A 112,099-nucleotide genomic window follows, 5' to 3' on the forward strand; every position below is an offset into this window, starting at 1 on the left:
GACGACCGACACCGAAGCATCATTCCTAGCAGTTTTTGGTGGGACACCCACTCAATCGCCTTCCCGGCGAGAGCTTGGTTCGTGCCCCGGCGGCCGCCCGGTCTCCCTGGCGACTTGGAGAAGATTACACGCCCCGAAACCCCCCGCGAACAGGGGGTGCCTTAACTGGATCTCCGCAGGTCAACTAGCCAAATGGGTCCACGCCGGCCGATCCGGCAGCGCAAGCGGGCAGCGAGCCGGTGGGCCGGAACCGGCCGAATCCGATTGCCGGCTCGGGATACCGCGATCCGGAAGAACGAGCGACGCTCGATGCCGCCGAGCGGCCCGGGTCGCCGCAACGAACGCGGCGAGGAAAATTGCTCCGACTACATTGCGTCTTATTGCACTGATAAAACGCTCCGATTAGCGTCGCAGACATGGAGACAGTCCTTCTTCCCTCCGGCGCTCGCCTCGCCTACGACGACTCGCGGCGGCAGCCGAAGATCCCGGTGCTTCTTGTGCACGGGCACCCCTTCGACCGGTCCATGTGGCGTCCGCAGGCGGAGTACCTGACCCGGCGCGGACACCGGGTCGTGGTTCCTGACCTGCGCGGATACGGCCAGAGCACCGGACCGGAGGTGACCGGGCTCGACAGCTTCGCCGAGGATCTCGCCGGGCTGGCCGATCACCTCGGGCTGGGCCGCTTCGCGCTGGGCGGGCTCTCCATGGGCGGGCAGGTCGTGATGCAGACCGTCCGGGATCACCCGGAGCGGATCGTGGCGCTGCTGCTTGCCGACACGTTCGCCGAACCCGAGACCGACGAAGGAAGGGCGGCTCGCAACGCGGCAGCGGACCGGGTGCTCGCCGAAGGAATGGCCGAGTACGCCGACGAACTGCTGCCCAAGATGGTCTCCCCCGCCACCTTCGCCGGAAACGCCGAGGTGACCGAGCACGTGCGCACGATGATGCGCGGAACACCGGCGGCAGGCGCGGCGGCGGCGTTGCGGGCACGGGCGAGACGGCCGGACTACCGCGAATCGCTGAAGCAGGTCAGCGTGCCGACGCTGGTCGCGGTGGGCAGCGAGGACGAATTCACTCCGGTCGCCGACGCGCAGTCGGTGCAGCGGCTGGTGGCGGGCTCGGCACTGGTGGTGCTGGACGGCGCGGGGCACCTGCCTAACCTGGAAAGCGCGGCCGAGTTCAACGACGCGTTCGGCCGCTTCCTGGACGAGGTCCCGCGGACCACGGAAGAAGAACGGTGACGCACTCGATGAAGACCGTATTGGTGACCGGCGCGAGCGCCGGGTTCGGTGCCGCGATCACGCGCCGGTTCGTCGCGGAAGGCGCGCGCGTCGTCGCTGCGGCGCGCAGCGGTGACCGGCTGAAGAAGCTGGCCGACGAGCTGGGCGAAGCAGTGCTCCCGCTGGTGCTCGACGTACGCGACGCCGCCTCCGTCGCCGGGGTCGTCGCCGGGCTGCCGGAAGGCTGGGCCGAGATCGACGTACTGGTCAACAACGCCGGGCTGGCCAAGGGCCTCGCGCCCGCGCACGAGGCCGAGCTGGCCGACTGGGACCAGATGATCGAGACCAACGTGACCGGCCTGGTCCACCTGACCCGCGCGGTGCTTCCCGGCATGGTCGCGCGCGGCGCCGGGCACGTGATCAACATCGGTTCCGTCGCGGGCAGCTACCCCTACCCGGGCGGCAACGTCTATGGCGCGACCAAGGCGTTCGTGCACCAGTTCAGCCTCAACCTGCGCTCCGACCTGCGCGGCACCGGCGTGCGGGTGACGAACGTCGAGCCGGGCATGGTGGGCGGCACCGAGTTCTCCGCCGTCCGGTTCGGCGGCGACCAGGCCAAGGCGGACAACGTCTACGCCGGGACCACGCCGCTGACCGCCGAGGACATCGCCGAGTCGGTGTACTGGGCGAGCGCGCAGCCGAAGCACGTGAACATCAACGTGATCGAGCTGATGCCGGTGGTGCAGACGTTCTCCGCGCTGAACATCGAGCGGGAGGGCTGAGTCCCTCAGGCCGGGCTGAACCGCTCGAGCCCGAACAGCTCGAACAGGGCCTGCTGCCGCGGCGTCCGGTCGGACAGGATCCGCCGGGTCCGCGGCCGTCCGCCGGTGGACCGGTGCCGCAGCACGGTTTCGCCGATGCCGCGCAGCTGGTCGAGCAGCTCGGCGACGGAAAGGTTCATCCCGGCGCGGTCGGCCTCGCGCCGCATGAGGTGGGTGACCGTCGCGGCCAGCACCGACACCAGCGTGTGCACGGCGATCCGGTGCGGGGTCCAGTCCCACCGCGGCGACGGCCCGGCCGAGGCCGGGCCGGTGAGCCAGCGGAACGTCGATTCGAGGTGGGTGCGGGCGCGGTAGGCGGTGACGACCTCGGCCACCGGCCAGTCCCGGTCGGTGACCAGCAGCTGCTTGCCGAAGAACTCCTCGACCAGCCGCGCGACCGCGGGTTCGTCCACCCGCCGGGTCAGCCGCAGTTCGCCGGCCCGGACGCCGGTGAGCGTCGTGCTCAGCACTCGCTCCACCCGGCGGCCGCGGATGATCCGGGAAATCTCGGCGTGCACCTGGGACCGATCTCCGCGATGAGTGCCGGCGGCCAGTGCGGCGGCGAGGCCGTCCAGTTCCCGGACCGTCGTGCTGAGTTCGCTGGTGAAGGCCCGGTACTGGGCAGCGTGCAGGGTCGCGGAATGAGTCAGGATCACGCGGTGGCGGGTGCCGTCGACGGTCGTGCGGGTGTCCAGCGCGGTCAGGCCGGCGAAGCGTTCCGGGTCGACCCGGCGGCGGGCGGAGGCCGGTCGGCTGAACAGGTCCGGATAGTCCGCCAGCGGCAGCGAGCCGACGAACCCGGTGCGGGCGCCGAGGTCGAGTTGCGCGGCTTGGCCCGCGTGGAAGACCAGGGTGACGTCCGCGGTCGGGTACTGCTCGCCCAGCTCCACCGCGAGCGCTCCGAAGGTGGGGGCGGTTTCCCTTCGGTAGAACCGGGAAGCCAGCGGGATCGCGCCGTCTCGCGTGACCACCAGGCCCAGGCCCGCCAGGACGTCCTGGCAGGCGGAGGGCAGCGTGCAGTCCGCGGCGGTGAAAGCGGCGAACTGCGCGACGTCGACGGCCAGCGCCGAGGTCCCGTCGTCGCCGAGCAGCTCCAGAACCGCTTCCGCGATCACGTTTTCCACTCCGGCGATCCGCTCCGGTCCGAGCCGCTGCAGCGCCCGCCAGTGTCCCGTCGTCGTGAGCGCGCCCGGTCGCGGCCGGATCAGATCCTGGGCCAGGCAGCCGTGCCACCACTCTTCGAATTCCGTCTCCGGCGCGGTCGCCCGGTGCAGGACGGCAAGAGCGACGTGCAGGCCCAGAGTCGGGCGCGCCCGCTGCGGCCCGGCCACCGCGTCGACGCGCCGGGCGAGGTCGAGCCGCTGCAGTGTCCCCCACACGGCGGCCACGTCGCCGAACGACCGGTGCCGGGCGCCGGCCGCTTCCGGACCGCCGTTGGCCACCGCCGCCGCGATGTCCTCGGCGGTGCCGAGATAGCGCTGACCGACCACCCGCGGCTTCCCGTCGACGCGCGCGGATTCGGCGAGGTAGTAGTACGTCCGGCCGCCGACGCGCTTCCCGATCACTGACGCCACCCTTTAGGTAATACCTCCGCGGACCCGCCCGGACAAGCCCGCAACCTGCGCGGATGATCACTTCGGGGCGCTCGCGCGCAGGCTGGCGAAGTACGAGCTGGCTGGTCGCGGCGGCCGGGTCCTAGCGTGGCGGGAATGGAGCCCGAAGCTGGCGTGACCACGCCCACCCCGTCGGCCCTGCGCCGTGCGCTCGCCCGGGCGCGAGACGGGAAGACGCTCGACGTCGCCGAGGCGGCTGTGCTGCTGCACGCCCGCGGCGACGACCTCAAGACTCTGTCCGAATACGCCTCCCGCATCCGCGACGCCGGCCTCGAAGAAGCCGGTCGCGCGGGGATCATCACCTACAGCCGCAAGGTGTTCATCCCGTTGACCCGGCTGTGCCGGGACCGCTGCGGCTACTGCACCTTCGTCACCGTGCCGGGGCGGCTCGAATCTCCGTTCCTGTCGCCGGACGAGGTGCTGGACATCGCCCGCAAGGGCGCCGAGATGGGCTGCAAGGAAGCCCTGTTCACGCTCGGCGACCGTCCGGAGGACCGGTGGAAGGCCGCTCGGGACTGGCTGGACGCGCACGGCTACGACGACACGCTGTCCTACGTCCGCGCGATGGCGATCCGGGTGCTGGAGGAGACCGGCCTGCTGCCGCACCTCAACCCGGGCGTCCTGTCCTGGCAGGACTTCCAGCGGCTCAAGCCGGTCGCGCCGTCGATGGGCATGATGCTGGAAACCACCGCGCGCCGGCTGTGGAGCGAGAAGGGCGGCCCGCACTACGGTTCGCCGGACAAGGATCCCGACGTGCGGCTCCGGGTGCTGGAGGACGCCGGGCGCAGCTCGGTGCCGTTCACCACCGGCGTGCTGATCGGGATCGGCGAGACGCACTCCGAACGCGCCGACGCGCTGTTCGCGATCCGCAAGACCGCGCGCGAGTACGGCGGCATCCAGGAAGTCATCGTGCAGAACTTCCGCGCCAAGCCGGACACGAAGATGCGCGCGACGCCGGACGCCGACCTCGAAGAGCTCGCCGCGAACATCGCGGTCGCCCGGCTGGTGCTCGGCCCGCGGATGCGTATCCAGGCACCGCCGAACCTCATCGGCGACCAGTACGACCTGATGATCCGCGCGGGCATCGACGACTGGGGCGGGGTTTCGCCGCTCACGCCGGATCACGTGAACCCGGAGCGCGCCTGGCCGCAGATCGACCTGCTGGCGCGGCAGACCGAGAAGGCTGGCTACGCCCTGCGCGAGCGGCTGACCATCTATCCGGAGTACGTGCAGCGCGGCGAACCCTGGCTCGACCCACGCGTCACACGGCACGTCGCGGCGCTGGTCGACCCGCAGACCGGGCTGGCCCGCGAGGGCGCGCTGCCGGTCGGCATCCCGTGGCAGGAGCCAGACGGCGGCTGGCAGGAGTCCGGCCGCACCGACCTGCACACCGAGATCGACACCACCGGGCGCACCGAGGACCGGCGCGGCGACTTCGATTCGGTCTACGGCGACTGGAAAGAGATCGGCCGGAAGATCAAGACCGGTCCGGAGCGGTTCGACACCGATGTGCGGGATGCGCTGCGCAGCGCCGAAAAGGACCCCGCCGGGCTGTCCGACGACGCCGCGCTCGCGCTGCTGCACGCCGACGGGCCGGAGCTGGACGCGCTCACGAAGCTGGCCGACGACCTGCGGCGCGAGGTCGTCGGGGACGACATCACCTTCGTCGTCACACGGAACATCAACTTCACCAACGTCTGCTACACCGGCTGCCGCTTCTGCGCCTTCGCGCAGCGGAAGACCGACGCCGACGCGTACACGCTGTCGCTGGAACAGGTCGGCGATCGCGTGGACGAGGCGTGGGCGGCGGGCGCGACCGAGATCTGCATGCAGGGCGGGATCCACCCGGATCTGCCGGGCACCGCGTACTTCGACCTGGCGGCCGAGGTCAAGCGGCGGCAGCCGGACATCCATCTGCACTCGTTCAGCCCGATGGAGGTGGTGAACGGCGCGTCGCGGACGAATCTGTCCATCCGCGACTTCCTGATCAAGGCGAAGGAGTCCGGTGTGGACTCGCTGCCGGGAACCGCCGCGGAGATCCTCGACGACGATGTCCGGTGGGTGCTCACCAAGGGCAAGCTGCCGACGGACGCGTGGATCGAGGTCGTCACCACCGCGCACGACATCGGGCTGCCGACCACCGCGACCATGATGTACGGCCACGTGGACAACCCGAGTCACTGGGTCGGCCACCTGAAGCTGCTCGCCAAGCTGCAGAGGGAAGGCGTGGAACGCAACGGGCGGCGCGGGTTCAGCGAGTTCGTGCTGTTGCCGTTCATCCACCAGAGCTCGCCGATCTACCTGGCCGGCCTCGCCCGCGCGGGCACCACGCTGCGCGAGAACCGGGCGGTGCACGCCCTGTCCCGGCTGCTGCTGCACGGCACGTTCGACAACATCCAGAGTTCCTGGGTGAAGCTCGGCGAGGAAGGCAGCCGGGCGGTGCTGCAGGGCGGCGTCAACGACATCGGCGGCACGCTGATGGAGGAGACGATCAGCAGGATGGCGGGCGCGGCGAACGGGTCGTACAAAACGATCAGCGACATGCGCGCGATGGTCGAGCCGCTCGGGCGTCCGCTGCGGCAGCGGACCACGTCGTACGGCACGCCGACCGACGAGCGGATCGCCACGGCCACCGAATCCGACGGAGTCGCGACGGCGGTGCGGAAACCGTTGCTGCCGCTGCTGACGCCGTGATCAACCGGTGCGGTGCAGCCGCCACAACGCGATAGCGAGCTGCAGCCGCAACCGCCCTGCCGGGTCGCGCACCGGCCAGCCGAGCAGTTCTTCGGCGTGGGCCAGGCGCTCCTGCAGGGTGGAATGGTGCAGGACCAGCGTGGTCGCCGCCGCGCGCAGGCTCGAAGCGCCCGCCACGGCGACCAGCGTGGGCAGCACCCACGTCGCCGTCGTGCGGGCGTCTTCCAGCGCGCGGACATCCGCAATCGGCTTCGTGCCAGGTCCGATCACGTCCGCGAGCACTGCCAGGCCGCCGAGTTCGACGTAGTCCACTACGGATGGTCCGAGATCGCCTTCGACGGCCGCGAAGCGGAAGGCGGTACGGGCCTGCGCACCGGAAAGCGGCAGGTCGACCACATCCACAACGGACCCCAGGCCGACGCGAGCGTGCTCCGGCGGAGTCCACCGCGGAGATACGATCTGCGGTCCGGCCTCGGTCACGACGGCCCGCGCCGTCGCGCCGAGGCCGAGCCGCGCGGCGGCCAGCAGCCTGGCCTTCTCGTCGGCCGCCGGATCCAGGACCACCTCGACCGACGCCGGATCGACGGTGCGGCCGCGGGTGCGGTCCAGCACCGACCGCGCCGCCGCCGAAGCGCGTTCCAGCACCATCGCGTCGACCGGGCTCGGCGGGCCGGACCGTTCCAGCCACAACGCGGGCGGCCCGTCCGGGCGCACCGCTGCCGACGGCCATTTTGGATCGGGCGGCTCAGCCGAGGGCAGCACGCGTCCGTCCGGTTCGACCCGGACGCGCACCCGCCGCTCGTCATCGGCCAGCCGCGCGGGACAGCCGGACAGCACGGCCGCCCCGCGCACGATCGGCTCCAGCCCGGCGCGGCTCTCGACCAGCCGGTCGAAGTACGCGATGACCTTGACGGTTTCGGCCGCGCCCGGGTCGAGCGCGCTCAGATGCGTGACCAGCTCCCTCATGAGCCCATCATCGCCGGTCCGGCTCAGCCGAGCAGCCGCCGCAGCCAGGGCACCCGCCCGGCGCGCGCCTGCTGCGACAGCGCGGCCTGCGGCGCCACGCCGTCGAAGCCGTGGAAACCCCCCGGCCACACGTGCAGTTCGGTCTGCACGCCGGCCTGCCAGAGCCGGGTCGCGTAGGTGACGACCTCGTCGCGGAAGGTCTCCGCGCTGCCGACGTCCAGGAAGGTCGGCGGAAGCCCGGAGAGGTCTTCGGCCCGGGCCGGCGCGGCGTAGGGCGAAACGTCCGGCCCGCCGCGAGCGTCGCCGAGCAGCGCGGTCCACCCGACGTGGTTCGCGGTGCGGTCCCAGTTGCCGCTGTTTTCCATCTGGATCGCGGACGGGGTGTCGTTGCGGTCGTCCAGCATCGGGCAGATCAGCAGCTGGCCGATCAGCTCCGGGCCGCCCCGGTCCCGCGCGAGCAGCGCTGTTCCGGCGGCGAGCCCACCCCCCGCGCTCGCGCCGCCGATCAACACCCGGGAAGCGTCGAAGCCGTACTCGGCGGCGTGCTTCACAGTCCACTCCAGCGCGGCGTAGCAGTCCTCCACCGGTGCCGGGTGCGGGTGCTCGGGAGCCACCCGGTAGTCGACGCAGACGAAGCCGAGGCCCAGGTCAGCTGCGTATTCCTGGAGGAAGTACAGGTCGTGGCCCCGGTGGCCGCCGATGATCATGCCGCCGCCGTGCAGCCAGTACAGCACCGGGACGTCCGCTGCTGCCCCGGCCGGGCGCGCGACAATCAGCGGAATCGGCCCGCGCGGTCCTTCGGCGTCCACTTCGGACAGTTCGAGGGCGCCGTCGGCGGTGATCTCTTCCAGGGAAATCTGCCGTTTCGCCGCGACGGCGCGCACCGCCGGGATCGACTCGAGGGTCTTGATCGGCGGCCGTTGGGCGGTGAGCACTTCGAGCGCCGCGGCGAGCTCGGGGTCGAACGGGAGCGGCGGATAGGCGGTCATCTCTCGGGCCTCCAGGGGTCGGATGCCTCCCATCCTGGCCGCCTGGCGGAGCGGCGCGCCCCGCCAGGCGGCGGGAATCGCCCGCCACCCGGCGGTCAGCGGGCCAGGCTGATCCCGTTCTTCGCCCGTTCCACCGACTCCTCCGACGCCGGGCCGGCCGGGTTCTCGGTGGCCAGCGCCTGGTTGAGCTCGACGAACGGTCTCATCCGCCGCTCGTACTCGGCGAACGTCGACTCAGCCAGCACATAGGCCCCGACCAGGGCGAGGCTCGTTCCCTGCCCGGAAAGGACGGAAGGGCAGTACCCGGCGTCGCCGACCAGCGCGACCCGGCCGGCGGTCCAGCGGTCGAGACGGATCTGCAGCATCGCGTCGAAGAAGAAGCTGCGCGCGTCCGCCATCGCCTCGACCAGATCCGGCACCATCCCGCCCACGCCGCGCAGCCGCTCGGCGATCAGCCGCTTCTGCTCGGCCGGGTCGCGGATCTCGCGGTACTCCGGTTCGCCGAAGCCGAGTGTCACGCGGACCTCCTCGTTGCCGGGCACCGGATAGACCGCGCCGCCGACGCCCTCGCCCTGGAACCAGACCTGCCAGTCTTCGAGGCCGAGCGTGTTCGGCATCGGGAAGATCGCCAGGTACTGGCCGAGGTACCGGCGGAATTGCTCCTCCGGGCCGAACGCGAGCCGGCGGACCGCCGAGTGCGCGCCGTCCGCGCCCACGATCAGGTCGTAGGTGTGCGGCTCGCCCCGCGCGAACTCGACGCGGCCGGTTTCGGCGTCGAGCGCGGTCACCGTATCGCCGAACCGGTACTCGACGTCGGAAGTCGCCTGGTAAAGCAGCTCGACCACATCGTCGCGCAGGATCTCGACGTCCGCGTTGTCCAGCCGTCCGCTGCTGAAGGTGTGCTCCTCGGACCGGAAGAGCTCCTTGCCCTCCGCGTCCTCCACCGACATCCCGCGCATCCGCGTCCGTGCGGCGCGGACCTTGTCCCCCAGCCCCATCCGGTCGATGACCTCCAGCGCGACGCCGCGGACGTCGATCGCCTGACCCCCGGTCCGCAACTGCTCCGCCCGCTCGACGACAGTCACGGTGTATCCGCGGCGGCGGAGCCAGTAAGCCGAAGCGCATCCGGCGACTCCTGCTCCGCAAACCAGTGCTTCTGGCATTTCACAGCTCCTCATAGACGGTTCATTGCCGACTCGGGATAATGTGCCGTGACCTGCTATCTCATGCCAGAACTGAGCTAGTACAGCTGGCTGTCTGACCTAGTACAGAGGGAAGTCCTGATGCCCGCCGAACCGCCCTACTTGCGCATCGCCGCCTCGCTGCGGGAAGACATCGAAATCGGCGCGCTGCAACCCGGCGCGAAAGCGCCGTCGACCCGTCAGCTGGCGTCGAGGTACGGCGTCGCGACGGCGACCGCGGCGAAGGCGCTCGACGTGGTGCGCCGCGAAGGGCTCCTCCGCGCCGAACCGCGCTCCGGCTATGTCGTCGCCGGGCAGCAGACCACGGCTGCCGCCCGACACCCCCTGCTGACCCGGGATCGGTTGGTACAGAAGGCAATCGCAGTCGCCGACGCGGAGGGCGTCGCGGCGCTTTCGATGCGCGGACTCGCCGCGCGACTGGGCGTACCGCCGATGGCGCCGTACCGCTATCTGTCCGGAAAGGACGAACTGGTTTTCCTGATGGCGGACGAGGTTTACGGCGAAGCCGGTTACCCGGCAAGTGAACCCAGCGGCTGGCGGGCGCAGCTGGAACTGTGCGCGCGGACTCTGTGGTCGGTGCACCGGCAGCACCCGTGGCTGGCGCATCTCGTCCCGCTCACCCGGCCGTGGCCGCTGCCGAACCTGGCTGTGCACAACGAACGCGCGCTCGCCGCGTTGTCGGCGTTCGGCGTGCGCGGTGCAGACCTGTGCGACCTGAATGTGTTGTTCTACAACCACATTCAGGGCACCGCGATCCATCTGGAGCGCGAACGGCACGCACTGGGCTCGACCGGCATCACCGAAGACCAGTGGATGGCGACGCAGGAACGCGGCTACGCGGCACTGACCGGATCCGGACGGTTTCCGGTGCTGTCGCGGATGGTGGCGGACTTGGCCGAGGGGTACGACCTTGACCTGGACCACCTGTTCGAGCTTGGCCTGCAAGCGTTGCTGGACGGTTTGGCGGTCCGGTTCAAGCAGTGAGCTTCAGGATGTCGATCCCGCGCGCGTTGTCCGCCACATACGCGTAGCCGTCGTGCCAGTACGGCGCCCACGAGGAGGCGTCCGCCGGCCGGAAGTACGCGATCTGACGCGGGTTCGTCGGGTCGCTGACGTCCAGGAACCGGGTGCCCTGCGCGTAGAACGACTGGACCAGCACGTTCCCGCGAATGTCGAAGTAGTGCGCGGAGCAGTCGTCCGACTTCGGGTCGCTGCCCTCCTGCCCGGCGACGCCCCAGGTGCCGATGCTGCGCATCCGGAACGGCTTCTCCGGCGTCGAGCGCCAGCCTTCGCCCTGGTACGAACCTTCCAGCGACGAGATGGTCAGCACGCCGTCGCCCGCGCAGCCGTCGACGAAGTTCTCCTCCGTCGCGTATACGAGGTCGTGGCCGCGCCAGGCGCCGTCGTCGCGCGGGCCGACCGGGTGGAAGCTGTTGTGCAGGAACTTCGACGGCGCAGCGGTTTCCGAGACCTCGCCGCCGGCGTACGGGACCGGTTCGAACGCGGTCGCCTTGCGGGAGCGGTGCTGTACCGGGTCGTAGTGCCGGCCCGAGGTCCAGTAGCCGCGCACGCCGCCCCTGCCGGAGACCCACGCGACGCCCATCTTGTCCACCTGGACGTCGTGCACGTAGTCGGTCTTGCCGTCGTTGCGGTTCAGTTCGATCGGGTCCGGGTGCACCTTCGGCTTGCGCGGGTCGCGCACGTCGGTGACCCAGATCGGCCGGCCGCCCCAGTCCGCGGGCTGGTCGTCGGCCTTGGCCGGGCCGCCGGTCCAGAGGTAGCGGCAGTCGTCGACACAGCTGGTGGTGTGCCCGGCCGGAACCTTGACGTAGCTGAGGATTTCCGGCTTGTCCGGGTTCTTCACGTCGACCACGTAGATGCCGGACTCGCCGGTGTGCGTGTTGCCCTTGAAGGCACGCGGATCGCGGGACAGGAAGACGAGTTTGCGTTTCGCGTCGACCTCGGTGTCCTCGGTCTCCCACAGTCCGGGCAGGCTGACCTCGCCGATCGCGCGAGGCTTCGCCGGATCCTGGGTGAGGTCGTAGACCTTCAGGCCGAACTCGCCGGACACCACCATCACGTCGCGCTTGCCGTAGCTGAGGAAGTTCGCCGAAATGGCGCCTTGCGCGTCCGGCACGCTGCCCACCGGCTGGACGCCCTTGATCGCGCCCGGATCGCCCGCGGCGTGTTTCGCCTGCGTAGCCGGCTTGTCGCTGTCGCAAGCCGCAGCCGGCAGGCCGGTGGCCACGAGAGTGGCTGCCGCGGTTGCCATTGCCAGCCCCGACCGAACCCACCAGCGGCGCACGCGAAACCTCCCAGAGACCCCAGTGTGACGGTTGCACTGTAGGACGGGCTTCAACCGGACACAACCACCTTTCGTTGCTTTCCACCTGGTAGTAAGACCCCATGCGCTCGCGTCCGCTCGTCTCGCTCACGCTCGCCGCCGTCGTGCTTGCCGGCTGCTCGTCGCCCGAACCCCCGCGCCCCGGCGTGCTCTCGGTCGGGCTCGGCGAACCTGGCACGCTGTTGCCCGCGGACGCCACCGATCCGTCCAGCCGGCTCGTCACCGCCGCGCTCTGGACACCGCTCGCCGACTACGATCCCGCGACCGGCAAGGTCACGCCGCGGGCAGCCGCGTCGATCGACAGCCCGGACCGGGTCGTCTGGACGGTGAAACTGCGGCCAGGCGCGAAATTCCACGACGGCACCGCGGTCACCGCGCAGTCCTATGCCGACACCTGGCAGGCCATCGCGGGAAACCACTGGGCGAGCACGCCGTTGCTGACGAAGTCGCTGCGCGCCAAGGAAATCACCGCGGTGGACGCGAACCAGCTGCGCATCGTGCTCGACCGGCCGTCGAACCAGGTGCCGGCCTGGCTGTCCGCGCCCGGGCTGGTGCCGCTGCCCGCGTCGGTACTGAAATCGAAAGACTGGAACGGGTTCGCCCGGCGCCCGGTCGGCAACGGCCCGTTCCGGCTGGACGGCGACTGGCGTCCGGGCTCCGGCGGCACGCTGGTCCGGGTCGCTCCGGATTCCGGCCGGGCCAACGAGATCGACCTTCGGGTGGGCGATCCGGCGAAGCAGTACGACGAGGTCAAGGACGGCACCCTGGACGTGGCGACCTCGGTGCCTGGCGAGCGGCACGAGGCGATGCACGCCGATTTCGCCGATCGGCACGCGATGTGGGCACTGCCCCAGGCCGGCTACCTGGTGTTTCCGGCGACGGCGACCCGGTTCGCGACGCCGGCGGTCCGGCACGCGTTCGCGCTCGGCACCGACCGCGACGCGCTGGAATCCGGACCGCTCGCGCACCAGGCGGACCCGGCGAAGTCGCTGTTGCCGCCGGCCGCCGCGCCCGGCGAACGGTCCGGACCCTGCCGTCCGTGCACGTTCGACGCTCCGGCCGCGAAATCGCTGCTCGGCCAGGCCGGGTTCGCCGGCGAGGCCACCGTGTCCTACGACAGTTTCGACGGCACCTGGCCACAGGCACTCGCCGCCGGACTGTCGAAGAGCCTGGGAATTTCGGTCACGGCACAGCGGAAGGAGAGCGGCGGCCAGCCGATCGGACCGTCCACTCTGGAACTGAAGGCGCTCTCCGCGAGCCCGGCGGACGTGCTCCGCTCCCTCGCCGAAGCCGCCGGGTACACCGATCCCGGGTTCACCGACGACCTCGACTCGGCCGAATCCACCGCATCGCCGGAAGAAGCGGCGCAGCTGTTCCGGGTCGCGGAGAACGAGGCGCTGCGCGACCTTCCCGCCGTGCCGGTGTGGATCGGACACGGCCACGCTGTCTGGTCCGCGCGGGTGCACGACGCGGTGGCGACTCCGTTCAGCGGGATCGACCTGGCCAAGCTGCGCGACTAGATCCGCGCGTGTTCCACCAGGACCTCGGCGAACGCGGCGGTCAGCGGATCTGGCTCGCTCCGGCCGTACGCCGCCAGCTCGCGCCGGATCGGCTTGGCCGGGCGCAGCACACGGCCGCTGAACTCGGCGGGCAGCACGTTCGCCGGAACCAGCGCCGGGCCCAGTCCCGCCGCTGCCAGCAGGGGCGCGGCGGCGGTCTGTTCGGTGCGCACCGCCGGTCGCGGCCGGAATCCCGCTTCCGCGCACGCGGCGTCGAGGAGTTCAGCCAGGCCGTGCCCGGGCGCGTAATGCACCCAGGCGCAGTCGGCCAGCTCGGACAGTTCTACCGTCCCGTCCGAAGTGGACTCAGACGCGCCGTCCGCCGGGAGAACCACGACGAATTCCTCGGTGCCCAGCGGCCGCACCGGACCAGCCCACCCGGCCGGGCGCGGTCCGATCGCCAGGTCCGCTTCGCCGGCCAGCATCGCGTCGCGCAGCTCGTCGGCGTGCCGGTACTCGAAAAGCCGCACGTCCACGGCCGGCCGTTCCCGCCGCCACACGCGAAGCGCGGGCGGGAGGACGCCGAGGCTGACCGAGTAGACCGTAGCGATCAACAACTCCCCCGCCAGCTGACCGGACGCTTGCCGAGCGGCGCAGCGGGCGCGTTCGGCGTCGGCGAGCGTGGCACGTGCGTGCGGCAGCATCGCGCGCCCCATCGGCGTGAGGCGGACCGAGCGCGGCAAACGCTCCAGCAAAAGGCCGCCGACGCTCTGCTCCAGCGCCCGCATCTGGTGCGACAGTGCGGGTTGCGTCACATGAAGCTGCTCCGCGGCCTTCGTGAACGACCCCGTGTCGACCACAGTCACCAGGTACTCGAGCTGCCGCAAGCTTGTCATAAACACAGTTTATCGATGCTGTGAAGGCTAGGACTTGGACTTATCAGGAGAACGAGCCGACGATCGAAGCCATGAACGACACCCGCATCGCCCTGGTCGCCGGAGCGAACGGCATCATCGGCCGGAAACTCGTCTCCCACTTGCGCACACTCGACAACTGGAAGGTCCTCGGCCTGTCCCGCAGCGGCGACGTCGCGGTAGACCTGCTCGACCCGGCCGCCACCCGGTCCGCTGTGTCCGGCATCGGCGCGACGCACCTGTTCTACGCGGCGTATCAGGACCGGCCGACCTGGGCGGAACTCGTGCCGCCGAACCTGGCGATGCTGGAGAACCTGGTCAACGGCCTCGACGAGGGCCCGCTGCGGCACGTCAGCCTGATGCAGGGCTACAAGGTCTACGGCGCGCACCTGGGCCCGTTCAAGACCCCGGCCCGCGAAGCCGACGCCGGCCGGCACATGCCGCCGGAGTTCAACGTGGACCAGCAGAACTTCCTGGAACGCCGCGCCGAGGCGGGCGGCTGGTCCTGGTCGGCGATCCGGCCCTCGGTGGTCGGCGGGACCGCACTGGGCAACCCGATGAACCTCGCGCTGCTGATCGCGGTCTACGCCTCGATCTCGAAGGAACTCGGGCTGCCGCTGCGGTTTCCCGGCAAGCCCGGAGCCTACGACAGCCTGCTGGAGATGACCGACGCGCAGCTGCTCGCCGAGGGCACGGTATGGGCGGCGACCGAAAGCCGCAACGAAGCGTTCAACATCGCCAACGGCGATCTCTTCCGCTGGCGCGAGCTGTGGCCGAAGCTGGCCGCGTACTTCGACCTCGAGGTCGCGCCGCCGCTGCCCCTCCCCTTGGCCACCGTGATGGCGGACAAAGAACCGCTGTGGCAGGAGATGTCGGCGAAGCACGGGCTGACCGCGTCCTACGCCGACGTCTCCTCCTGGGCCTTCGGAGACTTCGTGTTCTCCTGGGACTACGACATGTTCGCCGACACCTCGAAGTCGCGCCGGGCCGGTTTCCACTCCTATGTGGACACCGAGCGGATGTTCTACCGGCTGTTCGACGAGTTCCGCCGCGACCGCGTCATCCCGTGAGCGGGTCAGCCCCGGCCGATGAACGGCATGGCGGTGGCGGTGATGGTGAGGAACTGGACGTTCGCGTCCAGCGGCAGCCCGGCCATGTACAGCACAGCGTCCGCGACGTGTCCGGCATCGAAAGTCGGCTCCGCCATCAGCCGTCCGTCCGCCTGCGGGATGCCCGCGGCCATCCGCTCGGTCATTTCAGTGGCCGCGTTGCCGATGTCGATCTGTCCACACGCGACATTCCAGGCGCGGCCGTCCAGCGAGATCGACCGGGTGAGGCCGGTGACCGCGTGCTTGGTGGCGGTGTAGGCGACGCTCGCCGGACGCGGCGCGTGCGCGGAGATCGAGCCGTTGTTGATGATCCGGCCGCCGTGGGGATCCTGGTCGCGCATCAGCTGCACGGCCTGCTGTGCGCACAGGAACATGCCGGTGAGATTCGTGTCGACGGTGCGCCGCCAGTCCTCGACCGACAGCTCCGCGATCGTGCCGCCGAGCGAAATCCCGGCATTGTTCACCAGCAGATCGAGCCGGCCCCACGCGGTTCGGACGGCGGCGAAGAGCGCTGCCACCGAAGCGGGGTCGGCGACGTCGGTCGGCACGACCAGCGCGCCGGTGTCCGCGGCGGTCGCGCGCAACGCGTCCTCGCGCCGTCCGGCGAGCGCGACCTGGTAGCCCGCGCCGAGCAGTGCCCGCGCGATCCGGCGGCCCAGCCCGGAACCAGCACCGGTGACCACAGCAGTCTTCACGTTGCCTCCTGTTTTTCGATTGGCTCGCACGCTGCCATACCCAGCGGCACACTGGACTCATGGGACCACGTGACAAGGTGTTCGCCGGGCTGGCCCGGCAGCTGGGCCACCCGCAGGGCCTCGCCGGGAAAGCCGTCGCCCGGATACTGAACCGCGTCAACCGCGGCCCGGTCACCGCAGCGGTCGAAGCGCTGGCGGTCCAGCACGGCGAGACGGCGCTGGACATCGGCTTCGGCGGCGGGCTGGGGCTCGACCTGCTGCTGCGCGCCGGCGCGACCGTGCACGGCGCGGACATCTCCGAGACTGCGCTGGCTCGCGCACGGAAGACATTTCCGAAGAATCTCGCCGCGGGCCGTCTCGTGCTCCACCAGGCCGGGATGGCGAGCCTTCCGCTGGAAGACGGGACGATCGACGCGGCGCTCACCGTCAACACCGCCTACTTCGTCCCGGACCTGGCGCCCGCCTTCGCCGAAGTCGCCCGGGTGCTGTCTCCAGGCGGACGGTTCGTGGTCGGCATCGGCGATCCGGAGACGATGAACTCGATGCCGGTCACCAGCCACGGCTTCCAGTTGCGCGCACCGCAGGAAATCGAGGACGCGCTGGTCGAGGCGGGCCTGGAGCTGCGCAGGCACGACCGGCTCGGCGGGCCGCGATCCTTCCACCTGCTGATCTCCGGACGCTGACCGCCGCGTCTCAGCGTCGCCGGAGAAAGGCGGCGGCCCGGCGCTTCAAGCACCGGGCCGCCGCCTTCGCGCGGAGACTACTTCTGCGGCACGCCCAGTGCCGCCAGCGCCGGACCCGCCATGATCACGCCATTGCCGGTCACCGCGTCGAATCCGGGCGCGCCGAGGTCGATCGCGGAAGACACCAGCGCCTTGCGCACGTCCGCAGGGGTCGCGGACGGCTTGCCCGACAGCAGCAGCGCGGCGATCGCCGCCGCGTGCGGAGCAGCCGCCGAGGTGCCGAAGAACGGCTGGAAACCGGTGACCGAGGTGGCCACGCCGTCCGCCGCGGTGATGTCCGGCTTCGCCCGGGTCGCGCCGCCGGCCGAGGACACGTTGCCCGGGGTGATCGCGGTGCCGTCCGCGCCGTAGAACAGGTGCCGCTGGCCGTCCGAGGAGAACCGCTCCCATTTGCTCGCCGCGGTGAACACGCCCGGGTACGGGCCGGCCGGGCTCGCCGGGTCGCCCGCCTCCAGATCACGGCCGAACGCGGCCGCCGCCGGCGCCGCGGCCACCGAGAACGCCTGCGCCGCGGCCGAGTGCCCGGAGGTGACGCCTGCCGTGCTGAACGCCTTGAGCGAACCGGAAGCCACGAACCGGCCGCGGATCACGTTCAGCGCGATGAACCGGTCCTCGCCGGAGTACTTGACGACCGCGACGCGGTAACCGGAGCCGGTGGCCGGCACGGTCAGGCTCTCGTACGGGTTCTGCGTGCCGTCCTGCGTATTGGCGCTCGAGGCGACGACATCGCCGGCCGCGTTCAGCAGGAACAGGTCGTAGTCGTTGGCCGAGTGGCCCCACGGGTCCGACCAGAACAGAGTGACCGGGCGGCCCAGCGAGCCCGGAGACAACGGGTCGGTGGTCTGCACGCCGTTCGGGTCGAAGTTGTGCGGAGTGCCGGCGATGCCGGGCAGCACCGGGCCGCCGCGGAAGTCTCCCTCGTAGTAGCCGCTGGTGCCGTCGGCGAGGTTGCCCGAATTGCCCGCGGAGGAGAAGTAGAGCGCGCCCGCGGCGGTGACGTCGTTGACTGCCTGCGCGACCTGGGTGTCTTGGAACGGCGACTCGTCGAAGTACGAGACATCGTCCACGATCACGGTGCACTTGCCGGTGGTGCGCAGCGCGCGGATGTTGTCCGCGAAGCTCGACTCGCTCGTGAAAGCGGTCGCGAAACCGAGCGTCGCGCCCGGGGCGAGGTCGTGGACGATTTCGAGCATCGCGGTGCCCTCGTCGCCACTGCCGGCCTGGCCGGCCAGCACGTCGACGGCGGGCAGTTCGCCGGCGTCCTGCGACTTCTTCAGCGAGTTGACGCCGTCGGAAAGCACACAGACCTTTACGCCGCTGCCGTTCACGCCGTACTGCGCGCGAGCCGTGTCCGCGCCATGGGCTTTGTCCCCTTCGGACACCTGCGCGGCAGCGACAGCCTTCTTGGCCAGCTGCTGACGCTGTGCGCCCGGCTCGTTCCAGGTCATCGCCCGCGTCGCGGGCTGGACCAGCTTCACGTCACCGCGCGCCGCGATCTTGTCCACCGCGGAGAGCGGCAGCTGCGCACGGACGGAACCATCGGCCGAAGTGGACTGCACGATGCCGCCAGCGGCGCGCACCGCCGTCGCGACCGCGGTTCCGGCCGTTCCCGCGATGTCCACCGAAACCGTGCCGGTCTGGGAAATCGGCAGCCCGGAGCGGTAATCCGGCAGGCGCGCGGCGAGACCGCGGTCCGCACGCAGCCGCTTCTCCACGACAAGCTGGCTGGACTGTTTCCGCTCCGCCGGGCTGAGCGTCTTCTTGATGCTCTGCAGCGCGCTGATCCCGGCGTCGGTGCGCGCCTTCGCCGCGTCCGCGGCGGAGGGCTGCGCCACCGCGGCCCCGCTCCCGGCGAGCACCACCCCGACCGCCAACGGCGCCGAGCATGCGACGACGCGTCTCAACTGTGCCATTCCCGCTCCCTGTCCTCGCCCCCGGCCACCGGCTGTGGTCACGTGAATCTAAAGAGCGACCGGACCGGAAACCACCGACCAAAGTTTTAACTGCACCGATCGCCCACCAGGTGAGATCTTCACCGGAACGGGCGGTTTCGGGCAGCGGCTGCGGCCCCGGCGGGCAGGCGGGCGCGGCGCGGGATCTCGGCGACACCTGCGCGTTCGCGCACTGGATTCGTTGTGGCAGAACGAGACTCTTGCGGATTCGACGGGCTGGCCGACCTGGCGTGATCCGGCCGGCGCCTCGGCCCGTCCGGCCGGGCGCGGGCCGCCGGTCCGTTTCTGTCGGTGGCTCCGGCTAGCGTCCCGGACATGATCAAGATCGATCGCGCGACGGTCGCCGCCGCGCTCGCCGAGTACCTGCCCGTCCTGCCCGCCCGACGGCTGGAGCTGGTGTTCTTCGCCGCGGCGAAGAACACCAGCTCCAGCCAGACGAACGAGACCGCCCCGGCCCGTCCGGAATCCGGCTCGGGCCAGGGCGGCCTGAGAAGAATCAGAAGTTGATCATATGTCCGGCCAGACCGTGCACCGCTTCCTTCACCGCCTCGCCCAGCGTCGGGTGGGCGTGCACATTGCGCGAAATCTCGTGCACCGTAAGGTCCCACTGCTGCGCCAGCGTCAGCTCCGGCAGCAGCTCCGTCACGTCCGGGCCGATCAGGTGCGCGCCGAGCAGCTCGCCGTACTTCGCGTCGCTCAGCACCTTCACGAAGCCCGCCGCGTCGCCGAGGCCGTGCGCCTTGCCGTTGGCCGTGAACGGAAACTTCGCCACCTTCACGTCGAAGCCCTTCTCGCGCGCCTGCTCCTCGGTCCAGCCGAAGCTCGCGATCTGCGGCTGGCAGTAGGTCGCGCGCGGGATCATCACGAAGTCCAGCTCCATGGTCTCCGCGCCGGCGATGGTTTCCGCCGCCACGATGCCCATCGACTCCGACGCGTGCGCCAGCATCAGCTTCGCGGTCACGTCGCCGATCGCGAACAGGTGCGGCACCGTGGTGCGGCCCCGGCCGTCGATCGCGATCGCGCCGCGTTCGGTCAGCGCGACGCCGGTGTTCTCCAGGCCGTAGCCCTCGACGTTCGGCCGGAAACCAATGGCCTGCAGCACCTTGTCCGCTTCGAGCACCTGCCGCTCGCCGTTCTTCGAAACGGTCACCGCGACCTTGGCTCCCGAGTCGTCGATCGACTCGACCTTCGTGCCGAGCAGCACCTTGATGCCCAGCTTGCGGTAGCGCTTCGCCAGCTCGGCGGACACCTCGGCGTCCTCCAGCGGCACCATCCGGTCGAGGAACTCGACGATCGTCACGTCCACGCCGTAATTGCGCAGCACGTAAGCGAACTCCACGCCGATCGCGCCGGCGCCGGCGATCACGATGCTGCCCGGCACCTCGCTCTCGAGGATCTGCTGCTCATAGGTGACCACGCGCGCGCTGCGCTGCGTGCCCGGCAGCAGCCGCGCCGTCGCGCCGGTCGCGATGACGCCGTAGTCGAAGGTGATCCGCTCGCCGTTCACCTCGAGGGTATTGGCGTCCACAAAGGTCCCGTGGCCGTCGTACTCGGTGATCTTGTTCTTCTTCATCAGGAAGTGCACGCCCTTGACGCGCCCGTCCGCGACCTTCCGGCTGCGCTGGTAGGCAGCGGCGTAGTCGAACCGGATCTCCCCGTCGGAGGAGATGCCGTAGGTCGCGGCCTCCTCCTTCACCGTGTGCGCCAGCTCGGCGTTGCGCAGCAGCGCCTTCGACGGGATGCAGCCGACGTTGAGACACACCCCGCCCCAGTACTTCTCCTCCACGACCGCCACGCTCAGGCCCAGCTGGGAAGCCCGGATCGCCGCGACGTAACCACCGACTCCGGCCCCGAGGACCACCACGTCATAGTGTGCGCTCATGCCGTTGAAACTACCTTCCGCGGCGCTGAGAGGCGGAGCGACTGTGCCCGCTTTCGCACCGTTCCGCGCCGGCCGCTGATTCGCGCCGCCCGGTTCGTCGCGGCGGCTCGGGCTCTGCTGGGCCGGCTCGCCGGTACACCTGTCGCTCAGGCGAGTCCGGACGTGCTGGAGTGTTCCTCGCCCGCCGCGCCGGATCAGCCCGGCGGCCGCTCGCCCCGGATCCCGGCCAGCAGCTCGGTCACCGCGGCCATGATCCGCGCCGTCGCCTCTTCCAGGACGTCCCGGGTCAGCTCCCGCCCGGACAGGTCGGCGAGGTCCACCGGCGGACCGGCGACCAATTCCACCGTCCGCCGCGGTACGCCCCGCGGCAACCACGAGCCGGCCGGCAGCAGCCGGTGGGTGCCCCAGTTCGCCACCGGGATCACCGGCACGCCGGTCTCCAGCGCGATCCGGGCCGCGCCGGTCTTGGCCTTCATCGGCCAGCCCGCCAGGTCGGAGGAGAACGTGCCCTCCGGGAAGATCGCGACGCATTCGCCGCCGCGCACCGCGGCGACCGCGTCCCGGTACGCGCCGGAGGCGGTCGCCGCGCCGCGGTGCACCGGGATGTGCTTGCCCGAGCGCATCACCGCCCCGATCGCCGGTGCCTTCCACAGGCTCGCCTTCGCCAGGTACCGGGGCACCCGGCCGGCGCCGAGGCAGAACGCGGTCAGCGTGGTCGGGTCGGCGAAGGACAGGTGGTTGGACGCCACCACGACCCCGCCCGAGGCCGGGATGTTCCGCGCGCCGCGCACGCGGAACCGGCTCGTCAGCACGAGCAGCTGCCACACGACTTCGATCGCGAAGTGGTACCAGGCACCTCGGCCGGAGCGGGCGAACCGCCTGCCGTACGCCTGCATCCCGCGGAAGCCGAGCAGCTCCCCCTCGAGCGGGGTCCAGCGGTCTCGGGTCCGGGTGCGCAGCGCCATGAGCGTCATTCGTAGCGGAAGACGCTCCGGTTGGGCGCCGCACCTGTACCGGACGCGGTGCGGATCACACCCGCTCGAGCACCACCACCGGGATCTCCCGGTCGGTCTTCGTCTGGTACTCGTTGTAAGCGGGCCACACCTTGGCCAGTTTCTCCCACAACCGGGCGCGCTCCTCGCCGGTCGCGGTGCGAGCCCGGGCGGTGAACTTGTCCGCCCGCACCTGCACGCCCACCTCGGGGTTCTCCTGCAGGTTCAGGTACCAGCCGGGGTGGTTCGCCGCGCCGCCCTTGGAGGCCACGATCACCGGGTTCCCGTCGTCCTCCTGGTAGATCAGGGCGAACTTCCGGTCCTGCCCGGTCTTGCGGCCCTTCGTGGTGAGCACCAGCGTCGGCACGCCTTCCTGCCAGTCGTGGCCGACCTCGCCATCGGTCTCCTCATAGCGGCGGACGTGCTCGTCACCGAAAAGCATTCGGGTTTCCTTTCGTTCGAGGTGCGCGCTCGGCAGCTCCGGCGTGCCCTCCCGCCGCGCCGCGAACCGATCGGTGGCGCTGATCAACTCGTGCAGTGTGCCCGGTTCGTCGAAGGCGTGCCCGGCGTCGCCGATCATCTTCAGCTCCGCGCCCGGCAGCACCTGTGCGAGTTCCCAGGCGGTGGTGGCAGGGGTGACCACGTCGTAGCGGCCTTGGACCAGAACGCACGGAATGCCCGCGAGCTTCCCCGCCCCGCGAATCAGCTGGTCAGGAGCGAGCCAGCCCCCGTGCCGGAAGTAGTGGTTCTCGATCCGGGCGATGGCGAGCGCGAACTCCGGCTCGCTGAACGCGGCGACCACCTCGTCGCGCGGCGTGAACTTCACCGTCTCGCCTTCCCAGCGGCTCCAGGCGAGCGCGGCCGGTCCGTGCACGTTCGGGTCCGGGTGGTTGAGCAGCTCGTGGTACACCTCGAGCAGATCGCCGCCGCGGCGCGCGTACGGCACCGGCGCGAGGAACCGCGACCACGCTTCCGGGAACAGGCACGCCGCGCCGCCGCCGTAGAGCCACTGCACCTCTTTGAGTCGCAGCGTCGCGACCCCGCGCAGGATCAGCTCGGTCACTCGCTCCGGATGCGTCTCGGCGTAGGCGAGCGCGAGCACACTGCCCCAGGAGCCGCCGAACAGCTGCCACCGCTGGATGCCGAGGTGCTTGCGCAGTTGCTCCATATCGGACACCAGATGCCAGGTGGTGTTGACGGTCAGGTCGACGTCCGGCTCGCTGCAGTGCGGGGTGCTCCGCCCGCAGCCCCGCTGGTCGAACAGCACGATCCGGTACTGCTCGGGGTCGAACAGCCTGCGATGCCGCACGGAGGCGCCGCCGCCTGGCCCGCCGTGCAGGAAAACGACCGCTTTGCCTTCGGGATTGCCGCATTCCTCCCAATACAGCGTGTTGCCGTCGCCGACCGGCAGCATCCCGTGATCGTACGGATCGAGTTCCGGATACAGACCGAGCATGCAGCCACTATGCCCGACCTCGGCCTCTCCGCGCTGGACGTCCACTGTGGACGAGCGGACGGGCCGGAACGGCTCCGGTTAGGCTTCCGGCATGGCGAAGGTACTGGTGGTGGAGGACGACGCGGCGATCGGCAGCGTCCTCGACTCCGCGCTGCGCGGGCACGGCCACACAGTGCAATGGTGCCGGGACGGGCGGAGCGCGCTCCGCGAGACCGCGGCCGACCTCGTGCTGCTGGACCTGGGCCTGCCCGACATCGACGGCATCGAGGTGTGCCGGCGGCTGCGTTCGGCGATGCCGGGCGCGGTGCTGGTGATCCTGACCGCGCGGGCGGACGAGATGGACGTCGTGGTCGGGCTCGAGGCCGGTGCCGACGACTACCTCACCAAGCCGATCCGGCTGGCCGAACTGCTCGCCCGGGTGCGCGCGCACCTCCGCCGCGGATCGCCGGCCGCGCCGTCGACGCCGGTGGTGCGGATCGGCGCGCTGGAGGTCGACACCGCGAGCCGCCGGGTCAGCCTCGGCGGCCGCGAGGTCTCGTTGCGGGCGCGCGAGTTCGACCTGCTCGCCCGGCTGGCTGCCCAGCCCGGGCAGGCGGTCAGCCGCGACACGCTGATGTCCGAGGTCTGGGACTCGCACTGGCACGGCTCCACCAAGACGCTCGACGTGCACATCGCCGCCCTGCGCCGGAAGCTCGCCGCGGCCGCCGAGTCGCCGCACGAAGTCCCGAGGATCGCCACCTTGCGCGGGCACGGGTACCGGCTCGAGGAGGGCTGACCGGGTGCGCCGCCGGATCGTGACGCTCACCGTCCTGGCCGCTGTCCTGGCGACGACTCTGTTCGGGCTGCCGCTCGCGGTCGGCGTGCTGTGGTATTTCCGCACGCACACCACCGCCGCGCTGGAGCGTGCCGCAGACGGTGCCGCCGTCCTGGTGTCCGACGCACTCGCCAAGGGTCGTCCCGTGCGGGTGCCGGAAAACGACGACGGCGCCGAGGTCAGCGTCTACGACCCCAGCGGCCGGCTGCTCGCCGGCGGAGGGCCGCCGGTCGCCGACGACGTCGTGCGCGGGGTCGCCAACACGCGCAGCGACATGCTGAACCAGAAAGTCGGCGACGAGGATGTGCTGGCCGTGCCGGTGCTGACCGGCGCGCACCTCACCGGCATCGTGCGGGCGGCGCTCCCCCGGTCCGCGCTGACCCGGGACGTCGGCGTCTCCTGGCTGGTGATGGGCATCTGCGCGATCGCCGCGGTGCTCGCCAGCTGGCTGGTGGCGCGCCGCATCGCCGCCCGGCTGACCCGCCCGCTCGAAGACCTGGCCGGTGCCGCCGCGCGGCTGGGCGAAGGCGATTTCACCGCCCGCTCGCCCCGCTCGGCCATCACGGAAATCGACCGGGTCGGGTCGGCCTTGGACGCGACCGCGGCCCGGATCGGCGAGACGCTGGAACGCGAACGTGCCTTCTCCGCCGAAGCGTCGCATCAGCTGCGCACGCCGCTGGCCGGGCTGCGCCTGCAGCTGGAGTCCGCGCTGGAAACCCCCGGCCGGAACCCGTACGCGGCCATCCGTGCCGGAATCACGTCGGCGGACCGGCTGGAACGCACCGTAGAAGACCTGCTCGCCCTTTCCCGGGAACGCCGCACCCCGCGCGACGAGCTGGACCTCCTGTCGCTGTTGAACGAACTGCGCGATGCCGCGCTGCCCGACGGCCGCACGGTGGAACTGGAGATCGCCGACCCGCCGCCGGCGCGCGCCTCGGCCGCCGCCGTCCGGCAGATCCTCGCGGTCCTGCTCGACAACGCCATCAACCATGGCGTGGGCACGATCACCGTCCGCGCCCGGGACACCGGCGGAGCGCTGGCCGTGGACGTCGTGGACGAAGGGCCGGACCTCGGCGAACGCGACCCGTTCGCCGAGGACACCCCGGTCGGGCACGGCATCGGCCTCCGCCTGGCCCGCAGCCTGGCCGAAGCAGAAGGCGGCCGCCTGCGGTTGTCGCAGCCGAATCCGCCGACGTTCACGCTGCTCTTACCGGAAGTGCCTGCCGAGTAGGGAAACCGGCCGGGTGCCGCCGGCCGGATCGCCGCGACGCGCACTGTCGATGCCGGGCAGGACTCGCGCACACACCGCGATCGCGGTTCCTCGCGCGTCCCTGGCCGCAATCGCCCAGCCGCGTTCGCCCAGCCGCGTTCGCCTCGCCGCAATCGCCCAGCCGCGTTCGCCCCCGGGTCAAGCCCTGCTCCAAGCCCCTTCGCGGCTTCGGCGTCCCCTCCGCACCCCCCCACCGCCGGCCGACCCGCTCCCCGATCACTTACAGTGAACAACGGTCCAGCGCCGGGCCGGTCGTCCTCGCCGCCCGGAACCGGCCGCGAAATGGCCGCGAACCGCGCCCGGTGCCAGCCTGCCGTAGAACCCCACAGACAGCACCACAGCACCCCCGCACGAACCCGACCCGAGAGCACAATGAATCACTTCTCAGCTTTCCCGAATCACAATGGATCGCGGTTTTCGGGGCAGTTTTCGATCGATACGGTGGCTCGCAGCCGACATCGCCGTCACATTGAATCGCTAGGAGCCGCTCAGTGAGCACCTCCAGTCCCGCGCGGAGCCCGCTCGGCACTGCCCTGTTGCGCCGCAAACCGGTGGCCGACCTGGTCGCGGAGGCCGGGCACGGGCCGCTCAAGCGGACGCTCGGGCTCAGCCAGCTGACCATGCTCAGCATCGGCGCGACCCTCGGCAGCGGGATCTTCGTGGTGCTCGGCGAGGCGGTCCCGGTCGCCGGGCCCGCGGTCATCGTCTCCTTCGTGCTGGCCGGGATCACCGCGTTGTTCTCCGCGCTTTCCTACGCCGAGCTGGCCGGGATGATCCCGCTGTCCGGCTCGTCCTACTCCTACGCGTACGCCACTCTCGGCGAACTCGTCGCGTGGGTGTGCGGCTGGTGCTTGATCCTCGAGTACGGCGTTTCCGTCGCCTCGGTCGCGGTCGGCTGGGGGCAGTACGTCAACGAACTGCTGCACCTCGCCTTCGGCATCTCCCTGCCGGACGCGCTCAGCGGGCCGCCCGGCGACGGCGGGCTCGTCAATATCCCGGCGATCGTCGTCGTGCTCCTCGCGATGGTGCTGCTGCTCTCCGGCGCGAAAGAAAGCGCGCGGGCCAACGCGGTCATGGTCGTGGTCAAGATCGGCACGCTCGTGCTGTTCTGCGCGATCGCGTTCACCGCTGTGCGGGCGCGGAACTACACCCCGTTCCTGCCGCTCGGGCTGGCCGGGATGAGCGCGGGCGGGGCGAAATTGTTCTTCTCCTACATCGGGTTCGACGCGGCGTCGACCGCGGGAGAAGAGGCGCGCAACCCGCAGCGGGACCTGCCGCGCGCGATTCTGCTGTCGCTCGGCATCGTCACCGTGCTGTACTGCCTGGTCGCGGTCGCCGCGATCGGGGCGCTTCCCTGGCAGCAGTTCGGCGACAAGGAAGCTGCGCTCTCGCACGTGCTGACGACCATCTCGGACAACCCGTGGTGGGCGATCCTGCTCGCGATCGGCGCGCTCGTGGCGATCTCCAGCGTCGTCCTCACCGTCCTCTACGGACAGACCCGCATCCTGTTCGCCATGTCGCGGGACGGTCTCGTGCCCAGTGCACTGTCCACAGTGCACCCGAAGAGCGGCGTGCCGCGCACCAACACGCTCGTGGTGTCCGCTTTCGTGGCGGTGCTGGCGGCGTTCGTCCCGCTCGGCAAGCTCGCCGACGCGACGAGCATCGGCACGCTGTTCGCGTTCGGGCTGGTCAACATCGCGGTGCTGATCCTGCGCAAGCGCCGCCCGGACGCGCAGCGCTCGTTCCGGGTGCCGTTCGCGCCGGTCACGCCGCTGCTCGGAGTGGCCTGCTGCGCCTACATGATGTTCAGCCTCGACAGCGCGACCTGGATCGTGTTCGGCGGGTGGATGCTGCTCGGCCTCGCGCTGTACTTCGGCTACGGGGTCCGTCGCTCGCGACTCGCGGAGGTCCGATGATCATCGCTGTCCACCAGGGGCCGCACGCGCGGCTGCCGCAGGCGTTGGCCGCCGCCGCGGAGAAGGGCGCCGAACTGGTCGTCACCGCCGAGATGGGCACCACGGGCTACCACATCGGCGCGGCGGCGGTCGCGCAGCGAGCCGAGGCAGCCGACGGGCCGATGGCCGTCGAACTGGGCGCACTCGCGGCCGAGCACGGCGTCGGGTTGCTGTACGGCTATCCCGAACGGGACGGCGACGCGGTCTACAACTCGGTGCAACTGCTGTCTCCGCAAGGGGAACGGCTCGCCAACTACCGCAAGACCCATCTGTTCGGCGACCTCGACCGCGGCCAGTTCTCCGCCGGCGACACACCGGTGGTACAGGCCGAGTTCAACGGCGTCCGGGTCGGTCTGCTGATCTGCTATGACGTCGAATTCCCCGAGCTGGTCCGCGCGCACGCGCTGGCCGGCACGCAGGTGCTGCTCGTGCCCACCGCGCTGATGCGCCCGTACGAACGCATCGCGGACCTGGTCGTTCCGGTCCGTGCGCACGAAAGCCAGCTGTATGTCGTGTACGCGAACCGGTGCGATGTCGAAGGCGAGCTGACCTACTGCGGTCGTTCCACCGTCGCGTCGCCGGACGAAGTGGTCGCGAAGGCGGGCGACGGTCCCCAACTGCTGTTCGCCGAAGTCGATCCGGCCGTGCTCGCCAGGACGCGCGCCGAAACCCCGTACCTGGCCGACCGGCGGCCGTCGCTCTACCGCTCTCTCACCGAAGGACCCCGGGCATGACCTCCGCAGTTCCCGCCGCGCTCCACGCCGAGGAGCCGGCCGGCAAGCCGATCACGATGTTCGGCCCCGATTTTCCGTTCGCCTACGACGATTACCTGGCGCACCCGGCCGGGCTCGGCTCGGTGCCGGAGCGGGCGCACGGCACCGAGGTCGCGGTGATCGGCGGCGGGCTGTCCGGGATCGTGACCGGCTACGAACTGATGAAGCTCGGGCTGCGGCCGGTCCTGTACGAGATCGACGGGCTCGGCGGGCGGCTGCGCACGCACCGCTTCCCGGGGCTGCCCGACGACGTGGTCGCCGAGATGGGCGCGATGCGATTCCCGCCGTCCTCCACCTCGCTGTTCCACTACATCGACAAGGTGGGGCTGGAGACCACGCCGTTCCCCAATCCGCTTTCGCCGGCGACGCCGAGCACGGTGGTCGACCTCAAGGGCCAGAGCCATTACGCGCGCACGCCGGAAGATCTGCCCGGCGTGTACGGCGAAGTCGCCGATGCCTGGCAGCGGACGCTCGACGACCATGCTTCGTTCGCCGAGATGCAGAAGGCGATCCGCGACCGCGACGTCCCGGCGATCAAGCGGATCTGGAATGACCTGGTGCCTCGGCTGGACAACCAGACGTTCTACGGATTCCTTTGCGACTCCCCGGCTTTTTCGTCCTTTCAGCACCGAGAGATCTTCGGCCAGGTCGGATTCGGCACTGGCGGCTGGGACACCGACTTCCCGAACTCGATCCTCGAGATCCTTCGCGTCGTCTACACCGGCGCGGACGACGAACACCGCAGCATCGCCGGCGGCAGCGAGCAGCTCCCGCACCGGCTGTGGGAGCGCGTACCGGAGCGGCTGGCGCACTGGCCGGCCGGCACCAGTCTGGCTGCGCTGCACGAAAACGGCCGGCCGCGCCCGGGCGTGACCCGGCTGCACCGCACCGCGCCGAACAACATCACCGTGACCGACCAGTCCGGGCACATCCGCACGTTCGGCGCGGCGGTGTTCACCGCGCAGAGCTGGATGCTGCTGTCCAAGATCGAATGCGACGAAGCGCTGTTCCCGATCGACCACTGGACCGCCATCGAGCGCACCCATTACATGGCCAGCTCCAAAGTGTTCGTGCCGGTCGACCGCCCGTTCTGGCTCGACCCGGACCCGGCCACCGGCCGCGACACGATGAGCATGACGCTCACCGACCGGATGCCGCGCGGCACCTACCTGCTCGGCGACGACCCGGACCGGCCCGCGGTGATCTGCCTTTCCTACACCTGGGCAGACGATTCGCTGAAGTGGCTTCCGCTCAGCGTGTCCGACCGGGTCGAGGTGATGCTGCAGTCGCTGCGCGAGATCTACCCGGGCGTGGACGTGCGCCGGCACATCGTGGGCGACCCGGTCACCGTGTCCTGGGAGGCCGAACCGCATTTCATGGGCGCGTTCAAGGCGAACCTTCCCGGCCATTACCGCTACCAGCACCGGCTTTTCACCCACTTCGTGCAGGATTCGCTGCCCGAGCGCTACCGCGGGCTGTTCCTCGCCGGCGACGACATCTCGTGGACCGCCGGCTGGGCCGAGGGCGCGGTGCAGACCGCGCTGAACGCGGTGTGGGGCGTGCTGCGGCACTTCGGCGGCGCGACCGACGCGGCGAATCCCGGTCCGGGCGACCGGTTCGCCGATCTCGCACCGGTCGAGCTCCCGGACTGACCGCCGTCAACCCGTACCCGGGGGTAGCCACCGATGGTGGCCCCCGGGCGACATCCGGCCCGATTAATCCGCCGCCCGGAACCGACCATGCGAAACTGGAGCCATGAGCACCGACCCGGCGCCGAAGTGGCGGAGACTCGAACCGGACGAGCGCAGGGAGCAGATCTACGCCTGCGCGGCGCGGCTGTTCGGCGAACGTCCGTACTCGGAAGTGTCCACTTCGGACATCGCAGCCGCGGCGGGGGTGGCGCGCGGGCTGATCAACCACTACTTCGGCACGAAACGGGAGCTGTACCTGGAAATCGTGCGGCGCGCGCTGACCGTGCCGCGGCTCGCCGTGCAGATCCTGCCGGACGGCCCGCTGGAAATGCGGGTCGACGCGGCCATCAACTGGCTGCTGGACATGGTGCGCGGGCAGGAGAAGCTCTGGCTCGCCGCGATCGCGCCGGAGGGCATCGGCCGTGACCCGGAGGTGGACCGGATCGTCGCCGAGGCGGACCGCGCCTCGGCGGACCGGGTGCTGGAAGCGGTCGGGCTGTCCAGGGAAAGCGCGCACGGCGAGCAGCTCAACGCCGCGGTGCGCGCGTTCGCCGGCATGGTGAAGGCGGCCGGCCGGGAGTGGCTGGTGCATGGCTCGCTGGACCGGCACCAGGTGCACACGCTGCTGAGCAAATCGCTGGTGACCGTGGTGGCGCAGGTCTTCCCGGCGATCCAGCACGCGCCGCGGCACTGAACCGCGGACCGGAAGGGAAGCCCCCGGCACCACGAGGGGGGAGGAAAGTGCCGGGAGCCCCTTCCGGAGGCAGTGCCCCCGGTACTTCTCCACGCTACGCCGCGAACGGGCCGAATCGGGGCCAGATCGCTCAGCGGGCGACGGACTTTTCAGCACGACCACGCGGACGGCCCAGTGCGCGCGTCCTCGCGGAGCAGTTTCGCGTCTCAGCCGGCCCGCAATTGCGCAAGACGGCAAGCTAGCCCGTCGAGGCAGCGGCCGACCGCGGCGTCGAACAGCCGCGAGTGGTAGCTGGCGGCGTGCTCCGGATCCGTGAGCAGCCGATGCATCGCCCGGCCGTGCTCGGCCATGCCGGGCAGATCGTCGCGGTCGCGGTACGCGGCGTAGTCGTCGGTGGTGTTCAGCCGCAACGCCGGGCTGCAGTTGCGGTCGTCCTCCAGCGCGACGAACTGGCACGCGGTGGCGGTGAGAAGCGTGTACGCCAACGGGCTCTCCTCGCCGAAACCGGCGTCGAGCAGCATCCGCACCCCCTGGTTCAGGGTCGGTGCGGCCGCTTCGACAGACGGTCCGAACGTCGCCATCCGGCGCGCGGTGCCCGGATGCCGGCGCAGCAGATCGCGCAGCCCGGACAGCAACTCGGCGAACCACTCCTGCCAGCCCAGTTCGCCGTCCGGGAGCTCCAGCTGGCCGACCACGCGGTCCAGCACCGCGCACACCACCGCGTCGCGGTCGCCGACATGGTGGTACACGACCGCCGGGTACGCACCGATCGCCGCGGCCAGCTGACGCAGCGTCCAGTTGTCCAAGCCGCGCTCGACGGTCAGCGCCACCGCCGCGTCGATCACCTTCTCCGCGGTGAGCGTGCCCGAACGGGACCGGGGGCACTCCGGAGAAACGGGCATGGCTGCACGGTAGCCGGATTCCGCCCGGCGCGGCCACCTCCGTCCCGCGCGCTGAGGCATGATCTGGTCATGCCACGCGCGCAGGCCAACGGCCTCGAACTCGAATACGACACGTTCGGCGACCCGGCACGGCCGCCGGTCGTGCTGGTGATGGGGCTCGGCGCCCAGATGATCACCTGGGAGGAGGGTTTCTGCGAGCTGGTCGCGAGCCGCGGCTTCTTCGTCGTCCGGTTCGACAACCGCGACGCCGGTCTGTCCACTTGGCTGGACGAGCTGGGCGAACCGGCGATCCCGGACATCGTCGCGGGCACCGCCGAGCCGCCGTACCGGCTTTCCGACTTCGCCGACGACACGGTCGGGCTGTTCGACGCGCTCGGCTTCGCCAAGGCGCACGTGGTGGGCGCGTCGATGGGCGGGATGATCGTGCAGCAGCTCGCGATCGACCACCCGGGCCGGCTGCTGAGCGTCACGTCGATCATGTCGACCACGGGCGACCCGTCGGTCGGCCAGATCTCCCCGGCCGCGTTGGCGACGCTCACCGGCGCCCCCGCGACGACGCGCGAAGCCGCGATCGAGCAGAGCATCGCGAACTACCGGGTGACCGGCTCGCCCGGGTATCCGGCGACCGAGGAGTTCTTGCGGCACAAGGCGACCCGCGGCTACGACCGGGCTCGGCATCCGGTCGGGATGCAGCGCCAGGCGGCCGCGGTCGCGGCTTCCGGCGACCGCACCGAGCGACTGCGCGCCGTCGCGGTGCCGGCCGTCGTGGTGCACGGCGACGCGGATCCGATGATCGACGTCAGCGGCGGCAAGGCCACCGCGGCCGCGATCCCGGACGCGGAACTGGTCGTTTTCCCCGGAATGGGCCACGACCTGCCCGAACCGCTCTGGCCGGACATTGTGGACGCCATCGTCCGGGCAACTGCCCGATCCGCCTGACCGGTCGTCAAGAAGCCGTCAAAATCGCGCCCCGACGCGTACGGAAGCCGTCCGCGGACGCGGGTTCCGCACCGTTGCCGGAGTGCACTGGCGCGATGCGTACCGAAGGACGGCTGGCCGGCGGGTTCGGTTTCCCGCTCGGCTGTGCGGCGACAGTGGCGGCCGCGATCGCGGCGGACCTGGCCGGGGCCGCCGCGCATCCCGGCTACTCGGCGGCGGCGGTCGCCGTCGTGGTCGCCGCAGTGGCGGTGATCACGACCCCGCTCGCGGCAGCCGGCGTCGCCGTGGTCGGCTGGGCAGTGCTGTCCGGCTTCGACTACGGCCGCTCCGGCGACCTGCTCTTCGACGCCTCGACCGGCTGGGTCGCCCTGGTTTTGGCTGGTGCGCTGGTTCTCGGGCTGGTCTCCGGCGCGGTCTGGCGAGCTGTCCGGCAGCTCGGCCCGGCAGCTCCCCCAGCGGCCGTGCCGTTGCCGCGCCGGCCCGCCGAACCCGGCCACCGCCGGGTGGCGTCGCCCTGAAATGGCTCGCCAACGCGTCCGGTTGGCGCCAGTCTGACGGGGTAGGACGTCATCCCCCTTCGGAGGTCAGCCATGAGTGAAGCGCAACCGGCACCCAGCGACGAGGAGGGCGACGTCAAGCGGAAGTTCCGCGAGGCGCTCGAGCGCAAGCAGGCGAAGGCCCGCGAGGGCGCCGCCCACGAGAACGCCGGGCAGTCCGGCCAGCACGCGCACGGGCCCGCCGCGAACAAGCGCACGTTCCGTCGCAAGAGCGGCTGAGCCCGCCCCCGCGTCACAAGTCCGTGAAGGGCCCCTTGCCGGAATCTGGTTCCGGCAAGGGGCCTTTCACTGCGTTTCGGGAACTGCGTTTCGGGAACTACACAGTCAGGATCGACCGCAGCCGCCCGACGTCCGCCATCCGGCGCTCGGCCAGCCGGTCCGCCGCGGCGGCCGGGGGCACTCCGTCGGCCTTCGCGAGTTCGTACACCGCTTTAGTGGTGTCGAAGATGGCCGCCGTCTTGCGCTGGGCGCGGGCGAAGTCGAAGCCGTGCCGCTCGTCGTCCACCTGGATCACGCCGCCGGCGTTGACCAGGTAGTCCGGCGCGAACAGGATGCCGCGGTCGTTGAGCAGCTTGTCCACGCCGGGATGCGCGAGCTGGTTGTTGGCCGCCCCGCAGACGATCTGCGCGCGCAGCGCGGCCACCGTCTCGTCGGTGAGCACGCCGCCCATCGCGCACGGCGCGAAGACGTCCAGCTCGGCGCCGATCATCGCGTCCACATCGGACACCACCTCGACGCCTCGGTATGCCGCACGGGTGCGCTCCACGGCCTGCTCCGCGACGTCCGTGACGACGACGTGCGCACCCGCCTCCACCAGGTGGCCGACCAGGAGGTGCCCCACTTTGCCGACGCCCGCGACGCCGACGCGCCGTCCGCCCAGCTCGGGAGTGCCCCACATCTGCTCCGCGGAGGCACGCATGCCCTGGTACACGCCGAAAGCGGTGAGCACCGAAGAGTCGCCCGCGCCGCCGTCTTCCGGCGAGCGGCCGGTGACGTGGCGGGTCTCGCGGGCGACGATGTCCATGTCGTGCACGTAGGTGCCCATATCGCAGGCGGTGATGTAGCGGCCGCCGAGCGATTCGACGAACCGGCCGTAGGCGCGCAGGAGCGCTTCGGACTTGAGGGTGCTCGGGTCGCCGAGGATGACGGCCTTGCCGCCGCCCAGGTCAAGCCCGGCGAGCGCGTTCTTGTACGCCATTCCCTTGGAGAGCGCGAGGACGTCGTCGAGCGCGGCGTCCTCGGTGGCGTACGGGTAGAACCGAGTGCCGCCCAGGGCCGGGCCCAGAGCGGTGGAGTAGATGCCGATGATGGCTTTCAGCCCGCTGGCCTCGTCGTGGCAGTACACGACCTGTTCATGGCCGCTGTGCCGTCCGAACACTCCGTCGGTCACGGTGGTGACTCCTTTGTCTCCTACGCGGTTTGTGGCCGCGCTGATATGCGAACGGTGTGCACCGGGGAGCGGGGGTTGCCCGCGATCCGCAGTGCACACCGTCAACCTACTTCGCCGGTTTGCGGGCCACCACCCGCCTCCGGTCGCTTCTCACCCGAGATCTGCCACAGCTTCCCGGAGCGTGGACATCGCCGTCTCGAGTTGTTCATCCGACAGGTACGGCGCGGGGCCGAAACGCAGGTAGTGCCCGCGGCTGTCGGTGCGGACGCCGCGCGCGGCCAGTCGCTCGCACAGCTGCCCGGCGACCGGGCTGCGCAACGAAAGGAAGCCGCCGAAGCCCTCGGCCGGGGTCTCGCGGTCCCGCGTGACAACGTCGTCGCGCAGTCCCAGCTCGTCGAAGCGCCGGGCCAGCAGCCCGACCTGATGCAGCGACACCTCGCGCAGGAACTCCGCGGTGAGCCCCTGTCCGGCGAAGAACTCCTGCACCCGTACTGCCCGGTAATGGCTCGACGGGTCGTACGTCGCACCGGCGAACCGGTCGCCGCCGGGCGCGTACGCGACTTCGCCCGGCCGTCGTTCGTCCGCGAGCGCGCCGAATTCCGCGTACCAGCCGGTAATGACCGGGCGCAGCTCCTGCGCGTGCGCGGGCAGCCGCAGGAAGCAGTTGCCTTCGCCGAGCTGGAGGTACTTGTATCCGCCGCCGAGCACCCAAGCGTTGGTGAGGCCGAGGTCGTGCAGCAGGAACGGGACCGCGCCGACCGCGTGGTAGGCATCGACCACCAACTCGACCGACCGGCTGCGGCAGGTGTCGGCCAGGTGCGCGAGGCCAGGCACGATCCAGGACGTCTCGAACAGCACCGCCGAGGCGAGCACCGCGGCGGTCCGGTCGTCCACCTGGTCGGCCAGCCGTTCAGCCAGGGTCGCGACCGGGGCCGCGGGCACCCGGACCACCTCGACGCCTTCCTCGGCCAGCCGCGCCAGCTGGCGGCGCAGCGTGTGGAACTCGCCGTCCGTGGTCACCAGCCGCGGCCGCTTCCTCAGCTCGATCGCGGACAGGAACCGCAGCACGAGCTCGTGGGTGTTCTGGCCGAGCGCGTAGTCGCCGTGCGGGTCCGACAGCCACTGGCGGAACCCGTCGCGCAGCCGGTCCGCCTTCGCGAACGCCCGGCCCCACTTCTCGTCCACTTCCTCCGCGGCGTCGGCGAACGCTTCGCGCAAGCCTTCTTCGGCCACGTCCGGCCACGCCTGGTGCGAATGCGCGGACAGCAGCAGCCGGTCCGCGACGCGGAACCTGGAGTAATGCGGGGCGAGCGCGTTGTCCTTGGCGCGCAGGGATTCCAGTGTGGTCACAGCCGGCTCCGGACGGCCCACAGGTCCGGGAACATCGGCGCGAACAGGGTGGTGCGCAGGTAAGCCGCGCCGGACGAGCCGCCGGTGCCGGTCTTGTCGCCGATCGTCCGCTCGACCATCTTCACGTGCCGGTAACGCCATTCCTGCAGGCCCTCGTCGAGGTCCACCAGCGCTTCGGCGACCACCGACGGCCCGCCGTCGTCGTGGTACACCTTCAGCAGCACTTCCTGCAGTTCGGCGGACGGCTCCAGCGGACGGGTCACGTCGCGGCTGGTGTCCACCGGGTAGCCGTGGCCGGACAGGTAGGTCAGGAACGAGTCGAACACAGAGGGGCGCGCCATCGCGCCGGCGATCCGGGTGCGCTGCTCGCCGCCGTCCGGGTAGTGCGCGAACACCCGCTCGTCCCGACGGCCGAGCACCGCCTCCAATTCGCGGAACTGGCCGGACTGGAAGCCGCTGGACGCGTCGAGCCGGGCGCGGAAGCTGGCGAACTGGCTGGGCGTCATCGTCTCCAGCACGTCGATCTGCGCGACCACCACCTTCAGCACGGTGAGGATGCGGCGCAGCGTGCGGATCGAGTGCGCGGTGTTGCCCGCTTCCAGGTTCTCCTGCAGGAACGCGGCCTCGTGCAGGATCTGCTTGAACCACAGCTCGTAGACCTGGTGGATCACGATGAACAGCAGTTCGTCGTGCTCCTCCGAGCGCGGCCGCTGCGCGGCCAGCACCTCGTCCAGTGCCAGATAGGACGTGTAGCTCAGCGCCGCTTGGGTGTCGCTGGTTCCGGTCATCAGGTTCCTCATCTCGTGGACAGGGCTTGGTCGAAATGGCGCTGCGCGGGTGGGGCGAGCGCGGCGTAGAGATCGTGGAACAGCTTGACCGCCGCGGCCCGGGTGCCCGGCGCGGGAATCAAGTCGGCGGGCAGTTCCGGGTCGAGTGAAGGGAATTCGCGGTAGGTGTGCACGAGCCGGGTGCGCACGGCGAACGCGGACGCGTCGTCCAGGTCGATCGGGCAGTCGCCGAATTCGGCGACGAACGCGGCGTAGCGGGCGGAGAGGCCGTCCAGGTCCCAGGCGCGGCCGGCCAAGCGGCGGACGTCGAGCGCCTTCGACGGCGAGCCGAGCATCAGGCCCGCGTGCTCTTCGACATCGAGTTCGGCGAGCAGCGCGAGCACCTCCTCCTCGCGGTCGTGCGGGGCCAGCCAGGTGCCGTCCTGGACCGGGCCGAACCCGAGGAACCGCAGCCGCCGCACCAGCCGTTCCCGGGACTGGCGGCGGGTTTCCGGGATGTTCTGCCACAGCACGGTCCAGGTGCCGGCCGGTTCGGCGCGGCGGCCGAGGCCGAAGATCCGCCGGTCCCCCGCGTCCAGCAGGGCGACTGTGCGCGGGGTCAGCGAGTAGTGCACCAGCCGTCCGTCGCGGTGCCGCGACAGCAGGCCGCGGCGCACCAGCCGGGTCAGCGCGATCCGCGCCGCACCGTCCGAGAACCCCAGCTCGTGCAGCAGCGCGACCAGGCCGCCGGACCACACGCGACGCGTCTCGCGCGGGCGCACGTAGCTGCCCAGCAGCGTCATCACGAGCTCCTGGGGCGTACGGGCGGGTTCGGTGTCGGGCACGGGACAACTCTATACACCACAGCCCGCTGCAGTGTAGCTTTTGCCGGTGAGCAGTTTTTCCGAGCGCGTGGTCGTGATCACCGGCGGCACCCGGGGCATCGGCGCGGCCGTCGCCGAACGGTTCCGGCGAGCCGGCGCGACCGTGCACTCCCCCGGCCGCGCCGACTGCGACGTCACCGACGAATCCGCCGTCCAGGCGTATTTCGCCCAGGTCGGACCGGTGGACGTCCTGGTGAACAACGCGGGGGTTTCGTCGAGCGCACCGCTGGCGAAGACATCGGTCGACGAGTGGCGCGGCCAGTTCGAGGTGAACGCGACCGGCGCGTTCCTGTGCACCCGTGCGGTGCTGCCGGGCATGCGCGAACGCGACTTCGGGCGGATCGTGACCGTCGCCTCGACCGCCGGTCTCGCGGGAGCGCGCTACACCTCGGGCTACACCGCGTCCAAGCACGCGGCGGTCGGCCTGATGCGGGCCGTGGCGGCGGAGGTCGCCGGCACCGGCATCACGTCGAACGCGGTGTGCCCGGCGTTCGTCCGCACCGACATGACCGCGGCGTCGATCAGCCGGATCCAGGAGCGCACCGGCCGCGACGAAGCCGCCGCCGAATCCGCGCTCGCCGCCGCCACGCCGCTCGGCCGGTTGCTCGAACCAGACGAAATCGCTTTCGCGGTCGCGTTTTTCGCCGACCCGGCGGCGGCCGCGATCAACGGACAGACCCTCGTACTCGACGGTGGAGGAATCCAGAAATGAGCCCGTTCCGAGCCAGCGCCCCGATCACGGAATCGTGGGAGCACTTCGAGTTCACGGTGGACGACGGGGTCGCGACGGTGACCTTCGACCGGCCGGAGAAGCTCAACGCGCTCACCTTCGACGTGTACGCCGACCTGCGCGACCTCGTCGCCGAACTGCCGCACCGCGGCGACGTGCGGGTGCTCGTGCTGACCGGGAAGGGCCGCGGGTTCTGCTCCGGCGGCGACGTCGAGGAAATCATCGGCGAACTGCAGAAAATGGACACCGCCGAACTGCTGGAGTTCACCCGGATGACCGGCGCGGTGGTGAAAGCCATGCGCGAGACGCCGATCCCGATCATCGCCGCGATCAACGGCGTCGCCGCGGGCGCCGGTTCGGTGCTCGCGCTGGCCAGCGACTTCCGGCTGCTGGCCGAATCGGCGAAGTTCGCCTTCCTGTTCACGAAGGTCGGGCTGGCCGGCGCGGACATGGGCTCGGCGTACCTGCTGCCGCGCCTCGTCGGACTGGGCCGGGCGACGGAGCTGCTGATGCTGGGCGACAAACTCCCCGCTGCCCGCGCCGAGGCGATCGGGCTGGCGAACCGGGTGGTGCCGGACGACGAACTCGCCGGGGAAGCCGCGACGCTGGCCCGCCGGCTCGCGGACGGGCCCGCGCTGGCGTACTCCACGACGAAGGTGCTGCTGACCCGCGAACTCGACAGTGATCTGGGCAGCTCGATCGAACTGGAGGCGATCACCCAGGCGCTGCTGATGACCGCCAAGGACCACCGGGAGTTCTACGCCGCCTGGTCGGCCGGGCGCAGTCCACAGTGGACGGGCCGCTGATCTGAGCCGGGAAGGGGTCGGCGAGGGGATCTTGGTCCGGCGAGGGCCCTTCACGGAAACCACGCCCGGCAACGACCCCCCGCAAGCGAAACCACGTCCGTGAAGGGCCCCTTGAGGGAAACCAAGTCCGGCAAGGGGCCCCTCACGGAAACCACGCCCGCCGACGACCCCGCAGCCGAAACCACGTCACAGGTCGCGTCCGGTCACAAGTCGGTGTAGGCGATCGCGTTTTCTTCCAGGGAGCCGAACCACAACCGGCCGTGGTACTCGCGGATGCCGACCAGCAGGTGGAATCCCGGGATCTCACCGCGGAACTCGTGCACGACCGTCCCGTCCGGCGCGACCGCGACCGCGCCGACCTGCCGCTTCGGCGCGGGCTGCATCGACGCCGGCAGCGCCCTGATCGCCGCGCGCAGCGGGGCGGGCAGCCGGCGGGCGACGTCGAGCGCGGGCACGCGCGGGCTGGCCTCGGTGACCCAGATCAGGCCGTCCGAACCGGTCGCGATGTTGTCCGGGAAACCGGGCAGGTCGCCGATCAGCAGGTCGCGCTCGCCGGCTCGCGCACCGGTCAGCCAGATCCGCTGGACCTGGCAGGCCCCGGTTTCGGCGACCGCCACGAAGGACTCGTCCGGCGGCAGCGCGACGCCGTTCGCGAACTGCAGGCCGTCGGCGAGCAGATCGATCTGACCGTCCGGTGTGCGGCGCAGCAGCCGTCCGCCGCCGGTCTGCTCGATCAGATCGTCGCGCCAGTTGTCGATGCCGAAGCGCCGCGAGGAATCCGTGAAGTAGATCGTGCCGTCCGCGGCGACGGCGGCGTTGTTGCAGAACACGAAGTCCAGCCCGGCGCCGGAGGTGGCCAGCGTCGTCACCTCGCCACCGGACCTCGGCATGGTCAGCAGGCCCGCGCGGGCATCGCAGATCAGCAGTTCGTCGTCGCCGTACAACTCCAGGCCGAGCGGGCGGCCGCCGGTGTCGCCGAGCAGGTCGATCCGCCGTCCGTCCGGCGAGACCCGCAGGATCCGGCCGTCGTCCACGCCGGTGTACACCCGGCCTTCGCTGTCCACGACCACGTCTTCCGGCCCGTGCCCGTTCACCGGCACGACCGTGACCTCACCGAACCGCACGCCGGCCTCCTACCGGTAGCTGAGCAGCCGCGCCGTCTCGCCTTCCAGGTGCGGATGCTCGTTGAAGGACAACAAAGTGACCCCGCCCCGGCCGGACACCAGCTTGGTGATGCCGGTGTTGACGGTGACGCGGTTGAGCTTGCGGAGCCCGGCGTCGGGCACCCCCATCAGCGCGCCGGCGACCGCGCCGAGCACGCCGCCGGAGGTGAACACCAGCCCGTTCTCCCCCTTGCCCAGCGAACCGGCCAGTTCGGCCAGCGCCGCGGTGCACCGGCTGAGGAAAGCAGGCCAGCTCTCCGCACACGGACCGTCCTCGCCGGACTCGACCCAGGCGGTGAGCGCGGCGTCCAGCAGCCGCTGGTACTCGCGCCCGTCCTGTTGCGGCGCGCCGTCGGCGTGGTGGCGCGAGATGTCGACGTGGTCGTACTCGTTCCACCGTTCGTCCTCGACGACTTCCGCTGCGGAACCGAGCGCTTTCAACGCCGTCGCCGCGGTATCGCGTTGCCGCGCCAGCGTTCCCGAGCGCACCTGGGCGAACTCGATCCCGCGGCGCTTCAGCTCCGCACCGACCACAGCGGACTGTTCAAAGCCGAGCGGGGACAGCGCGTCGTAGTCCGCCGCGCCGAACGACGCCTGCCCGTGGCGGATCAGGTAGATCGCGCCCATCAGGCGAACTTCCGCAGCAAAGCGGACGGAGCCATCCGGATCGCGACGCTCAGCGGCACCCACGGCCACGACGGCACATACGCGCGCTTCGGTTCCGCTTCGATCGCCTTGACCAACGCCTGTGCACCGGCCTCGGCCGACACCATCAGCGGATTGCGTTTGGTTGCGCGCGCAGTCATCTCGGAGTCGATGTAGCCCGGCCGCACGTCGGTGACGGTGATCCCGAGCCGGCCCAGCTCCAGCCGGGCACCGTCGGCGAACGCCGAGATCCCGGCCTTCGACGCGGAGTACGCGGTGAGGTTGCCAGGGAAACCGCGCAGCGCCATGAACGACGAGATCACCGCGAGGTGCCCGTCCTTCTGCTCGCGGAAGATGCCCGCCGCGGCCTCGATCTGCGCAACCGCGCCGACCAGGTTGGTTTCGAGCGTCTGCCGGTTGACGTCGAACCGGCCCGTGCCCACCGGCTGGCCCTTGCCGAGCCCGGCGTTGACGATCACCCGGTCGAGCCTGCCGAGTTCGGCGCGGAACTCGTCGAAGACCTCGAACACGCGGGCGTGGTCGGTGACGTCGAGCGCACGGGTGGCCACTGTGATGCCCGGGTACCCGGCGCGCAGCTCGGCGGCCAGCTCGTCGAGCCGGTCGGTGCGCCGGGCGCAGAGCGCGAGGTTGCGGCCGCGGGCGGCGAACTGCCGGGCCATCCCCTCTCCGAGACCGGAACTGGCACCGGTGATCAGGATGTTCTGCCGCAGGACCATGGCTGGAGCCTACCGGTTGGTAACCCGGTCTGCGGCGTCGTGTGACCGCGCAGACGCGCTCAGCGCTCCGCCTGTCCGTTCGGCGCGCGCCGCCGACTCGCCCGCTCGACCCAGGCCTGCGCGCCGGCTGCCGGTCCCTCCGGCGTGGCCTGCGCCAGCAGTCCGATTCGGCTGGTCGGCGCGGCAAAGCAGGCGAACGTCGCCATTCGGACCGGCCGCGAGCAGCCCGCGGCGATCGTCGGCGGCGGTTGCGCCAGCACCGGGACGCGGATGACCGGTGACCCGGCTTCTGGGGGCAGGCCGGGCCACCGGTTCTCCGGGCACGGCCGACGGCCAAGTGCGGGGCGCGGTCCGCGAAGCCGAGGGCCGAAGCGCCGGCCGCGCCGGGGGCGGCGCGGTCCGTCCTGGCCATGGAAGCGCGACCGCGCAGGTCACGGCAATGATTGCCAGTTGCCAGTACTAGCCCGTTTGTCCGAGTGCCGCGGCGGAATGCCTGCTCGGACGGCTGCTACCGTGCCTGTGTCGAGGTCGGCACGGTCGGTTACGAGCGGGGGCGGTCGGCGAACCATGGCGCAGCGGAAGCAGGCGGGGCGGATCGGCCCGGACACCGGCGAAGGTGCCCGGACTGCCTTCGCGAGCGCGCTGCGCGCCGCCATCGGAGCAAGCGGGCTTTCCCTCGACCGGATCCAGGCGCGGCTGCGCGCCCGCGGCGCGACCGTCAGCGTCACCGCGCTCAGTTACTGGCAGTCCGGGAAACGACAGCCCGAACGCGCCGGATCGCTGTCCGCGGTCCGGGTGCTGGAGGAAATCCTCGACGTCCCGGACGGCGCGCTGCTCGGTCTGCTGCCGCCGCCGCGCCCGCGCGGCGCGAGCAGGCGCGACCGAGCCGGCGAGGAACCGCTCACCTTCGCCCGCGAGATCCTGCAGCCGCTGCTGGAGCGTGTCGGCGCGCCGGACGCGCTGGACCAGCAGCACCAGCTGAAACTGGTCGGCTTGCACGACCGCTGCGACATCGCGGCGGACGGCGGCCAGTCCTCGGTCACCTCCCGTGCGGTGTTCCAGTCCAACGCGGACGGTCAGGACCGCTGGCTGCTCGTGTACGCCCAGGGGGACGCGACCGCGGTGCCGGACCTGGTGCCGGTGCGCAACTGCCGGGCCGGCCGGGCCGAGGTGGACGACGACCACGGGCTCCTGGTGGCCGAGCTGCTGTTCGACCGCGTGCTGGAGCGCGGCGAGACGCATCTGATCGAGTACACGCTCGTCAACGCCGGGCCGCCGTATCCGCGCTGCCGCGCCACGCACTACCGCGAATTCCGCCGTCCGGTCCGCGAATACCTGCTTGAAGTCCGGTTCGACCCGGCGGCCGCGCCGGCCCGATGCTGGCAGTACGCGAATGGCGCCGACGAACCCCCGGCCCGGCGGCGGCTGCGGCTCGACAGCAGCGGCGGCGTGCATGCGATCGCACTCGACTTCGGGCCGGGGATCTTCGGCATCGGCTGGGACTCGCCCGCCTAGTGCAGCTTGGTGCGCAACACCTTTCCGGTCGCGTTGCGCGGCAGCTGGTCCAGGAACTCGACGTCGCGCGGCACCTTGTACCGGGCCAGATTCGCTTTCACGTACTCGCGGACGCCGTCCACGTCCAGCCTCGACCCTTCGGCCCGCACCACGAACGCCTTGAGCCGTTCGCCGAACTCCGCGTCCTCGACGCCGATCACCGCCGCTTCGAGCACGTCGTCCCGCTCCACCAGGAGGTTCTCCACCTCGATCGGGAACACGTTCTCACCGCCGGAGACGATCATCTCGTCGTCGCGGCCGTCGATGAACAACAGGCCGTCCTCGTCGAAATGCCCGACGTCGCCGCTGGAGAGCAAGCCGTCGATGATCTCCTTGTTCCGGCCGTCGGTGTAGCCGCCGAAGCTGAGCCCGCTGCCGACGAACACCCGCCCGGTCACGTTGGGCTCGGTGATCTTGCCGCCGAACTCGTCGTACAGCGCCACCCGGCAGCCGACCGGCGCACGCCCGACGGTGCCCGGGGCGCGCTTCCAGTCCTCCGGCGTCGCGACCGTCGCGACCGCGACTTCCGTTGAGCCGTAAAGGTTGTGCACCACGTCGCCGAACGCGGCGTTCGCCCGGTTGCCCAGATCCGGCGACAGCGCGGAGCCGGCGACGAAGATGATTCGCAGGCACGAAGTGTCGTAGCGGTCGCGGACTTCCTGCGGCAGGTCGACGATGCGCTGCAGCATCGTCGGCACCAGGATCAATGCGGTGCAGCGGTGCGCCGCGACGCCCTTGAGGGTCGCCTCGGGGTCGAACTTCCGGCGCAGCACGACCGTGCAGCCGAGCGCGAAGCTGAGGATGCACTGCGAGAGGCCGGTGGCGTGGAACAGCGGCGCACCCAGGAAGGTCGCTTCCCCGCTGCGCAGCGGGATCCGGTCGAGGAACTGCGCGGACGCCAGCGCCGGGGTGTGCGGACGCGGCGCGCCCTTCGGGGTGCCGGTAGTGCCGCTGGTGAGCAGGATGAAGCCGCCGGCCTTGGCGGGCGGGGGCAGCGGCCGGTCGTCGGTGCTGGCGATGATCTCCGCCAGCACCGGGATCTCGTGCCCGGCCGGCTCGTCCACCCAGGCCAGGTAGCGCTCGACGTCGCCCTCTATCGCGTCCAGCAGCCCGGTGAACTCCTGGTCGTACACGAGCGCGGTGACCGCCTCGCGCTTCGCGACGTCGGCGAGCTGCGGTTTGGCGAATCCGGTGTTCATCAGCAGCAGCCGCGCGCCGAGCTTGCCGGACGCGGCCATCGCGAGCACCAGGCCGCGGTGGTCGCGGCACAGCGCGGCGATCACCGAGCCCTGGCCGAGCCCGCGCTGGCGCCAAGCCCTGGCCAGCGCGTTCGACTGGTCGTCGAGCTGCTTGAAGGTGAGCGGACCGAGGTCGTCGACGATGCCGACGGCGGTCGGGTCGCGCCGCGCGGCGATGTGGATCGCACCGGCGAACGGGCCGTACTTGCGGACCGCGACGAGCGACCGCAGGCCCTCGTCCACCCGCGGAAACGGCACCAGTCCGGCCCGGCACAGCACCTCGACGCTGCGCACGGTCTCGGTCAGCTTGCCGGCTACTTGTCCGGCCAGCTCGACCACGCTCATCCGGGCACCTCCATTGCTGCGACGGGACTGCCCACGCCGCCGGATGCCGTACCGCCGGTATGGGAGTTACCCGACAGTAAACCAAGCGGGGCCGCCGAACACCAGACGTCGGCCGTGCACTCCCTGGTGAACGCGGCGCGCGCCGGAAAGTGTCGGTGCCGGTGCGCACAATGTCCGAGTGCAGGTCATCACCGGCCGGGAGGAAGACTCCGGCTACACGATCGAAGGCCCTTCCGGGATCCTTCGCGGCCTCGCGCTGGCCGACTGGGCCGACGAGGTGCGCCGGCTGGAAGCCGCGGAGAGCCCGCGCTGGGTGCTGCCCTCGGCCGAGGAGGTGTACCCCGCGCTGGTCAAGGCCGGGGTGCGGCTAGGCCGGTGCCACGACCTCGCGCTCGCCGAGGGCCTGCTGCTCGCGCACGAGGGTCGCGAGGGCGAATCGCGCAGCCTGCGCGCGGCCTGGGCCAGGGCGAACGGGGAGCAAGCGCCGGACGACGGGCCAGCATTCGGCGAAGACGCGCAGCCCACCTTGTTCTCGCCGCGCGGACCTGGACTGCCGCCAGGCGTCACGGTCGTCGCGGCCGCCCGGCGCGTGCTGGCCGAGCAGGAGAAACGCGTCGCGGTCACCGATTCGCCGGGCCGGATGCGGCTGTTGCTCGCCGCGGAATCGGCGAGTGCGCTGGCGGCGGTCGAGATGTCCGCGGCCGGGCTGCCCTGGCGGGCCGAGCGGCACCTGAAACTGCTGGAGGAGCGGCTCGGGCCGCGGGTTCCGTCCGGGCAACGGCCGAAGGCGCTGGTCGAACTGGCCGAGAAAATCTCCGCCGCGCTCGGCGGCCGCCCGGTCAACCCGGACTCGTCGGCGAGCATCGTGCGCGCGCTCGGCCGGGAAGGCATCGAGATCCCGGCCGCGCGGAAGTACCTGCTGCAGGACATCGACCATCCGGCGGTCGCGCCGCTGCTGGAGTACAAGGAACTGTCCCGGCTGCATTCCGCGAACGGCTGGGCGTGGCTGGACGAGTGGATCGTCGACGGCCGCTTCCGCCCGCATTACGTCGTCGGCGGCGTGGTGTCCGGCCGCTGGGCCACCCGCGGCGGCGGCGCGCTGCAGATCCCCCGCGTGCTGCGCTCGTGCGTTTGCGCCGATCCAGGCTGGAAACTCGTCGTCGCCGACGGCGCACAGCTGGAGCCGCGGGTCCTCACCGCGCTGTCCGGAGACCGTCGGCTCGCCGACGTCGCCGCCGCCACGGATCTGTACGCCCGGCTGGCCGAAGCACTGTTTTCCGGCACCCGCTACGTCCCGCTCCGCCCGGGAGACACCCGAGACGACCGGTCTCGCGCGAAAATCGCCATGCTGTCCGCGATGTACGGCGGCACGTCCGGCGAAGCCGGGCCGCTGCTGGCACTGCTGCGCCAGCGTTTCCCGGACGCGGTGTCCTATGTGGAGCACGCGGCGGCAGCGGGCGAACGCGGCGAACGCGTCCGGTCGAGGCTCGGCCGCACCTCGCCCGCCCCGTCCGACGCGTGGCGCGCCCTCACCGGCGGACTCTCCGACGACGAAGCGACCGAGACCCGAGCCCGCCGAGCCTCCCGCAGCTGGGGAAGGTTCACCCGGAACTTCGTGGTACAGGCCAGCGCGGCCGACCTGACCGCGGTCCTGCTGGCCACCCTGCGCGGCCGCCTGCCCGCCCCGGCGCACCTGGTGTTCTTCCTGCACGACGAGGTCATCGTGCACACTCCGGCCGAACTGGCCGGCGAGGTCGCGGAGATCGTGGAAGCGGCGATCCAGGAATCCGCCCGGCTGGTCTTCGGCGAATCCTGCCCGGTGCGATTCCCGATGCACGCCACCCCGGTGGACAGCTACGCCGAAGCCAAGTGATCGCCGCGCTCCTGCCGGGCAACGTCCGGGAGCCAACTGCACGCGAAGCGACGTCAGGCCATCGCCTCGTCCAGCGCCTTCGTGATGCGCTTCAACGACACTGGCCGCGCCGTCCCCAGGGTCTGGGCGAAGAAGCTCACCCGCAGCTCTTCGATCATCCACCGCACCTCCGCCAGCGCCGGCGAAGACGTGCCGGGCGGCAGTTCGGCCAGCGCGTCGCGGTATTCCTTGGTGATCCACGCGACGTCGGCCATCCGTTGCAGGTCGCGGGTCGGCTCGGTCGGCAGTTTCTCCAGCCGGCGCTCGATGCCGCGCAGGTAACGGACCACATTGGACAGTCGGTCCGCGCCGGTCCCGGCGACGAAGCCCGGGTGCACCAGGCCGGTCAGCTGGGCCCGGATGTCGGCCAGCGACTCGGCCGGGCCCCGGGTGTCGGGCAGCTTCGTCTCGACGTCGTTGGCCGCGCGCAGGATCCGCTCGACCTGGGTCAGCACTTCCAGCACCTTCGGGTTCAGGCCGGCGCGTACCTTCTCCAGCAGCGCCGCGAACCCTGCCTCGTCCCAGACCGGGCCGCCGGCTTCGGCCATCAGCGCGTCCACCGCGCAGTCGACGCAGTCCTCCAGCAGCGCGGCGACGCTGCCGTGCGGGTTGCTGTTCAGCACGAGCTTCGACGAGTTCGACAGCGACCTCGTGATGAACTTCATCGGCGAGTTCAGGTTCAGCCGCAGCATCCGCCGCGTTCCGGACCACATCGCGTGCTGCTGCTGGGCGGGCGTGTCGAGCAGCCGGACGGCCACCGAACTGCCCTCGTCGACGAGCGCCGGGTACGCCTTCACGTCGTGGCCGCGCTGGGTCGAAGCGAACACCTTCGGCAGTTCGCCGAACGACGGCCGCACCAGGCCGGCCTTCTCGATGCTGTTGGCGGCCTTGGAAATCGTCTCCCGCACCTTCGGCGCGAGGCGGAGTTTCAGCGCTTCCAGGTCCTTGCCCTCGGCCACCCGCTTGCCGCGCTCGTCCACCACCCGGAAGGTCATCCGCAGGTGGTCCGGCACTGTCGTGAGGTCCCACGCCGAATGCGGCACGTCGACGCCGCGCAGGGTGTGCAGCTCGTCGCCGAGCACGTCGAGCAGCGGGCCGTCCGAAGGGGACATCCCCTTCAGCGCCTCGGCCGCGGTGTCCGGTGCCGGGACGAAGTTGCGCCGCAACGCCTTCGGCAGCGACTTGATCAGCTGGGTCGCGAGCTCACCGCGCAGGCCGGGCACCTGCCAGTCGAAACCCTCGGGCGTCACCTGGTTCAGCACCGGCAGCGGCAGGTGCACCGTCACCCCGTCGGCGTCCGCGCCCGGCTCGAACTGGTAGGTGAGATTGAAGACCTGATCGCCCTGCGTCCATGAGTCCGGGTAGTCCGCTTCGCTGACTCCGCCGGCGATCTCGTTGATCAGCATGGACTTTTCGAACGAAAGCAGGTCCGGCTCGGTTCGCCGCGCCTTCTTCCACCAGGTGTCGAAATGCCGCACCGAGACCACGTCGTCCGGCACCCGCGCGTCGTAGAACTCGTACAGCGTCTGGTCGTCCACCAGGATGTCGCGCCGCCGGGCGCGGTTCTCCAGGTCCTCGACCTCGTCCAGCAGCGCGCGGTTCTCGGCGAAGAACCGGTGGTTCGTGTGCCAGTCGCCCTCCACCAGGGCATGCCGGATGAACAGCGCGCGGGAGATCTCCGGGTCTATCCGGCCGAAGTTCACCCGCCGGTCCGCGACCAGCGGCACGCCGTACAGCGTCACCTTCTCGGTCGCCATCGCCGCGCCCTGCTTGCGCTCCCAGTGCGGCTCCGAATACGAGCGCTTCACCACGTGCGCGGCCAGCGGCTCGACCCATTCCGGCTCGATCCGCGCGTTCACCCGGGCCCACAGCCGCGAGGTTTCCACCAGCTCGGCCGACATCACCCAGCGGGGCTGCTTCTTGAACAGCGCCGAGCCGGGGAACACTCCGAACCGGGCCCCGCGCGCGCCGAGGTAGTCGCCCTTCGCCGGATCCTTCAGCCCGATGTGCGAGAGCAGCCCGGAAATCAGCGCCGTGTGCACCTGCTGTGGCTCGGCCGGGGTCGTGCTGAGCGTGATGCCGAGCGGTTTGGCGAGCTGTCGCAGCTGGCCGAAGATGTCCTGCCATTCGCGGATCCGCAGGTAGTTCAGGTACTCGGCGCGGCACATCCGGCGGAACTGGTTGCCGGTGAGCGTTTTCTGCTGCTCGCTGACGTACTCCCACAGGTTGAGGTAGGCCAGGAAGTCCGAGGTCGGATCGGCGAACCGGGCGTGCTGCGCGTCGGCCGCCTGCTGCTTCTCCGCCGGCCGCTCCCGCGGGTCCTGAATGGACAGCGCGGCGGCGATGATCATCACCTCGCGCACGCAGCCGTTCCGCGCCGCTTCCAGCACCATCCGGCCCATCCGCGGGTCCACCGGCAGCAGCGCGAGCTTCCGGCCGACCTCTGTCAGCTTCGAGGAATCGCCGGTTTCGAACGCACCGAGTTCCTGCAGCAGCTGCACGCCGTCGGCGACCTGGCGGCGATCCGGCGGCTCGACGAACGGGAACGCCGCCATGTCGCCGAGGCCGAGCGAGGTCATCTGCAAGATCACCGACGCCAGGTTCGTGCGGAGGATCTCCGGGTCGGTGAACTCCGGCCGGGATTCGAAGTCCTCTTCGGAGTACAGCCGGACGCAGATGCCGTCCGAGGTCCGGCCGCAGCGGCCCTTCCGCTGGTTCGCGGACGCCTGCGAAACCGCCTCGATCGGCAGCCGCTGCACTTTGGTGCGGTGGCTGTAGCGCGAGATGCGCGCGGTGCCCGGATCGATCACGTACTTGATGCCGGGCACGGTCAGCGACGTCTCGGCGACGTTCGTGGCCAGCACGATCCGCCGTCCGGCGTGCGACTGGAACACCCGGTGCTGGTCGGCGGCCGACAACCGCGCGTACAGCGGCAGCACCTCGGTATTGCGCAGTTCCAGCCGGTTCAGCACGTCCGCGGTGTCGCGGATTTCGCGCTCGCCGGAGAGGAAGACGAGGATGTCGCCCGGGCCTTCGGCGGACAGCTCCTGCACCGCGTCGGCGATCGCCTGCGTCTGGTCGCGGTCCGCGTCCCCTTCGGGATCGTCCGGGTCCGCCAGCGGCCGGTAGCGCACCTCGACCGGGTACGTGCGGCCGGAGACCTCGACGATCGGCGCGTCGTCGAAGTGCCGGGAGAACCGCTCCGGGTCGATCGTCGCCGAGGTGATGACGACCTTGAGGTCGGGACGGCGCGGCAGCAACTGCTTGAGGTAGCCGAGGATGAAGTCGATGTTGAGGCTGCGCTCGTGCGCCTCGTCGATGATCAGCGTGTCGTACTGGCGCAGCATCCGGTCGGTCTGGATCTCGGCCAGCAGGATGCCGTCGGTCATCAGCTTGACCAGGGTGTCCTGGCCGGAATGGTCGGTGAACCGGACCTTGTAGCCGACGGTGTCGCCGAGTTCGGTCTTGAGCTCGCTGGCGATCCGGTCGGCGACCGTGCGCGCGGCCAGCCGGCGCGGCTGGGTGTGCCCGATCTGCCCGCGCACGCCGCGGCCCAGCTCGAGGCAGATCTTCGGCAGCTGGGTGGTTTTGCCCGACCCGGTCTCCCCCGCGACGATGACCACCTGGTGGTCGCGGATCGCCTCGCCGATCTCGTCCTTGAGCTTGCTGACCGGCAGCTCTTCCGGGTACTCGATCTTCGGCACGCTCTCGCGGCGCTGCAGCACGCGCAGCTGCGCGGTCTCGATGTCGGCAGCGATCCGGCCGGCCGCTTCCTGCGGGTCACGTGCGCGACGGGCCCCGTCGAGGCGGCGGCGCAGGCGGTGCTCGTCGCGCAGCGTCAGCTCGGGGAGCTGGGCGCGCAGCGCCGCGAAGGGAGATGGAGTGGACATACTTGGGACAAGGATAGTCGGCCGCGAGCGCGGTCGCTTCCGAATATGCCCGGGGCGACAGTCCGGGCCGGCGAGGGCGGCGGCCGGACCCTTGCCCGCGAGATCCCGCAAGCGGCTGCCTGCCCTCGACCGAGGCTGGCCGCCGCTCGCCGGACTTCGCGGGCCGGCAGGCGACGAGACATCGTCGGCTCGTCACCGCCGCGCACCGGCCGCGGTCAGGCGCGGGGGCCGCCGGCGGGCGGGTAGCCGCCCTGCTGCGGGTACTGCGGCCCGCCCTGCTGCGGGTACTGGGTCTGGCCGAACTGCTGACCCGGCGGAGGAACCTGGCCCGGCTGTCCGCCGAACTGGGCCTGCTGTCCGTACGGCGGCTGCGCGCCGAACTGGCCGGGCTGGCCGTACTGTCCGGGCTGCGCCGGCTGTCCCGGCGGCGGGAACTGCTGGCCCTGCGCGAACTGGCCCTGCGCGGCCGCGGTGTGGTCGAACTGGTTCTCTCCGTTGCCCTTCGACCGCTTCGCGAGGACGAACTGCAGCCCGATCAGCACGAGCCCGGCGAAGCCGAGCACCAGGCCGAACACCGGCTGCATGTCGTCGGCCCAGGCGATGATCCGGAACTCGATCTTCGCCAGCCGCAGCAGCAGCGAGCCGAAGCCGAGGAACACGAACAGTCCACCGATTCTGGCCAGCATGACGGATCTCCTTACACACGCGAGGACGGGGAGTCCACGGGCCCGTCCCCCCAGTGAGGTCCGGCGTGGAGCCCGAACGCTAAAGCGCCCGCGCCTCCGGCCGCCGCGTTTTGGCCGAAGCGTTACCGACCGTGACCATCAGTCATCGGACGGGTGCGGTGCGCTTCTCCGAGCCGACCAGCTTGACGGGCAGCAACCAGGTCAAGCGGTCCGAACGGAGTACCGCCAGCGGTCCGATCACTGCCAGCAGCAGCACGTACCCGATCGCGCGGCCCGACCAGACGGGGGGCGAGCACCCCAATGTGGCATTGGGTGCGTCGCATGCAACCAATGCCACATTGGGTGCGTCGCATGCAACCAATGCCACATTGGGTGCGTCGCATGCACCCAATGTGGCATTGGGGCGAGGTATTGACAGCCGGGTACAGCGCGAGGAGCAGGTCCTCCAGCACCACGATGCCCATATCAGGCCGGGACGGCATCCGCGGGGAAGCGAAGTACTCAGCGATCAGGTGGAGCGCGTGCGGCGGCAGGCAACCGGGCGCGGTCGAGTTCGACCGGCGGGGCGGCGGGGCGGCGGAGCGGCGGGGCGGTGGAGAACGCGACAGCGCACCAGGTCGGCCGCGAAAGCCGGATCTCGCCTGGAGCGTCGGCGATCGGCAGCGGGTGCGCCGCGGCGAGATGCGGACCCTGCTCCTGCGACAGTGCCGGTTCGGGGTCGTGCGGATGCGACCGCGCCGGAGCCGGTCCGGCAACGGCCACGCCGAGCAGGAGCAGCAGCGCGGCCAGCAGCACGATGCGGATCGACCGGCGCTGCGGCGCGGACGCGTCGTGAGCAGCAGTCATCTCGAGCCCGAGTTCACCAGGTCTTTAACATCACCCGTTGAGTCCATAATGGACGGATTGGTGGCACCCGGCTATCCTGCCGAACCATGGAAACCCGGCAGATGCTCACGGTCGCCGCGCACCACGCATCCGCACGGGAATACGACGGCAGCCAGTGGCGCCAGGTGTTCGGCCCGTACCCGGTGCAGGTCGGCGCGAACGGCATCGGCGTCGCTCGCGAAGGGCTTTCCGTTACGCCAGCCGGAGTCTGGCCGCTCACCGAAGCCTTCGGCATCGAACCGGATCCGGGCACCCGGCTCCCCTACCGCCGAGTGACCACTTCGGACTGGTGGGTGTCCGACGCGCACTCGCCGCGGTACAACACGCATTTCCACGGTGCCCCCGGAAGTTGCCCCTTCGACGAGGCAGCCGGCGAGAACCTCGGCGAAGCCGGAGCGGCGTACGCGCACGCGGCGGTGATCGACTACAACCGCCGCCCCGTGGTTCCCGGCGCGGGCTCGGCGTTCTTCCTCCACGCGGCTACCGGCGGGCCGACCGCCGGCTGCGTCGCACTCGCGCTCGCCGACCTGATCGAAGTGCTTCGCTGGCTCGACCCCGCGCGGAACCCGGTGATCGACATCCGTCAGACCAGCTGATCCGCCGTCCGGGTGTTGATGATCCGCTCCGGCCCCAGCCCCGCCTGCTCCGCCCGCGCACAACCGTAGACCTGCCAGTCCAGCTGCCCGGGCGCGTGCGCGTCGCTGTCGATCGCGAACTCGCAACCCAGCTCGGCGGCCAGGCCCAGCAGCCGGGTCGGCGGGTCGAGCCGCTCCGGCCGGGAGTTGATCTCCACCGCGACGCCGTTTTCGCGGCATGCGGTGAACACCGTCTCCGCGTTGAATTGCGACTCCGGCCTGCTGCGGCCGCCGCTGACCAGCCGGCCGGTGCAGTGCCCCAGCACGCGCACGTGCGGATTCGCGACGGCCGCCAGCATGCGCGGCGTCATCTCCCGCGCCGGCATCCGCAGTTTCGAATGCACGCTCGCGACCACGAAGTCCAGCTGCCCCAACAGCTTCTCCGTCTGATCGAGCGCGCCGTCGTCGAGAATGTCGACCTCGATCCCGTGCAGCACCCGAAACGGCGCCAGCGTTTCGTTGACGCGCGCGACTTCGTCCATCTGCGCACGAAGCCGCTCCGCGGACAACCCGTGCGCGACAGTCAGCCGCGGCGAATGGTCAGTCAGCACGATCCACTCGTGCCCCAGTGCACGCGCCGTCTCGGCCATCTCCTCGATCGGACTGCCGCCGTCCGACCAATCGGAATGCGTGTGACAGTCGCCGCGAAGCGCCGCGCGCAGCGCACCGCCGTCCGGCAGCTCCGCCTTGGGCACTTTCGCCAGATACGCCGGCGTACGGTCGTGCCACGCGTCCTCGATGACGCCTGCGGTGGCTTTGCCGATGCCCTTCAACGCCTGCAGCGCCCCAGCGCGAACCCTCGACTCCAGTTCGTCGCCGGGCAGCCGGTCGACCACCGCGGCCGCTTGCCGGAACGCGCGCACGCGGTAGGTCGGCTCGCCGGCGCGCTCCAGCTGGAACGCGATGTCGCGCAGCGCGCGGGCCGGGTCCATGACTCCTGTTCTACCCGCTCAGCCGCGCCGAGGCAGCTCGTGCAGCTCGACGTCGGTCAAGAGCCCGTCGCGTATCGCCGCTGTCTGGTAGGTGCAGAACGGCTGCCGCCGCCGGTCGGTGGGCGAACCCGGATTGAGCAGGCGCAGGCCGCCGGGCGTGACGGTGTCCCACGGGATGTGGCTGTGCCCGAAGACCAGCAGGTCGACGTCCGGGTAGAGCGCATCGCAGCGGGCCGCGCGGCCCTTCGCGTCGCCGGTCTCGTGCACTACCGCCAGCCGGAGCCCGGCCACCGTTTCCCGCGCCACCTCGGGAAGGCGCTTCCGCAGCTCCGCGCCATCGTTGTTGCCGTAAACACCGATCAGCCGCGCGCTGCGCGCCGCCAATGCGTCGAGGGTGGCGACGTCGACCCAGTCGCCGGCGTGCACCACGACGTCCGCCCGCGCGACTTCGTCCCAGACTTGCGCGGGCAGTTCCTTCGCTCGTTTCGGCAGGTGGGTGTCCGCGACCAGGAGCAGCCGCACGCCGTCACTCCTCCCCGATCGCCTCGAGCACGTGGTCGAGGAACGCCGCGATGTGCGTGCGCAGCAGTTCGGCCGCGCCGTCCGCGTCGCCTTTCCTCGCGGCGGCGAGCACCGCCTTGTGCTCGGCCCATTCCTTGCGCCAGCTCGGGTTCGCGTCCCAGCCGACCACGGTGATCAGCGCCGCGCGATCGCGCAGGTCGTCCAGCATCGACACCATCAGCGGATTGCCGCAACCCGCGTACAGCGCGCGGTGGAATCGGCGGTTCAGCAGGCTCAGCGCGGTGTGATCAGCGTCCGCGAGAGCGCCGGACGCGTCTTTCAGCACCAGCGCGGCTTCGTCGAACAACGTCCGGTCCGCCGACCGCACGGCGCGGCGCAACGCTTCGGGCTCCAGCACCATCCGCACGTCGTAGACCGACCGCGCCAGCGACGCGTCGACCACGCAGACCGACGCGCCCTTGTACGGGCTGAACGTGACCAGCCCGGTGTTCGACAGGACTTTGAGCGCCTCGCGCACCGGCGTCTTCGACACGCCCAGCCGCGCGGCCAGCTCGGCCTCGACCAGTTGCTGCCCAGGCACCAGCTCGCGGGTGAGGATGCCGCGCCGGATCTCCTCCAGCACGACCTCGGTGCGGGAGGCGGGCAGGCTGAACGTGGAAGGCACGGACGCCCCCTTCTGGCTTTCGCGCTCGGCCCGCCCATTCAACCAGGCGGGCGGGCTGTCCCCTCGACACGTGCGATCATATATCAGATGCCATCCGTCGACCGAGAGGACAGCGCACCCGTGAAGGCACCCGAGGACTTGCGCAGCCACCGCTGGTTCGGCGGCGACGACCTGCGGAACTTCAGCCACCGCACCCGCGCCCGGCAGCTCGGCTACGAGCCGGAGGAGCACCTGGGAAAGCCGGTGATCGGCATTCTCAACACCTGGAGCGACATCAACCCGTGCCACCAGCACCTGCGCGAACGCGCCGAGCAGGTCAAGCGCGGCGTGTGGCAGGCGGGCGGGTTCCCGCTGGAGTTCCCGGTGGCGACGCTGTCGGAGACCTACCAGAAGCCCACCCCGATGCTGTACCGGAACCTGCTGGCGATGGAGACCGAGGAGCTGCTGCGGTCCTATCCGGTCGACGGCGCGGTGCTGATGGGCGGCTGCGACAAGACCACGCCGGCGCTGCTGATGGGCGCGGCCAGCGCCGGGCTGCCGTCGATCTTCGTGCCGGCCGGGCCGATGCTGCGCGGGCACTGGCGCGGCGAAACGCTCGGCAGCGGCACCGACATGTGGAAGTACTGGGACGAGCGGCGCGCGGGCACGATCGGCGACCGGGAGATGGCCGAGCTGGAACGCGGCCTCGCCCGCTCCCCCGGCCACTGCATGACCATGGGCACCGCGTCCACCATGACGTCCGCGGCCGAAGTGCTGGGACTGACACTGCCCGGCGCGGCGTCGATCCCGGCGGTCGACTCCGCGCACCACCGGATGGCCGCGGCGAGCGGCGCGCGGATCGTGGACATGGTCTGGGAGGACCTCACGATCGCGAAGATCGTCGACGAGCGCGCGTACGCCGACGCCATCACCACCGTGCTCGCGCTCGGCGGTTCGACCAACGCGGTGATCCACCTGATCGCGATGGCCGGGCGCAGCGGGATTTCCCTGACCCTGGCGGATTTCGACGCGATCGCGCGGCGCGTCCCGGTGCTCGCGAACATCCGGCCGGGCGGCGACTGGCTGATGGAGGACTTCTACTACGCGGGCGGCCTGCCCGGGCTGCTGTCGCGGCTGACCGACCTGCTGCACCCGGACCGGATCACCGTCACCGGACGCTCGCTCGCCGAGTCCCTCGCCGACGCGCGCGTGCACGACGACGACGTGATCCGCCCGCGCGCCAACCCGGTCGCTTCGGAAGGCGGAGTCGCCGTGCTGCACGGCAATCTCGCGCCCGGCGGCGCGGTGATCAAGCACGTCGCGGCCGATCCGGCACTGCTCACGCACACCGGCCCGGCGGTCGTGTTCGACAATTACCCGGACCTGAAGAAGCGGATCGACGACCCGGCGCTGGGCATCACCGCCGACTCCGTGCTGGTGCTGCGCGGGTCCGGCCCGCTCGGCGGCCCCGGGATGCCGGAGTACGGGATGCTGCCGATCCCGTCCTACCTGCTGGAGCAGGGCGTGCGGGACATGGTGCGGATCTCCGACTCCCGGATGAGCGGCACCAGCTATGGCGCGTGCGTGCTGCACGTGGCGCCGGAATCGCACGTCGGCGGGCCGCTCGCGCTGGTCCGCGACGGGGATCCGATCACCCTGGACGTGCCGGCCCGCACGCTGCGGCTGGAAGTGGACGACGCCGAGCTGGAGCGTCGCCGCGCCTCGTGGACCGCGCCCGCGCCGCGGTTCGAACGCGGCTACGGCGCGCTGTACTCGGAGCACATCACCCAAGCCGACGAAGGCTGCGACTTCGACTTCCTCGCCCGGGCCGGGCACAATCCGGAGCCCGACGCGGGCTGACCGGTTTGTTCCGCTGGGGGCAGTAGTCCGCCATGTCCGGCTCGGCCCGTACCCTGTTCCCTGGACGCAGCGAATCGAAGGGGCTCCAGGTGCAGGACGAACCGCGCTGGCCGGCAGTCGACCGGGATCAGACCGAGGTCATCCCGGTCGTGCCGGCCGAACCCCAGCCGCCGCGGCGCCGGCCCCGGCGGCTGCGCAAGGCGGGCTGGATCGGCGGCGGCGTGCTCGGCGTGCTGGTCGTGGCCTACCTGATCGACCTGCTGACCAGCCAGGGCCAGGTGCCGCGCGGGATCGTGGTGGCCGGCGTGGACGTCGGCGGGCTGGAGCGCCCGGTCGCCGAGCGCGAGCTGCGCGGGCAGATCGAGCCTCGGCTCACCCGGCCGCTCACCGTCACCGCGGGCCAGGCCCGCGCGTCGCTGTCGCCGACCGAAGCCGGGCTGAAGCTCGACTGGAGCGGCACCCTCGACCAGGCGGGCGATCAGCCGCTGAACCCGTTCACCCGGGTCGCGTCGTTCTTCACCAGCCGTGAACTGGGCGTGGTCTCGCATGTCGAGGACGAGAAGCTCGACCCGGCGCTGGAAGCACTGCGCGGCCGCGTCGACCGCGCCCCGGTGGAGGGCGCCGTCCGGTTCGAGGGGACCACGCCGGTCGCGGTCCCGCCGCAAGCCGGGCAGAAGCTGGACGTCGCGGCGGCCCGGGCGAAGATCCTGAGCGGCTGGGCGTCCGGCGATTCGCTGACCTTGCCGGTCGTGTCCGCGCCGGTGCACACCACCGCGGACGGCGTCCAGCGGGCGCTGACCGAATTCGCCAAGCCCGCGGTGTCCGCACCGGTCGTGGTCAAGGGAGAAGGCGCCGACGCGACGCTGACGCCGGAGCAGATCGCCGGCGCGCTCACCTTCGTGCCCGCGGACGGCGGCGGCCTCGCACCGACGATCGACCCGAAGAAGGTCACCGACGCGCTCGCTCCGCAGCTGAAGTCCACCGAGCAGGAGGGCAAGGACGCGAGCATCGCGTTCTCCGGCGGGAAACCGGTGGTCGAGCCGTCGTCGGACGGCAGCACGGTGGACTGGGGGCAGAGCCTCAAGCCGCTGCCGGCCACGTTGAAGCAGACCGACGGGCGCGAGCTGAAGGCGGTCTACCAGAAGACGCCCGCGAAGGTGACCACCGAGCAGGCGGACAAGCTGGGCGTGAAGGAAGTCATCGGCGAGTTCAGCACCGGCGGGTTCGCCGCCGACTCCGGCACGAACATCCGGGTGGTGGCCGAGAAGGTGAACGGCGCCATCGTGAAGCCAGGGGAAACCTTCAGTCTCAACGGGTTCACCGGTCCGCGCGGGCGGCCGCAGGGCTACGTCGAGGCGGGCGTGATCGAGAACGGCGCGCCGGCGCGCGAGGTCGGCGGCGGCATCTCGCAGTTCGCCACCACGCTGTACAACGCGGCGTACTTCTCCGGGATGAAGGACGCCGGGCACAAGGAACACAGCTACTACATCAGCCGCTACCCCGCCGCCCGGGAAGCGACGGTGTTCCAGAATCCCAACGGCGCCAGTGTGATCGACCTGAAGTTCACCAACGACTCGGACACCGGCGTCGCCATCCAGACCGTCTGGACCCCGTCGTCGATCACCGTGAAGCTGTGGGGCACGAAGCGCTACACCGTCGAGTCGGTCCCGGGCGAGCGGACGAACCCGACGCCGCAGCCGACCAAACCGGGCCCGGCGGAGAACTGCCACGCATCCAACGGCGCGCCCGGGTTCACCACGAGCGACACCCGGATCCTGCGCGACGCCTCGTCCGGCCGGGAGGTCTCCCGGCACACCCGGTCGGTCCGCTACAACCCGCAGCCGAAGATCACCTGCGGGGAGTGAGCCGCTGCAGCACCGCGGCCACCGCGAGGTCCACGGCGAACTCGAACTCGGCTTCGTGATCGCAGCGCGCCAGGTCCGGCGCCGCTTCGACGACCGCGGGCAGCCCGCTTTGCTCCAGGTCGGCGCGGCGACGGGCGATGCCCTCGTCGTCTTCAACCCCGAACGCCGGCCCGGCGCCGCCCTCGCGCGCTAGCGAGCCGACCACCACGGCCAGCAGCGCGCGCAGCAGGTGCACGGCCTCGTCCGGTGCGGCACCGGCCCTGCGCAGCACGGAAAGCACTGCCTCCGCCGGCACGAGCGCGGCAGCGGACGGCAGCTGCCGGGTGAGCACCAGCGACGCCGCCTGGGGGTGCGCCCGAGCGGCGCGCCGGAACGCCTGGGCGATGGCGCGCAGGTCGACGTCCGGCTGTCCGGTCTGCTCGGGCACGACGATCCGGCCGAGAAGGTGCCCGGCGATGGCGTCGAGCAGGCCCTCTTTGCCGTCGACGTGGTGGTAGAGGCTTTTCGCGTCGACCTCCAGCCGCTGCGCGACGGTCCGCATGCTGACCGCCGCCACGCCGTCCTCGTCGACCACGGCCAGCGCGGCGGTCAGGATCGCGTCCTTGGACAGCCGGAGTTCTCCCTTGCGCGGACGGCCGCGGCGCGTCGTGGTGTTCATCGGCCCCATCATGCCCCGGTTGCTTAAAACCCACAGTGTGGATTAAATTGGGCCGGGTCACCGCATCGTCAGGAGGACCCCGTGGACCCGTTGGACATCCCGCCGGCCGAAGTGCTGCGCGCCCGGCAGAAGCTCGTACTCGACCACTTCCACGACGAGGTGCGCCAGGACTGGGACGACGTGCTGGCCACGTTCCCGCACCCGCACTACGAGATCGTCCCGACGATGACGGTGCACGACGGCGACGCCGCGGTCCGCGGCTACTACGACGAGACCCGGCGCGCCTTTCCCGACCAGGACCACGAAATCATCGCGCTGCGGCACAGTTCCGACGCGGTGATCGTGGAGTTCTGGCTGATGGGCACGCACCGCGGCCCGCTCGGCAAGGTCGCCCCGACGGGGCAGCGGTTCCGGGTGCGGATGACCGCGTACTTCCTCTTCGACGAGAACGAGCGGCTGGTCTGCGAGCGGGTCTACTTCGACACGCTGACCATGCTCCGGCAGCTGCTGCGCGGCTACGAACTGCGGAAACCGAGCTCCTGGCCGAAGCTGGCGAAAGCGGTGCGCGGGCTGCTGGCGATGTCCGGCACTCCCGACCCGCGGCTCGCCGACACCACTCCCCCGGATCTGCGCGGCTGAGCCCGCTTCCGCCGCGTTACCGCCCTTTTCGTCGGTACCCGCGCGTACAGTCGGGCGCACCAGGAAAGGGGGACCCGGTGTCCGACGACGCGGCCATGGGGCTCTACGGGCTCACCAAACGATTCGGGACCACGCTGGCGGTGGACGACGTGCGGCTGGAAGTGCCGCGCGGATCGTTCTTCGGCCTGGTCGGCCCGAACGGCGCCGGGAAGACCACCTCGCTGTCGATGGCGGTCGGCTTGCTGCGGCCGGACGCCGGCGAGGCGCGAGTGTTCGGCGTGGACGTGTGGCGCGAACCCGAACGGGCGAAAAGCCTGATCGGCGTCCTTCCGGACGGACTGTCCATTCCGGAACGGCTCACCGGGCGCGAACTGCTGACGTACATGGGTTTGCTGCGCGGGCTCGCGCCGGAGACGGTCGCCGAGCGCGCCCAGGAGCTGCTGGGCGTGCTGGAGCTGACTGAGGCCGAGCGCACCCTCGTCATCGACTATTCGGCGGGGATGCGGAAGAAGATCGGCCTGGCGATGGCGCTGCTGCACGGGCCCCGGCTGCTGGTGCTGGACGAGCCGTTCGAGGCGGTCGACCCGGTGTCCGCGTCGACGATCCGGACGATCCTGCAGCGGTTCGTCGCGTCCGGCGGCGCGGTGGTGCTGTCGAGCCACGTGATGGCGCTGGTGGAACAGCTGTGCAGCCACGTCGCGGTGATCACGCGCGGGCGGGTCGTCGCCGCGGGCGCGGTCGCCGACGTGCGCGGCGAAGGCACCCTGGAAGACGCGTTCGTGCACATCGTCGGCGGGCGGACCGGTGGAGCGGAGGGGCTGGCGTGGTTGGCGTCCTCGTCCGACTGAAGCTTCGGGTCCTGCGCAATTCGCTGCGCGGGCGCCAGATCGCCGGGATGGTGCTCGGCGGCGTGTTCGGGCTGTTGGCGGCCGCGTTCACCATCGGCATCGCGGTGTTCCCGGTGCCCGAGGCCCGGATCAGCGTCGACCTGCTCACGTCGGTGTACGCGGTGTGGGCGGCGGGCTGGGTGCTCGCGCCGATCGCGACCGGCGGCGGGGACGACACCTTGCGCCCGGAGCATTTCGCGCTGCTGCCGATCGGACGGCGCAAGCTCGCGATCGGCTTGCTGGCGGCGAGTTTCGTCGGCGTCACCGCGGTAGTGAGCATGCTGGCGTTTCTCGGGCTGGCCTTCTACGGACTGCGGTTCGGGGCCGGCGCGGCGTTCGTCGGGCTGGTGTTCGGCGTACTGCAGCTGGCCTTCGTGGTGTTGCTGTACCGGGTGGTGATGGCTGCCCTGGGCGCGCTGCTGACCTCGCGCAAGGGCAAGGAACTGGGCATCATCGTGGTGGCGCTCACCGGGTTGTCCGGGGTCGCGGTGAACTACGTGGTGAACAGCCTGGGCCCGGCGATCGTCTCCGGCCGGATGCCCGGGTTCGTCAGCGTCATGCACTCGCTGCCGTCCGGCTGGGGCACGCTCGCCGTGCACGCGGCCGGCACGGGCGAATGGGCGGTCGCCGGCGGCCTCTTCGCGGCGCTGCTGGCGGTGATCGCGGTGCTGGTCGTGGTCTGGGGCGCGTTGCTCGCCCGGCAGATCACCACGCCGTCGTTCCGCGGTGCCGCGCGCACCCGCGCGAAACGCACCCGGGCGAGCCGCACCCTGCTGCCCGCGACCCCGGTAGGAGCGGTGGTGCGCAAGGAACTTCTCACCTGGTGGCGAGACGCGCGGCGGCGGGTCGCCCTGCTGTCGACGCTGCTGATCGGACTGGTGATCACGGTGGTGCCCGCCCTGTCCGGAGGCACTGGCGGGCGCGCGTCGATGCTGCCGTTTTTCGGGGTGGCAGTGGTGTTTTTCGCGTCCATGCAGTCCGGGAACCTGTACGGGATGGACGGCAGCGCGCTGTGGCACACGCTGGTCGTCCCCGGCGCGGAACGCGCGGACATCCGAGGCCGGCAGCTCGCCTGGGCACTGATCGTCGGCCCCGCCGCGCTGGCGCTGGCCATCGTGCTGCCCGCGGTCACCGGCAAAACGAGCGCGTACCCGTGGGTGCTCGGCCTCGTCCCGGCGGCACTCGGCGGCGGGGCCGGCGTGCTGGTGCTGCAGTCGGTCTTCCTCGCCTTCCCGCTGCCGGACCAGCGGCGCAGCAGCAGCCCGTGGTCGTCCGGCGGACGCCCTGGCTGTGCCCGCGCGGCGCTGATGCTGGCGACGACGCTGCTGATCGTGATCGGCGCGCTGCCGGTGGTGGCGCTCGGCGTCGCCGGGACTCTGGCGGACCTGCCGGTGCTGCAGTGGCTCGGCGTCCCGGTCGGCGTCGTGTCCGGCATCGCGCTGGCCTGGTGGTGGGGTTCGCTGGCACAGCGACGGCTGGTCGCGCGCGGCCCGGAGCTGCTGGCGACGGTCTCCAAAGAACGATGACGGAGTTGTGCCGGCGAGGTGTCGATTCGCGCTGGCCGCGTTCGTAGCCAGAGGAAAAGCCCCTTTGTTCCGGAGGAGGATCAGCCGTGCCCCAGTACCTGCTCGCCGTCCAGATCGATGAAGACACCCTGGAGACCGGCGAAGAGCAAAACGCGATGATGGCCCGCACCCAGCAGGTGACCGACGAGATGACGGCGGCCGGCGCCTGGGTCTTCGTCGGCGGCCTGCGGCCCCGGCTTTCCGCCACCGTCGTGCGCCCGGCCGGCGGCGGGGTCACGATCACCGACGGTCCGTTCGCCGAGACGAAAGAACAGCTCGGCGGGTTCTGGGTAATCCAGTGCGCGGATCTGGACGAGGCGCTCGCCTGGGCGGAGAAGTGCTCCTTGGCCTGCGGCCGCCCGATCGAAGTCCGGCCGTTCGCGGACGCGTCGGACTTCGAGTGAACGTAACCGAGGTCTACCGGGCGGAGTACGGCCGCTGCGTCGCGACGCTGACGCGCGTCCTCGGCGACCTCGGGCTGGCCGAGGAAGCCGTGCAGGACGCGTTCGCCACCGCCGTCACCGCCTGGTCCTCGGGCCTGCCGCCGAACCCCGGCGGCTGGATCGTCACCACCGCCCGCAACCGGGCGATCGACCGGCTGCGCCGCGAATCGACGCGGGAAGCCCGGCACGCGCAAGCGCTGCTGTTGCACCAGCCCGACGAACCGGCGGAGGAGGGCCCGGTGCGCGACGACCAGCTGCGGCTCATCTTCACCTGCTGCCACCCCGCGCTCTCCCCGCTGGCGCGGACCGCGCTGACCCTGCGGCTGCTCGGCGGACTGGAAGTCCCGGAAATCGCTCGCGCGTACCTGGTGCCGGAAGCCACCATCGCGCAGCGGATCGTCCGGGCGAAGAAGAAGATCCGCGACGCTGGCATCCCCTACCGGGTCCCCGGCGAGGCGGCCCTTCCGGACCGGCTGGCCTCGGTGCTCACGGTGCTGTATCTGGTGTTCAACGAGGGCTACACCGCGACGTCCGGCCCGCTGGTGCGGATCGACCTGTGCCGGGAAGCGATCCGCCTGGCCCGGGCGCTCGCCGAGCTGATGCCGGACGAGCCGGAAGTCACTGGGCTGCTGGCGCTGCTCCTGCTCACCGAAGCCCGCCGCCCGGCCCGCACCGACGCCGACGGCAACCTGGTGGTGCTGCCGGACCAGGACCGGTCGAAGTGGGACCGCGACCTGATCGCCGAAGGCCACGGCCTGGTCCGCGCCTGTCTCCGCCGCGGTCAGCCGGGCCCGTACCAGCTGCAAGCCGCGATCAACGCCGTGCACACCGACGGCCCGGCGACGGACTGGACGCAGGTGCTGGCGCTCTACGACCAGTTGCTGGCGGTCACGCCGACGCCGGTCGTGGCGTTGAACCGCGCCGTCGCCGTCGCCGAGGTGCACGGCCCGGCCGCCGCGCTGGCCATCGTGGACGAACTGGACCTGCCCGGGTACCACCTGCTGCCGGCCACCCGGGCGGATCTGCTCGCCCGGATGAACCAGCCCGCCGCCGCGGCCGACGCGTATGCCGAAGCGATCGCGTTGGCCGCCAACGACACCGAGCGCGCGTTCCTGGAGCAGCGACGGGCCCGGCTCGTTTCCGGCGCTTGAGCCGGCTCGGCTAACCGGCGGATGCGGTCCGCCGGTTACCTGGGTGTTCGCCGGGCGCGGGCTCCGCGGCGCAGCCGGTTCCTCGGCCGATCCGCTCCGCGCCGAGGTCGGCTACGGCAGCGCGGCCAGCGACTCGGTCAGCGCCGACTCCGGCAGTTCGTTGTCCACCATGTTCCCGGCCAGGTACTCGCCGTATGCGGGCAAGTCGAGGTGCGCGTGCCCGCAGAGCGCCGTCAGTATCACCTTTTCCTCGCCGGTCTCCTTGCACCGCAACGCTTCCTGGATGCACGCCGCCAGCGCGTGGGTCGGCTCGGGGGCCGGGATGATGCCCTCCGTGCGGGCGAACCGCACTCCGGCGGCGAAGCATTCCTGCTGGCCGATCGCGAGCGCTTCGATCAGGCCGAGTTCGTAGATGTGCGAGATCAGCGGCGACATCCCGTGGTAGCGCAGGCCGCCGGCATGGATCGGGTCGGGGATGAAGTCGTGGCCCAGGGTGTGCATCTTCAGCAGCGGCGTGAGGCCGGCGGTGTCGCCGAAGTCGTAGGCGTAGCGGCCGCGGGTGAGAGTCGGGCACGCGGCCGGTTCGACCGCGCGGATGACCGGGTTCATCCGGCCGGCCAGCTTCTCCCGCAGGAACGGGAAAGCGAGCCCGCCGAAGTTGGAGCCGCCGCCGGTGCAGCCGACCAGGACGTCGGGGGTGTCGCCTGCCATCTCGAACTGGCGGAGCGCTTCCTCGCCGATCACGGTCTGGTGCAGCAGGACGTGGTTCAGCACGCTGCCCAGCGCGTACCGGGTGCCTGGATCCGCGGCGGCCTGCTCCACCGCTTCGCTGATCGCGATGCCGAGGCTGCCGGTCGAGTTCGGGTCCTGTGCCAGGACCGCCCGCCCGGCCGCGGTGCGATCCGACGGGCTCGGGTACACCTGGGCGCCGAACGTCTCCATCATCAGCTTGCGATAGGGCTTCTGGTCGTAGGACGCCCGCACCTGCCAAACCTCGCAGGACAGCCCGAAGGTGGCGCACGCGAACGCCAGCGCGCTCCCCCACTGCCCGGCGCCGGTCTCGGTGGTGAGCCGGGTGACGCCCTCGGCGGCGTTGTAGAACGCTTGCGGCACAGCGGTGTTCGGCTTGTGCGAGCCGACTGGGCTGACGCCTTCGTACTTGTAGTAGATCCGGGCCGGGGTCCCGAGCGCCTTCTCCAGCCGGTGCGCCCGGTACAGCGGGGACGGCCGCCACAGCCGGTAGATGTCGCGAACCTCTTCGGGGATGTCGATATAGCGCTCTGTGCTGACTTCCTGCTCGATGAGCGCCTGCGGGAACAGCGGGGCCAGATCGGCCGGCCCGACCGGCTCGCGCGTGCCCGGGTGCAGCGGCGGAGGCGGCGGCTCGGGAAGGTCCGGGACCACGTTGTACCACTGGGTCGGAAGGTCGGCCTCGTCCAGAATGTACTTCGTCCGTCCTGCCATGACGCCTCCTCGGGTCGGCGGCCCCCAAGGTAAGCCGGGCGGGCGGAGATGCCAAGCGGCCGACCGCGCGAGGCGTCCCCTGGCTCCGGAGAACCGGCAGGCCGCCACGGCGGGCTGTCTACGCTGTCTACAATGGAGGCGGTGACCGGTTCGCCGGAACCGGGTTCCGGCGGGCACCGGTTTTTGTCGGACCCCGGCGGTAGATTCGTGGCATGGCGACATTGGTGACGTTCCACGCGCACCCGGACGACGAATCGATCATGACCGGCGGCGTGATGCGCAAGGCTGCCGACGAGGGGCACCGGGTGGTGCTCGTGGTGGCCACGCGCGGCGAGAAGGGCGAGATCCCGGAGGGGCTGCTCGCCGAGGGCGAACAGCTCGCGGACCGGCGAGTCCGGGAAACGCACGAGTCGGCCGAGGTGCTGGGCGTCTCGCGCGTGGCGTTTCTGGGCTATGAGGACTCCGGGATGATGGGCGACCCGGCGAACGACGGCCCGGACACGTTCTGGAGCGCGCCGCTCGAGGAGGCCGCCGCCCGGCTGGCCGAGATCCTGCGCGAAGAGTCGGCGGAGGTGCTGACGGTCTACGACGACTTCGGCGTCTACGGCCACCCGGACCACATCCAGGTCCACCGCGTCGGGATGCGCGCGGCCGAACTCGCGGGCACGCCGAGGGTGTATCAGGGTTCGGCGAACCGGGACCGGATGCGCCAGGCCGCCGCGGCCGCGCGGGAGGCGGGCGCGGAGATCGGTCCGGACGAGGACATGGTCATCGGCAAACCGGAAGCCGAGCTGACCGCGGTAGTGGACGTGTCGGGGTACCTGAAGACGAAGCGGGCGTCGATGCGCGCGCACCGGAGCCAGATCAGCGAGGAGTCGTTCTTCCTCGCGATGCCGGACGACAAGTTCGGGGAGGCGTTCGGCACCGAGTGGTTCATCCGGGAGGGGCAGGGCCCGGGGGTGACCGAGACGGACCTGATGGCAGGGCTCTGAGCCGGCGGCGGCGAAGCGGGACCGGCGGCTGGACGCCCCAGTCGCCGGCGTCGGCCAGCTCGTACCTCCGGTGCACGCCCTGCAAAGCAAGCTCGTCTTCATCGGCCGGAACCTGGACCGGACCGAGCTGGCGGACACCGTCGCGCGGTGCGCGCTCGCCGCCGCCCGGTGAGTCAGGCGAGCGCGGCGGTCACGTCGAGTTCGACACGCTGACCGGGGAAGCCCAGACAGGTCACGCCGACCAGGGTGCTCGCGGTGGTGAAGGCGGCGGCGATCGGCGAGTTCGTGAACCGCTGCCACACCTGCGCCAGCGTCGCTTCGTCCGACGTGGCCACGTAGATCACCGTGCGCACGACGTCCTCCGGGGTGGCGCCAGCGTGCCCCAGGGCGGTCAGGGTGTTGGCGACGACCTGGTCCACCTGTGCGAGGACTCCGCCGGCGACCACCTCGCTTTCCCGGTTCAACGGGCACTGGCCGGCCAGGTGGACGGTGCGGCGCGAGTCGACGGTGGTCACGTGGTGGTAGCCGGGTGTGGGGTGCAGATCGGACGGGTTCTCGCGTTGAATGGTCACGAGGCGGATCGTCGCTCACCTCGGCGGCGGACCGCCACGGGATTTCCGGACGGAGAAAGCGCATGCGCAGGACGATCGACTGGGCCAGCGGGGCGATCGAGATCGTGGACCAGGTCGCCTTGCCCGGCGAGTACCGCACGCTGAGGTTGCGCACCGTGCCGGAGTTGATCGACGCGATCCAGCGGCTGGCGGTGCGCGGCGCCCCGGCGTTGGGTGCGGCGGGCGCACTGGGCGTCGCGCTGGCGGCGTTCGCGGGCGGCGATGTCGGCGCGGCGGCGCAACGGATCGCGCACGCCCGGCCGACCGCGGTCAACCTGGCCTGGGGCGTCGAGCGGGCGCTGGCGATGCTCCCGCACGGCGCCGACGCGGTGCTGGCCGAGGCGCGGGCGATGCTCGACGAGGACGAACGCCGCAACCGGGCCGCCTCGGGGCATGCGGCGGAGTTCGTGCTGGCGCAGTGCTCGCGACGGCCGTTGCGGTTGCTCAGCCACTGCAATACCGGGCAGTTGGCGACCGTCGCCTGGGGCACCGCGCTCGGAGTCGTCTGGCATTTGCACGCGCGCGGACTGGTGGAGTCCGTGCTGGTGGACGAGACGCGGCCGTTGCTGCAAGGGTCGCGGCTGACCGCCTGGGAACTCGAACAGGCCGGGGTGCCCTACCGGGTGCAGCCGGACAGCGCGGCGGCCGCGGCGATGGCTCGCGGGATGGTCGACTGCGTGCTGGTCGGCGCGGACCGGATCGCGGCGAACGGAGACGTGGCCAACAAAATCGGCACCTACGGGCTGGCGATCGCCGCCGCGCACCACGGGGTGCCGTTCGTGGTGGTCGCGCCGACGTCCACTGTGGACGAACGGCTGGCGAGCGGGGCGGACATCGCGATCGAGGAACGCGCCGACGGAGAGCTGACCGAGTTCGCCGGCACCCCGGTCGCGCCAGCCGGAGCGGCCGCGTTCAACCCCGCGTTCGATGTCACCCCCGCCGCGCTGATCACGGCGGTGGTGACGGAGAACGGGGTGCGCGGCCAGCACCGGTCCGGCGGGGCACCGTCGAGAGATCGGGTCCGTGAAGGGCCCCTTGAGGGAATCTGATTCCGGCAAGGGGCCGTTCACGGACAGCTGGCTAAGGCCGCGGACCCACCACGTCCGCGCCGTCCCGGATGGTGATCGCCATCGCCGGGCAGGAATCCGCCGCGTCCAGGACGGTCTCGTCCGGTTCGGCCTCGTCCGCCACCGGCCGGGCGACCGCTCCGTCCAGCACGAACGCACTCGGCAGCAGCGAGGCGCACATGCCGCTGCCGATGCACGCTCCCCCGTCGACCTCGACCTGCCAGGCCATCGTCACCATCCCATCGGCATCGAACGCGGTCCGCGGACCAGCATCTGAGTTTTCCACTCTACGTCGCCGGCCAGCCGAAGCCCGGGCATCTCGCGAGTCAGCGCCCGCAGTGCTTCCTGCAGTTCCAGCCGGGCGAGCGGGGCGCCGAGGCAATGGTGCACGCCGTGCCCGAATCCCAGGTGGTGATTGTCGCCGCGGTCGAGGACCAGCCGGTCGGCGGTGCCGAACTGGAGCCGGTCGCGGTTCGCCGCGCCGATCGCCACCAGGACCGGTTCGCCCTTGCGCACCAGCACCTCGCCGACCTCGACGTCCTCGGCAGCGTAGCGAGCGAAGTTGGCGCCCGCGCCGAGCGGCACGAAGCGGAGCAGTTCCTCGACCGCGGTCGGGATCAGGCTCGGGTCGGCGCACAGCCGGTCCCAGTGTTCGCGCTGGTCCAGCAGGGCGTAGACGAAGTTCGGGATCTGGCTCGCGGTGGTTTCGTGCCCGGCGACGAGGATGCCGACGCACAGGTCGACCAGTTCGAGTTCGGTGAGCCGGTCGCGCACGTCGCGCGCTTCGATCAGCGCCGTCATCAGATCGTCCCGCGGCTGCTCGCGGTGCTCGGCGATCAGGCCGGCCATGTACTCGCGCAGCTCCGCGCGGCTGCGTTCGGCCTCCTCGGCGGTGAGCCGGGTGGACGACAGCGCCGCGTCGCTCCATTCCCGAAACTGCGGCCGGTCCGAGACCGGGACGCCGAGCAGCTCGCAGATCACCGCTACCGGGATCGGCAGCGCGTAGAGGTCCACCAGGTCGGCTGGCTGGCCGTGCTGGCGCAGCTGTTCGATCAGGTCGTCGGCCAGCCGGGCGACCCGGGGCCGCAGTTCTTCGACGCGGCGCGCGGTGAACGCCTTCGCGACGAGCGTGCGCAGCCGGGTGTGGTCCGGCGGGTCCATCCCGAGGATGCCGCCCGGGCGCCGGTAGGCCGACATCCGCGGTTCGTCGCTTTCCTGGGCCAGCGCACGGGAAAACCGCCGGTCGCCCAGCACCAGCCGGGCGTCCGCGTACCGGGTGGCCAGCCAGGCGACGTCGCCGTGCGGCATCTGGACGCGGATCATCCCCGCGTCTTCGCGGGCGGCCGCGTAGGCGGCGTTGAGCGCGAGGCCGGCTTCCTCGTTGAACGGGTAAGCGAGCGGTTCGGTGTGCGTGGTGGTCATGCCAGCGACTCCCGGGATACCGTTGTAAGCAGGTGCTTACACACTTACCCTGATCGGCAGTGGCCGTCAATCCGCCAGGGCGGGAGCACCCGCCCTGGCGGGACCGTCACAGCAGAACGACGACCTTGCCGTGCACGTGCCGTCCGGCGAGCACCGAAACCGCGTCGCGGATCTGCTCGACGGGGAACGTCGCGGCGATCGGCACGACGAGGTCGCCGGCGACGAGCGCGTCATGAATCCGCTTCATGCTGCCTTCGGGTGCGTCCGCGCCGCCGGTCGAGCGCACGCCGTCCGGCAGCTTCGTGCCCGCGACGATCGAAGCGATCCGCTTCGGCGGCACGCCCACCGCAACTGCGGCTTCCGCCGTCTCCGCGCCGAACAGGTCGATCGCCGCGGTGATCCCCTGCGCGCGCACCCGATCGGCCAGCCCGGGGCCGTATTCGACCGGTTCGGCGCCCAGTTCGCGCAGGAACTCGAAGGTGCCCGGCGATGCCGTCCCGAGCACGCGGGCGCCGGCGAGTTTTGCCAGCTGCACGGCGAAAACCCCGACGCCGCCGGCCGCGGCCCCGACGAGGACGGTGTCGCCTGCCGCCAGGTCGACCGCCGACAACACGGCCGCCGCCGTCATCCCGGCGACCGGCAGCACGGCGGCCGTCTCGTCATCGACGCCGTCCGGCGTGCGCCACAACGCCTCCGCCGCGCCAGGGTTTTCGCCGAGCACCACGAAATCGGCGACCGCCCGACCCAACGCGCCGCCGTGGACGCGATCGCCGACCGCGTACTTCGTGACGCCGTCGCCGATCTCGTCGACCACTCCGGCGAAGTCGTAGCCGAAACCGGACGGCAGGGCGAGGCCGAACATCGCCGCCGCGCCCGGCCGGCTGAGCAGGCCCCAGTCCATCGGGTTCAGCCCGGCGGCAGCGACCCGGACCCGCACCTGCCCGGCACCCGCGTGCGGTTCCGGCACTTCGCGCAGCTCCAGCTCTTCGGGGCCGCCGAACTTCTCGAAGACGACTGCTCTGCTCATCGCAACCTCCAGTGACGGGACCAAGTCCCATCACCGTACACCTGGTGACGGGACCAAGTCCCGTACACTGGCCGGCATGGCCCGCTGGCAACCCGACGCCCGGCTGCGACTCGTCGCCGCCGCGCTCGACCTGTTCGCCGAACGCGGCTACGAGAACACGACGGTGATCGAGATCGCCGAGCGTGCCGGGCTGACCAAAAGCACGTTTTTCCGGCACTTCCGCGACAAGCGGGAAGTGCTGTTCGGAACCGGCGCGATGGCCGGGCTGCTGTCCGACGGGATCGCCGCCGCCCCGGAATCGGCGACCCCGCTGGAGGCTGTCGGGCACGCGATGGACAAGGTCGGCCAGGAAGCCTTCACGCCCCAGCACCGAGAATTCGGCGCTCGCCGGCGGGCAGTCATCGACGCCAATCCGGAACTGCGGGAACGGGAAGCGTTGAAGGGCCTCAGCCTCATCGCGACCGTGGCGGAAGCGCTTCAGAAACGCGGGGTTCCCGAACTGACCGCACGGGTGGCGGCGGAACTCGGCGCGCTGGCGATGAAGATCGCGCACGAACGCTGGCTGGGCCTCGCGGAGGAGGCTTCGTTCGGCGAAGTCGCCCGGCAGGTGCTCGCGGAACTGCGGGAGATCACCGCCAGCTGCTGATCGCTCGGCGGCGCGGGTGGTCGGATTGGGACCGGACCCGAAGGTCGCCGGGCAATCCGGCATCCCGGGGACCGACGGCTCCGTGCGGTTGCCGGACTTCCCGCCCGCGGCGGCGAAAGCCCCGGACCGCCGGGGGCTCAGCTCCGCCGGGGGCGCAGCAACGCCACTCCCGCCACCAGCGCGCTCGTCGACGCCACATGCACGCCCAGCGCCTTCCGATTCGGCGCCCACACCCCGGTCGTCGGCCCGCCTGACCACATCGCTGCCACGAAACCGCCTGCCGCGCACGCCATTGCGCGCCACAGCGCGGGCGACCGGTCGGCCCCGGCCGACACCGCGCTGCCGATCGCGCCGAACGCACCCGTCGTGATCAGTGCTTCCCGCGCCAGGTGGTACTGCACGTGCCCTTCTCCGTGCCGGACTTCCGGCGCGCGATAGGTCGGGTCGGTGATGTGCCTGACCGTCTGCCACACCGAGGGCGCCGCCGCGAGCGCGCCGGCCAGGATCGCCGCGCGGCCAAGGGTTTCCCGCTTCACTCGTCGTCCCTTCCCTTGAGGTGGTGCGACACCTGGCGCAGCGCGTCATTGACCAGGTCGATGGTTTCCGGATCCAGCACGGCCGTGATCCCCCGTTCGATCTCGGTCTTGAGCGCGAAGGAAGCGAGCGCCTGCTGCTCGCCTTCCGGGGTCAGCGAGACGAGCACCGAGCGCCGGTCGGCCGGGTCCTTGTCGCGACGGACCCAGCCGCGCGCCTCCAGCCGGGTGATCCGGTGGGTCACCGAGCCGGAGGTCAGTTCCACCAGTTCCATCACCTGCCCGGCGGTCAGCCGGTGCTCCGGTGCGCGCTTGAGCGCGGCGAGCATCTCCAGCTCCCACAGCTCGATGCCGTGCGCGGCCAGCTCGCGGCGCATCGCCACTTCCAGCTGGTGCGCGACCCGCCGCAACCGGTAGGCCAGCGATTTCGCGCCCAGCACGGTTTCGTCGCCGCCGCCGCGCCGGACGGCGTCCACCAGGTCGTCGACCGCGTCCCGGGATGAAGAGACCACCGCCCCTCCTTTTTTCTCTCGACATCAAGATGGTGAGAGAATACCTTGATGTCAAGACAGTTCGCACGGCGAGGACGAGGGGGAACCATGGAGATCGAGGTCGCGGTGATCGGCGCCGGGCCGGTGGGCATGGCGGCGGCGGCGTTCCTGCACCGCGCGGGGGTCGCGGTGCGAGTGTTCGAGGCGAACCCGGACCGGGTACGGCATTCGAGAGCGACCACCGTCCATCCGCGCACGCTCGAAGTCCTCGACGCGCTCCCGGCCGCGGACGGCTCGCTGGCCGAACGCATGGTCGCGGAAGGAAACCCGGTACCGGCGGCGCATTTCGCGACGCTGCCGAACCGGTTGAGCTACGCCGGGCTGGACACGTCCTTCCCGTTCGTGCTGATGCTCCCCCAGTCGGTCACCGAGCGGCTGCTGGCCGGGTACCTCGCCGAACAGGGCGTCCCGGTCGAATCCGGCTGGCGGCTCGCCGGGCTCGCGCAGGACGAGGACGGCGTCACCCTCCTCTCGGAAACCGGCGACGCCCGGCGCGCCCGCTACGTCGTCGGGGCGGACGGGGCGCACAGCGCGGTCCGGCACTCGCTCGGCGTCGGCTTCCCGGGCACCCCGGCGTCGACGATGGGTTTCCTCGCCGACGTCCGGCTGTCCCGGCCGCCGGCCCGCCCGCACAACTGGGACCTGGAACGCGGTTCCTACAGCGTGGTTCCGCTGCCGGGCGGCGTGTACCGGATATTCGGCCACGAACCCGCCGACGTCGGCCTCACCCCGGAGGAGGCCGCGCGCAAGCAGCGGGACCTTCCGGACGAGGCCGGGCTGCGGGTGCTCCTCGACCGGCTGGCCGGCGACGACTTCGGTCTCACCGAGGTGCTCTGGACCTCGCGGGCGGGCGACGCCACCCGGCACGCCGACCGGTACCGGGTCGGCCGGGTGTTCCTTGCCGGCGACGCCGCGCACGTGCACCTGCCGGCCGGCGGGCAAGGGCTGAACGTCGGCGTGCAGGACGCGGCGAACCTCGCCTGGAAGCTCGCCGCCGAAGCCGCCGGACGCGCCCCTCGGCGGCTGATCGACGGCCCGCAGTCCTACGACGCCGAACGGCGCCCGATCGCGATCCGGCTGGCCGCGAACACCCTGGCGCAGGCGGCTCTGATGGTCACCTTCACGCCCGGCGGGAAAGCGTTGCGCGACTTGATGTCCGACCTCATCGGCCGCGACGGCGACGCGGCGGGCGAACTGCGCGGCTGGCTGTCCGGACTGGACATTTCCTACCCCGGGAACGGCGGTCTCGCCGGACAGCGAGTGCCCAATCTCCCGCTGGCGGATCATCGAACGCTCCATCGGGCACTGCATCCGGACCAGCTGACCCTGGTCACCTTCGGCGCAGCCGGGTCGGCGGTCCCCGCCGTGCGCTCGACGGCGCCGTGGCACGACGCGACCGCCGTCCTCGTCCGGCCGGACGGCTACGCGGCGGAAGCATGGACCAGTCCCGAACCCGACATCGCTGCCGTCCTCGCCGAGTGGACGGAGCGTTGATGGGCACCGACACCGCACGCGGCCGCCTGGGGATCCTCGCGATCCTCTGCTCGAGCATTCTCGTCGTCGCGATGGACAACACCATCGTCAACGTCGCGCTGCCGGTCATCCGGGCCGACCTCGGCGCCTCGATCAACGGTCTGCAGTGGACAGTCGACGCGTACACCCTGGTGCTCGCGTGTTTCCTGATGCTGGCCGGCGCGACCGGCGACCGGCTGGGCCGCAAACGGGTCTTCCTGACCGGCCTGGTCCTGTTCGGCCTCGGGTCGCTGCTGTGCAGCCTCGCCCCGTCGATCGGCTGGCTCGTCGCCGCCCGGGTGGTGCAGGCGCTCGGCGGCGCGATGCTGAACCCGGTCGCGATGTCCATCATCACGAATGTCTTCCCGGACCCCGGCGAGCGGGCCCGGGCGATCGGGGTGTGGGGGTCGATCGTCGGCGTCTCGCTCGGGGTGGGACCGGTGCTCGGCGGGGTGCTCACCGAAAGCATCGGGTGGCGGGCGATCTTCTGGGTCAACGTCCCGGTGGTCGTCGCGGCCGTGGCGCTGACCGCGCGGTTCGTGCCGGAGTCTCGCGCACCCAAGCCGCGCCGCCCCGATCCGCTCGGCCAGCTGCTGGTGATCGTGCTGCTCGGGTCCGTGGTCACGGCGGCGATCGAGGGACAGCGATTCGGCTGGGGTTCGCCGCTCATCCTGGCCCTGGCGGCGTTGAGCGTCGCCGCGCTGATCGCGTCGATCTGGTGGGAGCTGCGGCGCCGCGAGCCCCTGGTCGAGTTGCGGTTCTTCCGCAGCGCACCATTCTCGTCGGCGACCGGCAGCGCGATCTGCGGGCTGGCCGCGTTCGGTACGTTCCTGTTCCTCTCGCCGCTCTATCTCCAGGAGGTGCGCGGTCTTTCCGCCCTGCAATCCGGCCTGATGCTGATCCCGACCGCGGTCGCCGCCACCGTCGCCGCGCCGCTGGCCGGCCGCTTGGTCGCGCGGAAGGGCGCACGGATTCCGTTGCTGGCAGCCGGAGCCGCGATGACCGCGGTCGCGGTGCTGCTCGCGGCAGCGGCGGCGGACACTCCGTTGTGGCTGCTCGGAGTCGCGTACGGGGTGTTCGGATTGGGGACTGGGCTGCTGAACCCGCCGATCACGAACGCCGCGGTCAGCGGGATGCCGCGCTCGCAGGCCGGGGTCGCCGCGGCGGTCGCGTCGACCTCGAGGCAGCTAGGGCAAACACTCGGCGTCGCCGTCGCCGGAACGATCCTCGCCGCCGCAGCCGCCCCGCTGGCCGGTTACGCGGCCGCTTGGCGGGCGGTCGCCGGGGCCACGACGCTGATCATGGTCCTGGCCGTGGTCGCGACGACCAGCTGGGCACAGGCCGGAGCGGAGCGGGTAGCCCAGCGATTCGCAGACGAGCCAGTCGCCGAGCCAGCAGGCGGGCCGCCCCGCCCCCGCTAAGCCAAGCCACCCCGCCCTTTCCCCACTAAAGTGCACCCCGCGGGATCGCGTCGGCGTCCGGAGGGAGCGGTGTGACCGGCCCCCGGCCGGGCTCGCCGCTCCCTCCGGACGCCGGCTTAAAGGCGATCCCGCACGCGACGGCGAAGCCGGCGCCAAAGACACAGGTGTGACCGGCCCCCGGCCGGGCTCGCCGCTCCCTCCGGACGCCGACTTAAAGGCGATCCCGCACGCGACGGCGAAGCCGGCGCCAAAGACACAGGAGTGACATGCCTACTGAGCGGGCGCCGCGCAAGCGTGATGCCGCGGCGACGAAAGCGGCGCTCCTCGACGCTGCCTCGGCCCTTTTCGCGGAGCGTGGCTTCGACCGCACGACGGTGCGTGACATCGCCACGCAAGCCGGCGTCAATCAGGCGCTGCTCTTCCGCTACTTCGGCAGCAAGGATGCTCTTTTCGAGCATGTCATGGCGAAGGGCGGGCTGACCCAGGTCGAAACCACTCCGCCGGAGCAGCTGTTCGCCACTGCGCTGCGGAGCCTGCTCGACCGCGATGACACCAGCTCTCGGTCCATTGAGACGTACCTGCGCTCGTCCGGCACCAGCCGGGCCGACGAGACCCTCCGTGCACGACTCGACGCCGAGTACACCCGGGCGCTGGCCGGTCTGACCGATGAGCCGGACGCCGAGTTGCGCGCCGATTTGGCGATGGCGTGGCTGTTGGGGATCGGCCTGGTGCGGTCGATCACGCGGAAGGAGCCGCTGGCCACCGCGTCCGCCGAGGACATCGAGAAACTCATCGCGCCTGCCGTGCGCACGCTGTTGGAGCGCTGCCGGTAATTCGCTGTGTCGGCGCGGAATCCGTCGATCTTCCCGGCCGCCGCGGCCGGATTCGGCCGGTTGACGCACGAAGAGCTGCTCGCGGCCGACCGAGACCTCCTAGGCGAGCCCGGTGCCGCAATCCCGTTCGCGGACGGCTCGCTGCCGGTCTACGCCGTCGGTCAGCGGCTGGCCTTGAAGCTCTAGCTGCTGGCCTACCGTGCCGAGCTGGCCACCGAGCGCACCATCCGCGAGGTCCTGCACGGGAACCGCCCATCCCGACCTGAACTGGTCGGCTACGGCTACCGCCCGGCCGAGCTGGGCCTGTGCTACTCCCGCCGCGGCCTGGCATACCCGCTGGCGAAACACCCGGGCAAATCCGGCCGGAAGATCACTTCCCGGCGCACACTGGCGATTGTTCCAGGCCAAAGGAGGCCCCGCGATGAACCACCGGGAGCAAGCCACCCTCCGCGCCGTGGCGGGCGGCCACGCCGAGCTCAGTTGCAGCTGTGAGCCGGACCTGTTCGTGGACGGGCTCAGCTGCTGCGACCAGGCGACGGTCCGCGATCTGGTCCGCAAGGGCCTGATCGGGCCTGCCCGGCCGGGCAGGCACGGCGAACGGGTCCCGGCCGTCCTCACCCCGGCGGGCGAGCGCGCGCTGCTCGGGAAGCCGGTGGCGGCCTAGCCGCGCACCCACTTCTCCCCCAGTTCGACCGCGACCGCCTCGCCGCCGGTGAGGTCCGCGAGCCAGCCGGCGAAACGGCTCTCTTCGCCGGGCGGCAGGCCGACCTCGAAGTGCGCCGCCGCCTCGAAGCGGGTCTCGTGCAGCACATAGGGCGAGGACCGCAGGTCGTTCTCGAACCGGCCGGCCCGGCCATAGTCCATCTCGACGTCGAACAGCCGCAGCCGCCGGTACTCCACCAGTCCCACCGCGTCGAGCGCGTCCGACACCGCCTGTCCGTACGCCCGGATCAACCCGCCCGCGCCCAGCAGCACGCCGCCGAAATGGCGGGACACCACCGCGACCGTGTCGGTCACCTCGCGCCGCCGCAGCACCTCCAGCATCGGGACGCCCGCGGTCCCGGCCGGCTCGCCGTCGTCGCTGGAGCGCTGGGTCCGCCCGTCCGGGCCAAGCACGAACGCGTGGCAATGGTGCCGCGCGGCCGGTTCGGCCTTCCGACGAGCCGCGATGACCTCGCGCGCGGCGGCCTCGTCAGCGACCGGAGCCAGCGCGCAGAGGAACCGCGAACGCCGGATTTCGATCTCGTGCAGCCCGGGCGCCGGCACGGACAGGTAACGATCAGCCATCGGCGCTCCGTGTCATGCCGACCAGTCAACCAGGCCGCACGGCCCGTCTTCCACCGCAGGTGCGCAGGCGTTTACGCAGGTCAGCTGGGTAGCTGACCGCTCCGCGGGAGCCCTGGCCCGACATATGGGAGTACCCCGCGTGCCGTCAACGTATGCGTGGCCTATCCCACCTGGGCGCAACGACGTATGTCGATTACAGCGAATTCACACTATCGTCATAAGACCCGGCGAACCCGGGAGCACCACCACGCGCCCGGTCGGCCCCCACCACAACGGCCGACCGAGACCGGCTCGTGCCTGTACAGCGACGTGCAGACCTTCGATTCGCCGCCCATCGCCGTGCGGCTGCAGAACCATCCGGCTCCCCGGCCCGGTCCTCCGACCGGCCGCGGTCCGCCACGCACCGCGACGCATCGCCGCGCCGCCCCCCAAGGTGCGGCACCGTTCACGGTGCGCTTCCGGATGGTTTTTCCCTTCTCGACTGACCATCGCGGTTCCGGCCCACTTCGTTAACCGGTTCACTGACGAACCCCCAAATGGAGTGCAACCGGACCGTGCCAACGCCTTGGGAGGCGGCCAGCCGTGACCCACCGTTCCAGCACCCCGGCCACTGACGGCCTCTACGACCCCGCTTACGAGCACGATGCCTGCGGGGTGGCGTTCGTCGCCGACCTGACCGGCCGCCGCGATCATCAGATCGTGGCGAAAGCCCTGGTCGCCCTGAAGAATCTGGAACATCGCGGCGCACGCGGGGCGGAACCGGACACCGGAGACGGCGCGGGGCTGCTGATCCAGGTGCCGGATGCGTTCTACCGCGAGGTCGCCGGTTTCGAGCTGCCCGCCGAGGGGCGCTACGCCGTCGGCACCGCTTTCCTGCCGCGGGACGAAAAGCGCCGCGGCCGCGCCATGACCACCATCGAGCGGATCGCCGCCGAGGAGGACATGCGCGTGGTGGGCTGGCGCGAACTGCCGGTCGACACCGCGCACTGCGGGCCGACCGCGGCGCAGAGCATGCCGCACTTCACCCAGCTTTTCCTGGCCGGGCGCAAGAACAACATCGACGGTCTCGCCCTCGAACGCGCCGCCTTCTGCGTGCGCAAGCGCGTCGAGCACGAGCTGGCCGACGACAGCGAAGAAGGCGGGGTCTACTTCCCGTCCCTGTCTTCGCGCACGATCGTCTACAAAGGAATGCTCACCGAGCCGCAGGTCGAGAAGTTCTTCCTGGACCTCACCGACGAGCGCGTGACGAGCGCGATCGGCCTGGTGCACTCCCGGTTCTCCACCAACACGTTCCCGTCGTGGCCGCTGGCGCACCCGTACCGCTACGTGGCGCACAACGGCGAGATCAACACGCTCAAGGGCAACCGCAACTGGATGGACGCCCGCGAAGCGCTGCTGCAGACCGACCTGATCCCCGGCGACCTCAAGCGGATCTACCCGGTCATCACCCGCGGCGCGAGCGACTCGGCGTCCTTCGACGAGGTGCTCGAACTGCTGCACCTCGGCGGCCGGTCGCTGCCGCACTCGGTGCTGATGATGATCCCGGAAGCGTGGGAGAACCATCAGGAAATGGACCCCGCGCGCCGGGCGTTCTACGAGTTCCACTCCACGCTCATGGAGCCGTGGGACGGTCCCGCGCTGGTGGCGTTCACCGACGGCGCGCAGATCGGCGCGGTGCTCGACCGCAACGGCCTGCGCCCCGGCCGCTACTGGGTGACCGACGACGGGCTCGTGGTGCTCGCCAGCGAGGTCGGCGTGCTCGAACTGGACCAGGCCAAGATCGTCCGGAAGGGACGGCTGGAGCCGGGCCGGATGTTCCTCGTCGACACCGTCGCCGGGCGGATCGTCGAGGACGAGGAAATCAAGGGCCAGCTGGCCGCCGAGCACCCCTACGACGAATGGGTCGACGCCGGGCTGCTCCGCCTGGACCAGCTGCCCGAGCGCGACCGCGAGGTGCCGCTGCACGCCGCGCTCGTGCGCCGGCAGCAAGCGTTCGGCTACACCGAGGAAGAGCTGGAAGCCATCCTCGAACCGATGGCCCGCACCGGTGCCGAGCCGATCGGGTCGATGGGCAACGATTCGCCACTGGCCTCGATTTCGTCCGGTTCGCGGCCGTTGTTCGACTACTTCATCCAGCTGTTCGCCCAGGTGACCAACCCGCCGCTGGACGCCATCCGCGAGGAACTGGTCACCGCGCTCGGCACGCAGATCGGCGCCGAGCCGAACCTGCTGGCCGCGGACGCGTCGTCGTGCCGCCGGATCGTGCTGTCGTTCCCGGTGCTGGACAACGACCAGCTGGCCAAGCTGGTGCACGTCAACGACGACGGCGACCTGCCGGAGTTCCAGGCGGTCACCGTGATGGGCCGGTACAACGTGCACGGCGGCGGCGAGGCGCTGCTGCAGCGCCTCGACGAGATCCGCGCCGAAGTGTCCGAGGCGATCGAGGACGGCGCGCGGCTGATCGTGCTGTCCGATCGCGGGGTCGACGCCGACCACGCGCCGATCCCGTCGCTGCTGCTCACCGGCGCGGTGCACCACCACCTGGTGCGGGAGAAGACGCGCACCCAGGTCGGCCTCATCGTGGAGGCGGGCGACGCGCGCGAGGTGCACCACATCGCACTGCTGGTCGGCTACGGCGTGGCCGCGGTGAACCCGTACCTCGCGATGGCGACCGTCGAGGAAATGGCGCACCAGGGCCTCATCCCGGGCGTGACTCCCAAGCAGGCCACCGCGAACCTGATCAAGGCGCTCGGCAAGGGCGTCCGCAAGACGATGTCCAAGATGGGCGTCTCGACGGTGGCCTCCTACACCGGCGCGCAGATCTTCGAGGCGGTCGGCCTCGGCGCCGAAGTGATCGACACCTGTTTCACCGGAACCACTTCGCGCCTCGGCGGCGTCGGCTTCGACACCCTCGCCGAGGAGGTCGCGCTGCGGCACCGGCGGGCGTTCCCGGCCGACGGCGTCCGCGCCAGCCACCGCGAGCTGGAGACCGGCGCGGACTACCAGTGGCGGCGCGAAGGCGAGCCGCACCTGTTCAACCCGACCACGGTGTTCAAACTGCAGCACTCGACGCGGTCCGGACGGTACGACGTCTTCAAGGAGTACACGCAGGCGGTCAACGACCAGTCCGAGAAGCTGCTGACGCTGCGCGGGTTGTTCGACTTCAAGTACGGCGAGCGGCAGCCGGTGCCGATCGAAGAGGTCGAGCCGGTTTCGGAGATCGTGAAGCGGTTCGCCACCGGCGCCATCTCCTACGGCTCGATCTCGATGGAGATGCACCAGACGCTGGCGATCGCGATGAACCGCCTGGGCGGCAAGTCGAACACCGGCGAGGGCGGCGAGGACCCGGAGCGGCTCTACGACCCCGAGCGCCGGTCTGCGGTCAAGCAGGTCGCCAGCGGCCGGTTCGGCGTCACCAGCGAGTACCTGGTGAACTCCGACGACATCCAGATCAAGATGGCGCAGGGCGCGAAGCCCGGCGAGGGCGGGCAGCTGCCCGGCGGCAAGGTGTACCCGTGGATCGCGAAGACCCGGCACTCCACGCCGGGCGTCGGGCTGATCTCGCCGCCGCCGCACCACGACATCTACTCCATCGAGGACCTGGCGCAGCTGATCCACGACCTCAAGAACGCCAACCCGGCCGCCCGCATCCACGTGAAGCTGGTATCCGAGGTCGGCGTCGGCACGGTCGCCGCGGGCGTGTCCAAGGCGCACGCGGACGTGGTGCTGATCTCCGGCCACGACGGGGGCACCGGCGCCTCGCCGCTGTCCTCGATCAAGCACGCGGGCGGCCCCTGGGAGCTGGGCTTGGCGGAAACGCAGCAGACGCTGCTCGCCAACCGGCTGCGCGACCGGATCGTGGTGCAGACCGACGGCCAGCTCAAGACCGGCCGCGACGTCGTCATCGCGATGCTGCTCGGGGCCGAGGAGTTCGGCTTCGCGACGGCGCCGTTGGTGGTGTCCGGCTGCATCATGATGCGCGTCTGCCACCTGGACACCTGCCCGGTCGGCGTCGCGACGCAGAACCCGAAGCTGCGCGAGAAGTTCAGCGGCAAGGCCGAGTACGTGGTGAACTTCTTCGAGTTCATCGCCCAAGAGGTCCGCGAGTACCTGGCCGAGCTGGGTTTCCGGTCCATCGAGGAAGCCGTCGGGCACGCCGAGCTGCTCGACAAGCGCAAGGCGGTGTACCACTGGAAGGCGGCCGGGCTCGACTTGTCGCCGATCTTCCACGTGCCCGAGCTGCCCCCGCGCGCGGCGCGGCACCAGACCGTGACGCAGGACCACGGCCTGGAGAAGGCGCTGGACAACACGCTGATCCAGCTCGCCGAGGGCGCGCTGTCCTCGGGTGACAAGGTGCGGCTGGAACTGCCGGTGCGCAACGTCAACCGCACCGTCGGCACCATGCTCGGCTCCGAACTCACGAAGAAGTGGGGCGGCGAGGGCCTGCCGGACGACACCATCGACGTCACCTTCACCGGCACCGCCGGCCAGTCGTTCGGCGCGTTCCTGCCGAAGGGCATCACGCTGCGGCTGTTCGGCGACGGCAACGACTATGTCGGCAAGGGCCTGTCCGGCGGGCGGATCGTGGTGCGGCCGCCGAAGGAATCCCCGATCGTCGCGGAGCACCACATCATCGCGGGCAACGTGATCGCCTACGGCGCGACCAGTGGCGAGATCTTCCTGCGCGGCCAGGTCGGAGAACGGTTCTGCGTGCGCAACTCGGGCGCGCTGGCCGTCGTCGAAGGCGTGGGCGACCACGGCGCGGAGTACATGACCGGCGGCCGGATCGTCGTGCTGGGCGGGATCGGCCGCAACTTCGCGGCCGGGATGTCCGGCGGCGTCGCGTACGTGCTGGACCTGCCGGCGCACCGGGTCAACCCGGAGATGGTCGACATCGACCCGCTGGACGCCGAGGACACCGATTTCCTCCGCGAAACCATCGAAAAGCACTACAACGAAACGGAATCCGCCGTCGCGCGGGCCTTGCTGGCGGACTGGGACAGCGCGGTCGACCGGTTCGGCAAGGTCATGCCGAAGGACTACAAGCGCGTCCTCGCCGCTCAGGTGGCGGCGGAACGCGACGGGCGGGACGTGAACGAGGCGATCATGGAGGCAGCTCATGGCTGATCATCGCGAAGCCAGCTGTGAGTGCCGACTGGGTGCGGGTATCCCGCGGAACATGGAGGCCGCACATGGCTGACCCCAAGGGCTTTCTGACCACCACGCGCGAGGAGCCGAAGCGGCGTCCGGTGGACCTGCGGCTGATGGACTGGCGAGAGGTCTACGAGGACTTCGCGTCGACCAAGCTGGAGAAGCAGGCCGGCCGCTGCATGGACTGCGGCATCCCGTTCTGTCACCAGGGCTGTCCGCTCGGGAACCTGATCCCGGAGTGGAACACGCTGGTGTGGCGGGAAGACTGGCGCCAGGCCGTGGAACGGCTGCACGCCACGAACAACTTCCCGGAGTTCACCGGCACGCTGTGCCCGGCGCCCTGCGAAACCGCGTGCGTGCTCGGCATCAACGACGATCCGGTGTCCATCAAGCGGATCGAGATCTCGATCGTGGACCGGGCCTTCGAGGAAGGCTGGGTCACGCCGCAGGCGCCGGTCGCCAAGACCGGCAAGAAGGTCGCCGTCGTCGGGTCCGGTCCGTCCGGGCTGGCCGCCGCACAGCAGCTGACCCGCGTGGGCCACGACGTGGTGGTCTTCGAGCGGGCGGACAAGATCGGCGGGCTGCTGCGGTACGGCATTCCCGAGTTCAAGATGGAGAAGTTCCGGCTGGACCGCCGGCTCGACCAGATGCGCGCCGAGGGCACCGAATTCCGGACCTCGGTGAACGTCGGCGTGGACGTCACCGTCGAGCAGCTGCACGCCGACTACGACGCGGTGGTCCTCGCCGGCGGCGCGACCGCGTGGCGCGACCTGCCGATCGAAGGCCGTTCGCACTCCGGGATCTACCAGGCGATGGAGTTCCTGCCCCCGGCCAACCGGGTCGCTTCCGGCGACCTGGACGAGTCCCCGTACTCGGCGGCCGGCCTGGACGTGGTCGTCATCGGCGGCGGCGACACCGGCGCGGACTGCGTCGGCACGTCGCACCGGCAGGGCGCTCGTTCGGTGACGCAGCTGGAGATCATGCCGAAGCCGCCGGAATCGCGTTCGGATGCGCACCCGTGGCCGACCTACCCGATGCTCTACCGCGTCACGTCCGCCCACGAAGAGGGCGGCGAGCGGCTGTACTCGGTGAACACCCAGGAGTTCCTGGCCGACGAGAACGGCCGGGTCCGTGCGCTGAAGCTGGTCGAGGTGCGCAACGAGGGCGGCAAGTTCGTGCCGGTCGAAGGCTCCGAACGCGAGCTGCCCGCGCAGCTGGTGCTGCTCGCGATGGGCTTCCTCGGCCCGCAGCGCGAGGGTCTGCTGACCGACCTGGGCGTGGACCTGGACCAGCGCGGGAACGTCGTGCGCGACAAGAACTTCCAGACCACGGTGGACAACGTGTTCGTCGCGGGCGACATGGGACGCGGGCAGTCGCTGATCGTGTGGGCCATCGCGGAAGGCCGCTCGTGCGCGGCCGGCGTGGACGCGTTCCTGACCGGCCGGGACGTGCTCCCGGTGCCGATCGCGCCGACGGACCGGCCAATCGCCTGATAGCTCGGAACGGGCGCGTCAACGTCGCCGCGCCTGTTCCGGTTCCAGTTTCGGGGCCGGCGCGTCAGCGTTGCCGCGCCAGCCCCGGTTCCCGGGCGGGTGCGACAACGGCGTCGCGCCCGCCCTTCTTACCGGCCGGCCCACCCGGTCGCGCTGCTGCGAAGTCCGTGAAGGGCCCCTTGCCGGAATCTGATTCCCTCTTGGGCCCCTTCACGGACGGGGGAAGGCCGGATTTCCGGTCGCACCGCGGTTTCCTCGACTACTATCCGCGAGTGCTTTACGACTACTTCGTCGCGGTGGACGACGCCATGGCCGAACAGGCGTACACCGAACTGGGCGGCGGCCGCTGCACCGGCTACGAAGAACTCGTGGTGAAGGGGGCCGACCCGCACGACCTGATGCCGGTCGAAACCTCGCTCACCGGCCGGACCGCCGACGAGGTCGAGGCCGATCCTCGGCGGTGCGGAGCAGGTCGGCGGCTTCGTGGATTTCGACGAGATGGAGAGTGCGGTCGTGACGCTGACCGACGCCCTCCGCGACGCGCTGGCCGCCGCCGATGACGATGCGCTGCAGGCCGCGGCTGGGGCCTTCGCCGAGCAGTACGAGGAAGCCGAGACTGCGGACGTCGTCTCGTTCCTGAAGGAACTCGCCGCGCTGGCCGAGGGCGCCGTCGCGCACGGACACCGGCTCTACTGCCAGATCGTCTGGTAATCCGTTCGCCAAATCTGGTGCCCCACCACCGGATCCGTGCTAAAACAAGGCCGCGATGGGAAAACTGACCCGCCGGGCCCGGGCCACGGCCGACTATCTCTTCTTCGTCGGCGCCGGGGAATGGCCGGTCGCGGTGTCCGCGCTCGGGGTCGTCCTGGGGGCCGTCACCGTCCTGCCGAGCGCGTTCGGCGTCGCTCTTTCGGTCCTCGCCCTTCTGCTCGGCCTGCTCACCCTGGTCCGGGACGTCCGGCTGCTGCGGAAACGCTGGGCAGGCTACGAGTTCACGGCGATCGCCGCGCCGTTCCCGACCACCGAGACGCCGCCGCCGAGCGCTTATCCGGACGCGCGGTACCTGGCGATCCCCGCTCGCGGCACCGCACTGATCAGCGATGCGATCGACGCCGCGGTCAGCGAAACAACCTTCGGCATCACGGTCGCCGACGAGCAGTACCGGCTGCCCGCACGGCTCAAAGCGACCGCGCCGCACGTGCTTCCGTTGCGGGCGCGCGGGCGGCTGCTGTTCAACGGACCGATCGTCGGGATGCGGGGTGAACCGCTGCCCGCGTCCGGCTCGCGGCCGGCGCCGATCGTCCTGCACCGGGCCCGGTTCTTCGACGCGGTGTGCTCTAACGAACTCGCGTCCCTGCGCATCACGAACGCCGCCGACGGCCGGGAGTACGACCTCCGGCACGAGGAGCTGACCGACTCGTCCGGCGCCTTGCGCACCCTCGCCGCGAGCACGCTCGCCGATCTCGTCGGCGTGTCCACGATCGCGTTCACTTCGGACGGGCTGCTCGTCCTCGTCCGCCAGTCCGCGCGAAACTCGGCGAGCGGCCTGTTGCTGGCCCCGTCCGGCAGCGGCAGCCTCGAACCGCAGGACCTCCTTACCCCGCGAGGAGGCTCGCGGCGCACACTGCACACCGCGGTGCGCGCCGGAATGGAACGCGAGCTGTGCGAGGAAACCGGCATCCGGCCGGACGAGGTCGCGTCGACCCGGCTGACCGGGTTCGCGCGCTGGATGGAGCGCGGGGCGAAGCCGGAGTTCTTCGGCGTCACCGAACTGTCCGTCGACAGCGAAACGCTCGCCGGCCGCCGGACGAAGGGCGCGGAACGGCTCTACAGCGCGGGAGTCACCGTCGCGGAGGTCGACCTCGCCGAACTCGGCCGCGAACTGAGCAGCGGGACGCCGCTGATCGAAGCGTCCGCGCTGCCGACGAAGCTGCGCGACGACGGCTCCCTGCCGCTCCTGTTGTGCTTGCGCAGCGCCGCGCTGCGGGTCAGTGCTCGTTCTTGATCGTGAAGTACGACCCGCGGATGGTCCCGGCCAGCTTCGACTTCTGCCGGGCGAACTTGAACTTCGAGGCCAGCTCCTCGGGGACGTCCATGCCGTCGGAGAGTTTGAACCCGACGGCCCGCTTCCCGGCGTCGTCCAGCGTGTACATCACGTTGACGGAAAGGCCGCTTTCGTAGAAGACGTACGCCATCCGGATGCCCGCGACCTCGAACTCGGTCGCTTCCAGCGGCGGCGAGGCGATGACGATGTCGCGTTCTTCCTTGAGGATGCCGTGGATCCAGTCGACGGTCGCCTTGGCCTCAGCCGCGGGTACGACGGTGAAGACGTGGTCGTATTTGTTCTTGAAGTAGCGGGCTTCGTTGGCGCGCAGGCCGGCGAGCGCGTCCGCGACCGGCGACGATTCCAGGCCGGCAGTCGACACGGTGGTGAAATCCACGACGTAGGACATGCTGGGCACACTCCTGCTGAGTCCGGTCCGGTCGCCGGAGAGAATACCCCGGATCGGGCCGGGCCACCGGTACTGTGCCGGGCGTGGAGATCTTGCTCGTCCGCGGAGGACGCCGGGAAGACCGGTTCGGGATCCGGCCAGGCGTCACGAGCGGCCTCGGCAGCGCGTTCGGCGTACGGGACCTGCTGACCGGCGAGACTCAGCGGGGCGTGACCCACCGCGAACTGGCGACGTTCACGGTGCCGGTCGGGTTCGGTCCGTTCGCGGACCGGCGAGGCTCGTCGGTCGCCGAGTTCGGCGGCCCGCCCTGAGCGGCGACGCGCTCAGGGCGCCCCCGGCGGAACGAACGGCAAGCCGCCGGGAGCGCCCGCTTCGGCCAGTGCCATCAGCATTCCGGTGTCCACTTCGGACTGGATCGCGTCGGCGAGCCGGTCCAGCATGTCCTCGCGCAGGTCCGCGAAACCCGGTGCGTCCTCCGACGGCTGCCAGCCGACGCCGGCCTGCGCCGCGGCCTCGGTCAGCCAGGCTCGCCGGAATCCGTCGTTCTCCAGCGCGCCGTGCCAGGTCGTGCCCCAGACCGAGCCGACGCGGTAACCGTCCAAGAACGACTCCGCGTCCGCGGGTGCGGCACTGCCGTGGTGGATCTCGTAGGCCTCGACGCGATGGCCTCGCCACTGCCCGACCGGACGGCCGAGCACCTTCTCCCCGGCGAAGGTCACCCGGGTCGGCAGCAACCCGAGGCCGTCGACCAGACCGGCGTTCGACTCGACCTCGTCGTCAATGGACTCCGCCAGCATCTGGTACCCGCCGCAGATCCCGAGCACCGGGCGGCCCGCCGCAGCGCGCGCGGTCACCGCGTCAGCCAGGCCGCGGGTGCGCAACCAGCGCAGATCGTCCACAGTGGCCCGCGAACCCGGCAGCACGACGAGGTCCGCCGCCGCGACTGTGTCCGGGTCGGCCGTCAAGGTCACCGTCACGCCGGGCTCCGCGGCAAGCGCGTCGACGTCGGTTGCGTTGGAAGCACGAGGGAATCGCACCACCGCGACGCGCAGCCCGCCCTGTCCGGCTTCACGGCGCCAGCCTGCCGCGGCGAGTGCGTCCTCCGAGTCGATCCACACCCGGTCCAGCCAGGGCAGTACGCCGAGCACCGGACGTCCGGTGACCTTTTCCAGGCTGTTGAGGCCTGGGCGCAGCAACCCGACGTCGCCGCGGAACTTGTTCACCAGCCAGCCCGCGACGAGCGCCTGGTCCTCGGGCGACAACAACGCGAGAGTGCCGAACATCGCGGCCAGCACGCCGCCCCGGTCGATGTCCCCGACGACCAGCACCGGCAAGGAAAACCGCCGCGCCAGGCCCATGTTCACGTAATCGCCGGAGCGGAGGTTGATCTCGGCAGGGCTGCCCGCGCCCTCGCATACGACGACGTCGAACCGCTGCCGGAGCTGCTCGAACGCGCCGAACGCGATCTCGGCGAGCCCGGCTCGGCCAGTCGCGTACTCGCCCGCGTCGAGGGTGCCGAACGGCTTGCCGAGCGCGACGACGTGACTGCGCCGGTCGCTGCCCGGTTTGAGCAGCACGGGATTCATCGCCGCTTCCGGCTCGACCCGCGCCGCTCGCGCCTGCAGCCATTGCGCGCGGCCGATCTCCGCGCCGTCCGCGCAGACCATCGAGTTGTTCGACATGTTCTGCGCCTTGAACGGCGCGACCCGCACCCCGCGCCGCGCGAACCATCGGCAGATCCCGGCGGTGACCAGGCTTTTACCGGCGTCGGAGGTGGTTCCGGCGATCAGCAGCCCACTCATCGCGTCCCCTTCTTCCCGGACACCGTGAAGGGGTCCTTAAGGGACTCAGATTCCCGCAAGGGGCCCTTCACGGACCGGTTGCCCGCGAACGAGATCGCCGCCGCGAGCACCAGCGCGGCGGCACCGGTCAGCCGCGACAGCCGCACCGCGCGGCGCAGGTCCCGGGCCGCTGGCGGCCGCCCGTCCCCCAGCGAACCGCGCCGCTCGACCTCGCCGTGATACGTGTTCGTCCCGCCGAGCCGGATTCCCAGTGCCCCGGCGAACGCCGCCTCCACCTGTCCCGCGTTCGGGCTCGGGTGCGCGCCCCCGTCGCGCCGCCAGGTGCGCCACGCCTCCCGGGCCCGTCCGCCGGCCAGCGGTGCGACCGCCGCCGTGAGCATCGCCCCGGCCCGGGACGGCACCAGGTTCGCCCAGTCGTCCGTCCGCGCCGCGAACCAGCCGAAGTTCCGGTGACGCGGCGAGCGGTAGCCGACCATCGCGTCCAGGGTGTTCACCGCGCGGTAGCCGAGCAGCCCGGGCACGCCCGCGACCGCGCCCCACAGCAGCGGCGCGACGACCGCGTCGGAGGTGTTCTCGGCGATCGATTCGGTGGCCGCGCGGGTCAGTTCGGCGGCGCCGAGCCCGGTCGCGTCGCGCGCGCAGAGGTGGCTGAGCCGCTGCCGGGCGGCCGGGAGTTCACCCGATTCGAGTAATTGCGCCATTTTCTCGCCCTCCGCGGCCAGCCCGCGGCCGCCGAGGACGACCCAGGTCGCCGCCGCGGTCAGGACGAATCGGACACCCGGCCGGTGCCGGGACGCCTGCCGCGCGGCCAGCCCGAGCACCGCGGCCGAACCCGCGCAGACCGTCGCATAGGCTGCGCCGCGCGGCTTCGAATCGGCCCACCAGCGGCGTTCCAGCTGGCCAGCGGCGGTGCCGAAGAGCGCGACCGGATGCCCGCGGCGCGGGTCCCCGAACCAGGCGTCGGCCGCGTATCCGGCGATCATCCCGGCCGCGGCGGAAGCTTGTCGGAGTGGCACGTGGCGAACCGTAGCGCGAGGGAGAGAATGCCGGGTATGACCAAGCTGACGCACCGGCTCGCCGGGTCTCTCGAAACCCTGGCGCAGGCCCTCCGCCGGTACGGCCGCGACGACGGCAAGGTGCTGGTCCTCGGCGGGGTCCGCTCGGGGAAGTCCCGGCACGCCGAGCGGCTCGTCGCGCACCACCCCCACCTCGTGTACGTCGCACCGGGGCTGCCTCCGTCGGCGGAGGACCCGGAGTGGGCCGCACGCGTCGAGGCGCACCGGGCCCGCCGTCCGCACCACTGGACGACGATCGAGACCACCGACCTGGCGACCGTGCTCCGCACCGCGACGAGCCCGCTGCTGATCGACTGCCTCGGCACCTGGCTCTCCCGCGTGCTCGACGAAGTCGGCGCGTGGTCGGGCAAATCGGGCTGGGAGCGCAGACTGGACGACCGGCTCGAAGACTTCCTGGCCGCGTGGAGCCAGGCGCGGGTGCCGGTCGTCGCGGTCAGCAACGAGGTCGGCAGCGGTGTGGTGCCCGCAACGGTGTCCGGACGGCTGTTCCGTGATGTGCTGGGCGCACTGAACAACCGGGTGTCCGCCGACTGCGACCGGGTAGCGCTGATCGTCGCCGGGCGGGCGCTCGACCTGCCGTAAGGAGCTCGCTGTGCCGCGTTTCGCCGTCCCCGCGCCCGATGCCACCGCCCGCGCCACCGCACTGGCGCGGCTCGACGGCCTGGTCAAACCGGTCGGCTCGCTCGGCAGGCTGGAGGAACTCGCCGCGTGGCTGAGCGCCGCGCACGGCCTCGTCCCGCCGCGCCCGCTGGACGACGTCCGCGTGGTCGTTTTCGCCGGCGACCACGGGGTCTCGGCCCAGTCGGCCTACCCACGCGAGGTCACCGCGGCGATGGTGCGAGTGTTCCTGGCCGGCCGCAGCGGGGTGACCGTGCTGGCCGCGCAGGTCGGCGCGACCGTGCGGGTGGCCGACATCGCGGTCGACTGGGACGGTGCCGACGTCCCGGCAGAGGTGACCGCGCACAAGATCCGCCGCGGTTCGGGGGCCATCGACGTCGAGGACGCGCTGGCGCCCGGCGAGGCGTTGGCGGCTTTCGAGGCAGGACGCGAGATCGCGGCCTCGGAAGCGGCGGCGGACCTGCTCATTCCTGGTGACATGGGCATCGGGAACACCACGGTCTGCGCCGCGGTGGTGGCTTCGGCGCTCGGTCTGCCCGCCGCCGAGGTGGTCGGGACCGGGACCGGCGTTTCCGGCGAGGCGCTGGAGCGCAAGACCGCGGTCGTCGCGGCGGCCCTGGCGCGCCGGCCGGTGGACGACCCGTTCGACCGGCTGACCGCGCTGGGCAGCGCCTGCCTCGCAGCCACCGCCGGGTTCCTGGTGGAGGCGGCGGTCCGCGGAATCCCGGTGCTGCTGGACGGGATCTTCTCGGCGACCGCGGCGCTGATCGCGCGGGACATCGCGCCCGGGGCGGAGCAGTGGTGGCTGGCCGGGCACAAGTCGACCGAGCCCGCGCAAGCGTTTGCGCTCAAGGCGCTCGGGCTGACGCCGATCCTCGACCTGGGGTTGCGGCTCGGCGAGGGCAGCGGGGCGGTCCAGGCAGTCCCGACGCTGCGCGCGGCGCGGGCGATCATCGCGGACATGGGCTTGCTCGCGGACCTCGGGTGATCTCCCCAGTCGCGCTTCGGTCCGTGAAGGGCCCCTTGAGGGACTTGGATTCCCGCAAGGGGCCCCTCACGGACATGGATTCCCGCAAGGGGCCCTTCGCGGACGGCCGGGGTCGGGCGTGAGCCGGCTGAGCGACGGCGTCCGGCTCGCCGTCGGCACTCTGACCACCGTGCCGGTCCCGGCGCCTCGCCGGATCGACCGGCACGTCGCCGGCGTCGCCATGACGCTCGGTCCGCTGGCCGCGCTCCCCCTCGCCGCGACCGCCGGGCTGATCGTCGCCGGCGGAGTCGCATGCGGTCTTCCAGCGCTGGCCACCGCGGCGCTCGCGCTCGGGGCAGTCGCCTGGGGAAGCCGCGGCCTGCACCTCGACGGGCTTGCCGACACCGCCGACGGTCTCGGCGCGTCCTACGACCGCGCGAAGGCCCTCGACGTGATGCGCCGCGGCGATTCCGGGCCTACCGGCGTCGCCACGCTGGTCTTCGTGCTACTGATCCAGGTCGGCGCGCTAGCCGGGGCGATCGCTGACGGGCACGGGATCGTCTCCGTGGTTCTGGCGGTCCTCTGCGGACGATGCGTGCTGTCGCTCTGCTGTGCGCGAGGGGTGCCCTCCGCCCGGCCGGTTGGGCTGGGCGCGACGGTCGCCGGATCGGTGCCGATCGCGGTGAGCGCGGCGGTGTTCGCGATAGCCGCGGCAGGTGCGGCGCTGGCACCCGGTTTGCCCTGGTGGCGCGGGCTGGCGGCGGTCGTGCTCGGCTACGCGGCAGCGGCGATGTTGCTCGGCCGGTGCGTGCAGCGCATCGGCGGGGTCACCGGCGACGTCCTCGGCGGGTGCGTGGAAGCGGCGGTCGCCGCCGCCCTGCTGGCGATCGCCTGAACCGCAGGTCCACGCCGCCGTCCTCGGTCAGTTTCCGCTGGCCCGGCGCGAGGAACGCCGGTTGGCCCGGAAGCTGTTTGCCTGCGTGCGGCCCGTGGTACCAAGGACCCGATGTCATACCGTCCAGCACTCGACGCATCCCTGACCCGTCGCCGTCTGCTCCAGATCTCCGCCGCGACGGGCGCCTCCCTCCTCGGCGCCGCCGCCTGCAGCAGCTCGGCGTCCGACCAGCCCGCCCCGGAGGCGCCGCCACCGGACGGCGCACTCGGAGCGAACTTCAACGACGACGCGGAAATCCTGACCTGGGACGATCTCGATCGCTCCCACGCGACCTGGGTGCGCGGCTTCACTGCCATGCCGAAACTGGACCGCGGACCGGCTACGGCGGACCCGACGGTCAAAAAGCTCCTGGCCGCGGCCGAACGGCGGCATCGCACTGTCCTCACCCTGAAGTTCCCCTACTTCCACCAGCCGCTCCCCCGGCCCGGCACGCCGGAGATGCAGGCCGATCTCGCGCGGGTCGACAAGATCCTCCCGGCCGTCCTGGACAAAGTCGACATCCTGACCATCGGCAACGAACCGTTCATCGAGAGCACGCGAGCCGACTGGAACAACGGCGCCCTCAACGCCTTCTACGAGACGATCGCCGCGCATGTCCTGAAGTCGCCGGCCGGCAAGACCGTGCTGTACATGGGCGCGCTCAACAATCTCGACGATCCGAAGTGGACCGGCAAGGGCACCGAACGCTGGCTGCAGTACGTCCGCGAGACCTCCGGGATCGCGGGCACCGACCTGCATCCGCATGTCGGCGCGCAAGGCGAGGTGCAGGCATTCCTGGACTACACGCTGCCGCGCCTCGGCGCGAAGAAGTTCCTCGCCACCGAGTTCTCGCTGGTGCAGCTTTGGAAGAAGCATCTCTCCGACCCGGTGCCCGCCGCGTACGCGAGCAAGTACCGGGTGCCCGCGGACACCAAGGTCTGGCAGGTCATCCGGGATTCGCTGCATCAGCCGGTGCCGAAGCAGCAGTGGTACGACTTTCTCAGCGGCAGTCCGTGGTTCGAGGACAACAAGCACTTCCTGCGCGACCAGATGGCCCGGTTCCGCGGCACCGGCAAGCTCGCCGTCGCCTGCTACGGGATCGACCAGGGCACCAGTTCGCTCGCTGGCGGCAACTTCGGTCCGCAGACCCCGCCGTGGCTGCTGAACAGCGTGTTCGCCCGAGCCACCGTCCAGCGGAACCCGGACGGCACCGCCGCGCCGAACTACGCGTGGCTGGAGGACTTCACCGCGCTCCAGTGACCCGGCGCAGCGCCGCCAAGAACGCGTCGGTCGTCGCGCGGTCCCGCACCGCCAGCCGCAGGTGGTCCGGGCCGAGCCCGGGGAACGTGTCGCCGCGCCGGACGGCGTAGCCCGCTTCCCGCAGACGGAGCCGGACGGACGCGCCGCCGGGTACCCGGATCAGCACGAACGGGCCGCGCGGGCTGGCCAGGGCCGGGATTCCCAGATCGGCCAGGCCGGATTCCAGGTAGTCCCGGTCGGCTTCCGCCTCGGCGGCCAGCTTTTCGGCTTCCTCCACAGCGGACGGACGACAGCACGCGACGGTCGCTACCGCGGCCAACGTGGACACCGACCACGGCGGTTGCACGGCGCGCAGCCGCGCGGTCAAGTCCGGCGGCCCCAGCAGGTACCCGGCGCGCAGGCCGGCCAGCCCCCAGGTCTTGGTCAGGCTCCGCAGCACCGCCACGCCCGGAATGCGTTCTCCGGCAAGGCTCTCCGCCTCTCCCGGGACCGCGTCCAGGAACGCTTCGTCCACCACGAGCACCCGGCCGGGCCGGGCGAGCGCCCGTACCGCGGCGGCCGGATGCAGCACCGAGGTCGGGTTGGTCGGATTGCCGACGAAGACCAGATCCGCGCTGCCAGGCACCAGCGCGGGGTCGAGCCGGTAACCGTCCTCTTCGGACAACACGACTCGGTCGACGGGGCGCCCGGCGGCGAGCAGGGCAGCTTCCGGTTCGGTGAACTGCGGGTGCACGACGACCGGATGCCGCGCCGGAATCGCCGAGGCCAGCAGTGTGAACGCCTCCGCGGCACCGGCGGTGACCAGCACGTCTTCGAACGCTCGGCGGTGCCGCGCGGCGACTGCCTCGGCCGCCGCGGTGGGATCCGGATAGGACGCCAGGTTCTCCAGCGCGGCGGCGAGTTCCGTCCGCAGCCACGCCGGCGGGGCCGGGAGCCGGACATTCACCGCGAGGTCGACGAGACCGTCGCCGACCTCGCGGTCGCCGTGATGGTGCAGGTCGTACTCAGGCATACGCGCGCACCCGCTCCGCGAACCGGTCCGCCAGCTGCGGGTAACCGGCCCAGTGCACATGCAGGTACGACGCGTGCAACGAGTCCGACGCGAACCCGTCCAGTCCCCGGTCCCATCCCCACGCGGCGGTTTCCCCGTGCGCCGGAAGGATTTCGGTGCGGTGGAACTCGTGCCCGGTCACCCGCTGCCCGGCCGCGGCGAGGACGTTGTCCGCGATCGAAACCGCCCGCCGGTAGCCGAGCTTTCCGCGCGCGGTCATCTTCGCGTCCGCCGGAACGGCCCCTACCATCGGCGCGCCGTCCAAGGACCGGCACAGGTACAGCAGTCCCGCGCATTCCGCGCTCACCGGCATTCCCGCCGAAATCGCCGCACCGACCGTCTTCCGCAGTTCCGCATTGGACGAAAGCTCAGCGGCATGCACCTCCGGGAATCCGCCGCCGAAGTACAGCCCGGCGCAATCCGGCGGAAGTTCCCTGTCCCGCAACGGGTCGATGTCGACCACGTCGATCCCGCGCGCGGCCAGCAGCTCGATGTTCTCGGTGTAGCGGAACGTGAACGCCGGTCCTCCGGCCGCGGCGAGAGTCGCGCGCGGACCGTCCCATTCCGGGCCGGCGCTCCACAGTGGACCCGTCAGCGCCGGGGCGCGCCGGGCCACCCGGGCCACGGCCTCGACATCCACCCCGGCCGCGACCCACTCCGCCAGTTCCGGCAGCAACCGCGAGGATTCCGCTGCCCGCTCGGCAGGGGGCACCAGGCCGAGATGGCGGCTCGGCGCGTGCACGTTCTCGTTGCGGCGCAACGCTCCCAGCAGCGGAACGCCGGTCGCCTCCAGCGCGGTCACGATCTCGTCCTCGTGGCGCTGCGAGCCCAGTTTGTTGAGGATCACCCCGGCCAGCCGGACGCGCGTGTCGTACTGCGCGAACCCCAGCACGGTCGCCGCGACACTGCGCGAAGCCGCCGAAGCGTCGACCACCAGCACCACCGGCGCGTCGAGCAAGCGCGCGACGTGCGCTGTCGACGCGTAGCCCTCGGTGCCCAGCGCGCCGTCGAACAGCCCCATCACGCCTTCGATGACCGCGATGTCGGCACCGGCGGAACCGTGCCGCAGCAACGGGACCAGCGCGTCCTCGCCCTGCAGGAACGGGTCCAGGTTCCGGGCCGGACGGCCGGTCGCCAGCGCGTGGTAGCTCGGGTCGATGAAGTCCGGGCCGACCTTGTGCCCGGAAACGACGTGCCCGGCGGCGCGCAGCGCGGCCATCAGCCCGGCCGCGACGGTGGTCTTGCCGTGCCCGGACCCGGGCGCGGCGATGACGACGCGAGCTACCACTCGATCCCCCGCTGCCCCTTCTGCCCGGCGTCCATCGGGTGCTTCACCTTCGTCATTTCCGCGACCAGATCGGCGGCCTCGATCAGCTCCGGCGGCGCGTACCGGCCGGTGATCACCACGTGCTGATGCCCCGGCCGGGCGGCCAGCGCCGACACGACGTCGTCCACTTCCAGCCAGCCCCACTTGAGCAGGTAGCTGAATTCGTCCAGCACATAGAAATCATGCGCCTCGGCGGCCAGCCGGCGCTTGATCTCGGCCCAGCCTTCGCGCGCGTTCTCCGCGTGGTCCTCTTCGGACCCGGCTTTGCGCGACCAGCTCCAGCCCTCGCCCATCTTGTGCCATTCCACCGGACCGCCCTGCCCGGTGTCGTCGTGCAGCTTGCCCAGCGCCTTGAACGCGGCTTCCTCGCCGACCCGCCATTTCGCCGACTTGACGAACTGGAACACCCCGATCGACCAGCCCTGGTTCCACGCCCGCAACGCCATTCCGAACGCGGCGGTGGACTTCCCCTTCATCTCGCCGGTGTGCACGGCGAGCAGCGGACGGTTGCGGCGCTGCCGCGTGGTGAGCCCGTCCCGCGGCACCACGGCCGGTTTCCCCTGCGGCATCAGGCAGCCCTTCCCGTTCGTTCCCGCACCGCCGAAGCCAGCGACTCGGCGGCCACCTCGGACAGTGGCACGTGCTCGGCCCCCAAGTGCCGGGCCAGTTCCGCGGCGAGGCCGAGCCGCATCCGGCCGGTCTCGCAGTCCATCACGATCGTCGTCACACCGGCCAGCAACCCGGCGGCCGCCTGCGAGCGGGCGACGGCGTCGGCGCCGCTCGTCGCCCGGCCGTCGGTGACCAGTACCAGCAGCGGGCGCCTGCGCGGATCCCGGATCGCCTCGACCCGCAGCACCCGCGCGGCCTCCAGCAGTCCCTCGGCCAGCGGTGTGCGCCCGCCGGTCGGCAGACCCTCCAGCCGCGCCGCGGCCGCCTCGACGCTGATCGTCGGCGGCAGCGCCAATTCCGCCGCGCCGCCGCGAAAACTCACCAGTCCGACCTTGTCCCGCCGCTGATAAGCGTCCAGGAGCAGGGAAAGCACGGCGGTCTTCACTTCCCGCATCCGCGCTCGCGCGCCCATCGAGCCGGAGGCGTCCACGCAGAACAGCACCAGGTTGCCTTCCCTGCCTTCGCGCAACGCGAACCGCAGGTCCGGCGAACGAACCTCCAGCACAGGGCCGGAGCGTCCGCGAGACCGCTGATGCGGCGCGGCGGCCCGGATCGTCGCGACCAGATGCGGGCGTCCGTCGCGAACGCTGGGCGGCTGCACGCCGATGGTCCGGCCGGTGTCGGTGAGGGCGCGTGACCGGCGGCCGCGTTCGCCCTCGCCGGTGCCTTTCACCCGGAACACCCGCGCGCGAAACGTGTCTCCCGCCGCGACGGTTTTCTGCGGCGCGGACCCCGGCTGCGCTCGCGGATCGCTGTCCTCCGAAGGCGGCGGGCCGGACGGGCCGCCGTCCGGTGCCGGACCGCCGTCGTCCGGACCGGGTCCGCCGTCGTCGGGACCGCTGTCATCGGGTCCGCCGTCGTCCGGCCCGTCGCCGTCCGGCGGCTGCGCGTCCCGCAGCGCCTGCTCCAGCTGTTCCTCGGAGATTCCCGGCGCGTCGAACGGGTTCCGCCGCCGCCGGTGCGGCAGCGCGAGCCGCGCGGCGACCCGGATGTCCTCGGTGCCGACCTCGTCCCGCCCGGCCCACGCCGCGTGCGCGACCGCCGTCCGCGCGGTCACGATGTCCGCGCGCATCCCGTCGACCTCGAACGACGCGCACACCTCGGCGATCTGCCGCAACGCGTCGTCCGGCAGCTTGACCGACGGCAGGAGCTGTTGCGCTGCCTCGATTTCCGCGGCCAGCGCCGCGTCCGCCGAGGCGTACCCGGCAGCGAACCCGTCCGGATCCGCCTCGTAGGCCAGCCGCCGCCGGACCACCTCGACCCGCTGCTGCGGGTCCCGGCTCGACGCGACCTCGACGGTCAGCCCGAACCGGTCGAGCAGCTGCGGCCGCAGCTCGCCTTCCTCCGGGTTCATCGTGCCGATCAGCACGAACCGCGCCGCGTGCGAAACCGAAACGCCCTCGCGCTCGACCGTCGCGCGGCCCATCGCCGCGGCGTCCAGCAAAGTGTCCACCAAGTGGTCGTGCAGCAGGTTGACTTCGTCCACGTACAGCAGACCGCGATGCGCCGCGGCGAGCAGTCCCGGCTGGTAGTCGGTGACGCCCTCGGCTAGTGCCTTCTCCAGGTTCAGCGAACCGACCACCCGGTCTTCGGCTGCGCCGACCGGCAGCTCCACCAGCCGCGCCGGCCGCCGGTGCGCGGGCGCGCCGGCCGCGTGCGGACCGTCCGGGCAGACCGGATCGGGCGCAGCCGGGTCGCAGGAAAACCGGCAGCCGTCCACCACGTCGACCCCCGGCAGCAGTCCGGCCAGCGCGCGCACCATGGTCGACTTCGCGGTGCCTTTCTCGCCCCGCACCAGCACTCCGCCGACCGCGGGCGAGATCGAGGACAGGACGAGCGCCAGCCGCAGGTCCGGCATCCCGACGACAGCGGTGAACGGATAGGGCTTCAAGAGCACTCCCTCGTGGTCGGCGTCCGGCCGATCATCGCACAGCGAAGCTCTCGCTTAGGGTGGGAAACCGTGCGCGAAGAATCACGCCTGACGGTGGTCGGGATCGGGGCCGACGGGTGGGCCGGGCTGTCCCCGGCAGCCCGCGCCGCCGTGCTGCGCGCCGACGTCGTTCTCGGTGCGGAACGGCAGCTCTCGACGCTGCCCGAGGGCGTCCGAACGCAGCGCTGGGCCAGCCCGCTGCTGCCCGGCCTGGACCGGATCCTCGCCGAGCAGACCGGCCGCGTCTGCGTGCTCGCGAGCGGCGATCCGCTCCTTTCCGGCATCGCCACCACCTTGCGTGACCGGGGTCACGCCATCGAGGTCCTGCCCGCGGTTTCCTCCGCCACGCTGGCCCGTGCCCGGCTCGGCTGGTCCTTCGAGGAGACCGAGGTCGTCACCGTCGTCGGCCGCTCCGTCCACCGGGTCGCGCGCGTTCTGGCCCCCGGCCGGAAAGTCCTCGTCCTCGGCGGCGGGGCGGCCGAACTGCGCGAACTGCTCACCGCCCGCGGATACGGCGATTCCGCCCTTACCGCGCTGGAAAACCTCGGCGCGGACACCGAACGGATCGTCGACGGCTGGCGGCACGATCCCGGCCCGCTCACCGTTTTCGCCCTGCGCTGCCAAGGCCCCGGCCTCCCGCTCACCGGTCTGCCCGACGAAGCGTTCGAGCACGACGGCCAGCTCACCAAACGCGACCTCCGCGCGTCCGCGCTCGCCCGTCTCGCCCCGGCCCCCGGAGAACTCCTCTGGGACGTCGGCGCGGGCGCGGGCAGCGTCGGCATCGAATGGTGCCGGGCGCACCCGCTCAACCGCGCCATCGCGATCGAACGCGACCCGGCCCGCGCCGAACGCGTCCAGCGCAACGCGAACACCCTGGGCGTACCCGACTTGCGGGTGGTCACCGGCCCCGCACCGGACGCGCTGGCCGGGCTTCCCCGCCCGGACGCGGTGTTCGTCGGCGGCGGCCTGACCGTGCCCGGGGTGCTGGAGCGGTGCGTCGAAACCGGCGCCCGCGTGGTCGCGCACGGCGTGACCCTCGAATCCGAACAGCTTCTCGCCGCCGCCTACGCGAAGCACGGCGGGCAGCTGCAACGGATCTCGGTGGAACACGCGAAACCGCTCGGCGGGTTCACCGGCTGGACGCCGTCTCGCGCAGTCACGCAGTGGAGCTGGAAATGACCGTTTACTTCATCGGCGCCGGACCGGGTGCGGCCGACCTGATCACCGTGCGCGGCCGCGATCTGCTCGCGCGCTGCCCGGTGTGCCTGTACCCGGGCAGCATGACGCCGACCGATCTCCTCGCCTACTGCCCGCCGGACGCCGAACGCGTCGACACCGCGAACCTGAGCCTCGACCAGATCACCGCGAAGCTGATCGACGCGCACCGGGCCGGGCTCGACGTCGCGCGGCTGTGCTCCGGCGATCCTTCGCTCTACAGCGCGGTCGCCGAGCAGGTCCGGCGGCTCGAACCGGCCGGCGTTCCGTACGAGATGGTCCCGGGCGTCCCGGCGTTCGCCGCCTCCGCGGCGGTGCTCGGGCGCGAGCTGACCGTGCCCGGCATCGGACAGAGCCTGGTGATCACCCGCGCCCAAGCCCGGTCGACCGCGATGCCGGACACCGAGACACTGGCCAACTTCGCCCGCACCGGCGCCACGCTCGCGTTGCACTTGGCCATCAACCACATCGAGCGGGTCGCCGAAGAACTCGCCGGCCACTACGGCACCGACTGCCCGGCCGCGGTGGTCGCGCTGGCCAGCCAGCCCGGCGAGACCGTCGTCCGCGGCACGCTCGCGGACATCGCCGGACAGGCCCGTGCGGCCGGGATGACCCGCGCTGCCACGATTTTCGTCGGACGGGTGCTCGCCGCGGGCGGGTTTCCGGACAGTTTCCTCTATTCGAGCACCCGGGATCGGGCGAGCCAACCGGAGTCGTTGTGACCGAACTGCGCTGGGGCCTGCTGGCCACCGGGACCATCGCCGCCGAATTCGCTTCCGGCGTCGAGCAAAGCCGCCACGGCGTGCTCGCCGCGGTCGCCTCGCGCACGCCCGGACGGGCCCGCGACTTCGCGGCCAAGTACGACATCCCCAAGGCGTACGGCAGCTACGCGGACCTCCTCGCCGACCCGGACGTCGACGCGGTCTACATCGCCACTCCGCACGCACAACACGCGGAATGGACGATCCGCGCCGCCGAAGCAGGCAAGCACGTGCTGTGCGAGAAGCCGCTCACGCTCACCGCGGCGGACGCGGAGAAGGTGATCGAAGCCGCCCGCCGCAACGACGTTTTCCTCATGGAAGCGTTCATGTACCGAATGCACCCGCAGACCCGCCGGCTGGTCGAGCTGATCGAGAGCGGCGCGATCGGCGAGGTCCGCGCGGTGGACGTGACGTTCAGCTTCGACTCCACCGAGAACGACGCGGCCCGCCTCGGCGACCCGGAGCTCGGCGGCGGCGGGATCCTCGACGTCGGCTGCTACTGCACTTCGCTGGCCCGGCTCGTCTCGCAGGCCGCGACCGGGACCGCGGTCGTGGAGCCGACCCGGGTGACCGGCATGGCGCGGCTCACCGAAAACGGCGTGGACGAGTTCGCGATGGGCCTGCTGCGGCTGCCCGGCGACATCATCGCGCAGATCTCCTGCGGCTATCTGCTCGACCAGGACGACCACATCCGGATCTACGGCACCGGCGGCCAGCTGTACGTGCCGAAACCGGCGTGGATCCACGAACTGCGCGCGCCTGGCGTCTCGACCATCGTGCTGACGCCCGCCGTCGGCGAGCCGAAGGTGATCGAAATCGAAGCCACTCAAGGGATCTACGCGCGCGAAGCAGACTACGTCGCCGCGCACGTCGCCGACCGGGAGGCCCCGGAGCTGACCTGGGCCGAGACCCTCGCCAACATGCGCACGCTCGACCGCTGGCGCGCCGCGGTCGGCTACGGCCAGTGACCGTCCTGGTCCTCGGCGGCACCGCCGAAGCCCGCGACCTGGCCGCCCGCCTGCACGAACGCGCGATTCCGGTGGTCTCGTCGCTGGCCGGGCGGGTCAGCCGGCCGCGGCTGCCGGTCGGCGAAGTCCGGATCGGCGGCTTCGGCGGCGTCGAGGGCCTCACCGCCTGGCTCCGCGAGCACCGGGTGCAGGCCGTGGTCGACGCCACGCATCCGTTCGCGGAACGCATCGGCGCCAACGCTTTCCACGCCGCCCGCGCGGCCGGCGTCCCGCTGCTGCGGCTCGCCCGTCCCGGCTGGCAGCCTGCCGACGGCGACCGGTGGCACTGGACCGCCGACCTCGAAGAGGCCGCGGCGCTGCTGCCCGGGCTCGGCGAGCGGGTGTTCCTCACCAGCGGCCGCCAGGGTCTCGCCGCCTTCGCCGACCTGGATCCGCTGTGGTTCCTGATCCGCTGCGTCGACCCGCCGAACCAGCCGCTGCCGCGCCGGTACGAACTGGTACTCGACCGCGGCCCGTACCGGCTCGACGGCGAACGCGCGCTGATGACCGAGCACGACATCGACGTCCTGGTCACCAAGGACAGCGGCGGCGCGATGACCGCCGCGAAACTGGCCGCCGCCCGGGAGCTCGGCCTGCCGGTGGTCGTCGTGCGCCGCCCGCCCCGACCGTCCACCACGGAAACCCCCGCGGTCGAGGCCGCCGTCGAATGGATCCTGAACCAATGACCGAACAGTTCTACGACGTCCTGCGCCGCCGCCGCGACGTCCGCGCCGAGTTCACCGGCGAGCCGATCGACGACGCGGTGCTCGCCCGGGTACTGGAGGCCGCGCACTCCGCGCCGAGCGTCGGGATGAGCCAGCCGTGGGATTTCGTGCTCGTCCGTTCACCGGAGACGCGCGACGCGTTCGCCCGGCACGTGCACGAGGAACGCGACGTGTTCGCCGCGTCGCTGGAGGGCGAGCGCGCGGACACGTTCTCCCGGATCAAGGTCGAAGGCATCCGCGAGTCCACCCTCGGCATCGTCGTCACCTACGACGAGCAGCGCGGCGCGCCCGCGGTGCTCGGCAGGCACGCGATCGCCGACGCCGGGCTGTACTCGGTGTGCCTGGCCATCCAGAACCTGTGGCTGGCCGCGACCGCGGAGGGCCTCGGCGTCGGGTGGGTGAGCTTCTACCGCGAACCCGTGCTCGCCGAACTGCTCGCCATTCCCGCCGGAATCCGGCCGGTGGCGTGGCTTTGTGTAGGACCGGTAACGAAATTGGCGGAGGTTCCGGACCTCGAACGGCACGGCTGGCGCAGCCGCGCGCCGCTGGCCAGCGCTTTACACTACGAACGTTTCACTCCCCGTGACGAGGGGTCAGCGTAACGACGCCGGGGTGCACCCAATAGATTTCCTCTAATGCGTCCGCTTGCCGTAGTGCTGGGGCTGCTTTCGGCGCTGTGTGCCCTGGCCTTTCCTTTCCTGCCGGTCGTGCAGGACACCGCGGAAGTCGTTTGGCCGACTGCCTCCGACACCCGTGCCGTCAACGCGCCCTTGACCGGGTACTGGGCCCAGGATCTCAAGGTCAGCCTGCCCTGCGACACGGTCCGGTCGCTCGACTCCCGCACCAACGGCCCGGCGCTGCTGTTCTCGACCGTCCCGGACGGGCGCACCGGCAAGCACGCGTCCAACGGCGTCGGCCTGCAGCTGCGCGTGGACAACGGCGTGCTGCTCGCCTCCAGCCAGGGCCAGCAGATCGCGCAGCAGCCGCTGCCGCAGACCGGCTGCGCGGTGACGCTCGTCTCGGACGCGACGCAGATGACGCTTTCGGTCGGCGAGACCACGATCTTCCACACCACCGGCGACGTCCGGCCGCGCGTGCTCGGCATCTACTCGTCGATCACCTCGGCCCGCGACCCGATCGCCGGGCTGCACGTGTCGATCGTCCCGGACACCCGGTACCAGACCTCGCCGACCACGCTGAAGATCGTCGTCGCCGTCCTGGCCGCCCTGTCGTTCCTCGGCTGCCTGGTGATCGTCTGGCGGATGGACTCCGGCTTCGCCCGCCGCGCGCCGCGCTGGGCCCCGGTCGGCTGGTGGCGGCTCACCGGCCGGGACGCGACGGTGTTCGGCGTGCTCGGCGCCTGGGTCTTCATCGGGCCGGTCACCTCGGACGACGGCTACATCCTCACCATGGCCCGGGTCACCGAGCAGACCGGCTTCCTGACGAACTACCACCGCTGGTTCGGCGTCGCCGAGGCCCCGTTCGGCTGGTTCTACCACCTGTACGAGCTGATGACGCACGTCAGCACGGTGCCGCCGTGGATCCGGCTGCCCGCGTACCTGCTCGGGGTGATCAGCTGGCTGCTGATCAGCCGCGAGGTGATGCCGCGGCTGGGCACCCAGGTGCGCGGCAGCCGCGCGGCGGGCTGGGCGGCCGCCGCGGTGTTCCTGGTCTGGTGGATGCCCTACAACAACGGCGTGCGGCCGGAACCGGTCGCCGCGCTGGGCTCGCTGCTGGCCATCTGCGCGGTCGAACGCGCACTGGTCACCCGACGGCTCTTGCCGCTGTGCCTCGGCCTGACCGCGGCCGCGTTCACTCTCGCCGCGACGCCGACCGGGCTGATCGCGGTCGCGCCGTTCCTGGTCGCCGGGCGGCCGCTGTTCAAACTGGTGCGCCAGCGCGCGGCGAGCGGCTGGCTGCCGATGCTCGCGCCGATCCTCGCCTCCGGCTTTCTCGTGCTCGTGGTCATGTTCGCCGACCAGACCTTCGCGACCGTGCAGGAAGCCACCCGCATCCGCACCGCGGTCGGCCCGAACCTGTCGTGGTTCCAGGAACTCTCGCGCTACCAGCTGTTGTTCGCGGACCTGCCGGACGGCTCCGCGCCCCGCCGGTTCCCGGTGCTGCTCGTCCTGCTCTGCACGGTCACCTGCTTGGTCGTGCTCTTGCGCCGGGGTCGCATCCCGGGTGCCGCGCTCGGCCCGAGCCGTCGCCTGATCGGCACCACCGCGGTGTTCTTCCTGCTGCTCGCGCTGACCCCGACCAAGTGGACGCACCACTTCGGCGCGTTCGCCTCGGTCGGCGCGTCGATGGCCGCGCTCACCGCGCTGGCGACCAGCTCGACCGTGCTGCGTTCCAACCGCAACCGCGCCGCGTTCCTGGCCGTGCTGCTGGCGGTCGGCGCGCTCGCCGCGACCGGGCCGAACACCTACTGGTTCGTCTCCCGCCTCGGCGTGCCGTGGACGAACGTCGCACCGTCGATCGGCGGCATCCCGCTGTCGACGATCCTGCTCGGCGCCGCCGCGATCGCCGGGATCTACGCGTTCGTCGAGAACGTCCGCGCGCACCGGCCCGGCGCACTGACCCTGCAGGAAGGCCGGAGCCGTTCGCTGCGGCTCGGCTCGTTGTCGCTGGTCGTGGTGTGCGGCCTGGCCGCGGCGGGCGAGATCTACACGATGGGCGCGGCGATCTACACCCAGCGCGACAGCTACAGCCTCGGCGCGGCGAACATCGGACATCTGTTCGGCAAGAGCTGCAACCTGTCCGACCACGTGATGGTGGAAACGGACGCGGCGAAGAGCATCCTGCACCCGCAGGCCGAGCAGCGGACCGTGCCGGAAAAGCCGGAGACGCCGGAGAAACCCAATCCGCTGCCCAGCCCGGACCAGGACAACGGACGGCTCACCCTCGGCTTCCACACCCGCCCGGTCGACGACAAGGACCCGCTCGCCGAGCCGCCGCACGGGTTCACCGCCGACCAGGTGCCGATGTGGAGCAGCTACCTGGAGACCCAGACCCGGGCCGGGCGGCTGCGCAGCGACTGGTACGCGCTCAAGGACCGCACCGAAAACGGCCAGATCGTCGTCGCCACCGCCAGCCCGTCGCGGCGGCCGTCCTCGGTGAGCCTGGAATACGGCGTCACCACGCCCGAGGGCGTGCGGGTGCTGCGCGGCCAGTTCGCCCTCCCGCCCGGCCAGGGCACCGGCAGCTGGAACGACACCCGGATCAACCTGCGCGACCTTCCGCCGGAGACCACCTCGGTGCGGGTCGTCATCGTGGACAACGACCTCACCGACGACGGCTGGATCGCCGCGTCCGCGCCGCGGGTGCCGACGTTCACCACGCTGACCGACAAACTGGCCGGCAAGTCGGTGTACATCGACTGGCCCGCGTCGTTCGTGTACCCGTGCGCGAACCCAGTCGCCTCGCACGACGGCATCTCCGCGATGCCGGACTACCGGATCACCGCGGGCACGCTGGCCGACGAGGCGAAGTGGGCGTCGAGCACCAACGGCGGGCCGATCGGCTGGCTGGAGGAAATCGCCGACCAGCCGGAGGTGCCGAGCTACCTGATGGGGCAGCCGTACCAGTCCTGGGGACAGCTGCTGCAGGTCGAGCCGTACACCACCGGGATCGCGCCGACGGTGCTCCACGGCGAGAAGACGGTGTGGGGCTGGTGGTCGCCAGGTCCGGGCCCGGCGCAGCCGAACGGCAAGGACCCGACCCGGTAACCGCTGGCCGTCGAAGGGTTCTGACGTAGGCGGGAAAACCCCCGTTCTCGGCGTCACCGCTGTCCGGCTGTGCCGTTGCCCTCCTCGCGAACGGCGGCAGCTCACTCCGCGCGCGGCTCCCGCAACCGCCGTGCCGCCAGGTACGACATCGCCGGCAGCACGGCGAGCGCCAGCAGCGCCCACTGGAGTCCTGCCGCGTTCGCGAGTCCGCCGACCGCCGGTGCGGCTATCCCGCCGACGCTGACCGCGAGGCCGAGCGTGACCCCGCTGGCGGTGCCGAGCCGGTTCGGCAAATAGTCCTGGCCGAGCGTCACATGCAGCGAGAACGGGAGGTACAACGCCAGTGCCGCAAGCGCGACCAGCACGAACACCCCAAACCCCGGCACCAGCGCGATCCCGGCCACCGCGGGCAACGCGGCCGCGTACGCGACCCGCACGGTCTTGACCCGGCCCCACCGCCCGGCCAGCACTCCGCCGAGCAAGGTGCCCAGCGCGCCGACTCCGAACAGCACGACCAGTGCCACTTCCCCGGCGAGCGTGCCGCCGACCCGCTGCGCGACCCAGATCGCCAGGAACGTGTTCAGCGAGAACGCCGCGACGGACCGGCCGACCACCACCACGGTCAGCCAGCCGAACTGCCGCCAATCGTCCCGGCCCGCTTGCGCCCGGCGCTTCGCTGCCGACGACAGGTCGGTCATCCGGCGCATCAAGAACGCGATCACCAGACCCGCGGCGAGCGCGGGCACAACCAGATACGGCGTCGCACCGAGACCGCCCGCCTGCAGCACCGGCGTGACGATGATCGGGCCGAGCGCGAATCCGACGTTGCCGCCGAGCGAGAACCAGCTCATCCCGACGTGCCCCGGCCCCGCGACGCGGCGGGCGATCCGCGCCGATTCCGGGTGGTAAGCGGCGACGCCGAGACCGGACAGCGCGATCGCGAGCCAGGTCAGCAGGTACGAGCCGGCCAGCCCGGACAACCCGATGCCCGCCCCGGCGACGGTCATCCCGAGCGGTACCAGCCACGGCATCGGCCGCCGATCGGTCAGTACGCCGAACAGCGGCTGGACCACCGAAGAAAGCAGCGTCGCGGCGACCGTGACGCCGGCCGCGGCGAGGTAGCCGTAGTGCCGTTCGGCGACGAGGAACGGGACGAGAGCGGGGACCGCGCCCTGGTAGAGGTCATCGACCGCGTGGCCGATCACCATCAGCGGCATCGGCCAGCGCGCCGTGCGGGGCAGGGTAAGGGTGGTAGTCACCCAGCCATGATCGAGCCGCCGATCAGGTTCGCGATTCCGTTAATATGCCGAGTTATGTCGATTTCCGGCCACCTGCCCTCGGCGCCGACGAACACTCGGGACCTGGCCGCGACCGCCAGCGTCGCCGCGCACTGGCACGACGAACATCAGGTCGTCTACGCGAGCAGCGGCGTGCTCGCGGTGCACACGGACGACTCGCGATGGATCACGCCAGCGCACCGAGCGCTGTGGATCCCGGCCGGGACAGTGCACTCCCACCGGGCATACGGCGTCACGCGAATCCACTTGTTCGGCTTCGCGCAGGAGCTGAGCCCGCTGGCCGTGTCCGAGCCGACCGCGCTCGCGGTGACGCCGTTGCTGCGTGAGTTGCTGATCGCCTACACCGAACTCGGCGCGGACCGATCGGCGCCAGCCGGGCAGCGGATGCGGGCAGTGCTGTTCGACCAGCTGACCCTCGCCCCGGAACGTCCGGTGCGGGTGCCGGCGGCGCGGGATCCGCGGCTGGCCGCGGTCTGCCGGCTGCTGGAGGACGATCCGTCCGACAACCGCAGCCTGGACGCGCTGGGCCGCGTGGCCGGAGCCAGTGGGCGGACGCTGACCCGGCTGTTCCGCGCGGACACCGGGATGACCTTCCCGCAGTGGCGTACCCAGCTGCGGCTGTATCACGCGCTGCGGCTGCTGACCGAAGGACGATCGGTCACCGCGGTGGCCCAGTCCTGCGGATTCGCCACCACGAGCGCGTTCATCGACGTGTTTCGACGGTCGCTGGGGCACACGCCCGGGTTTTGTCTCCACAGTGGACGGTCGCAGCCGTCCGGATGAACCGGCCCTCCGCTTCGATCAGCCGTCCATGGCAGTGAAGGACCCCTTGCCGGAATGAGATTCCCGCAAGGGGCCTTTCACGGACCAGCTGCGCGCGAAGCGGAGCGACTGCCGCGTGCGGGTCAGGAATAGCTGCGCGGCGTCCACACGACCGAGCGGCCGTCCGGCCGCTGCTCCGCCACCGTCCGCGACGAGCCGACGATCAGCAAGCACCGCATGTCCACAGTGGCCGGATCGAGTTCGCCGAGCGTGGTCACCCGGATGTCCTCCTCCGGTCCCCCGACGTCGCGAGCCACCACCACTGGCGTCCCCGGCTCCCGGTGCCGCAGAAGGACTTCCCGCGCGTTCGCCAACTGGGTCAGCCGGGTCCGCGACGCCGGGTTGTACAGCGCCAGCACCAGATCCGCCGCGCCCGCCGCGTCGAGCCGGCGTTCGATGATCTCCCACGGCTTCAACCGGTCCGAAAGGGACAGCACGCAATAGTCGTGACCCAGCGGCGCTCCGATGCGCGCCGCCGCGGCCTGCGCCGCCGTCACGCCGGGCACGATCCGCACCCGCACACCGGTGTCCTTGACCTGCTCCAGCACCGCCGAAGCCATCGCGAACACGCCCGGGTCCCCGGACGACACCACGGCCACCTTCGCGCCGGAAGCGGCCAGCTGCAACGCTTCCACCGCCCGTTCCGCTTCGACCCGGTTGCCCGACGCGTGCCGCTGCTGCCCGGCCCGCTGCGGCACCCGCGCGACGTAGGGCCCGTACCCGACGATGTGCTCGGCCGCCTCCAGCTCGGCCGATGCTTCCGGGGTCAGCCATTCCGGACCGGCCGGGCCGAGCCCGATCACGACGACCTCGCCGCCTTCCACCGGCACCGCCGCCGGGGCATGCGGTGCCGGTTCACCGTCCACTCTGGACGTGTAGGCCGGACTGGGCAGCAGCGCCAAGGAGAAATACGGCGCCGATTCCGGATCGACCTCGGCGAACGGTGCGACTCGCTGCTGCCCCCAGGTCGCCCGCTCGATGTACCAGGCGTCGTCCAGCTTTCCGGCTTCGGCCAGCGCTTCCCGCACGGAACCGAAGGTACGGCCCAGTTTCAGCACCGCCGCCGCTTCGGTGTCGGCCAGCCGGCGCGCCAGTTCGGGCGCGGGCAACGTCCCGGGCAGCACGGTGAGCACCTCGTCGCGCTGCACCAGCGGACGGCCGAGCACCGCAGACGCGGCGCTCACCGAGGTCACGCCCGGCACCACTTCTGCCTCGTACCGCCCGGCCAGCCGTTCGTGCATGTACATGTACGAGCCGTAGAAGAACGGGTCGCCCTCGGCCAGCACCACGACGTCGCGCCCGGCGTCCAGGTGCTCGGCGAGCTTCTTCGCGCTCAGCTCGTAGAAATCGGCGATCGCGCCCTCGTAGCCGCCCGGATGGTCGGTGGTCTCCGTGGTCACCGGGTACATCAGCCGCTCTTCCAGCTGGCCCTCGCGCAGGTACGGCTCCGCCACCGAACGCGCGATGCTGCGCCCGTGCTGTGCGCAGTGGTAGGCGATCACGTCCGCCTCGCCGATCAGCCGAGCCGCCTTGACCGTCATCAGTTCCGGGTCGCCGGGGCCGAGCCCGACGCCGTAGAGCCGCCCGGTCATTCGGCCGCGCTCGCGATCGCGTTGACCGCGCCGACGGCCATCGCGCTGCCGCCGCGCCTGCCGTGCACCACCAGGTACGGCGCGGGCGCCCGCCGCGCCAATTCCACTTTGGACTCCGCGGCGCCGACGAATCCGACCGGCACGCCGATGATCGCGGCCGGTGCGCCGACGCCCTCGTCCAGCAGTTCCAGCAACCGGAACAGCGCGGTCGGCGCGTTGCCGATGGCCACCAGCGAACCGGGCAGCCGGTCGCGCCACAGCTCCAGCGCGGCCGCCGAGCGCGTAGTGCCCATCCGCTCGGCCAGGCCGGGAACGCTCGGGTCGTCCAATGTGCACACGACGTCGTTCGCGGCGGGCAGCCGCTTGCGGGTGATGCCGCTGGCGATCATCTTCGCGTCGCACAGGATCGGTGCGCCCGCCTCCAGCGCCGCGCGGCCCGCCTCGACCACGTCGAGCGAATAGCGCAGGTCGTCGACGAGGTCGACCATGCCGCAGGAGTGGATCATCCGGACCGCGACGCCGGCGACGTCGTCGGGCAGGATCGCCAGGTCCGCCTCTTCGCGGATCGTGGCGAACGAGTGCCGGTAGATCTCGGCCCCGTCCCGCAGGTAGTCGATCACGAAGGTCCCTTTCTCGCCACCGCATCGGCCAAACCGGACGCCGGGGTCCAGCGTCCGTCGACACGGTAGCCGCCGGGTTCGGCCACGACGTCGCGGTGGGCCTCCGAGGGCCGCCCGCACCGGCGCGCGCACCCCGAGACGTGCACCCGCATCCCGTCCGCGACCAGCGGCGCAGCATCCGCGCGGATGTCGGCCAGTGATTTCGCACAACCTGGCGCGCCGATGCACGCGGTGAGCTTCGCGGTCGCCGGATCAGCGGAAAGACCGGCCGCGTGCAGGCGAGCGACGTCCGCGCCGCCGGGCAGCAGGACCGAACGCCACGGCGTGACCACCGCGTCGCCGAACTCCGCCAGTGTCCGCAGCTGGGCCGCTGTCAACCGGCCGAATCGCGGCGCGACGCCGATCGCCTCGCCGCCGTCGTCGCGCGGGATCCGGCCGACCGTCTCGTCGATGCGGCTCGGACGCTCTTGCGGCGGTTGCCTCGGTCCGTCCGGAAGGAGCGCGAGCCGATCCGGCAGCTCGCCGATTCGCCACGCAGTGCCCCGGTCGCGCGCAAACGTTTCCGCCACCGTGAGCAGCGCGGACACCGCCTCGTCCCGCGGCACGAGCCAGCCCGAATCGACCCCGGCCAGCAGCACCACGCCGGTCGAGGAACTCACCGCGCGCCAGCAGACGTCGGTACCGGCGACGTCGCCGCGGCCGTCGTCGAAGCCGAACAGGAACCGGCCCGGCAGCTGCGCCAGCTCCGGCCGCGCGCACAGTTCCCGGTCCAGAGTCGCGGCCAAGCCCCGGACGTCGGCGAGCCCGCCGCGCACCCCGCTCAACGGCGAGGCCAGCACGTTCCGCACGCGTTCGTGGCTCAGCGACGGCAGCAACCCGGCCTCGGCCAGCCGGGCAGCCAAGCCGGGGCGACGGACGCCACGCAGCTGGACGTTCGCCCGCGAGGTGAGGTGCACGTCGCCGTCCCCGAACTCCTCCGCGCAGGAAGCCAGCGCGCGCAACCGATCCGCAGTCACCGCGCCGCCGGGCAGCCGGACCCGGGCGAGCGGTCCGTCCGCCGCGTCGTGCGGGGCGAACACCCCAGGACAGGCGTCGGCGCGCACACGAGACATGCGCTCACGGTACCTCGATAAAGAGCTGCGATCATATGTAGTAGGTCTGCTACATTGGGTCGCACAGGGACTACGGGGGTTGATTCCATGAGAGACCAAACGGACACCGTGCTCCGGGTCGAGGGCCTGCGCATGCGCTACGGCACGAACGACGTCCTGCACGGCACGTCGTTCACCGCGCACCGGGGCGAGATTCTCTGCCTGCTGGGGCCGAACGGAGCAGGGAAAACCACCACCATCGAGATCCTCGAAGGGTTCCGCATGCGATCCGCCGGAGAGGTGTCGGTACTGGGCACCGACCCGGCCCGCGGCGGCGAGGACTGGCGCGCTCGGCTGGGAGTGGTCCTGCAGTCGTGGCGCGACCACGGCAAATGGCGGGTGCACGAACTGCTCAGCCTGCTCGGCGCGTTCTACCCGCCCTACTCCACAGAGCGGATCCGCCGGCCGTGGGACATCGACGAGCTGATCGAGGCGGTCGGGCTCACCGAGCACGCGAACAAGAAGATCCGGCAGCTCTCCGGCGGGCAGCGGCGCAGGCTGGACGTGGCGATCGGCATCGTCGGCCGGCCCGAGCTGCTGTTCCTGGACGAGCCGACGGCCGGGTTCGACCCGCAGGCCCGGCGCGATTTCCACGATCTGGTGCACCGGCTGGCCGACGACGACACCACGATCCTGCTCACCACGCACGACCTGGACGAGGCGGAGAAGCTCGCCGACCGGATCCTCATCCTCAGCAGCGGGCACATCGTCGCCGACGGTTCGCCGGACCAGCTCAGCCGCCAGATCGCCGGCGAGGCCGAGGTGCGCTGGACGGTCGGCGGGCAGCGGTTCGTGCACTCGACCACGGAGGCGACGAAGTACGTGTACGAGTTGTTCAAGCAACATGGCGAAGCCGTGGCAGACCTGGAGGTCCGACGCGCGTCGTTGGAGGAGACCTACCTGACCCTCGTGCAGCGCGCGGAGTCCGGCCTCGCCGTGGCAGGTGCGCGATGACGGCGTCGGCGCAGCGGGTAGCGCTGCGGGTCGGGCTCCGTCGCGGGCTCATCGAATTCCGGCAGCAGTGGACGAACCGGGACGAGCTGATCGGCCAGGTGTTTTTCCTGGCGATGATCGGCGTGACGCTGTTCTTCATGCGCGGTGCGCAGCTGCCTGGCACGTCGTTCTCGCTGGGCGCGGTGACGGTGCCGAGCGTGCTCGGCGCGGGCATCGTGTTCAACGGGCTGTCCACCGTCGCTGGCGGACTCGTCGTGGATCGCGAGGACGGCACGCTGCTGCGGGCGAAGGCGACGCCGAACGGAATGCTCGGCTATCTGGTCGGCAAGATCGCGTCGGTGTCGCTGATGCAGGTCACGGGCATGCTGGTGCTGCTGGTCCCGGCGCTGTTCGTGTTCCCGGGACTCGCCACGGACGGAGTCTGGTCGTTCCTGGAACTGCTGGCGGTGCTGGGGCTGGGATTGGTCGCGACCATGCCGATCGGCGCCGCGATCGGGTCGCTGCTGCAGGACTCGCGGATGCTCGGCCTGGTCATGCTGCCGCTGCTCGGGCTCGGTGGGATTTCCGGGATCTTCTACCCGATCACCGCGCTGCCGGTCTGGGTGCAGGACGTCGCGCAGGTGTTCCCGATGTACTGGCTAGGCCTCGGCATGCGTTCGGC

Annotated in this window: 102 protein-coding genes and 1 pseudogene (1 of these 103 running past the window's edge); 56 read left to right on the top strand and 47 right to left on the bottom strand. The window is 71.2% G+C overall.

Annotated features, from left to right (window positions below; genetic code table 11):
* The first annotated feature begins 416 nt into the window (after positions 1-416).
* Entirely contained in the window at positions 417-1,241 is an 825-nt protein-coding gene (locus AMYBE_RS0120360; protein ID WP_020661232.1) for an alpha/beta fold hydrolase, read from the top strand.
* Positions 1,242-1,249: 8 nt separating this feature from the next.
* Complete coding sequence (locus AMYBE_RS0120365) at positions 1,250-2,002, top strand: SDR family oxidoreductase (protein WP_034288937.1); 753 nt, start codon at positions 1,250-1,252, stop codon at positions 2,000-2,002.
* A gap of 5 nt (positions 2,003-2,007) precedes the next feature.
* On the opposite strand, the gene AMYBE_RS0120370 is transcribed toward AMYBE_RS0120365, so the two are convergent.
* Positions 2,008-3,615 carry an IS1634 family transposase gene (locus AMYBE_RS0120370; RefSeq protein ID WP_425386908.1) on the bottom strand — a complete coding sequence of 536 codons (1,608 nt, stop codon included), beginning with the start codon at positions 3,613-3,615 and terminating at the stop codon, positions 2,008-2,010.
* Between the two features lie 135 nt (positions 3,616-3,750).
* On the opposite strand from AMYBE_RS0120370, the gene AMYBE_RS0120375 reads away from it, so the two are divergent.
* Entirely contained in the window at positions 3,751-6,348 is a 2,598-nt protein-coding gene (locus tag AMYBE_RS0120375; RefSeq protein WP_027927838.1) for a bifunctional FO biosynthesis protein CofGH, read from the top strand.
* On the opposite strand, the gene AMYBE_RS0120380 is transcribed toward AMYBE_RS0120375, so the two are convergent.
* The 3 genes from AMYBE_RS0120380 to AMYBE_RS0120390 all read right to left on the bottom strand — a co-directional run bounded on the left by AMYBE_RS0120380 (position 6,349) and on the right by AMYBE_RS0120390 (position 9,466).
* Entirely contained in the window at positions 6,349-7,314 is a 966-nt protein-coding gene (locus AMYBE_RS0120380) for a helix-turn-helix domain-containing protein (protein ID WP_020661236.1), read from the bottom strand.
* A 23-nt stretch (positions 7,315-7,337) separates the two neighbouring features.
* Complete coding sequence (locus AMYBE_RS0120385; protein WP_020661237.1) at positions 7,338-8,303, bottom strand: alpha/beta hydrolase fold domain-containing protein; 966 nt, start codon at positions 8,301-8,303, stop codon at positions 7,338-7,340.
* A gap of 95 nt (positions 8,304-8,398) precedes the next feature.
* Positions 8,399-9,466 carry an FAD-dependent oxidoreductase gene (locus AMYBE_RS0120390; protein WP_027927839.1) on the bottom strand — a complete coding sequence of 356 codons (1,068 nt, stop codon included), beginning with the start codon at positions 9,464-9,466 and terminating at the stop codon, positions 8,399-8,401.
* Positions 9,467-9,586: 120 nt separating this feature from the next.
* Here AMYBE_RS0120390 and AMYBE_RS0120395 point away from each other — a divergent pair, with 120 nt between their 5' ends.
* Complete coding sequence (locus AMYBE_RS0120395; RefSeq protein ID WP_020661239.1) at positions 9,587-10,489, top strand: TetR/AcrR family transcriptional regulator C-terminal domain-containing protein; 903 nt, start codon at positions 9,587-9,589, stop codon at positions 10,487-10,489.
* Here AMYBE_RS0120395 and AMYBE_RS0120400 read toward each other — a convergent pair.
* Positions 10,479-11,777 carry an LVIVD repeat-containing protein gene (locus AMYBE_RS0120400; RefSeq protein WP_020661240.1) on the bottom strand — a complete coding sequence of 433 codons (1,299 nt, stop codon included), beginning with the start codon at positions 11,775-11,777 and terminating at the stop codon, positions 10,479-10,481. The genes AMYBE_RS0120395 and AMYBE_RS0120400 overlap by 11 nt on opposite strands.
* 134 nt (positions 11,778-11,911) lie before the next feature.
* On the opposite strand from AMYBE_RS0120400, the gene AMYBE_RS0120405 reads away from it, so the two are divergent.
* Positions 11,912-13,369 carry a peptide ABC transporter substrate-binding protein gene (locus tag AMYBE_RS0120405; RefSeq protein ID WP_020661241.1) on the top strand — a complete coding sequence of 486 codons (1,458 nt, stop codon included), beginning with the start codon at positions 11,912-11,914 and terminating at the stop codon, positions 13,367-13,369.
* On the opposite strand, the gene AMYBE_RS0120410 is transcribed toward AMYBE_RS0120405, so the two are convergent.
* The gene (locus AMYBE_RS0120410; protein WP_020661242.1) at positions 13,366-14,244 is read right to left on the bottom strand and encodes a LysR family transcriptional regulator; all 879 of its coding nucleotides are present in this window, start codon (positions 14,242-14,244) and stop codon (positions 13,366-13,368) included. The two genes, AMYBE_RS0120405 and AMYBE_RS0120410, sit on opposite strands and share 4 nt — an antisense overlap.
* Positions 14,245-14,315: 71 nt before the next feature.
* On the opposite strand from AMYBE_RS0120410, the gene AMYBE_RS0120415 reads away from it, so the two are divergent.
* A complete protein-coding gene (locus AMYBE_RS0120415; RefSeq protein ID WP_020661243.1) occupies positions 14,316-15,332 on the top strand; it encodes an SDR family oxidoreductase in 1,017 nt (338 codons plus the stop codon).
* Positions 15,333-15,337: 5 nt separating this feature from the next.
* On the opposite strand, the gene AMYBE_RS0120420 is transcribed toward AMYBE_RS0120415, so the two are convergent.
* Positions 15,338-16,066, bottom strand: a complete 729-nt coding sequence (locus AMYBE_RS0120420) for an SDR family oxidoreductase (RefSeq protein ID WP_020661244.1) — start codon at positions 16,064-16,066, stop codon at positions 15,338-15,340.
* A gap of 59 nt (positions 16,067-16,125) precedes the next feature.
* Between AMYBE_RS0120420 and AMYBE_RS0120425 the strand changes: the two genes are divergently transcribed.
* Complete coding sequence (locus AMYBE_RS0120425) at positions 16,126-16,749, top strand: class I SAM-dependent methyltransferase (protein WP_020661245.1); 624 nt, start codon at positions 16,126-16,128, stop codon at positions 16,747-16,749.
* A 77-nt stretch (positions 16,750-16,826) separates the two neighbouring features.
* Here the strand turns inward: AMYBE_RS0120425 and AMYBE_RS0120430 are convergent, their stop codons facing one another.
* A complete protein-coding gene (locus AMYBE_RS0120430) occupies positions 16,827-18,722 on the bottom strand; it encodes a S8 family serine peptidase (RefSeq protein ID WP_020661246.1) in 1,896 nt (631 codons plus the stop codon).
* Between the two features lie 354 nt (positions 18,723-19,076).
* Here AMYBE_RS0120430 and AMYBE_RS0120435 point away from each other — a divergent pair, with 354 nt between their 5' ends.
* Positions 19,077-19,268 carry a hypothetical protein gene (locus AMYBE_RS0120435; protein WP_020661247.1) on the top strand — a complete coding sequence of 64 codons (192 nt, stop codon included), beginning with the start codon at positions 19,077-19,079 and terminating at the stop codon, positions 19,266-19,268.
* Here the strand turns inward: AMYBE_RS0120435 and lpdA are convergent.
* The 4 genes and pseudogenes from lpdA to pip form a co-directional block, all read right to left on the bottom strand.
* A complete protein-coding gene (gene lpdA, locus AMYBE_RS0120440; protein ID WP_020661248.1) occupies positions 19,258-20,643 on the bottom strand; it encodes a dihydrolipoyl dehydrogenase in 1,386 nt (461 codons plus the stop codon). The genes AMYBE_RS0120435 and lpdA overlap by 11 nt on opposite strands.
* 194 nt (positions 20,644-20,837) lie before the next feature.
* Positions 20,838-21,617, bottom strand: coding sequence for a lysophospholipid acyltransferase family protein (locus AMYBE_RS0120445; RefSeq protein ID WP_020661249.1), 780 nt, complete (start codon positions 21,615-21,617; stop codon positions 20,838-20,840).
* Between the two features lie 55 nt (positions 21,618-21,672).
* Positions 21,673-22,077: a nitroreductase family deazaflavin-dependent oxidoreductase gene (locus tag AMYBE_RS46885; RefSeq protein WP_425386954.1), complete on the bottom strand. Its 405-nt coding sequence runs from the start codon at positions 22,075-22,077 to the stop codon at positions 21,673-21,675.
* Positions 22,078-22,152: 75 nt separating this feature from the next.
* A pseudogene (pip, locus tag AMYBE_RS0120450) lies at positions 22,153-23,091 on the bottom strand (prolyl aminopeptidase); the annotation flags it as partial.
* Positions 23,092-23,182: 91 nt separating this feature from the next.
* Here pip and AMYBE_RS0120455 point away from each other — a divergent pair.
* The 6 genes from AMYBE_RS0120455 (at position 23,183) to AMYBE_RS0120480 (ending at position 30,288) form a co-directional block, all read left to right on the top strand.
* The gene (locus AMYBE_RS0120455; protein ID WP_020661251.1) at positions 23,183-23,866 is read left to right on the top strand and encodes a response regulator transcription factor; all 684 of its coding nucleotides are present in this window, start codon (positions 23,183-23,185) and stop codon (positions 23,864-23,866) included.
* Between the two features lie 4 nt (positions 23,867-23,870).
* Positions 23,871-25,136 (top strand): sensor histidine kinase, encoded by a 1,266-nt coding sequence (locus AMYBE_RS0120460; protein ID WP_020661252.1) that lies wholly within the window; start codon positions 23,871-23,873, stop codon positions 25,134-25,136.
* A 530-nt stretch (positions 25,137-25,666) separates the two neighbouring features.
* Positions 25,667-27,091 carry an amino acid permease gene (locus AMYBE_RS0120465; protein ID WP_020661253.1) on the top strand — a complete coding sequence of 475 codons (1,425 nt, stop codon included), beginning with the start codon at positions 25,667-25,669 and terminating at the stop codon, positions 27,089-27,091.
* Positions 27,088-27,864 carry a carbon-nitrogen hydrolase family protein gene (locus AMYBE_RS0120470; protein WP_020661254.1) on the top strand — a complete coding sequence of 259 codons (777 nt, stop codon included), beginning with the start codon at positions 27,088-27,090 and terminating at the stop codon, positions 27,862-27,864. The genes AMYBE_RS0120465 and AMYBE_RS0120470 overlap by 4 nt, the downstream gene beginning before the upstream one ends.
* Positions 27,861-29,555, top strand: coding sequence for a flavin monoamine oxidase family protein (locus AMYBE_RS0120475; RefSeq protein WP_020661255.1), 1,695 nt, complete (start codon positions 27,861-27,863; stop codon positions 29,553-29,555). The genes AMYBE_RS0120470 and AMYBE_RS0120475 overlap by 4 nt, the downstream gene beginning before the upstream one ends.
* Positions 29,556-29,658: 103 nt before the next feature.
* Positions 29,659-30,288 (top strand): TetR/AcrR family transcriptional regulator, encoded by a 630-nt coding sequence (locus tag AMYBE_RS0120480; protein WP_020661256.1) that lies wholly within the window; start codon positions 29,659-29,661, stop codon positions 30,286-30,288.
* A gap of 206 nt (positions 30,289-30,494) precedes the next feature.
* Here AMYBE_RS0120480 and AMYBE_RS0120485 read toward each other — a convergent pair whose 3' ends face one another.
* A complete protein-coding gene (locus tag AMYBE_RS0120485; RefSeq protein WP_020661257.1) occupies positions 30,495-31,190 on the bottom strand; it encodes a TetR/AcrR family transcriptional regulator in 696 nt (231 codons plus the stop codon).
* Between the two features lie 69 nt (positions 31,191-31,259).
* On the opposite strand from AMYBE_RS0120485, the gene AMYBE_RS0120490 reads away from it, so the two are divergent.
* The 3 genes from AMYBE_RS0120490 to AMYBE_RS0120500 all read left to right on the top strand — a co-directional run bounded on the left by AMYBE_RS0120490 (position 31,260) and on the right by AMYBE_RS0120500 (position 32,905).
* Complete coding sequence (locus tag AMYBE_RS0120490; protein WP_020661258.1) at positions 31,260-32,129, top strand: alpha/beta fold hydrolase; 870 nt, start codon at positions 31,260-31,262, stop codon at positions 32,127-32,129.
* A 95-nt stretch (positions 32,130-32,224) separates the two neighbouring features.
* A complete protein-coding gene (locus AMYBE_RS0120495; RefSeq protein ID WP_020661259.1) occupies positions 32,225-32,647 on the top strand; it encodes a hypothetical protein in 423 nt (140 codons plus the stop codon).
* A 72-nt stretch (positions 32,648-32,719) separates the two neighbouring features.
* Entirely contained in the window at positions 32,720-32,905 is a 186-nt protein-coding gene (locus AMYBE_RS0120500; RefSeq protein ID WP_020661260.1) for a DUF5302 domain-containing protein, read from the top strand.
* A gap of 97 nt (positions 32,906-33,002) precedes the next feature.
* Here AMYBE_RS0120500 and AMYBE_RS0120505 read toward each other — a convergent pair whose 3' ends face one another.
* From AMYBE_RS0120505 to AMYBE_RS0120520, 4 genes are all read right to left on the bottom strand, one after another.
* Positions 33,003-34,076 (bottom strand): Glu/Leu/Phe/Val dehydrogenase dimerization domain-containing protein, encoded by a 1,074-nt coding sequence (locus tag AMYBE_RS0120505; RefSeq protein WP_020661261.1) that lies wholly within the window; start codon positions 34,074-34,076, stop codon positions 33,003-33,005.
* Between the two features lie 150 nt (positions 34,077-34,226).
* A complete protein-coding gene (locus AMYBE_RS0120510; protein WP_020661262.1) occupies positions 34,227-35,426 on the bottom strand; it encodes a kynureninase in 1,200 nt (399 codons plus the stop codon).
* Positions 35,423-36,214, bottom strand: coding sequence for a tryptophan 2,3-dioxygenase (locus AMYBE_RS0120515; RefSeq protein WP_020661263.1), 792 nt, complete (start codon positions 36,212-36,214; stop codon positions 35,423-35,425). Before AMYBE_RS0120515 ends, AMYBE_RS0120510 begins: the two co-directional genes overlap by 4 nt.
* 8 nt (positions 36,215-36,222) lie before the next feature.
* Positions 36,223-36,996 (bottom strand): PaaX family transcriptional regulator, encoded by a 774-nt coding sequence (locus AMYBE_RS0120520; RefSeq protein WP_020661264.1) that lies wholly within the window; start codon positions 36,994-36,996, stop codon positions 36,223-36,225.
* An 88-nt stretch (positions 36,997-37,084) separates the two neighbouring features.
* On the opposite strand from AMYBE_RS0120520, the gene AMYBE_RS0120525 reads away from it, so the two are divergent.
* Together AMYBE_RS0120525 and AMYBE_RS0120530 are read left to right on the top strand one after the other, a co-directional pair.
* Complete coding sequence (locus AMYBE_RS0120525; RefSeq protein WP_034287140.1) at positions 37,085-37,789, top strand: SDR family NAD(P)-dependent oxidoreductase; 705 nt, start codon at positions 37,085-37,087, stop codon at positions 37,787-37,789.
* Complete coding sequence (locus AMYBE_RS0120530) at positions 37,786-38,613, top strand: enoyl-CoA hydratase family protein (protein WP_020661266.1); 828 nt, start codon at positions 37,786-37,788, stop codon at positions 38,611-38,613. Before AMYBE_RS0120525 ends, AMYBE_RS0120530 begins: the two co-directional genes overlap by 4 nt.
* 203 nt (positions 38,614-38,816) lie before the next feature.
* Here the strand turns inward: AMYBE_RS0120530 and AMYBE_RS0120535 are convergent, their stop codons facing one another.
* From AMYBE_RS0120535 to AMYBE_RS0120545, 3 genes are read right to left on the bottom strand one after another with little or no spacing between them, the layout of a single operon-like run.
* Entirely contained in the window at positions 38,817-39,737 is a 921-nt protein-coding gene (locus AMYBE_RS0120535) for an SMP-30/gluconolactonase/LRE family protein (protein ID WP_020661267.1), read from the bottom strand.
* Positions 39,738-39,746: 9 nt separating this feature from the next.
* Positions 39,747-40,403: a histidine phosphatase family protein gene (locus AMYBE_RS0120540; protein WP_020661268.1), complete on the bottom strand. Its 657-nt coding sequence runs from the start codon at positions 40,401-40,403 to the stop codon at positions 39,747-39,749.
* Positions 40,403-41,158 (bottom strand): SDR family oxidoreductase, encoded by a 756-nt coding sequence (locus tag AMYBE_RS0120545; protein ID WP_020661269.1) that lies wholly within the window; start codon positions 41,156-41,158, stop codon positions 40,403-40,405. The genes AMYBE_RS0120540 and AMYBE_RS0120545 overlap by 1 nt, the downstream gene beginning before the upstream one ends.
* 567 nt (positions 41,159-41,725) lie before the next feature.
* Here AMYBE_RS0120545 and AMYBE_RS0120555 point away from each other — a divergent pair.
* A complete protein-coding gene (locus AMYBE_RS0120555; protein ID WP_020661271.1) occupies positions 41,726-42,673 on the top strand; it encodes a hypothetical protein in 948 nt (315 codons plus the stop codon).
* On the opposite strand, the gene AMYBE_RS0120560 is transcribed toward AMYBE_RS0120555, so the two are convergent.
* Positions 42,670-44,295 carry an acyl-CoA synthetase gene (locus tag AMYBE_RS0120560; RefSeq protein WP_020661272.1) on the bottom strand — a complete coding sequence of 542 codons (1,626 nt, stop codon included), beginning with the start codon at positions 44,293-44,295 and terminating at the stop codon, positions 42,670-42,672. The two genes, AMYBE_RS0120555 and AMYBE_RS0120560, sit on opposite strands and share 4 nt — an antisense overlap.
* 178 nt (positions 44,296-44,473) lie before the next feature.
* Between AMYBE_RS0120560 and AMYBE_RS0120565 the strand changes: the two genes are divergently transcribed.
* The gene (locus AMYBE_RS0120565; RefSeq protein WP_020661273.1) at positions 44,474-46,168 is read left to right on the top strand and encodes a bifunctional 3'-5' exonuclease/DNA polymerase; all 1,695 of its coding nucleotides are present in this window, start codon (positions 44,474-44,476) and stop codon (positions 46,166-46,168) included.
* Between the two features lie 53 nt (positions 46,169-46,221).
* Here AMYBE_RS0120565 and hrpA read toward each other — a convergent pair whose 3' ends face one another.
* From hrpA to AMYBE_RS0120585, 3 genes are all read right to left on the bottom strand, one after another.
* Entirely contained in the window at positions 46,222-50,097 is a 3,876-nt protein-coding gene (gene hrpA / locus AMYBE_RS0120570; RefSeq protein WP_020661274.1) for an ATP-dependent RNA helicase HrpA, read from the bottom strand.
* Between the two features lie 215 nt (positions 50,098-50,312).
* Positions 50,313-50,783: a hypothetical protein gene (locus AMYBE_RS46240; RefSeq protein WP_034287141.1), complete on the bottom strand. Its 471-nt coding sequence runs from the start codon at positions 50,781-50,783 to the stop codon at positions 50,313-50,315.
* A 501-nt stretch (positions 50,784-51,284) separates the two neighbouring features.
* Positions 51,285-51,629: a hypothetical protein gene (locus AMYBE_RS0120585; protein ID WP_020661276.1), complete on the bottom strand. Its 345-nt coding sequence runs from the start codon at positions 51,627-51,629 to the stop codon at positions 51,285-51,287.
* A gap of 86 nt (positions 51,630-51,715) precedes the next feature.
* Between AMYBE_RS0120585 and AMYBE_RS0120590 the strand changes: the two genes are divergently transcribed.
* Positions 51,716-52,264: a L,D-transpeptidase family protein gene (locus AMYBE_RS0120590; protein ID WP_020661277.1), complete on the top strand. Its 549-nt coding sequence runs from the start codon at positions 51,716-51,718 to the stop codon at positions 52,262-52,264.
* Here the strand turns inward: AMYBE_RS0120590 and AMYBE_RS0120595 are convergent.
* From AMYBE_RS0120595 to AMYBE_RS0120605, 3 genes are read right to left on the bottom strand one after another with little or no spacing between them, the layout of a single operon-like run.
* On the bottom strand, positions 52,252-53,235 hold the full coding sequence (locus AMYBE_RS0120595; protein ID WP_020661278.1) for a PHP domain-containing protein: 984 nt from the start codon (positions 53,233-53,235) through the stop codon (positions 52,252-52,254). The two genes, AMYBE_RS0120590 and AMYBE_RS0120595, sit on opposite strands and share 13 nt — an antisense overlap.
* 18 nt (positions 53,236-53,253) lie before the next feature.
* On the bottom strand, positions 53,254-53,757 hold the full coding sequence (locus AMYBE_RS0120600) for a metallophosphoesterase family protein (RefSeq protein WP_020661279.1): 504 nt from the start codon (positions 53,755-53,757) through the stop codon (positions 53,254-53,256).
* A gap of 4 nt (positions 53,758-53,761) precedes the next feature.
* Positions 53,762-54,421 carry a GntR family transcriptional regulator gene (locus AMYBE_RS0120605; protein WP_020661280.1) on the bottom strand — a complete coding sequence of 220 codons (660 nt, stop codon included), beginning with the start codon at positions 54,419-54,421 and terminating at the stop codon, positions 53,762-53,764.
* A gap of 120 nt (positions 54,422-54,541) precedes the next feature.
* Here AMYBE_RS0120605 and araD point away from each other — a divergent pair, with 120 nt between their 5' ends.
* Together araD and AMYBE_RS0120615 are read left to right on the top strand one after the other, a co-directional pair.
* Entirely contained in the window at positions 54,542-56,260 is a 1,719-nt protein-coding gene (gene araD / locus AMYBE_RS0120610) for an L-arabinonate dehydratase (protein ID WP_020661281.1), read from the top strand.
* 89 nt (positions 56,261-56,349) lie between these two features.
* Entirely contained in the window at positions 56,350-58,125 is a 1,776-nt protein-coding gene (locus AMYBE_RS0120615; RefSeq protein WP_020661282.1) for a VanW family protein, read from the top strand.
* Here the strand turns inward: AMYBE_RS0120615 and AMYBE_RS0120620 are convergent.
* A complete protein-coding gene (locus AMYBE_RS0120620; protein ID WP_020661283.1) occupies positions 58,109-58,783 on the bottom strand; it encodes a TetR/AcrR family transcriptional regulator in 675 nt (224 codons plus the stop codon). The two genes, AMYBE_RS0120615 and AMYBE_RS0120620, sit on opposite strands and share 17 nt — an antisense overlap.
* An 81-nt stretch (positions 58,784-58,864) precedes the next feature.
* On the opposite strand from AMYBE_RS0120620, the gene AMYBE_RS0120625 reads away from it, so the two are divergent.
* The 5 genes from AMYBE_RS0120625 (at position 58,865) to AMYBE_RS0120645 (ending at position 63,468) form a co-directional block, all read left to right on the top strand.
* Complete coding sequence (locus AMYBE_RS0120625; RefSeq protein ID WP_020661284.1) at positions 58,865-59,422, top strand: ester cyclase; 558 nt, start codon at positions 58,865-58,867, stop codon at positions 59,420-59,422.
* 77 nt (positions 59,423-59,499) lie between these two features.
* On the top strand, positions 59,500-60,270 hold the full coding sequence (locus tag AMYBE_RS0120630; RefSeq protein WP_020661285.1) for an ATP-binding cassette domain-containing protein: 771 nt from the start codon (positions 59,500-59,502) through the stop codon (positions 60,268-60,270).
* Positions 60,246-61,835: a hypothetical protein gene (locus AMYBE_RS0120635; RefSeq protein ID WP_020661286.1), complete on the top strand. Its 1,590-nt coding sequence runs from the start codon at positions 60,246-60,248 to the stop codon at positions 61,833-61,835. Before AMYBE_RS0120630 ends, AMYBE_RS0120635 begins: the two co-directional genes overlap by 25 nt.
* Before the next feature lie 86 nt (positions 61,836-61,921).
* The gene (locus AMYBE_RS0120640) at positions 61,922-62,278 is read left to right on the top strand and encodes a YciI family protein (RefSeq protein WP_020661287.1); all 357 of its coding nucleotides are present in this window, start codon (positions 61,922-61,924) and stop codon (positions 62,276-62,278) included.
* Complete coding sequence (locus tag AMYBE_RS0120645; RefSeq protein WP_020661288.1) at positions 62,275-63,468, top strand: RNA polymerase sigma factor; 1,194 nt, start codon at positions 62,275-62,277, stop codon at positions 63,466-63,468. Before AMYBE_RS0120640 ends, AMYBE_RS0120645 begins: the two co-directional genes overlap by 4 nt.
* A gap of 111 nt (positions 63,469-63,579) precedes the next feature.
* Here AMYBE_RS0120645 and AMYBE_RS0120650 read toward each other — a convergent pair whose 3' ends face one another.
* Positions 63,580-64,932, bottom strand: coding sequence for a TrpB-like pyridoxal phosphate-dependent enzyme (locus tag AMYBE_RS0120650; protein WP_020661289.1), 1,353 nt, complete (start codon positions 64,930-64,932; stop codon positions 63,580-63,582).
* A gap of 212 nt (positions 64,933-65,144) precedes the next feature.
* Here AMYBE_RS0120650 and AMYBE_RS0120655 point away from each other — a divergent pair, with 212 nt between their 5' ends.
* Entirely contained in the window at positions 65,145-65,924 is a 780-nt protein-coding gene (locus AMYBE_RS0120655; RefSeq protein WP_020661290.1) for a PIG-L family deacetylase, read from the top strand.
* A gap of 70 nt (positions 65,925-65,994) precedes the next feature.
* The gene (locus AMYBE_RS44990) at positions 65,995-66,096 is read left to right on the top strand and encodes a GTP-binding protein (protein ID WP_020661291.1); all 102 of its coding nucleotides are present in this window, start codon (positions 65,995-65,997) and stop codon (positions 66,094-66,096) included.
* A gap of 1 nt (position 66,097) precedes the next feature.
* On the opposite strand, the gene AMYBE_RS0120665 is transcribed toward AMYBE_RS44990, so the two are convergent.
* Complete coding sequence (locus AMYBE_RS0120665; RefSeq protein ID WP_020661292.1) at positions 66,098-66,496, bottom strand: RidA family protein; 399 nt, start codon at positions 66,494-66,496, stop codon at positions 66,098-66,100.
* A 62-nt stretch (positions 66,497-66,558) separates the two neighbouring features.
* Here AMYBE_RS0120665 and mtnA point away from each other — a divergent pair, with 62 nt between their 5' ends.
* Complete coding sequence (gene mtnA, locus AMYBE_RS42055) at positions 66,559-67,584, top strand: S-methyl-5-thioribose-1-phosphate isomerase (RefSeq protein WP_020661293.1); 1,026 nt, start codon at positions 66,559-66,561, stop codon at positions 67,582-67,584.
* Positions 67,585-67,615: 31 nt separating this feature from the next.
* Here mtnA and AMYBE_RS0120675 read toward each other — a convergent pair whose 3' ends face one another.
* The 3 genes from AMYBE_RS0120675 to AMYBE_RS0120685 form a co-directional block, all read right to left on the bottom strand.
* Entirely contained in the window at positions 67,616-67,831 is a 216-nt protein-coding gene (locus AMYBE_RS0120675; RefSeq protein WP_027927846.1) for a ferredoxin, read from the bottom strand.
* 2 nt (positions 67,832-67,833) lie between these two features.
* Positions 67,834-69,024, bottom strand: coding sequence for a cytochrome P450 (locus AMYBE_RS0120680; protein ID WP_020661295.1), 1,191 nt, complete (start codon positions 69,022-69,024; stop codon positions 67,834-67,836).
* 106 nt (positions 69,025-69,130) lie between these two features.
* Complete coding sequence (locus AMYBE_RS0120685) at positions 69,131-70,051, bottom strand: NADP-dependent oxidoreductase (protein ID WP_020661296.1); 921 nt, start codon at positions 70,049-70,051, stop codon at positions 69,131-69,133.
* Between the two features lie 76 nt (positions 70,052-70,127).
* Between AMYBE_RS0120685 and AMYBE_RS0120690 the strand changes: the two genes are divergently transcribed.
* The gene (locus AMYBE_RS0120690) at positions 70,128-70,697 is read left to right on the top strand and encodes a TetR/AcrR family transcriptional regulator (RefSeq protein WP_020661297.1); all 570 of its coding nucleotides are present in this window, start codon (positions 70,128-70,130) and stop codon (positions 70,695-70,697) included.
* A gap of 137 nt (positions 70,698-70,834) precedes the next feature.
* Here the strand turns inward: AMYBE_RS0120690 and AMYBE_RS0120695 are convergent, their stop codons facing one another.
* Complete coding sequence (locus AMYBE_RS0120695; protein ID WP_020661298.1) at positions 70,835-71,233, bottom strand: hypothetical protein; 399 nt, start codon at positions 71,231-71,233, stop codon at positions 70,835-70,837.
* Positions 71,230-71,742 carry a MarR family winged helix-turn-helix transcriptional regulator gene (locus AMYBE_RS0120700; protein WP_020661299.1) on the bottom strand — a complete coding sequence of 171 codons (513 nt, stop codon included), beginning with the start codon at positions 71,740-71,742 and terminating at the stop codon, positions 71,230-71,232. The genes AMYBE_RS0120695 and AMYBE_RS0120700 overlap by 4 nt, the downstream gene beginning before the upstream one ends.
* 87 nt (positions 71,743-71,829) lie before the next feature.
* Here AMYBE_RS0120700 and AMYBE_RS0120705 point away from each other — a divergent pair, with 87 nt between their 5' ends.
* From AMYBE_RS0120705 to AMYBE_RS0120725, 5 genes are all read left to right on the top strand, one after another.
* Positions 71,830-73,275 carry an FAD-dependent monooxygenase gene (locus AMYBE_RS0120705; RefSeq protein ID WP_020661300.1) on the top strand — a complete coding sequence of 482 codons (1,446 nt, stop codon included), beginning with the start codon at positions 71,830-71,832 and terminating at the stop codon, positions 73,273-73,275.
* A complete protein-coding gene (locus AMYBE_RS0120710) occupies positions 73,275-74,714 on the top strand; it encodes an MFS transporter (RefSeq protein WP_020661301.1) in 1,440 nt (479 codons plus the stop codon). Before AMYBE_RS0120705 ends, AMYBE_RS0120710 begins: the two co-directional genes overlap by 1 nt.
* Positions 74,715-74,980: 266 nt before the next feature.
* Complete coding sequence (locus AMYBE_RS0120715; protein ID WP_020661302.1) at positions 74,981-75,547, top strand: TetR/AcrR family transcriptional regulator; 567 nt, start codon at positions 74,981-74,983, stop codon at positions 75,545-75,547.
* 6 nt (positions 75,548-75,553) lie between these two features.
* Positions 75,554-75,733: a hypothetical protein gene (locus tag AMYBE_RS0120720; RefSeq protein WP_020661303.1), complete on the top strand. Its 180-nt coding sequence runs from the start codon at positions 75,554-75,556 to the stop codon at positions 75,731-75,733.
* Between the two features lie 235 nt (positions 75,734-75,968).
* On the top strand, positions 75,969-76,211 hold the full coding sequence (locus AMYBE_RS0120725; protein WP_020661304.1) for a hypothetical protein: 243 nt from the start codon (positions 75,969-75,971) through the stop codon (positions 76,209-76,211).
* On the opposite strand, the gene AMYBE_RS0120730 is transcribed toward AMYBE_RS0120725, so the two are convergent.
* On the bottom strand, positions 76,208-76,834 hold the full coding sequence (locus tag AMYBE_RS0120730; RefSeq protein ID WP_020661305.1) for a YigZ family protein: 627 nt from the start codon (positions 76,832-76,834) through the stop codon (positions 76,208-76,210). The two genes, AMYBE_RS0120725 and AMYBE_RS0120730, sit on opposite strands and share 4 nt — an antisense overlap.
* 582 nt (positions 76,835-77,416) lie before the next feature.
* Between AMYBE_RS0120730 and gltB the strand changes: the two genes are divergently transcribed.
* From gltB to AMYBE_RS0120755, 4 genes are all read left to right on the top strand, one after another.
* Positions 77,417-81,961, top strand: coding sequence for a glutamate synthase large subunit (gene gltB / locus AMYBE_RS0120735; RefSeq protein ID WP_020661306.1), 4,545 nt, complete (start codon positions 77,417-77,419; stop codon positions 81,959-81,961).
* Between the two features lie 65 nt (positions 81,962-82,026).
* Positions 82,027-83,478: a glutamate synthase subunit beta gene (locus AMYBE_RS0120740; protein ID WP_020661307.1), complete on the top strand. Its 1,452-nt coding sequence runs from the start codon at positions 82,027-82,029 to the stop codon at positions 83,476-83,478.
* Positions 83,479-83,961: 483 nt separating this feature from the next.
* Positions 83,962-84,189 (top strand): hypothetical protein, encoded by a 228-nt coding sequence (locus AMYBE_RS0120750; protein ID WP_154676263.1) that lies wholly within the window; start codon positions 83,962-83,964, stop codon positions 84,187-84,189.
* A gap of 55 nt (positions 84,190-84,244) precedes the next feature.
* On the top strand, positions 84,245-85,483 hold the full coding sequence (locus AMYBE_RS0120755) for a hypothetical protein (RefSeq protein ID WP_020661310.1): 1,239 nt from the start codon (positions 84,245-84,247) through the stop codon (positions 85,481-85,483).
* Here the strand turns inward: AMYBE_RS0120755 and AMYBE_RS0120760 are convergent.
* Positions 85,467-85,931 carry a hypothetical protein gene (locus AMYBE_RS0120760; protein WP_020661311.1) on the bottom strand — a complete coding sequence of 155 codons (465 nt, stop codon included), beginning with the start codon at positions 85,929-85,931 and terminating at the stop codon, positions 85,467-85,469. The two genes, AMYBE_RS0120755 and AMYBE_RS0120760, sit on opposite strands and share 17 nt — an antisense overlap.
* A gap of 83 nt (positions 85,932-86,014) precedes the next feature.
* Between AMYBE_RS0120760 and AMYBE_RS0120765 the strand changes: the two genes are divergently transcribed.
* Entirely contained in the window at positions 86,015-86,242 is a 228-nt protein-coding gene (locus tag AMYBE_RS0120765; protein WP_020661312.1) for a hypothetical protein, read from the top strand.
* 12 nt (positions 86,243-86,254) lie between these two features.
* Here the strand turns inward: AMYBE_RS0120765 and AMYBE_RS0120770 are convergent, their stop codons facing one another.
* Both AMYBE_RS0120770 and AMYBE_RS0120775 read right to left on the bottom strand, forming a co-directional pair.
* Positions 86,255-87,733, bottom strand: coding sequence for a cobyric acid synthase (locus tag AMYBE_RS0120770; RefSeq protein WP_020661313.1), 1,479 nt, complete (start codon positions 87,731-87,733; stop codon positions 86,255-86,257).
* Complete coding sequence (locus tag AMYBE_RS0120775) at positions 87,730-88,749, bottom strand: cobalamin biosynthesis protein (RefSeq protein WP_084470090.1); 1,020 nt, start codon at positions 88,747-88,749, stop codon at positions 87,730-87,732. Before AMYBE_RS0120775 ends, AMYBE_RS0120770 begins: the two co-directional genes overlap by 4 nt.
* A gap of 36 nt (positions 88,750-88,785) precedes the next feature.
* Here AMYBE_RS0120775 and AMYBE_RS0120780 point away from each other — a divergent pair, with 36 nt between their 5' ends.
* The 4 genes from AMYBE_RS0120780 to AMYBE_RS0120800 all read left to right on the top strand — a co-directional run bounded on the left by AMYBE_RS0120780 (position 88,786) and on the right by AMYBE_RS0120800 (position 92,588).
* On the top strand, positions 88,786-89,391 hold the full coding sequence (locus tag AMYBE_RS0120780) for a bifunctional adenosylcobinamide kinase/adenosylcobinamide-phosphate guanylyltransferase (RefSeq protein ID WP_020661315.1): 606 nt from the start codon (positions 88,786-88,788) through the stop codon (positions 89,389-89,391).
* 10 nt (positions 89,392-89,401) lie between these two features.
* On the top strand, positions 89,402-90,415 hold the full coding sequence (gene cobT, locus AMYBE_RS0120785) for a nicotinate-nucleotide--dimethylbenzimidazole phosphoribosyltransferase (RefSeq protein ID WP_020661316.1): 1,014 nt from the start codon (positions 89,402-89,404) through the stop codon (positions 90,413-90,415).
* A 118-nt stretch (positions 90,416-90,533) separates the two neighbouring features.
* Positions 90,534-91,289 (top strand): adenosylcobinamide-GDP ribazoletransferase, encoded by a 756-nt coding sequence (locus tag AMYBE_RS0120795; protein WP_020661318.1) that lies wholly within the window; start codon positions 90,534-90,536, stop codon positions 91,287-91,289.
* Between the two features lie 111 nt (positions 91,290-91,400).
* Entirely contained in the window at positions 91,401-92,588 is a 1,188-nt protein-coding gene (locus AMYBE_RS0120800; RefSeq protein WP_020661319.1) for a hypothetical protein, read from the top strand.
* Here the strand turns inward: AMYBE_RS0120800 and cobC are convergent.
* From cobC to AMYBE_RS0120820, 4 genes are read right to left on the bottom strand one after another with little or no spacing between them, the layout of a single operon-like run.
* Positions 92,572-93,600, bottom strand: coding sequence for an Rv2231c family histidinol phosphate aminotransferase CobC (gene cobC / locus AMYBE_RS0120805; RefSeq protein WP_020661320.1), 1,029 nt, complete (start codon positions 93,598-93,600; stop codon positions 92,572-92,574). The genes AMYBE_RS0120800 and cobC overlap by 17 nt on opposite strands.
* On the bottom strand, positions 93,593-94,927 hold the full coding sequence (locus tag AMYBE_RS0120810; RefSeq protein WP_020661321.1) for a cobyrinic acid a,c-diamide synthase CobB: 1,335 nt from the start codon (positions 94,925-94,927) through the stop codon (positions 93,593-93,595). Before AMYBE_RS0120810 ends, cobC begins: the two co-directional genes overlap by 8 nt.
* Complete coding sequence (cobO, locus tag AMYBE_RS0120815) at positions 94,921-95,535, bottom strand: cob(I)yrinic acid a,c-diamide adenosyltransferase (protein ID WP_020661322.1); 615 nt, start codon at positions 95,533-95,535, stop codon at positions 94,921-94,923. The genes AMYBE_RS0120810 and cobO overlap by 7 nt, the downstream gene beginning before the upstream one ends.
* Positions 95,535-97,526, bottom strand: coding sequence for a putative cobaltochelatase (locus tag AMYBE_RS0120820; RefSeq protein WP_027927848.1), 1,992 nt, complete (start codon positions 97,524-97,526; stop codon positions 95,535-95,537). Before AMYBE_RS0120820 ends, cobO begins: the two co-directional genes overlap by 1 nt.
* Positions 97,527-97,595: 69 nt before the next feature.
* Here AMYBE_RS0120820 and AMYBE_RS0120825 point away from each other — a divergent pair, with 69 nt between their 5' ends.
* Genes AMYBE_RS0120825 through AMYBE_RS0120850 form a run of 6 tightly spaced genes read left to right on the top strand, consistent with a single transcriptional unit; the run spans position 97,596 to position 105,001 of the window.
* Complete coding sequence (locus AMYBE_RS0120825) at positions 97,596-98,744, top strand: bifunctional cobalt-precorrin-7 (C(5))-methyltransferase/cobalt-precorrin-6B (C(15))-methyltransferase (protein WP_027927849.1); 1,149 nt, start codon at positions 97,596-97,598, stop codon at positions 98,742-98,744.
* Complete coding sequence (gene cobM / locus AMYBE_RS0120830) at positions 98,741-99,502, top strand: precorrin-4 C(11)-methyltransferase (protein WP_020661325.1); 762 nt, start codon at positions 98,741-98,743, stop codon at positions 99,500-99,502. The genes AMYBE_RS0120825 and cobM overlap by 4 nt, the downstream gene beginning before the upstream one ends.
* Positions 99,499-100,509 (top strand): Gfo/Idh/MocA family protein, encoded by a 1,011-nt coding sequence (locus AMYBE_RS0120835; protein WP_020661326.1) that lies wholly within the window; start codon positions 99,499-99,501, stop codon positions 100,507-100,509. The genes cobM and AMYBE_RS0120835 overlap by 4 nt, the downstream gene beginning before the upstream one ends.
* Complete coding sequence (locus AMYBE_RS0120840) at positions 100,506-101,234, top strand: cobalt-precorrin-6A reductase (RefSeq protein ID WP_020661327.1); 729 nt, start codon at positions 100,506-100,508, stop codon at positions 101,232-101,234. The genes AMYBE_RS0120835 and AMYBE_RS0120840 overlap by 4 nt, the downstream gene beginning before the upstream one ends.
* Positions 101,231-101,875 (top strand): 5,6-dimethylbenzimidazole synthase, encoded by a 645-nt coding sequence (bluB, locus tag AMYBE_RS0120845; protein WP_020661328.1) that lies wholly within the window; start codon positions 101,231-101,233, stop codon positions 101,873-101,875. The genes AMYBE_RS0120840 and bluB overlap by 4 nt, the downstream gene beginning before the upstream one ends.
* 33 nt (positions 101,876-101,908) lie before the next feature.
* Positions 101,909-105,001, top strand: coding sequence for an arabinosyltransferase domain-containing protein (locus tag AMYBE_RS0120850; RefSeq protein WP_020661329.1), 3,093 nt, complete (start codon positions 101,909-101,911; stop codon positions 104,999-105,001).
* Positions 105,002-105,102: 101 nt separating this feature from the next.
* On the opposite strand, the gene AMYBE_RS0120855 is transcribed toward AMYBE_RS0120850, so the two are convergent.
* Positions 105,103-106,260: an MFS transporter gene (locus AMYBE_RS0120855; RefSeq protein ID WP_020661330.1), complete on the bottom strand. Its 1,158-nt coding sequence runs from the start codon at positions 106,258-106,260 to the stop codon at positions 105,103-105,105.
* A 54-nt stretch (positions 106,261-106,314) separates the two neighbouring features.
* Here AMYBE_RS0120855 and AMYBE_RS0120860 point away from each other — a divergent pair, with 54 nt between their 5' ends.
* Positions 106,315-107,082 (top strand): AraC family transcriptional regulator, encoded by a 768-nt coding sequence (locus tag AMYBE_RS0120860; RefSeq protein WP_020661331.1) that lies wholly within the window; start codon positions 106,315-106,317, stop codon positions 107,080-107,082.
* Positions 107,083-107,204: 122 nt separating this feature from the next.
* Here the strand turns inward: AMYBE_RS0120860 and AMYBE_RS0120865 are convergent, their stop codons facing one another.
* The 3 genes from AMYBE_RS0120865 to AMYBE_RS0120875 are packed head-to-tail and all read right to left on the bottom strand — an operon-like array spanning position 107,205 to position 110,445.
* Positions 107,205-108,713, bottom strand: a complete 1,509-nt coding sequence (locus AMYBE_RS0120865; protein WP_020661332.1) for a precorrin-2 C(20)-methyltransferase — start codon at positions 108,711-108,713, stop codon at positions 107,205-107,207.
* Complete coding sequence (locus AMYBE_RS0120870; RefSeq protein WP_020661333.1) at positions 108,710-109,333, bottom strand: precorrin-8X methylmutase; 624 nt, start codon at positions 109,331-109,333, stop codon at positions 108,710-108,712. The genes AMYBE_RS0120865 and AMYBE_RS0120870 overlap by 4 nt, the downstream gene beginning before the upstream one ends.
* Entirely contained in the window at positions 109,330-110,445 is a 1,116-nt protein-coding gene (locus tag AMYBE_RS0120875; protein ID WP_027927851.1) for a nitrite/sulfite reductase, read from the bottom strand. Before AMYBE_RS0120875 ends, AMYBE_RS0120870 begins: the two co-directional genes overlap by 4 nt.
* Before the next feature lie 87 nt (positions 110,446-110,532).
* Here AMYBE_RS0120875 and AMYBE_RS0120880 point away from each other — a divergent pair, with 87 nt between their 5' ends.
* The gene (locus AMYBE_RS0120880; RefSeq protein WP_027927852.1) at positions 110,533-111,438 is read left to right on the top strand and encodes an ABC transporter ATP-binding protein; all 906 of its coding nucleotides are present in this window, start codon (positions 110,533-110,535) and stop codon (positions 111,436-111,438) included.
* Positions 111,435-112,099 carry the 5' portion of an ABC transporter permease gene (locus tag AMYBE_RS0120885; protein ID WP_020661336.1) on the top strand. 190 nt of this gene lie beyond the right edge of the window, so only the first 665 of its 855 coding nucleotides appear in the window; its start codon is at positions 111,435-111,437; its stop codon lies off the right edge, out of view. Before AMYBE_RS0120880 ends, AMYBE_RS0120885 begins: the two co-directional genes overlap by 4 nt.

This window comes from Amycolatopsis benzoatilytica AK 16/65, from assembly GCF_000383915.1.
In the GTDB taxonomy this organism is placed as follows: domain Bacteria; phylum Actinomycetota; class Actinomycetes; order Mycobacteriales; family Pseudonocardiaceae; genus Amycolatopsis; species Amycolatopsis benzoatilytica.

What these genes read in the sequence shown, in the direction of transcription:
- AMYBE_RS0120360 (WP_020661232.1), top strand. Translation starts at nt 417, where the DNA reads ATGGAGACAGTCCTTCTTCCCTCCGGCGCTCGCCTCGCCTACGACGAC.
- AMYBE_RS0120365 (WP_034288937.1), top strand. Translation starts at nt 1,250, where the DNA reads ATGAAGACCGTATTGGTGACCGGCGCGAGCGCCGGGTTCGGTGCCGCG.
- AMYBE_RS0120375 (WP_027927838.1), top strand. Translation starts at nt 3,751, where the DNA reads ATGGAGCCCGAAGCTGGCGTGACCACGCCCACCCCGTCGGCCCTGCGC.
- AMYBE_RS0120380 (WP_020661236.1), bottom strand. Translation starts at nt 7,314, where the DNA reads ATGAGGGAGCTGGTCACGCATCTGAGCGCGCTCGACCCGGGCGCGGCC.
- AMYBE_RS0120385 (WP_020661237.1), bottom strand. Translation starts at nt 8,303, where the DNA reads ATGACCGCCTATCCGCCGCTCCCGTTCGACCCCGAGCTCGCCGCGGCG.
- AMYBE_RS0120390 (WP_027927839.1), bottom strand. Translation starts at nt 9,466, where the DNA reads ATGCCAGAAGCACTGGTTTGCGGAGCAGGAGTCGCCGGATGCGCTTCG.
- AMYBE_RS0120395 (WP_020661239.1), top strand. Translation starts at nt 9,587, where the DNA reads ATGCCCGCCGAACCGCCCTACTTGCGCATCGCCGCCTCGCTGCGGGAA.
- AMYBE_RS0120400 (WP_020661240.1), bottom strand. Translation starts at nt 11,777, where the DNA reads ATGGCAACCGCGGCAGCCACTCTCGTGGCCACCGGCCTGCCGGCTGCG.
- AMYBE_RS0120405 (WP_020661241.1), top strand. Translation starts at nt 11,912, where the DNA reads ATGCGCTCGCGTCCGCTCGTCTCGCTCACGCTCGCCGCCGTCGTGCTT.
- AMYBE_RS0120410 (WP_020661242.1), bottom strand. Translation starts at nt 14,244, where the DNA reads ATGACAAGCTTGCGGCAGCTCGAGTACCTGGTGACTGTGGTCGACACG.
- AMYBE_RS0120415 (WP_020661243.1), top strand. Translation starts at nt 14,316, where the DNA reads ATGAACGACACCCGCATCGCCCTGGTCGCCGGAGCGAACGGCATCATC.
- AMYBE_RS0120425 (WP_020661245.1), top strand. Translation starts at nt 16,126, where the DNA reads ATGGGACCACGTGACAAGGTGTTCGCCGGGCTGGCCCGGCAGCTGGGC.
- AMYBE_RS0120430 (WP_020661246.1), bottom strand. Translation starts at nt 18,722, where the DNA reads ATGGCACAGTTGAGACGCGTCGTCGCATGCTCGGCGCCGTTGGCGGTC.
- AMYBE_RS0120435 (WP_020661247.1), top strand. Translation starts at nt 19,077, where the DNA reads ATGATCAAGATCGATCGCGCGACGGTCGCCGCCGCGCTCGCCGAGTAC.
- lpdA (WP_020661248.1), bottom strand. Translation starts at nt 20,643, where the DNA reads ATGAGCGCACACTATGACGTGGTGGTCCTCGGGGCCGGAGTCGGTGGT.
- AMYBE_RS0120445 (WP_020661249.1), bottom strand. Translation starts at nt 21,617, where the DNA reads ATGACGCTCATGGCGCTGCGCACCCGGACCCGAGACCGCTGGACCCCG.
- AMYBE_RS46885 (WP_425386954.1), bottom strand. Translation starts at nt 22,077, where the DNA reads ATGCTTTTCGGTGACGAGCACGTCCGCCGCTATGAGGAGACCGATGGC.
- AMYBE_RS0120455 (WP_020661251.1), top strand. Translation starts at nt 23,183, where the DNA reads ATGGCGAAGGTACTGGTGGTGGAGGACGACGCGGCGATCGGCAGCGTC.
- AMYBE_RS0120470 (WP_020661254.1), top strand. Translation starts at nt 27,088, where the DNA reads ATGATCATCGCTGTCCACCAGGGGCCGCACGCGCGGCTGCCGCAGGCG.
- AMYBE_RS0120475 (WP_020661255.1), top strand. Translation starts at nt 27,861, where the DNA reads ATGACCTCCGCAGTTCCCGCCGCGCTCCACGCCGAGGAGCCGGCCGGC.
- AMYBE_RS0120480 (WP_020661256.1), top strand. Translation starts at nt 29,659, where the DNA reads ATGAGCACCGACCCGGCGCCGAAGTGGCGGAGACTCGAACCGGACGAG.
- AMYBE_RS0120485 (WP_020661257.1), bottom strand. Translation starts at nt 31,190, where the DNA reads ATGCCCGTTTCTCCGGAGTGCCCCCGGTCCCGTTCGGGCACGCTCACC.
- AMYBE_RS0120490 (WP_020661258.1), top strand. Translation starts at nt 31,260, where the DNA reads ATGCCACGCGCGCAGGCCAACGGCCTCGAACTCGAATACGACACGTTC.
- AMYBE_RS0120495 (WP_020661259.1), top strand. Translation starts at nt 32,225, where the DNA reads ATGCGTACCGAAGGACGGCTGGCCGGCGGGTTCGGTTTCCCGCTCGGC.
- AMYBE_RS0120500 (WP_020661260.1), top strand. Translation starts at nt 32,720, where the DNA reads ATGAGTGAAGCGCAACCGGCACCCAGCGACGAGGAGGGCGACGTCAAG.
- AMYBE_RS0120515 (WP_020661263.1), bottom strand. Translation starts at nt 36,214, where the DNA reads ATGACCGGAACCAGCGACACCCAAGCGGCGCTGAGCTACACGTCCTAT.
- AMYBE_RS0120520 (WP_020661264.1), bottom strand. Translation starts at nt 36,996, where the DNA reads ATGACGCTGCTGGGCAGCTACGTGCGCCCGCGCGAGACGCGTCGCGTG.
- AMYBE_RS0120530 (WP_020661266.1), top strand. Translation starts at nt 37,786, where the DNA reads ATGAGCCCGTTCCGAGCCAGCGCCCCGATCACGGAATCGTGGGAGCAC.
- AMYBE_RS0120540 (WP_020661268.1), bottom strand. Translation starts at nt 40,403, where the DNA reads ATGGGCGCGATCTACCTGATCCGCCACGGGCAGGCGTCGTTCGGCGCG.
- AMYBE_RS0120545 (WP_020661269.1), bottom strand. Translation starts at nt 41,158, where the DNA reads ATGGTCCTGCGGCAGAACATCCTGATCACCGGTGCCAGTTCCGGTCTC.
- AMYBE_RS0120555 (WP_020661271.1), top strand. Translation starts at nt 41,726, where the DNA reads ATGGCGCAGCGGAAGCAGGCGGGGCGGATCGGCCCGGACACCGGCGAA.
- AMYBE_RS0120560 (WP_020661272.1), bottom strand. Translation starts at nt 44,295, where the DNA reads ATGAGCGTGGTCGAGCTGGCCGGACAAGTAGCCGGCAAGCTGACCGAG.
- hrpA (WP_020661274.1), bottom strand. Translation starts at nt 50,097, where the DNA reads ATGTCCACTCCATCTCCCTTCGCGGCGCTGCGCGCCCAGCTCCCCGAG.
- AMYBE_RS46240 (WP_034287141.1), bottom strand. Translation starts at nt 50,783, where the DNA reads ATGCTGGCCAGAATCGGTGGACTGTTCGTGTTCCTCGGCTTCGGCTCG.
- AMYBE_RS0120585 (WP_020661276.1), bottom strand. Translation starts at nt 51,629, where the DNA reads ATGACTGCTGCTCACGACGCGTCCGCGCCGCAGCGCCGGTCGATCCGC.
- AMYBE_RS0120590 (WP_020661277.1), top strand. Translation starts at nt 51,716, where the DNA reads ATGGAAACCCGGCAGATGCTCACGGTCGCCGCGCACCACGCATCCGCA.
- AMYBE_RS0120595 (WP_020661278.1), bottom strand. Translation starts at nt 53,235, where the DNA reads ATGGACCCGGCCCGCGCGCTGCGCGACATCGCGTTCCAGCTGGAGCGC.
- AMYBE_RS0120620 (WP_020661283.1), bottom strand. Translation starts at nt 58,783, where the DNA reads ATGAACACCACGACGCGCCGCGGCCGTCCGCGCAAGGGAGAACTCCGG.
- AMYBE_RS0120650 (WP_020661289.1), bottom strand. Translation starts at nt 64,932, where the DNA reads ATGGCAGGACGGACGAAGTACATTCTGGACGAGGCCGACCTTCCGACC.
- AMYBE_RS0120655 (WP_020661290.1), top strand. Translation starts at nt 65,145, where the DNA reads ATGGCGACATTGGTGACGTTCCACGCGCACCCGGACGACGAATCGATC.
- mtnA (WP_020661293.1), top strand. Translation starts at nt 66,559, where the DNA reads ATGCGCAGGACGATCGACTGGGCCAGCGGGGCGATCGAGATCGTGGAC.
- AMYBE_RS0120675 (WP_027927846.1), bottom strand. Translation starts at nt 67,831, where the DNA reads ATGGCCTGGCAGGTCGAGGTCGACGGGGGAGCGTGCATCGGCAGCGGC.
- AMYBE_RS0120680 (WP_020661295.1), bottom strand. Translation starts at nt 69,024, where the DNA reads ATGACCACCACGCACACCGAACCGCTCGCTTACCCGTTCAACGAGGAA.
- AMYBE_RS0120685 (WP_020661296.1), bottom strand. Translation starts at nt 70,051, where the DNA reads ATGAGCAGAGCAGTCGTCTTCGAGAAGTTCGGCGGCCCCGAAGAGCTG.
- AMYBE_RS0120690 (WP_020661297.1), top strand. Translation starts at nt 70,128, where the DNA reads ATGGCCCGCTGGCAACCCGACGCCCGGCTGCGACTCGTCGCCGCCGCG.
- AMYBE_RS0120705 (WP_020661300.1), top strand. Translation starts at nt 71,830, where the DNA reads ATGGAGATCGAGGTCGCGGTGATCGGCGCCGGGCCGGTGGGCATGGCG.
- AMYBE_RS0120710 (WP_020661301.1), top strand. Translation starts at nt 73,275, where the DNA reads ATGGGCACCGACACCGCACGCGGCCGCCTGGGGATCCTCGCGATCCTC.
- AMYBE_RS0120715 (WP_020661302.1), top strand. Translation starts at nt 74,981, where the DNA reads ATGCCTACTGAGCGGGCGCCGCGCAAGCGTGATGCCGCGGCGACGAAA.
- AMYBE_RS0120725 (WP_020661304.1), top strand. Translation starts at nt 75,969, where the DNA reads ATGAACCACCGGGAGCAAGCCACCCTCCGCGCCGTGGCGGGCGGCCAC.
- AMYBE_RS0120730 (WP_020661305.1), bottom strand. Translation starts at nt 76,834, where the DNA reads ATGGCTGATCGTTACCTGTCCGTGCCGGCGCCCGGGCTGCACGAGATC.
- AMYBE_RS0120740 (WP_020661307.1), top strand. Translation starts at nt 82,027, where the DNA reads ATGGCTGACCCCAAGGGCTTTCTGACCACCACGCGCGAGGAGCCGAAG.
- AMYBE_RS0120755 (WP_020661310.1), top strand. Translation starts at nt 84,245, where the DNA reads ATGGGAAAACTGACCCGCCGGGCCCGGGCCACGGCCGACTATCTCTTC.
- AMYBE_RS0120760 (WP_020661311.1), bottom strand. Translation starts at nt 85,931, where the DNA reads ATGTCCTACGTCGTGGATTTCACCACCGTGTCGACTGCCGGCCTGGAA.
- AMYBE_RS0120770 (WP_020661313.1), bottom strand. Translation starts at nt 87,733, where the DNA reads ATGAGTGGGCTGCTGATCGCCGGAACCACCTCCGACGCCGGTAAAAGC.
- AMYBE_RS0120780 (WP_020661315.1), top strand. Translation starts at nt 88,786, where the DNA reads ATGACCAAGCTGACGCACCGGCTCGCCGGGTCTCTCGAAACCCTGGCG.
- AMYBE_RS0120800 (WP_020661319.1), top strand. Translation starts at nt 91,401, where the DNA reads ATGTCATACCGTCCAGCACTCGACGCATCCCTGACCCGTCGCCGTCTG.
- cobC (WP_020661320.1), bottom strand. Translation starts at nt 93,600, where the DNA reads ATGCCTGAGTACGACCTGCACCATCACGGCGACCGCGAGGTCGGCGAC.
- cobO (WP_020661322.1), bottom strand. Translation starts at nt 95,535, where the DNA reads ATGCCGCAGGGGAAACCGGCCGTGGTGCCGCGGGACGGGCTCACCACG.
- cobM (WP_020661325.1), top strand. Translation starts at nt 98,741, where the DNA reads ATGACCGTTTACTTCATCGGCGCCGGACCGGGTGCGGCCGACCTGATC.
- bluB (WP_020661328.1), top strand. Translation starts at nt 101,231, where the DNA reads ATGACCGAACAGTTCTACGACGTCCTGCGCCGCCGCCGCGACGTCCGC.
- AMYBE_RS0120850 (WP_020661329.1), top strand. Translation starts at nt 101,909, where the DNA reads ATGCGTCCGCTTGCCGTAGTGCTGGGGCTGCTTTCGGCGCTGTGTGCC.
- AMYBE_RS0120860 (WP_020661331.1), top strand. Translation starts at nt 106,315, where the DNA reads ATGTCGATTTCCGGCCACCTGCCCTCGGCGCCGACGAACACTCGGGAC.
- AMYBE_RS0120865 (WP_020661332.1), bottom strand. Translation starts at nt 108,713, where the DNA reads ATGACCGGGCGGCTCTACGGCGTCGGGCTCGGCCCCGGCGACCCGGAA.
- AMYBE_RS0120875 (WP_027927851.1), bottom strand. Translation starts at nt 110,445, where the DNA reads ATGTCTCGTGTGCGCGCCGACGCCTGTCCTGGGGTGTTCGCCCCGCAC.
- AMYBE_RS0120880 (WP_027927852.1), top strand. Translation starts at nt 110,533, where the DNA reads ATGAGAGACCAAACGGACACCGTGCTCCGGGTCGAGGGCCTGCGCATG.